Below are 96897 nucleotides of genomic sequence, written 5' to 3'. Positions count from 1 at the left end.
TTCCAGGGAGGTTCCGGCGCATGAAAATGCCTCCCTCCCGCGCCGTACGCGCAGGTGGGAGGCATGATCATGAAACCTACTTCTTCTTGCCCTGGTTCTTGACCGCCTCGATGGCTGCCGCCGCTGCCTCCGGGTCGAGGTACGTGCCGCCCGGGGTCAGGGGCTTGAAGTCGGTGTCGAGTTCGTAGGAGAGGGGGATGCCCGTCGGGATGTTCAGGCCGGCGATGTCCGCGTCCGAGATGCCGTCCAGGTGCTTGACCAGAGCGCGGAGGCTGTTGCCGTGGGCGGCGACCAGGACCGTGCGGCCGGCGAGGAGGTCGGGGACGATGCCGTCGTACCAGTACGGGAGCATGCGGATGACGACGTCCTTCAGGCACTCCGTGCGGGGGCGGAGCTCCGGCGGGATCGTCGCGTAACGGGGGTCGGCGGACTGGGAGAACTCCGCGCCGTCCTCGAGCGGCGGCGGCGGGGTGTCGTAGGAGCGGCGCCACAGCATGAACTGCTCCTCGCCGAACTCGGCGAGGGTCTGCGCCTTGTCCTTGCCCTGGAGGGCGCCGTAGTGGCGCTCGTTCAGGCGCCAGCTGCGGTGGACCGGGATCCAGTGGCGGTCGGCGGCCTCGAGGGCCAGCTGTGCCGTGCGGATCGCCCGCTTCTGGAGGGACGTGTGCACCACGTCGGGGAGAAGGTCGGCGTCCTTCAGAAGCTCGCCACCGCGGACTGCCTCCTTCTCGCCCTTCTCATTGAGGTTGACGTCCACCCAGCCGGTGAACAGGTTCTTCGCGTTCCACTCGCTCTCGCCGTGGCGGAGGAGGATCAGCTTGTACGGTGCGTCGGCCATGGGTCAGAGCGTAATCCACGGGTTCGTCCCGCCGTGTGGCTGCCCGAAGGCCGGACAGTTGACTGCATCTGTTAAATGAGTGGCCCGCGTCCGCCCGGTGTTCGTAAGTTGTCGTTACCGCCAGAGGCACTTACATCCGTGGGGGGATCCGCCATGCCCGTCGCCAGTCTGAGACGTGCCGCCCGTGAGACCGTCTCGGGACTCCCCCGCGAGTTCTGGTGGCTGTGGACCAGCACCCTCGTCAACCGGCTCGGCGCCTTCGTCGCCACCTTCATGGCGCTGTACCTGACGCTCGACCGCGGGTACTCCGCCTCCTACGCCGGACTGGTCGCCTCGCTGCACGGGCTCGGCGGGGTCGTCTCCTCGCTGGGCGGCGGAGTGATGGCCGACCGGCTCGGGCGGCGGCCCACCCTGCTCGTCGCCCAGTCCGCCACCGCCGCCTCCGTCGCGCTGCTCGGCTTCGTGCACGACCCGGTCGCCATCGCCGCCGTCGCCTTCCTCGTCGGCATGGCCTCCAACGCCTCCCGGCCCGCCGTGCAGGCGATGATGGCCGACATCGTGCGGTCCGAGGACCGGGTGCGGGCCTTCTCGCTGAACTACTGGGCCATCAACCTCGGCTTCGCCGTCTCCTCCATGGCCGCCGGGTTCATCGCCGAGTTCAGCTACCTCGCCGGGTTCCTGATCGAGGCCGGGATGACGGCCCTGTGCGCGGTGGTCGTGTTCCTGAAGCTGCCCGAGTCACGGCCCGAGCGGACGGCGCCCCAGAAGGCGGCCGAGGAGAGGATCGGCCTCGGGACCGTGCTGCGCGACGGTCGGTACATGGGGGTCGTCGGGCTGTCCTTCCTCGTCGCCCTCGTCTTCCAGCAGGGCTCGGTCGGACTGCCGGTCGCCATGGGCGAGGCCGGGTTCACCCCCGCCGACTACGGCCTCGCGATCGCCGTCAACGGCATCCTGATCGTCGCGCTGCAGATCCCGGTCACCCGGTTCATCCAGGACCGGGACCCGCGCCGGCTGCTCGTCGTCTCGTCGGTCCTCGCCGGGTACGGCTTCGGGCTCACCGCCTTCGCCGGGTCGGTCGGCGTCTTCGCGCTGACCGTGTGCGTGTGGACCCTGGGCGAGATGATCAACGCGCCGACGCAGACGGGGATCGTCGTACGGCTCTCTCCGGTGCACGGGCGCGGCCGCTACCAGGGCGTCTACACCCTGTCCTGGTCGCTCGCCGCGCTCGTCGCCCCGCTGATGTCCGGCCTGGTCATCGACCGGTTCGGAGCTGAATGGCTGTGGGGGCTGTGCGCGGCCGTCGGGACGGCGGCGGGGGTCGGGTACGGCGTGCTCATGCGGCGGATGCCGGAGGAGGCGGATGGCGAGGAGGAGCGGGCGGTGAGGGAGACTTCCGTGTCGGCCGCGGCGGAGGCGACCGTCCGCTGACCTCCCCTCGTCCCCCGGTGGAGACATGCGCCCTCGGTCGCCCGACTCCCGGTGGACGCACACGCCTCGGTCCCCCGGCCGCCGGTGGACACACGCGCCCTCAGTCCCCCAGCCCCGGCGGACACCCGCGCCCTCGGCCCCCCGACCCCCGGTGACCACACGCGAGCGAGCCCCCTGCCCGCACTTCTCCTGCGGCAAGGGGCTCGTGTCGTGTGCGGCCGTCAGAAGCTGACGTTCACGCCGACCTGGTGGGGCAGCGCGCCGAGGGCGCCGTCGACGGTGCCCAGGGCCGTCGCCTTGACCGAGTCCACCTCGGCCAGGATGCCCGCGCTGCTCAGGCTGGTGGAGCCGGCGGCGACGCCGATCTGCGGGCTCAGGCCTCCGGAGACGGCGTCGAGCTCGGCGTCGGAGATCTCGAGGGTCTGGACCTGGGGAGCGGAGTTCATGAGGGGACTGCCCTTCGCATGGATGTACCAGGGGGAAGCGGCCCGGCTGAGGGGGACAGACGACGGGCCGCGGTGCGCAGGATCAAATCACGGTGCGTGCCCGGCATCCAGTCGACCGACCTGCGGAGCGCGGCAGTTGGACCGGCCGGCGACCGAACCGTGAGGGGATGTACACGAATTGGGGCCGGGTTCTCCACGTGGAGGGCGGCACAGGGGATGGCCGGGGCGGCGTCACGGCCGCGCCCGACGGGACAACTCGCACCAACGCGCCCGTACCCCGCAGTGATTGCGCATGCCCTGTGCAGATTTGGTCCCTCTTCCCTCACGGATGCATCCGCGCCCCCTTGAGCACCTTGTCCACCGCGTTCTTCGGCCCGTACACCGCGAGCCCGACCAGATCCAGCTCCGCCGTACCGACGGCCCGTACGGCCGCCCGGTTGTCCCCGTCGTGGCCGGTCGCGAAGAGGTCGGAGGTGAACAGCGCCCGCGGGAGCGCCCGGGACAGGGCGCGCGCGTGGGCCGCCGTCAGGGTCTCCTTCGTGCCCTCGAAGACCAGGACCGGCTGGCGGAACATCGGCAGGTACTGCACGTCGTCCGCGTCCTCGTACGGTTCGCCGATCACCTCGGGGACCGTGCTGCCGAGGCCGCTGACCAGGAACGCGGTGACGTTCAGGCGCTGCCAGGTCTCCAGGTCCTCGCGCAGCAGGACGGCGATCTTGGTGTCGAACCGGATGGGTGTGTCGCTCATGCTCCGAGACTGCCGGTCGGCTCACGGCCCCGTCTTGTACGTTTTTTGCATGGCCACTCAGCGCTCCCGACCGGAGGTCTCCGCCTGGCGCCCCCGGGTGCGGGGCGTGGTGGAGGTCTTCCACGCGCACTTCACCGAGTACGCCTACCCCATGCACGTCCATGAGGCGTGGACGCTGCTCATCGTGGACGACGGGGCCGTACGGTACGACCTCGACCGGCACGAGCACGGCACCCCGCACGACACGGTCACCCTGCTGCCGCCGCACGTCCCGCACAACGGCTCGCCGGCCACCCCGCACGGCTTCCGCAAGCGGGTCGTCTACCTCGACGGCACCCGGCTCGGCGACGACCTCATCGGGGCCGCCGTCGACGGTCCCGACCTGCGCGATCCGGTGCTGCGCCGGCGGGTCGGGCAGCTGCACACCGCGCTCGGGCGGCCGGGCGAGGAGCTGGAGGCCGAGAGCCGGCTGACGCTGATCGGCGACCGACTGCGGGACCTGCTGCGGCCGGGGCAGGAGACGCGGCCCTCGCGTCCCGACCCCGTCCTCGCGCGCCGGCTGCGCGAGCTCCTCGACGAGCACGTCGTCGACGGGCTCGGTCTCGACGCCGCCGCGGAGCTCCTGCACGCCCATCCCGCCCATCTGGTACGGGCGTTCAGCACCGCCTACGGCATCGCCCCGCACCAGTACCTCACCTCCCGCCGCGTCGACCGGGCCCGCCGCCTCCTGCTGGACGGGCGGGCGCCGGGCGAGGTGGCGTCGGCGACGGGCTTCTTCGACCAGTCCCATCTGACGCGCCACTTCGGGAAGTTGGTGGGGGTGACGCCGGGGCGCTACCGGATCGCCGCGCGCTGAGCCTCGTGCAGGTTGCGCGGTCGTACGACGTCCGTGGTGCCGTAGAGCTCCAGCCGGGAGTGCAGGTCCCCGGTGAAGTCCGGTACGTCGATCTGGTCGGACTCGGTGACGGTGTTGAGGCCGACCGTCGCGGAGTACGGTGCCAGGCCGTCGAGCTTCATCAGACCCGCGCGGCCATTGGTGACCCGGACGTTCCAGTGGGTGAACCGGGCGCCGAAGAGCGGTCCCGCGTTCGCGTCGCCGCCGTGGCGGCCGTTGTTGTTGACGGTGATGTCGGTGCGGACGTTGGCGAACGGCAGGCCGCGGTGGGAGTCGAAGGTGCCCATCTGCATGTCCCCGCGCGACCACACGTTGTACGAGGACAGGCCCTCGACGTTGATGCCGTGCAGTTGGGTGTCGGCCCGGGCCGGGACCGTGCGCTGCTCGATGGTGAAGTCCTCGATCAGGTTGTCGTGCGAACCCTCACGGCAGAAGTACGGGTGGTGTTCGCCCCGGCCGCCCACGCGCGTGCGGCGCAGGGTGCAGGAGGAGGCGGCGACCAGGCCGAAGCCGTTGTCGACGTTGCGGACGGTCACGTCTTCCACCCAGCAGTCGTACGCACACTGCAGGACGACCCCGTTGTAGCCCTTGTCGAGGAGGTGCGGGGACTGGGGTGTCTCCATCACCTCCAGGGTCAGGCCCTCGACGCCGGAGCCGGTCAACTCCCGGACGTGTGTGGTGAACTCGGCGTTCCATTCGGGGCGCAGGTCCAGCGGCAGGGGGCGTTCGAGGGTGACTCTGCGGCCTCGGACGCGGGCGATGCGGACCGGCCATTCGTAGGGGACGTACGACAGGAGCTTGGTCTTGTCCTCCCAGTAGTACGCCGCCGGACCGGGGCCGCCGCCCGACATGTGCTGGAGCAGGGTGTGGGTGGCGTCGTCGGAGATGCGCAGGAGGACCAGGGCGCCGGGGCGGAGGTGCGAGGGGTCGGCGACGGTGACCGTCCAGTCGCCCTGGCGGGCGGGTTCGACGGGGGTCAGGGGCCGCCACTCGTCCCGTTTGTTGCCGGTCCAGCCCTCGAAGGGCCAGGCCTGGGCCTTGATCGCGGCCACCAGGGAGTCCCAACGGGCCTTCGGGGCCAGCCAGATGAGGCCGCCCGCCCAGGACCAGGCCGACTTGGTGCCGCCGTAGCGGGAGCCGTACACGCCGATCAGTTCGGTGAGGTTCTTGGTGGCGTAGAGCGTGGTGCGGTCGCTTCCGGCGCCGCGCAGCACGACGTTGTCGTGGCCGATCTGGATCAGGCCGTCGATGCGGAAGGTGCCGGGCGGGATGGAGACCGTGCCACCGCCGGCCCGTCCGGCGGCGGCGATGGCACGGTTGATCGCGGGGGCGCAGTCGGTCGTTCCGTCCGCCACGGCGCCGTAGCGGCGGACGTCGAGGACGGCGGGGCGGTGCGGGAAGTGCGCCGCCCCGCCTCGGTATCCGGCCCTTCCGATGTACGGGATCTGCGGGTGGGTGAAAGGGGTGCGGACGAACTCCCGCCAGAGGGTGGGGACTTCGCCGGGAACATGGCCGACGGTCGGCCGGGCCGCCGCGAGCGCCGGTGTCGCGGTGATCGCCGCGGCCGCCACCGCCGTGGTTCCGGCTAGGAGACTCCGTCTGGTCATGCCGTGGTGCGCGGTGCTCATTCCGTACGTCCTTCCATGCGGCTCTTCATGGATGTGAACGACGTTCAGATCTGCGTCACGCGTGAGCATGCCACGGCACCCTGCAGGCCCGGAAGGGGCGTGCGAGGGTTATTAGGTACGGACCTGAAATTCAGTCAGCGGGGCGCTGGGTCAGGTGCGTGAACGCGTCGAGGTTGCGCGTCGATTCGCCCCGGGACACCCGCCAGGCGTACTCCTTGCGGATCGCCGAGGCGAAACCGAGCTCCAGGAGGGTGTTGAAGCTGCCGTCCGCCGCCTCCAGGACCTGGCCGAGCAGACGGTCGATCTCCTCCGGCGTGACCGCGGAGAGGGGGAGTTTCGCGGTGACGTAGATGTCGCCGAGGTGGTCCACCGCGTAACTCACGCCGTACAGCTTGAGGTTGCGTTCCAGGAGCCAGCGGTGGACTCCGGGCTCGTTCTCGTCGGGATGGCGGATGACGAAAGCGTTGACGGAGAGGGAGTGACGGCCGACGAGGAGCGACACCGTCGTCTTCAGCTTGCGGGTGCCGGGGAGTTGGGCCACGTAGGTGCCGGGGGCGGGGCTCTCCCACTCGACCTCGGCGTCCTTCAGGGCCTCCTCGACGATCTGCGCCGCCTTGGCCTGGGGCGTCTTCGCTTCGTCCGTCTTTGCCTCGTCCGCTTTCGCCTCGTCAGCCATGTTGCGAGCGTACGCGACGGCGGTGCGTCTGCATCGCGGCCGTGTACACGTCCGCCGTCGCGGCGGCCGCGGTGTCCCAGCCGAAGCACTGGGCGTGGTCGGCCGCCGCCGCGCCCAGGCGGGGGGTGAGCGTGGCGTCGTCGGCGAAGGCGCGGAGCACGCGCGCGTAGTCGGCGGGGTTGTGGCCTCGTACGAGGAAACCGGTCTCCTCGTTCCGGACGGCCACCGGGAGTCCGCCCACCGCTGCCGCGAGCACCGGGGTGCCGGCCGCCTGTGCCTCTATGGCCACCAGGCCGAAGGACTCGCTGTACGACGGCATGACGAGCACGGACGCGGCCCGGAACCAGTCCGCCAGCTGCTCCTGGCCCACCGGCGGGCGGAACCGTACGACGTCCGCGATGCCCAGGCGGGCGGCGAGCTTCTGCAGGCCCTCCGGCTTGGCGAGGCCGCTGCCGCTGGGGCCGCCGACGACGGGGACGACGATGCGGGAGCGGAGGTCGGGGCGCTCGTCGAGGAGCGTGGCCACCGCGCGGAGGAGGATGTCCGGCGCCTTGAGGGGCTGGATGCGGCCGGCGAAGAGCGGGATCAGGGCGTCCTGGGGAAGGCCGAGGCGGGCCCTTGCCGCAGCTCGGCCGTCCGCCGGGCGGAAGCGGTCGAGGTTGACGCCGGGGTGGACCACCGCGACCTTGGCGGGATCGGCGCTGTAGTGGTGGATCAGCTCGGTCGCCTCTTCGGCGGTGTTCGCGATCAGGCGGTCGGCGGCGTCCACGATCTGGGTCTCGCCGATGACCCTGGCCGCGGGTTCGGGGGTGTCTCCGTCGGCGAGGTTGGCGTTCTTGACCTTGGCCATGGTGTGCATGGCGTGCACGAGGGGGACGCCCCAGCGCTGGGCCGCGAGCCAGCCGACGTGGCCGGAGAGCCAGTAGTGGGAGTGGACGAGGTCGTAGTGGCCGGGGCGGTGGCCGGCCCATGCCTGCATCACGCCGTGCGTGAAGGCGCAGAGCTGGGCGGGGAGGTCCTCCTTGGCCAGGCCCTCGTAGGGGCCCGCGTCGACGTGGCGGACCAGGACGCCGGGGGCCAGCTCGACGGTCGGCGGGAGTGCGGCGGCGGTCGCTCGGGTGAAGATCTCCACCTCGATGTTGATGGCCGCGAGGCGCTGGGCGAGTTCGACGATGTAGACGTTCATGCCGCCCGCGTCGCCGGTGCCGGGCTGGTGGAGCGGGGAGGTGTGGACCGAGAGCATGGCCACGCGGCGGGGGCGGCGGTGGAGCCTCAGGCGGGTGGGCGGGGCCGGGGAGCGTCGCCCGAGCCTGCTGACGTACTGGCTCACTTGGCGGTCCTCCTTGCAGCGGGCATGCCGGGGTGGAGGGTGTGCGGTTCCCTCCACGGGGGTGCAACAGCGGAGGGGCGGGTTCCCATTCCTGGGGTGGCGAATTTTGCCTGGACATTACCGATGGTCGCTCAACCGTTCGGGCGTTCGGTGCGTGTGGGGTCTGGGCGGTGATGCCTGCGGCGGCCTGCGCGGGTTGTGTGGGTTGTGTGGGGGCTTGCGTTGCGCACTGCTCGCCGTTGCGCCGGTGCGGGCGCATACCCTCTCGGTATGAGCAGCCGCGCCGTGTCCCGTCCTGTGGGCAGCGTCACTCGCGGGACGACGAATCCGAATCGGCTGCGGCGGATGGATCGGTGGATCGCCCATGCGCAGGGTGGGGAGCTGCGGCGGGTGGGTGATCCGGTTGCGATTGATCTCGGGTACGGGGCCTCGCCCTGGACCGCTGTGGAGTTGCTGGAGCGGCTGCGGGCCGTGGCGCCGGGCGTGCGGGTGGTGGGGGTCGAGATCGAGCCCGCTCGGGTCGCTGGTGCCAAGCGGTATGAGCGGGACGGGCTCGTGTTTGTGCATGGCGGCTTCGAGATCCCGGTGAGTGGTCGGGTGTCGCTGATTCGTGCGGCCAACGTGCTGCGGCAGTACGACGAGGGCGAGGTGGCCGGCGTCTGGGGGCGGTTGTGTGGGCGGCTTGCTCCCGGTGGGCTGCTCGTCGAGGGGACCTGTGACGAGGTCGGGCGGCGGCATGTGTGGGTCGCTCTGGGGGTGGAGGGGCCGCGGACCGTCACCTTCGCGGCTCATCTGGGGTCGTTGGAGCGTCCGTCCGAGCTTGCTGCGCGGTTGCCGAAGGTGCTCATCCACCGCAATGTGCCGGGGCAGGCTGTTTATGCCTTTTTGCGGGACTTCGATCAGGCCTGGGCGACCGCTGCTCCTCTGGCTTCTTACGGCGCTCGGCAGCGGTGGATCCAGGCGGTGCGGTATCTGGCCGCCGATTGGCCGCTCGTGGGCGGGGTCGGGCGGTGGCGGCAGGGTGAAGTGACGGTGGCCTGGGAGGCGTTGGCGCCGGGCCGCTGACCTGGGGGGAACGATCTGGGTGGATGGTTCGTCACAGGGGGCGGGGAGATCGTCAGGGGTCCGGGGCTGTCTTATTGCGGTTGATCGTGGCACGATCCCTCGGGTTTGTATGTTACTGACGGTAAATCAGGTTGGGGGAGCGGTATGGGTGCGGCCAAGCGTCGGTTGCTGGCCACCGCCGTGGCGTGTGTGGTTGCCGTACTGGCCGTCCCCGGGGTGGCGTTCGCGAGTCCGGAGCCGACTCCTTCGGCCTCTGCCAAGAACCTTGAGGCCGTCCGGGAGAAGCTCGATGGGCTGTACCACGACGCCGCCGTCGCCACGGACTCCTACAACGCCGCCGAGGAGCGGGCACGGAAGCAGTCCGCCGCGATCGTCGATCTGGCGAAGAAGATCGTCGAAGGGCAGAAGAAGCTCGACGAGTTGAAGAAGCGGGCGGGGGCCGCGGCTGCCGCGCAGTACCGGAGCGGGGGGCTGCCCGATGAGGCGCAGTTGCTGCTCAGCGACAATCCGCAGCAGTTCCTGGACGGGGCCGGGCGGGTGCTGCAGGGCGAACGGGCGGCCAAGGGGCTCATCGGGGAACTGACCCGTACACAGGAGGACTTGCAGCAGTACGCGACGGACGCCTCCGCGCAGTGGCAGAAGCTGGAGGCCGATCGGAAGGCGAAGGAGTCCGCCCGCAAGGAGATCAAGACGCAGATCGCGGCCGCCGAGAAGCTCGAGTCCCGGCTGGAGGAGAAGGAGAAGGAGCGGCTCGCCGAGTTGGAGCGGGAAGCCGCTTACAAGGCGCAGAGCGCCTGGCTCGGCACCGGGGTGATGGACGAGATCAAGGGGTCCGCTTCCGAGGCGGGGAAGAAGGCCGTCGCCTTCGCCACCCAGCAGATCGGGAAGCCCTATGAATGGGGTGCCGAGGGGCCCAAGTCGTACGACTGCTCGGGGCTCACCTCGCAGGCCTGGCTGGATGCCGGGCATCCCATTCCGCGTACCTCGCAGGAGCAGTGGAAGCAGCTCAAGCACGTGGACATCAAGGACATGCGCCCTGGGGATCTCATCATCTACTTCGACGACGCCAGCCATGTCGCCCTGTACATCGGTGACGGCGCCATCGTGCACGCGCCGCGGCCGGGGCGGACGGTGACGATCGCGGGGGCCGGGTCCATGCCAATCCTGGGCGTGGTGCGGCCGGACGCCTGAGACCGCGGTCACGTGACGCAGGGCACGCAGCGTTGAGTTCAAACGTCGGGTGGACGTGACCTTCGTCATTCCCCCTGGTGGGGTGTGCTGTCCAACTGCGGTACGGAACGCGGCATATGACGGTGGCCGGTGTACGGCGACGTGGCTCACACCATTCCGCTCAGCCGCCGACTACCGCTATGGTCCCCGTCGGTGGATCGAGGCCCCTCGCCCCACCGCGCCCTCGGGGGGAGGGAAGGAAGTCAGGACGATGCCCGTACCCATACCGCGGCAGCGAGCGATCCCGGCCGCGGAGAGCGGTCAGGCTCACGGCGGTCCCTCCACGCGCCGGTCCCCGTACAAGGAAGCCACGGTCGACAACAACGCCACCACCCACCTCACGCTGCTGCTGATCGAGAACGATCCCGGCGGCTCCGCGGTCCTGCCCGAACCGCAGGACCCGGCCGACAAGCCGATCCGCGTCCGGCACGCCCGCAACCTCACCGAGGCGGAGCGGCTGCTGACCGACGACGTCCACTGCATCCTGCTGGACCTCGCCCTGCCGGGGCGTGGCGACGACGAGGACGAGCTCGCCGTGCTCAAGCACGTGCTGCGGCTCGCCCCCCGGCACGCCGTGCTCGCCCTGGCCCCCTCCGGTGACGCCGAGCGCGGCGCCGAGGCCGTGCGGGTGGGCGCCCAGGACTATCTCTTCCGGGACGAGCTGGACGGGCGGCTGCTGAGCCGGGCGGTGCGGTACGCCGTGGAGCGGAAACGTTCCGACACGGCCGAGCGACGGCTGGCCGAGGGTCGGGTACGGGCGCAGGAGAACCGGCGTCTTGAGCGCGGGCTGTTGCCGACGCCGCTGCTGGACGGATCATCGCTGCGGTTCGCCGCGCGCTACCGGCCCGGCCGCTCGCGTGCGCTGCTCGGCGGGGACTTCTACGACGTCGTACGGACTCCGGACGGGACCGTGCACGCCATGATCGGTGACGTCTGCGGGCACGGCCCCGACGAGGCCGCGCTCGGGGTGGAGCTGCGGATCGCCTGGCGGGCGCTGACGCTCGCGGGGCTGTGCGGGGATCAGTTGCTGACCACACTCCAGCAGGTCCTCGAGCACGAGCGGTCCGACGACGAGATCTTCGCGACCCTGTGCACGGTGGACATCGCACCGGACGGGCGGAGGGCCGGGCTGTGTCTCGCCGGGCATCCCTCGCCGTTGGTCGCCCGGCCGGGACGGGCCCCGAAGCTGCTGCCGTACGACAACAACGGGCCGGCTCTCGGCCTGCTGCCCGGGGCCCGGTGGCCGCGGATGCAGGTGGAGCTGGGACCGGAGTGGAGTCTGATGCTCTACACCGACGGGCTCATCGAGGGCCATGTCGGTCAGGGGCGGGAACGGCTCGGGCAGGACGGGATGGTGGAGATCGTGCGCCGGCTGCTCGCCGAGGGGCTGGGCGGCGAGGAGCTGCTGCGGGTCGCGGTGAACGAGGTGCGCGAGCTCAACGGGGGCGAGTTGACGGACGACGTCGCGGTGCTGCTGCTGGACCGGGAGGGCTGAGCGCGGTCGCCGGGCCCCTGAGGGGCGTCGTGACCCTTGTCCTGACCCCGAGGGGCATGCTCGTCGTCCGGGGAGTTCTCAGCGTCCGCCGTTCCAGGGGCCGTACGGGCCGTCGCTGCTGCTGCCGCCGCCCTTTCTGCGGCCGAAGCCGCCGCCCGAGACCTGCTTGAGGGCGGGGCGGACGTCCACGAAGAAGACGATGGAGGCGACCAGGCCGGCGAGCTGGAGGAAGAGCATCGGGATCAGCAGGTTCACCGCCACCGCGATGCCCAGGATGATCAGCCAGAAGCCCTTGTTCTGCTTGTCGGCGGCGCGGTAGGCGTCGTCGCGGAAAAGGGCCGCCATGAGCAGCGCCACCACGGCGAGGACCAGCATGGCGAGGAAGAGCAGCCACATGAACCCTGCGAAGCCCGACATCAGCACAACGTCCACCACCCGAATCGGCTAGTCCTTACGCGGTCACCGTACCCGTTCGGGCGTTCCCGCTACACAGAGAACGGGCCGGGCACTCCAGGAGTGCCCGGCCCGTTCTTCGTCACCCGTTCGTGTCACTTGGCGGGCGGGGTGGTCTTCTTCGCGGTGGTGGGCTTGCGGACCGGCGCCTTCTTGGCGGGGGCCGTCTTCTTGGCGGCGGTAGCGGGCGTGGCCGCGGCGGGCTCCTCCTTCACGGCGGCCGGCTCGGGCTTGGGCTCGACCGCGATCGCCAGTTCCTCGACGTCCTCGGCGACGGACTCGATGCCCTCGGCGGCCTCGCCGCGCCAGGTCCGCACGGCCTGCTCGCCGTGCTCGGCGACCTTCTCGTAGGTCTCGCGGGCCTTGACGGCGTACTCGGCGGCCACGCCGACACCGCGCAGCGCGAAGTCCTGGGCGGACTCGCCGAACTTCTTCAGGTCGGCGTCGATGGTGGAACCGAGCTTCTTGATGTCGCCGTCGAGGGAGGCGATGAACTCGGTGACCTTGGCCTGGAAGGACTCCTGCGTCTCCTTGACGCGGGCCTGCGCCTCCTTGGCACGGGCCTGGGCCTTCTCCTGGACGGCCTTCGGGTCGGTGTTGCGGACGGCCTCGATGCGGGCCGGGGCCTCGGCGCGCAGCTGCTCCACCAGGCCGGGCACCTTCTTGGCCTGCTGGAAGGCCAGGTCGGCGGTGCCGGCCGCGAAGTAGAGCGGCGTGGGGTCGCTGAGGGTCTTGCGGAGGTCGTCGGTGATGGCCATGGTGATGGTCCTCCCGGATCACGTGCAGCTGAGGGTTTTGGGTGCCGCGGCGGGCTCGCTCAACTGGCGGGCCGCTGCGGGTCGTGCGGTGCGGCGTCGCTGCCGCCGGCTGTGCGGGTGCGGCGCGCGGCGGACTCACGTCCACCGGCCGCGCGGTTCTCGGCCGCGTCGGTGCCCTTGCGGGCGGGGCGTCGTACGACGGTGTCGTCGCCCTCGGTGTCCACCGCGCCGTCGCCGGACGCCACGGCCTCGGCGACCGCGGCGTTCGTCTGGGCCACCGCGTCGGCCTCGCCGTCCTCGGCCCCGAAGCCGTTCTCTTTCCTGAACGACTCGTAGATCTGCAGCAGGACCTGCTTCTGCCGCTCGTTGAGCGTGGGGTCGGCGAGTATGACCGCGCGCGTCTCCACCTCGTCGCGGTCGCGCTCCGCGTCGAGGATTCCGGCCCGCACGTACAGCGTCTCGGCGGAGATCCGCAGCGCCTTGGCTACTTGCTGCAACACCTCCGCGCTCGGCTTGCGCAGCCCGCGCTCGATCTGGCTCAGATACGGATTGGACACCCCGGCGGCATCGGCGAGCTGCCTGAGCGACAGCTGCGCGTTGCGCCGCTGTTCACGCAGGTACTCGCCGAGATTGCCGACGTTGAGCGTTGCCATGCCTCCACTGTGCAACACCGTCGCTAACTATTGCAAGCACATGCTTGCAATAGTGCGCCACGCCACTCGGGTGGGTGCGGCCACCAGGGTGAGCCGCATGATCGTATGAATCAACGGCAGCACCCTCGGCACCCACGGCACGGGCAGGACGACGGCCGGCGCGCTCGTGCGGCACCGGATTCCGGAGCCGTCAACCGCCGAGTCCGCCCCGGCTCCCTCCCAGCCATGCCTCCAGCACTGCGAAGTCCTCATCCGTGAGGCCGTAGCGATGGTCGACCCGATGCAGAAGCGCCGGGGCGGGGTGGCGTGCGGCCACCCACGCCCGGTCGGCGTCGGTGAGTTCGTCGTCGACCCACACGAACGGACGTCCCGCCGCCCAGGCCACCAGCGGCCGCGTCTTCCAGTGCAGCGGCGCCGGCGTGTCGTCCTGGTCCGGCCAGTCCACCAGGGGCAGCTGAGGCAGGCCGAGCCACGGTGCGAGGCAGGTGTTCGCGTCGGTCAGCCAGGTCGTCGCCCAGACGAGTTCGCAGCCCAGGGACGTAAGCCGCGCCCCGAGAGCGGGATCCACGCGGCTCAGCAGGGGGAATGCGTCGGCGGTCTCCGGGCGTGTGTGACGGGACCTGTATGAGGGGTACGGGTCGGCCGCGCCGAAGGGGATCAGTGTCCCGTCGACATCGAGGAAGAGGAGCGTCGGAACCAGCATCGCGACCAGTGTCAGCCCTCGAAGCCCTGCTCCGCCAGGATCTTGTCGATGCGGGACCGGTGTGCCGACTCCCACTCGTCCAGGGACTCGGCGGCCTCCTTCGCGAGCTTCGCCCGGGCCGCCGTGAGGATCTCGTCCAGGCGTGCGGCGGGTACGGCGACCACGCCCTCCTCGTCCGCCACCACGACGTCCCCGGCCGACACCCGCACCCCTCCGCACACCACCGGCTCCCCCAGCGGCGCCACCGCGGACTTCGTGCCGGGGATGGGGATGACACCCCGCGCGAACACCGGGAACCCCGCCTCACGGACCTCCGCGAGGTCGCGGATCAGGCCGTCGAGCACGAACCCGGCGATGCCCCGCCGCTGGGCGACCGCGCAGACGTTTCCGCCCGCCAGCGCCCAGTCCAGGTCGCCTGATTCCACGACCACGACCGATCCGGGCTCGGCTCGGTGGATCGCCGCGTGCAGCATCAGGTTGTCCCCGGGAGGGCACCGCACGGTGAACGCGGGCCCGGCCACCCGCCCGACCGGCCCCCACAGCGGACGGATCCCGATGTCCATGACCTGTCCACGGCCGAGGAGGTCGGCGAGCGTGGTGGTGGGGACGTCCTGGAACTGGAATTCGCTGGCGTCAGTCATGGGCAGACGCTACCGTCCCTTCCCATGACTGCCGGGTCGGCCTCATGCCGTGAGCGAGTTGGGTGCCCGGCCTCTGAGTGAGGCCAGGGCGGGCAAGGAGCCCGCCGTTCTTCTCTCCGCCTTCCCCCACCGGAAACGAGAGAGAAAGAAGACAGAGTGCCCAACGATTCCAACCAACAGGTCAACGACTCCAAACCACGGGTCAACGACTCCAACGAACGAGTCAGCGACTTCAACCAACGGGTCATCGATGAGTTCCGCGCCAACAAGGGCCGTCTGGCCGGTCACTTCGCGCAGGCCCGGCTGCTCCTGCTCACCACCACCGGCGCCCGCACCGGCACCCCGCACACCACTCCCGTCGGCTACCTCCCCGACGGCGGCGACCGTGTCCTGGTCATCGCCTCCGCCGGCGGCGCCGACAAGCACCCCGACTGGTACGTCAACCTCCGCGCCGACCCCCAAGTCACCGTGGAGAGCGGCGCTTTCACCTACCCGGCGCGGGCCGTCGTCCTGACCGGCGAGGAGCGCGAGCGGGCCTGGGCGCGGGCGGTGGAGGCCGACGACGGCTGGGCGGCGTACCAGAGGAAGACCACGCGGACCATCCCCGTGGTCGCGCTGCACCAGATCGCGAACGGCGGCCCCCCGAACGTCAACGCCTCCTCCCCCGCCGAGGCGATCAAGGTCGTGCACGACGCCTTCCGCCGCGAACTGGCCCTGATCAGGCAGGAGATGACGGCGGGCGGCCCGACCCTGGGCGCCCAGCTGCGCGTCAACTGCCTCACGTTCTGCCAGGGGCTGCACCACCATCACTCCGGCGAGGACCTGGCCCTGTTCCCGTTCGTCGAGGACCGCCACCCGTCGGCCGGCCCGGCGCTGCGTCGACTGCGCGAGGAGCACGACCGCATCGCCACGCTCGTCGCCGAACTCCGCCGAGCCGTCACCGCTCCCGCCGGCGACGCCGCCGCCCGCACCGAGGTCGAGCGCCTGACCCTGGACCTGGAGGCCCATCTCACCTACGAGGAAGAGCAGTTGATCCCTCTCCTCGACGCCTCCGCATGACCGGCGGGCGGCCACTGCCCCCTCGTGACCCGGCTAGAAGGGCAGTGGCCGCCCGTGCACCACGTCCAGCCGCGACACCGCCCGGGTCAGCACCACGTACAGCCGGTGCAGCCCGCGCGCCTCCGCCTCCGCGATCGCCGCCGGTTCGACGGCGACCACATGGTCGTACTCGAGTCCCTTGACCAGACTGGCCGGTACGAGGCTCACCCGCGCCCGCAGTTGCTCCGCCCCCGCGACCTCGATCCCGGCCGCGACGAGCGCCGCCCCCACCCGCTCCACGTCGGCGTCGGCGGCGACGACCCCCACGGACCCCTCCCGCCCGAGCGCGTCACGCACCGCCTCCACGACGACCCCGCACACATCCCCTGCCGCCTCCCGCACCCTCAACTCCCCGTCCGTGCGCAGGGACCGCCCGGCCGGTACGTCCACATCGAGCCGCTCCAGCAGCCGGTTGGCGAGTCCTACGACGGCCTCGGGCACCCGGAACCCGGTCGTCAGCGGCACGACCGCCGCGTCCGGCTTCCCCAGATGACGCAGGACGGTCCCCCACGACCGCGCGGCCCACGGCGTGGTGCCCTGCGCCAGATCGCCGAGGACGGTCAGCGAACCGAAACGCGCCCGGCGCGCGATCGCCCGGCACTCCATCGGGGAGAGGTCCTGCGCCTCGTCGACGACGAGATGGCCGTACCCCTCGGGGTGTTCGATCAGCCCCGCGACCTCGTCGAGGAGGACGAGATCGGCGGCGGACCAGCGCGCCGACTTCCACGAGCGCGGCGGCTTCGCCCACAGCAGCGCCCGCTGTTCGTCGTCGTCCAGCAGCCCGTCGGCTGACTTCCTCAACACACCGGCGTCGGACAGCAGTTGGCTGACGACCTCCTCCGGCCGTACCCGCGGCCACACCGCGTCGACGTACGCGCCGACCGCCCGCGCCCGCGAGATCTTCTGCACCCAGGCGTTCGTCTGCGGCCCGGCCCGCCGCTCGGCCCGCAGCTGCAGCGCCCGCACGGCCCGGGTCCGTACCCGCTCCCGTCCGACGGCGTACGGCGGTTGCTCGGCGAGCACGTCCTCGACGATCCGGACGAGTTCGCCGGCGCCGACCCGCCACTGGTAGGAACCGTCCTTGATCGCGAGGGAGTCGACGTCCCGGCTCGACACGTGGGCGTACAGCGCCCGGCGCAGCACCTCGGCCATGCGCGCGTCGTGTTTGACGAGGGCGGTCCCCTCCCCGTCCGTCCCGGTGACCGGATGGCGGCCGATCTCCTCCTGAAGGGTGGACTGCCGTACGCCGGTCTCGCCCAGGGCGGGCAGCACTTCGCCGATGTACGTCAGGAAGGTGCGGTTGGGGCCGAGGATGAGGAGTCCGCCGCGTCGGATGCGCTGCGGGTGGGTGTAGAGGAGATAGGCGGCGCGGTGCAGCCCGACGGCGGTCTTGCCGGTGCCCGGAGCCCCTTGTACGCACACGGACAGACCGATCCCGCCCCGTACGAGATCGTCCTGCTCGGGCTGGATGGTGGCCGCGATGTCCCGCATGGGCCCGACCCGGGGCCGCTCGATCTCATGCGCCACGATCCCGCTGACCTGCGACTCCCCCTTCCCCAGATGCTCGTCCTCCAGCCCGGTGAGATCGGCGGAGTCGCCCCGGCTGCCGGCCGCCCACCCGAACCTCCGCCGGACCGCGACGCCCTGCGGATCCCGGGCACTCGCCTGATAGAAGGCCCTGCTGACGGGCGCACGCCAGTCCACGACGAGGGGCGGGGCGGCTGGCGCCTCGGTGATCCGCAGCCGCCCGATGCGGTAGCTCTGCCCGGAGTGGTCACCGGCGTCGGCCGAGAAGTCCAACCGCCCGAAGAACAGGGGCGCTTCGGGCAGCTCGCGCATCGCCTTGGCCTGACTCCTCAGCCGGTACCCGAGCACCTCGGCGTCGGCACCGGAGGCGGAGACGTCCTCGCCGGTGACGACGTGTTCCTGGGCGCCGTCGACCATGGCGGCGAGGGCGGTACGGCAGCGGTCGTGGTGGGCGCGCTCGTGGTGGAGGGACTCTTTCAGGGCGGGGTCGGCTGACGTCATGGGGGCGAGGGTACGCCAGAAAACGTAACCGAGTTAAATTTCTTACCGAATCTCGCGCCGGATGAATCGCTCCGCTCAGGCGAACTGGGGCAAACCCGCGGCCAGCCTGTCGAACGCCTGCTCGGCGGCACGTACGGCATCCGACCGCACCTCCTCGACCGACTCCCCGGCGGCGATCCGCCGCCAGTTCTCCAGCGCGAGGATCCGCTGGACGGCGATGATCTGCCCCGCGGCGAGCCGAGCCTCCAGCCCTCCCCCGAGCGCCTCGGCGAGCGCGGCCTCGGACCGCTCCTGGTAGGTGTGGACGCGGGCGACGAGGGAGGGGGTGCCGTAGAGGAGGGAGTGGAAGGCGAGGACGGCCGGGTGATCGTTGAGCCCGGTGACGGGGTCGGACCGCTCGAGCCCGTCGAGGAAGTGCCGGCGCAGGGCGGCGACCGGCGTCGGGCCCTGGGCGGCGACGCGGGCGGCCTCTCGCTCATGATCGGCGATCCGATGCAGAACCAGGTCCTCCTTGGTCGGGAAGTACCGGAACAGCGTCGGCTTCGACACCTCGGCGGCGGCCGCGACCTCGGCGACGGACACGGCGTCGAAGCCCTTCTCCAGGAACAGCCGGATGGCCGTCTCGGAGAGGTCGTTGAACATCCGCTGCTTCTTGCGCTCACGCAGGCCGATGTCGGTCATGCCGACGACTCTAACCGTGCCGCTCTGATCTGACCGCGCCGCTCTGACCAGTGCCGCTTGACCTCAACCTCGCTTGAGGTCGAAGACTGCGCGAGTCGAGTCCGTACGACGACTGCACGACCGGAGGCATGCCATGCGAGCGGTACAGGTGAAGGAGTTCGGCGGTCCCGAGGTCCTGATGCCGGTGGAACTGCCGGACCCGGAACCGGAGGCGGGCGAGGTGGTGATCGACGTGGCGTACGCCGACACGCTCTTCGTCGAGACGCAGGTACGGTCCGGATGGGGCCGCGAGTACTTCGACGTCACCCCGCCGTACGTCCCCGGGGGCGGCGTCTCCGGCACGGTCACGGAGACAGGCCCCGGCGGAGTGGCTGGGACGGCGGGTGATGTCCCATGTCCGGGGCAGCTACGCGTCACGGGCTGTGGCAGCGGTCTCGGCGTTGACGGTCGTACCGGAGGGTGTGGGTCTGCTGACCGCCGCAGCGCTGGTGCATGACGGGGTGACCGGGGCGGGACTGATCGAACGGACGGGGATCACGCGCGGCGAGCGGGTACTGATCCTGGGGGCGTCGGGCGGGATGGGGACGCTACTGGTGCAGTTGGCGGCGGCGCGTGGTGCGCGGGTGGTGGGGCTGGCCCGGGGCGCCGAGAAGACGTCACTTGTGCGGGAGTTGGGGGCAACAGCAGCTCTCGACATCACGACCGAGGACTGGCTGTTGTCGACCCGGGAGGCACTGGGCGGGTCGGCCGACGTGGTGCTGGACGGGGTGGGGGGTGAACTGGGCGCGTCGGCTTTCCCGCTGACGGCTGACGGGGGGCGGTTCTCGGCGCATGGGGCGCCTTCGGGGGACTTCGCGAGGCTCGACACGCGGGAGGCAGCGAACCGCGGCATCCGGCTGTTCGGGATCGGGGATGTGCAGTTCGGGCCGGCGGAGCTCGGGCGTCTGGCCGGGTACGCGTTGGGGGAGGCGGCGAATGGGCGGTTGCGGGCGGTGATCGGGGAGGAGTTCCCGTTGGAACGGGCCCGTGAGGCTCATTCGGCGGTGGAGCAGCGGGGAATGGTGGGCAAGGTGTTGCTGGAGTGCTGAGAGCTCAGCTCGCCGCACCGCGATGCCAGGGAGGCACGCTCGCCAAGCGCCACAGGTCATCGAAATGCTTGTTCCAGGTCGCGACAGCGACCTTGGAGTCGTCATCGTCCTTGCGCGACCAGACATTCAGATCCGTCCGGTAGCCCTTCGGGTCGTAGTACTCGGGCTCCGTGCTGAATCCCATAGTGCGGGCGGCCACGTCGTAAAGGCCGTGCAGCACTAGCTCTCGGTTGAAGATGCACACCTTGTCACGCGGTATGCCCTGGTAGAAGCGGTACTCGCACTCGGCACTCACCCGGCCGAGCATGGTCAGCCGTTGCGCGATCGCCGACAGCGACCGGTCGTACTCCTGGCACTTGGCCTCCAGGCGCTTGCGGAACTCCTCGTCGTCTTCCGGTGCGCCGTTCTCACCCACCCGGGACGGGACGATCATCGGCTGCCGGAAGTCCGGAACCAGGAACCTGATGGACACCGTGCGCGTCGGTCCCGGATCATCGAAGAAGCCCTCCAGGCGGTGGTAGAGGGCGTTGTAGAGCGTCTCACCGGTGTAGCCGAGAAAACTGATCTCGACGTTCCGCGCTTCGAACACCTCGGTCACGAAGCTGCCGAGCTCCCGTGACTTCACCTGCGCACGCGTCGGTGTCCGGAGGGTGGCGGCGAGGTCCTTCACCGTGTCGTACAACACGTAGGCGATAAGGCTGAGCAGGGCGCCGCCGAGGAAGGCCTTGCCCTCCAGGGCTTCACCCACCGGTTTCACGAACTGCGCGGTCAGACCTGTGACGAAGATGCCCAGCAGCAGCAGCCTCGTGGCGACAGGTTCGTACCGCGCCTGAAAGCGCCTCAGAATGTCTCCGACCCTCTCGTCGGGCACCCTGTTCCCACGACCGGACATGCGCAGTCCTTCCCCCGTACGGACCGCCGGTCGCGGGTCACAAGCCGTCGGCATACCCGTCCGGCGAAGAACCTCCATGGTTGCCGTGGGGCAACGCGAGGGCAAGGTAGGGATTGGCCGTGGACTTGGTCTTGAGCCCGAGAGTCGCTGTCGCCTCGGTCAGGGTCATGGCGTACCGTTCCACCGCTCGACGGACATTGGGGGCCTCCAGGCTGTCCCCGGCCACGAGCCGGTCAAGGTCCACATAGGCCGAGCGGACCATCTCGATCCAGCGGTACACCCGCCAGTCCTGCTGCCAGCCCACCGTGCAGTCCGTCGGCAGCAGTGCGGCCCAACGGGAGAAGAGGCGCTCCCGGATGTCCGGCAGGGTCGGAGTCAGGTGCATGTGCCGGACGAGATCGTAGAGGGGATCACCCACCATCGCCATTTCCCAGTCGATGAGGGTCAGGCCGCTGCCGTCCTCGCGGCGCACCATGTTCCACGGATTCAGGTCACCGTGCAGCAGGACGGAACGACGCTGCGTCACCTTGTGCCGGCCGAGGATCTCGCCGAGCCGGTAGCTGCTGGGAAGACCCAGTTCACGGGCCAGGTCTGCCGTCTTCTTGGGGAGTTCGGCGACCATACGGATGAGTTCGCCGCTGAGGTGCGCGTAGAAGTCGATATGGGGAAGGGGCGGCTGTTCGAGCTTCTCGCAGTTGACGTACGTCAGAGCACAGAGCTGGTTGACGAGATCGTCCGCTTCGTGCGGCAGCAGCCCGTCCTCCGGATGGTTCGGGTGCCGGATACGTCCCTTCGGACCTTCGTAGGAGTGAATGGTGAACTGGTCCCCAAGCTCACTGGTGCCCAGTGCCAGCACCTTCGGTGCCCGCACCAGCACCCCTGACTGCTCGATTGCCCTGAGCACGACGTGCTCGTTCAGGAATCGCCGTTCCAGAGGGCTGCCGGTGCCCACCTTCCTCCGCACCATGACGGGGTCCTGGTATCCGCTCACCCGCACTGCCGTGCTGAGATGCGCCGTGCCTTTGAAGACCCGATCCGCCGACGCGGCGCCCTCTTCGAACAAGGCCTCCGCCACAGCCGACGAGGGGAACATCGGATGCTCCGGCACTCGTTCGTCGCGCTCCCAGGTGACCGACACCGCGCGGTCGCGGCTGTGCCGCTTCCCGTGGGACACGTTCCAGCGGAAGAGGATGCGCTCGATCGCCTGCACGTCCGGCACGCTCTTGAGCCGCAGAGGCTCCTCGGCCGAGATGAGTGCCCTGCGCACCGCACTGGTTGCCTCGTCCAGGTCTCGCTGGTCGAAGGAGTCACCGAGGGAGGTCGCGGCACGCATGACGTCCGGATAGACGGACTGGGCCCGTTCGAAGTCCACGTAGTGCTTGAGGTCCCGGTCGAGGCCGTTGACAGCTTTGAGGCTTCGGCGCCCCATGCTGTCGCGCCACGCTTCCATCACCTGTTGCCACTGATGCTCGGGGTACTGCATACGCACCAGATGTGTGGCGAGATCGTGCAGTGGGTCCCCGTAGCTCGCCAGCTCCCAGTCGACGCAGATCAGTGGCGGATCTCCGTGATACGACACGATCACGTTGTCACGGTGCAGGTCCGTGTGGAGCAGGCTGAAGGGGCGGGTGCTCATCGTCGGCACACGCTCGGCGAACCGCACCATGGCGTCCTCCGGAATGCCGAGCATGGCGAACAGGCCCCCGAAGCGGGGCCAGTTGCGCTGCCGGATCTGCACTTCCGCCGCATGGGCCAGGGCTCGCAGAAACGCGCGGCTGTCCCTGCCATGGCGGGGCCACGACTGCGGCAACGGTGGCAGATCCTTTCTGCGTACCTGCGTCATGTCCGCGAGCAGGTCGGTCAAGGCGGCAATCAGATTGGTGTCCACCGTCTTGCCGTTGGGACAGATACTGGACAGTGGCACACCCTGGACGTAGCTCAGGATGGTCATGTCGCGGGTCTGGACCAGGCAGCGCGGTACGTGTGGCAGGACACCCCGGACGACCCCGAGAATCTCGGCTTCGTTCTGCCAGGTTCGAATGACCACGGGCAACGCATGGCGGATGCGCTGCCTCAGCGTGACCAGCTCACCGTCCAGACTGCCGATGAGCCGCCGGTGTTCCTCAGTGAGCGGCCGCACCATGTAGTTGAGATTGTGATGCCCCCGGCCGAACTCCCCCACGGCCCGGGCGTAGCGCACGAAATCGTCGTACACCGTTCGCCGGGCTCCAGGCTTTGATGGACCACCCAAGGGGCACTCCTGAATAGTTATGCGCTAGCGCTAATCCTCATGCGCGAAAGTGAATGGCCACAGGCTAGTGCCCTGCCCACTCGCGCGATGCCACCGTCACCAAACAGTCACTTACTTGAGTACGTCCTGAATCGACGTCAGTCTCACGCCGCCCCGCATTCTTCGCATGCCGGGCAGGCTTCAGGAAGGCACCTCGAGGATGCTCCACCAGGAGTCGTACCAGGCCTGCCAGCTCTCCATGAACACAGATCCGGTGGAGTTGGGATCGCCCGGGTCGTTGACGTGGCGCGTCAGCGTCGATCCCAGTCCGAGAACGTCCAGGGCGTCGATCTGCGTGTCATCATCCAGAAAAATCGAACGTTCGACCACCTTGTACGGACCGAAGAGCGCCTCGCTGTCCCTCAGGAGGTACAGCTTGAAGGGGGGAGCCAGCGGTATCCACCGGACGTCCACCCTCGCTCGGGGCACGAGCCCTTCCGTCTCCAGGTCCCGCAACGCGGAGCGAAGCGAGGCCGTGTGTCGCTTCGTGATGTCGCGCAACCGGTCCTGGAGCCGACCATCGATGTCCGTCACGTCCGGGCCTCCGGCCAACCTGTTGGCCCTGGGATACGGCAGAGCCACCGAATCGGCGGGCAGGAGCATCCGCACCTCGATGCGCTCAGGGTGGATCTCTCCTGTACGGATGCGCTCAGCCTGCAACCGGATATGGGCGTCCAGACTCTCCGATGTCAGCGTGAACACATCGAGCTGAACGGTGGGCTGGGCGAACGCACGCGCGATAAAGGGCCCCAGAGCCGGCCGAAGGCGAGGCGCTGTGGGCGGCTGAACCAGAGAGTGGATGGGCGGCTCGTCCACGACCCACGATCCGCTGCCCTGGCGGGAATCGATCCAGCCTTCGCTCTTCAACTCGTTGAGGACCTTCTGCACGGTGTCGCGCGAGACGTCGAACTCCTCGGCGAGCGCCCGTTGCGGCGGCAGGTGGGTACCTGCCGCGTAAACCCCCTCGGCGATCCGGGAACGCAGCGCCTCCAGGACGGGGAACGCCCCCCTCCCGATGCCACCACCATGTTCCACGGTCACACCGCGACCGTACCTCCCCGGCGGCACAAGCAAACCAATTCAAGTCACATTGGGCGGATCGTTAAGGGATCAAGCAGTCAGGGCACAACCAATCTACGGACAACCAGTCCAATTGGACGGCTAGTTGATCGATTCGCTGTAGTGGACGGGGTGGGACTCGTGATCTTCTTCCAACTGGTCGGAGCGGTCCTCCAATTTGAGGTGGGACAGCTGGCGACGTCGCGACTCGGGCTGGCAGGCGTGGCCGGGGCACTGATGCTGGCTCTGACGCCGGTGCTCATCAGGAAACTGGTACAGGGGCTTCGGCGGAGCATCGACACCAGCCCGGAGTGGTGGGCGGCCGGTCTCCTTCTGGCCCTTATCGCGCTCTGCCTTTACGCCTGATTCCGCAACTCCCGCAGGATCGGTAGCAGTGACCCCACGACATCCCGCGCGCCGGCGTCCTTCAGTTGCTTCTCCTTGTACTCGTTACGCGCGTAGCCCAGGAACGGTACTCCTGCCTCCTCCGCGGCCCAGAGGTCCGTGGGGGCATCGCCGATCATCAGGGCGGCGGACGGAGCGGCACCCATCGCGTTGAGAGCTCTGTTCAGGCAGTGGGGGTGCGGCTTCAGCAGTTCCAGATCGCTGGTGCGTCCATAGAGGTGCGGGGCGAAACACTCGACCAGACCGCGGCTTGTAAGGTAATCGGAAACCGTGCGGGGCGAGTTGTTGGTGGTGACCGCGAGGCGGGTGCCCACCGCGCTCCACGTGCGTATCAGCGGGTCCGCCCAGGCTGTTGGCATCGCGGAAGCGACGGCCTTGAGTTCCTGCTGGGTGAGCCTCTCCTCCAGCTCGGCCACCAGATCGCTGTGCGGATGACGTCGGTTGACGGCATAGAGCACCACCATCGGGTCCGGATGGACCCGCTCCTCCTCGGTCAGTAAGCCGCGCAGGCCCTGCGCCTCCAGCCAGGCGACGAGTTCCTTCGCCACCTGCTCCGCCGTGTGCCCGGCGAACAGCCGACAAATGGGGCCATCGAAGTCGAAGAGCACGAAGCGGGCGTTGGTGATCAGTTCTCGCAGGTTCCCTGTCTCTACTGCCACCAGATCAGTCTGCGTCGTATCAGGAGTCACTAGGAGAGTGTCAGGTCCGTAGTGATGGTTTCCCAGAGGGCGTTGAACCACTTCTGGGATTGGTCGACGAAGGCGGCGTCCCGCTGACCGGTCCGTTGTTCGAAGGAGAAGAGGAGGGACTCGCTGCCCAGGACGTCGTACATGTCCAGGGTCTCGCTGCCCCACTCCTCCTCCCTCTTGGTGATCATGTAGTAGGCGACCAGCGCCTCGCTGCCGTTGAGCAGGTAAAGCTTGATGGGAGGCGTGAACGGCAGTGCCCGGAACGTGACATGGACGTCGATGCCGTGAGTGGCCCGCAACGCCCGGAGATTGTGCTGGAGCACCTGCCCCTGGGCGTTGCGCTGGGAAAGCCAGCGCTGATGGACGGGATCGTCTTCGCCGCGGCCCTCCACCGGGACCGGGAAGGCGAGGTTGATCTCCCGTGACGGCAACAGGAGGCGGACGTCGATCGACTTCGGTCGTATCTCGCCCGCGTGGATTCGGCGAAGGGGTTCACCGAGCGCCAGCATCAGGGTCTCGGAGGTCAGGCATGCGGCGTCCACGCGCACTTGCGGCGCCGCGAACGCCTCCGCCAGCCGCGGCGCCAGGCCCACCATCGTCGGCTGAGGCTCGCCCATGACCGGCGCAGGCTCGGCGATGCGGGGCGGGCTCCCCTTGCTCACGTTGGTGAGCAAGCCGCTCTCCTGGAGCGCGCGCAGGGCCTGGCGTACCGCACCCCGTTCCACGCCGAACTCGTCCGCCAGTTCTGCCTGGGTCGGTAGGCGGTCGCCGGCCTTGAGGTCGCCGGTGCGGATGCGTTCGCGGAGGATGTCGGCGATCTCCTGGGGGGACCTTCTGCTGCCGTTCACTGCCACGTTCTCCTGAGTCACGACCAAACGCTACAACTCGGATCCATCTGCTGGGAGTTGTTGGCGACTTGTTTATGAGTAGGGACCAAGTGGGGATAACTTAGTTGGAGTTGGTTGCCAACTTGGAAGAGTTGGCGGAAGGTTTGCCTCCTCGTTCGAATCGGCCTTCCTCAACTCCGTCCGCTCCGCCCGTCCCGCCTCCGCACCCCCCACCGCACCGCCGCACCGCCGCACCGCCCGCCCGCCCGCGAAGCCTGAAGGGGGAACCACCATGCCCGTCCTCGCCCTCCTCTCCGCCGTCTTCGTCGTCGGCGTCGAGCAGACCGTCCAGTGGAAGTACGGCGTCACCGGGATCATCGGCCTGACGCTCCTCACCATAGGCATCAAGGCGAAGAACCCGACGGTCAGCTCCGTCGGCGCCGTCGTCCTGGCCCTGCTGGTCGCCGGACCCGCTCTATGAGCGGAGCCCGTCCCGGCGGCCGGTGTCATCGTTGTGGGAGACGGTCAGTTCGCGAGTAACAGCTCCGAACTGATCGTCTCCCACAGCGCGTTGAACCACAGGTACGACTGCTCGACGAAGGTCGTGTCCCGCAGGTCGGCGCCCTGCTCGAAGGCGAACAGCATGGACTGGGTGCCCTCCGCGTCGTACATCTCCAGGGGCTCGTGGTCGATCTCCTCCTCGCGGCGCGTGACCGTGTAGTACGCGAAGAGGGACTCCACCCCGTTGAGCAAGTACAGCTTCACCGGTGGGGTGAAGGGCAGCGAGCGGAAAGTGACCTCGACATCGATGCCGTGCGTGGCGCGCAGGGCCAGCAGGTTGTGCCGCAGGACCTGGACCTGGGCGTTGCGGTGGGACACCCAGCGGCGTTGCAGCCGGCCGTCCATCGCCGCGTCCACGGGCGTCGGGAAGGCCAGTTCGATGTCGCTGCTGGGCAGCAGGACGCGGACGTCAACCTTGGCCGGTTTCAGCTGTCCGGCGTGGATCTGGCGCAGCGGTTCGCCGATCGCGAGGGTCAGGGACACCGAGGTGAGGCACAGGGCGTCTATCTCGACGTGCGGCTCCGCGAACGCGGCCGCTATGCGCGGGGCCAGCGCCACCATGGTGGGCAGCGGCGGGGCTCCGGGGCCGATCGGTGCGGCGCCCAGGCCCAGGTCGGGGGCCACGGTGGCGGGCGCGCCCTTGGAGACGTTGGTGAGCAGGTGCTCCGACTGCAGGATGCGCAGCGCCTGGCGTACGGCACCGCGCTCGACGCCGAACTCGTCGGCCAGTCTGGCCTGCGTGGGCATGCGTTGGCCCGGACGGAGCTCGCCCGACCTGATCCGGGCACGCAGCTCGTCGGCCACCTCTCTGTGGGACTTCTGTGACCGCTGTGACCTCTTCCGCCCATTGACGGCGGCGTGTTGGGGGTCCACGACCAAACACTACAACTTCCCGCCATCTTTCGGCAGTTCCAGAGAAGGTGGTTATAAGCCGCTTCCAAGCGGAGATAAGTACAGTGAAGTTGGTCACCAACTTGAGCAACCTTGAACAACATGGTCGGAACATCCGGAGGCTTGGCCACAGGGGTCCTCCTCCCGTCCCGAAGGAGGGACCGTCATGCCGCTCGTAGCCCTTGCCGTCGCCGCCCTCGCTTTCGGATTCGAGCAGCTCGTCCAGTGGAAGTACGGACCGATGGGCATCATCGCGTTCCTCGCGCTGTCCATCGGGCTCAAGGCCAGGAACACCGTCATCAGCGGACTGGGAGCGGTCATCCTCGTGATGCTGCTGGCCCAGTCGGGCTGACCTCGCGTCGGCCGAAACCCGGTTCGGCTGGCCGGGCTCCCTTCCGGAGGGGAGCCGGGAGCCCGGTCAGTCTGCACCAAGCGCACCGTCACAACTCAACATCGACAACTCAACACCGGCGGCTCAGCAGCCGCACCCGCACAGCCACAACTGAACAGCTCCATCGGCTCCATGAGCTCCATCAGCACAGTCACAACTGAACAGCACAGCTACGGATGAGAGATCAGAAGTCAACCGCCGTCGCGCGTGAGGAGGTTCAGAACATGTCCGGGCACCAAGGGCGCCTGGACGTACGCAGCAGGGCGTCGGCCGACCGGCCGGCGCCCGCTCGTTCTTCCTGGACCCGCCCCAGCGACACCAGCCGTACCGCCGACTGGTCGCCGAGCCACAGCGCCGCCAGCTCGGAGACGTCCAGGGAGAGTTCCGCGCTCTGCCGCGTCGGCGTACACGACGCGCCCTGCGGCGAGGCCTCCAGCCGGTAGCGACCGCCCGCGTAACCGGCGCGGTCGGTGATCTCCAGCACCAGCGAGCCCGTACCCTCGTACGTCCGCGCCTCCAGGGCCCGTACGACGTCCAGGATCCGCACCCACAGCCAGTCCGCCTGCGAGACGACGCGGGCGGCCCTCGGGTCGGGGAGCAGGTCGGTGGGCAGGTCGTCCGGGGCGCGCTGGCCGGTCTTCACCTGCGTCACCCAGTCGATCGAGCAGAGGTGGTACCACAGGGCCCGCTCGGCGGCCGGCGTGGTCGCGATCATGCCTCGTACGGTCGCCGTGTCCAGCGGCTGCCCCGCGTCGCCCCACTTGTCGTCCACCTCGTAGGCGACCAGACCCTCCAGCGTGCCGTCCGGCGCGCGGTACGCGGCGAAGAACGGCTCGGTCCACTTCGGGTCGACACGGACGGCACCGGTGTTGAGCTGCCACCACCAGTCGCCGCGGCTGACGGCGCCGGGGGTGGCGCGGCGGAAGCGGTCGTGGAGTTCGGGGCCGATCTTCCGTACGTCGTCGCCGTCCACGAGGTCGACGCGGGCGCCGTCGACCGGGCCGGACCAGCGGGGGTCGAGGCCGGTGCGGGGGACGTCGACGATCCACTCGGTTGAGGTGGTGGCGGGGCCGAAGCCGTAGCGGCCGTAGATCCGGTACTCCGCGGCGATGAGCGTCGCCACGACGTCGCCGCGCTCCTTGGCGGTCGCGAGGTCCTGGGTCATCATCCGGGTGAGCAGTCCGCGGCGGCGGTGGGTGGCGGTGACGGTGACGCCGGAAATGGCGTCGGCCTGCACGGAGGCGCCGCCGACCGCGGTGACCTCCTGGGCGAAGGACCGGAACGTCGCGACACAGCGGTCCCCGTCGAAGGCCCCGATATAGCGACCGGCCTCGAACTGCCCGCGCCGGGCCTCGAGCTCGGCCTCCGACGGGGTCGGCGGACGCAGGAAACCGGTGTTCACCGCCCGTATCCACTCGGGGAACTCCCCCTCGGTGACCGGACGGACGTCGATGTCAACGGCTCGGCTCATGGGATCACGGTAGGCGGACGGCGGGGAGGGTGTCGCGGGGATTTCCGCTGGCCTCAGGCGTGCCTGGTGCGCTCAGAACACCCCCCGGATCTCCCCCACTTCCCGCCCGCCCCCCAGCACCGGCACCTTCCCGAGCCGCTCCGCCACCGCCGCGTCCACCCCCATCAGCGCCAACGCCCGTCCCAGCACCGGTCGCAGGGCCCGGGGTGTGCCGTCCTCGATCTTGAAGGCCAGGGCTCGGCCGTCGGGGAGGGCGAGCGCCTGGACCGCCTCCGCGCCCATCTTCGACAGGGCGCCCGGGAGATCGCGCATCAGCCAGGTGTCGTGGCGGCGGGTGCCGGCGACGTACTCGGGGTGGGCGCGCATGGCGTCCGCGACGCGGCGTTCCGGGGCGGTGGGCGGGGACAGGACGAAGGTGCGGTAGGCGCGGGCCAGGCCGGTCAGGCTGAGCGAGAGAAGGGGGGCGCCGCAGCCGTCCGTGCCGATGGCCGTGACCCGTTCGCCCGACGCCTCCTCCACCACGCCGTGGATGAGGTGCTGGAGGGGGTGGGAGGGGTCGAGGTACGTCTTCAGGGGCCAGCCGCGGTGGACCGACGCGGCCAGCATCGCCGTGTGCTTGCCGGAGCAGTTCACGGCGATCCGGGAGCGTACGGCGCCGGAGGCCAGGTAGGTCTCCCGCTCCTCCCCGTCCAGGGGGAGGTCGGACGGGCACTGCAAGTCCGCTTCCGTCAGGCCGTGTTCGCGCAGCATCGCGGCGACCAGCTCGCGGTGGAACGGCTCGCCCGAGTGACTGGCCGCCGCCAGCGCCAGCCGCTCCCCCGACAGCTCCAGGCCCGCGCGCAGGACGCCCGCCGCCTGCATCGGCTTGTTGGAGGAGCGCGGGAAGACCGGGGACGTCACATCGCCCAGCGCGAGGTCCACCGCCCCGTCCGCCGCCAGGAGCACGAGGCTGCCGCGGTGCCTGCCCTCGACGAATCCGGAGCGTACGACCTCGGCGAGGACGGGCGGTATGACAGGCGGAACGGCGGGCGGCACGACGGGCTCGGACATCCGCACTGGCCCTCCGGAGGGGTCACAGGAGCAGGTCGTCGACCTGCGCTTCCCCCTCACGGTACCGGCGCGTGATCTCCGCGCTGCAGTCGTCCGTGGTCCGCTGCAGCCGCTGCCGGCGCCGGGAGACCTGCTGCTCGTACCGCACGAGCCGGCCCATCGCGGTGTTCAGCTCCAGGTCCGTGCGCGCGGCCAGGTCGGACAGCTCGACCTCGGCGAGCATGTCGGCGGCGAGCCGGCGGTACTCCTCGTTGTGCGGCGTGCCCAGCGTGACGTGGCGGGCCGAGGAGCGGTGCCGGGCCGGGGCGTCGGTCAGGATCTCCGGGAGCCGGTCGACCACGGACGCCGCGCCCGCCGGTGACCTGCGCGCCAGTTCCGCGCGCAGGATGTCGATACGGCCCTGCAACAGCCGCCGTACGTAACTGAGATCGGCCTCGTCGCGCTGGGCGTCCCGGCGCAGGGTGCGCAGCTCCGCCAGACTCAGCACGGCCAGGTCGGGCTCGGGCGGGTCGACGGACAGCTGCGGACCGCCCGTGCCGCCGCCCGCACCACCCCTGTCGCACGGGCTGTCGGTGCGTTGTGCGGGCGGACGGGCCACTGTCCGTTCTCCCGCGCACGAGACGGGCTGCTGCCCGGTACTCGGTGTGCTCATGTGCCTCAACCGTCCCCTCGACCGGCGTGTGGGAAGCATCGTGCCACCCCAAGTGGCCGCTATGTGACCGAGTGCCCCCGAACAGCCCCAGATGGCCGGTTAAGCATCAGAAACAAACCCGCGCACGGCCGGCTCCGGGCCGCCCGGCATGATGGTCGTATGCGAGCTGTGGTGCAGAGGGTGGACGGCGCGAGCGTCGTCGTGGACGGCGAGACGGTCGGGGAGATCACCGGCGAGGGGCTGTGCGTCCTGGTCGGGGTCACGCACGAGGACACCAAGGAGAAGGCGGCCCAACTGGCCCGCAAACTCTGGTCGATCCGCATGCTCCAGGACGAGAGGTCGTGCAGCGACATCGACGCCCCGCTTCTCGTCGTCAGCCAGTTCACCCTGTACGGCGACGCCAGGAAGGGCCGCCGCCCCACCTGGAACGCCGCCGCCCCCGGCGATGTCGCCGAGCCCCTCGTCGACGAGGTCGTCGCCCAGCTGCGCTCACTGGGCGCGACGGTGGCCACGGGCCGCTTCGGGGCACGGATGCGGGTGTCCCTGACGAACGACGGCCCGTTCACCGTGCTTCTGGAGATGTAGGAACTTCTGGAGATGTAGGACTTCTGGAGATGTAGGCGTCGACGCTGCCGGGGATCTACGGCTCGACGACCGTCTCCTGGGCCGCCGCCGTCTCCCCCGCCACCAGCCGGGCGTCCACCGGGACGTTCCGCTTCACCAGGGCCAGGGCGACCGGGCCCAGCTCGTGGTGGCGTACGGACGTCGTGATGAAGCCGATCTTTCGGCCGTCGGGGTCCTCGTCGGCGAGCCGGATCTCGGTGCCCGGGGTGGGCAGATGGACCTCGCTGCCGTCCAGGTGCAGGAAGACCAGGCGGCGCGGGGGCTTGCCCAGGTTCTCGACCCGGGCGACCGTCTCCTGGCCGCGGTAGCAGCCCTTCTGGAGGTGGACCGCGGTGCCGATCCAGCCCAGCTCGTGCGGGATGGTGCGGTGGTCGGTCTCGAAGCCGAGGCGGGGCCGGTGCTGTTCGACGCGGAAGGCCTCGAGGGCGAGGATCCCGACGGGCGGACCGGCCTTCTCGGCGAAGGACTCCAGGTCGGCGCGGGGCAGGAAGAGGTCACGGCCGTACGGCGTCTCGCGTACGACGACCCCCTCCGGGACCTCCGCGATCGAACCGGCCGGCAGGTGGACGACCGCGAACTCGTCCGTCCGGTCGGCGACGTCGACCTTGTAGAAGAACTTCATCGACTCCAGGTACGCGATCAGCGCGTCCTGGGTGCCGGGTTCCACATGGGCCCAGACCGTCGAACCGTCGTCGACCAGGTAGAGCGCGTGCTCGATGTGGCCGTGGGCGGACAGGACGAGGGCTTCGGTGGCCTGGCCGGTCGGCAGCTCGCTCACGTGCTGGGTGAGGAGCAGGTGCAGCCAGCTCAGCCGGTCCTCGCCGGCGACGGTGATCACGCCGCGGTGCGAGAGGTCGACGAAGCCGGTGCCGTCGGCGAGGGCGCGCTGCTCACGGAACAGGTCGCCGTAGTGGGCGGCTACGCCTTCGTCCGGACCCTCGGCGGGGACGGCGCCGGGCAGGGACAGCAGGGGGCTCTTCATGGGACAAGCCTACGACTCGGTAGTTGAACCCTTCAGGGAACAGTTCCGGCAGCGGCCGAAGATCGCGAAGTGCTTCATGTCCGTCTCGAAGCCGAACTCCCGGCGCAGCTTCGCGGTGAACTCCGCGGCCACCGAGACGTCCGCCTCGATCACGTTCTCGCAGTCCCGGCAGACCAGGTGGATGTGGTGGTGGCGGTCGGCGAGGTGGTACGTGGGCGCGCCGTGCCCGAGATGGGCGTGACTCACCAGCCCGAGCTCCTCCAGGAGCTCCAGGGTCCGGTACACGGTGGAAATGTTGACCCCCGACGCCGTCTTCTTCACTTCCGTGAGGATGGCGTCGGGGGTCGCGTGCTCCAGGGTGTCCACTGCTTCGAGGACAAGCTGGCGCTGCGGCGTCAGCCGGTAGCCGCGCTGCCTGAGGTCGCTCTTCCAGTCGGTGCTCACCACACCGACGAGTCTAGAGCTACTTGAAGAACGCGATCCCGTCGTCCGGCAGGTCGTCCGGGAGGGCCTTGGCCCAGCGCTCGACGTCCTCGGGGGTGACGACCTTCTTCAGGTGGGCAGACATGTACGGGCGCAGCTCGACGTCCGGGGTCTGCTTCTCGCCGACCCACATCAGGTCGCTCTTGACGTAGCCGTACAGGCGCTTGCCGCCGCTGTAGGGGCGGGATGCGGCCGTGCGGGCCACCGCGTCGGTGACCAGGTCGATCTGCGGCTTCTGGGCGGCGAGCTCGCCGTACCAGATCTCGATGACGCCGTCGTCGCGGGTCATCGTCACCTCGACCTTGCGCTCGGCGTCGACGCGCCAGAAGCCGGACTCCGACTCCAGCGGGCGGACCTTGTTCCCGTCGTTGTCCAGGACCCAGGTGTGGGACCGGTACTCCAGGAAGTCGCGGCCGTCGTGGCTGAAGCTGACCTCCTGCCCGAAGTTGCACTTCTCGTCGCCGGGGAAGTCGTGGACGCCCGCGCCCGCCCAGTCGCCGAGCAGGAAGGCGAGGGGGACGAGGTCCTTGTGGAGGTCGGACGGGATCTCGATCATGAGGTGGGGTTCCTAGACGGGGGTCAGCGCTGGCCCTGGTACAGCTTCTTCACGGTCAGGTAGGCGAAGCCCAGGACGCCGACGCAGACCAGGACGAGCAGGGCTTCGAAGAATGCCTCAAGCACGGGGTGCTCCTTGTTGAGCGGGTTGAGCGGGGTGAGTACAGCGGTTGAGTACAGCGGCGTGAGTACACAAGAGCCGGGCCCCAGCTTAGTCGGCCGGGGCCCGGCCCTCTTGGCCAGGTCCGCTCCCGCGGGCTCAGCCGAGCAGCTGGCCCTGCAAGGTGACCGTCTGCTGGAACGGGACGGCCTTCGCGGTGCCCTTCCTGGACTGCACCATCATCGCGACGGTGTCGCCGGCCGTGAGGAACGCCTGCCTGACCTGTTCGGCGCCGTACGGCTTCTTCTCGACGTACGCGAGCAGCGAGATGTTCGTGACCTTGGCCGCGTCCGGGAAGTCCGCGTCCTCCTCGTAGCTGTCGGCGCCGACCACCGGGCGGGCGGGGGCCGCGTATCCGCCCAGGTTCTTCGCGACCAGGTCGTCGGCGACGGTCGCCGTGTCGAACTGGAGCAGGTAGATCCGGGTGCGGGTGCCGTCCGGGGTGGTCCAGCCGCGCGCGGCGATGTGCCGCAGGCCGTCGTCGGTCAGCTTCTGCGCGAGTTCGTCCCGGTCGTCCTTGGACGAGAACTCGGCCAGGAAGCCCTTGGTGGCCAGCCATCCGTCCGTCCCGGCGAGCGCCTTGTCGACGACGGCGCCCTTCGGCGGGGGCAGCACGAGCGCACGCAGGTCCGCGAAGTGGGACTGCGCCTTGTTCTCGTCAGCGAACGGTCCCGGACTGCCCGCAGGCAGCGGTGGCCTGCTGAGCGTGGGATAGTCCCACCGCCCGTCCGACGCGGTCCCGAGTCCGGGCACGTCCGAGCGCTTCATCCCGGCGATCCCGTACGCCGTCCCGGCCCCGACCACCGCGAAGACGACCACGGCGGCGGTCCAGCGGAGCGCGGCGCGCAGCACTGGGCGCCCCTTCCCGGCGGAGGCGGCCCGGGGATCTTGGTCGGCGGTGGGTGGGAGGAGCGGGGGCTCCGGGGACACCGGCACGGGCCCAGCTGCCGTGTTCTCCTGCTGCCGGCCGGTCATACGGCCTCCCCCGGGTCCTTGATGCGGTCGAGTTGTTCCTGGAGCAGGCGGCCGATGGCGTACGACTGCATCGGCTTGGCCGACTGCGCCGTGAGGGTGACCAGGACTTCCCCCTGGTAGGCGGAGCAGTAGATCGTGTCGAGTTCCTCGTCGGCCTCCTTCGGCGACAGGAAGCACCGGGCGTCCTGGTAACCGTTGATCGACGGTCCGGGCCGGAAGACTCCCAGACCTTGGAGGAATGTGTTCTGGAAGCGGGACGCGCGCCGTACCGCCGACCTGTCCTCGATCTGGGCCAGCACGATGCTCACCGTCGACGCCTTGTCCGTGTAGATGGACGCCTGCTCTTCGGTGCTCACGTAGCTGCGCATGGCCAAGCCCTTGGTGTGCTGCTTGTCGATGGCCTTCTCCAGCGGCTCGCGCTGCTTGCGCGGCAGCCCCTTCAACGCCTCCTTGCGCAGTTCCGCCGCCTGCGCCCCGGTGAAGGCCGCGTCATGGCCGTACTCCCCGATGTCGGGCCCCTGGCTCCAGCCGTCCGGGCCGTACGGCACGAGCGCCGCGGCGAGCCCGGTGGCCCTGGCCGTGCCCCCTGCCCTCTCCGCCGACGCCTTCGGGAAGTCCCACACGGCATCGCCCGCGTCCCGGTCCGCGCCGTTCACGGTCACGACGGTGTACCCGATCCCGCCGACCACGGCCAGGCCGAGCAGCACGGCTGCCGCGATGGCGGCGATACGGCGCCTGCGTACCGGCTTCCCGACGACTGCGAGGGCCGACTCCTGTGAGCCGTCGACGAGTTCGGGGACGAGGAGGTGCGTCTCCGGCTCCGTGCCCGGCTCCGGTTCCCCCGGCCCGGTGTGGTTCTCGGTGCTCACAACCGCTCCATCTGCCGCGTGGCCAGGTCCATGATCTTCTTCTTCGGGACGGGCTTGGCGGAGGAGACCCAGACCTGCATCTCGATGTCACCGCGCCAGGCATGCGCCTCGCCGTTGTAGACGTCCGTGTAACCGGCCTTGCGGTCCGGCGAGTTGTGGACGTACGCCATCCCGTCACCCGTGCCCGGGATGGGCCAGCTGTCGGTGTGGGGCTTCTTCCCGGCCCAGTAGTAGGCGTCGCCCGCGTCGTCGGCGGCGACGAGTTCGTCGTCCTGGCGGAACTGCACGAGCCGGATCTCGACGAACAGCGAGCTGCCCTCCCGCCAGTTGACGACGGCGGCCCGGCGGAACTCGCCGGCGACGAGGTCACCGAAGGCACTGGCCGGCTTGTCGTACGTCTCCGCGTACCCGGCCAGGTCCAGCCACCCGTCCGCACCGATGGCGTAGCCCGCGTCCCGCGCCCCGACCGGCTTCTTCAGCAGCAGCTTGCGCAGGTCGCCGTCCGTACTGATCCTGCGGTCCTGAGCGGCGGACAGCGGCTCGGGACCGTCGCCCTTCGCCTGGGGGAGCGCGGCCTGCGAGAGGGAGGGCAACGCGTCGGGGGCGCGGTTCGCCTGGACGAGATAACCCGTGCAGGTACCGGCGACGACCCCGAGCACGGCGGCGACGGCGATCAGGACCGTGGCACGGCCACGGCGGCGAGGCTCCCCGGGCTCGGACACGGACGCGGACACGGCTGCGGAAACTTCTTCTGGTTCTTGCGGTACCTGCAAGACATCCCCCACCGAAAACATGACGTGCGCATTCCATACACGCGCGCACAGGAGACCGATGGCCGACGCGGGGAGTTGCAGGGGAGTTGATTACGATTCGGCCATGGCGAAGAAGCTCGTGATCAAGGTGACGGCGGGGGCCGACGCGCCCGAGCGGTGCTCGCAGGCGTTCACGGTGGCGGCGGTGGCCGTGGCCAGCGGTGTCGACGTCTCGCTGTGGCTGACCGGGGAGTCCGCGTGGTTCGCGCTGCCGGGGCGGGCCGCCGAGTTCGAGCTGCCGCACGCCGCCCCGCTGCCCGACCTCCTCGACTCGGTCCTCGCCGCGGGCCGCGTCACCCTGTGCACCCAGTGCGCGGCCCGCCGGGACATCACCGAGAAGGACGTCCTGGAGGGCGTACGGATCGCGGGCGCCCAGGTCTTCGTACAGGAGGCACTGGGGGACGAGACGCAGGCCCTGGTCTACTGACCGCCCAGAACCACAGGCGCACAGGCACCGGCTACGAGCGCGGGCGCTTCTTGCCGTCGAGTTCGTCCCACCACTCGTCGGACTTGGGGTCGCCGGAGGGGTCGTCCCACCAGCGGTCCTCGGGGCCCCGCCGGTTGGCGACCATGGCGGCGACCGGCGGGATGACCATTGCCACGACGCACATGGCGACGGCCGCCGGGATCGACCAGATGCGTACGACTCCCCAGGCCAGGACGAACAGCGTGACGCAGGTACCCATCATGGCGAAATACACGTGACGGCGGCGTGCCAGCATGCTTCCAGGGTAGGGCCCCGGCACCGGTCGGAGACGGGACGCGGAGGCGGAGGCGGCGGACAAGCCCCAGATCACCGCGGGCCCAGATCACCACAGGCCCAGCGCCGGAGGCCGCCGGACGGAGTCCGGCGCAGCGCTCCGAAGCCTGCGCAGCAGTGCGAGGCGCGCATCAAGGAGGGGCCACGTGACGGCGGCGGGCCAGCATGCCTCCAGGGTAGGGCCCCGGCACCGGTCGGAGACGGGACGCGGAGGCGGAGGCGGCGGACAAGCCCCTAGATCACCGCGGGCCCAGATCACCGCAGGCCCAGATCACCGCAGGCCCAGTTCACCGCAGGCCCAGCGCCGGAGGCCGCCGGACGGAGTCCGGTGCAGCGCTCCGAAGCCTGCGCAGCAGTGCGAGGCACTCGTCGAGCGTGACGGCGGCGGGCCGGCGCAGGGTTCCAGCGTGGGGCCGGGTATGCCGAAGGGCCGCAGGTCGGGTGGGTGCCCGGGGTGCGGCCCTTGGCTTGTGGGGTGTCGGTCAGACGGCGATCGCGACCTCGGCGAGGCCGCCCTGCTGCGCGACGACCGTGCGGTCGGCGGTGGCGCCGGGGACCAGGGCGCGGACGGTCCAGGTGCCCTCGGCCGCGTAGAAGCGGAACTGGCCGGTCGCGGAGGTCGGAACCTCCGCGGTGAACTCGCCGGTCGAGTCCAGCAGGCGGACGTAGCCCACCACCGGCTCGCCGTCGCGGGTCACCTGGCCCTGGATCGTCGTCTCACCGGGCTTGATCGTCGAGGCGTCGGGGCCGCCGGCCTTCGCTCCACACATGTCTTTCTCCAAGAGGGGTCTGACCGGAGGAAGGCCGGTCGGGTCGAACGGGGGGTGATTACTTGTTGGCGCCGAGCTCGATCGGGACGCCGACGAGGCTGCCGTACTCGGTCCAGGAGCCGTCGTAGTTCTTGACGTTCTCCACGCCGAGCAGCTCGTGCAGGACGAACCAGGTCAGCGCGGAGCGCTCACCGATGCGGCAGTAGGCGATGGTGTCCTTGGCGAGGTCCACGTTCTCCTCGGCGTAGAGCTCCTTGAGCTCGTCGTCCGACTTGAAGGTGCCGTCGTCGTTGGCGTTCTTCGACCACGGGATGTTCTTCGCGGACGGGACGTGACCCGGGCGCTGGGACTGCTCCTGCGGCAGGTGCGCCGGGGCGAGCAGCTTGCCGGAGAACTCGTCGGGCGAGCGCACGTCGACCAGGTTGTGCGAACCGATCGCGGCGACGACGTCGTCACGGAAGGCGCGGATCGCGGTGTTCTGCGGCTTGGCCTTGTAGTCGGTCGCCGGGCGCTCCGGGACCTCCTCGACCAGCTCGCGGGCGTCCAGCTCCCACTTCTTGCGGCCGCCGTCGAGCAGCTTGACGTTCTCGTGGCCGTAGAGCTTGAAGTACCAGTAGGCGTAGGACGCGAACCAGTTGTTGTTTCCGCCGTAGAGGATCACCAGCGTGTCGTTGGCGATGCCCTTCGCCGACAGGAGCTTCTCGAAGCCCTCCTGGTCGATGAAGTCGCGGCGGACCGGGTCCTGCAGGTCCTTGGTCCAGTCGATGCGGATCGCGTTCCTGATGTGGTTCTTCTCGTAGGCGGACGTGTCCTCGTCCACCTCCACGATCGCGATGTTCGGGTCGTCGAGGTTGGCCTCGACCCAGTCGGCGTCGACCAGGACGTCACTGCGGCTCATGCTCTTTCTCCTCCGGGGCAGTTGCGGCGGGGCATACGAGTCTGCGGGGTGCACACGCCCGTACGGGGGCGACGCACCGGTGCCCTGAGCAGGGCGGGGGGATGCGGAGGTCTGCGCCTTCCGCTCAGAAGGGGCGACAGAGCATGGCGGCGACGCGGCACAGGTCTACTGCCCGCCGCTTCGTGAGGTCCGCCTGTCGCTTCATGAGCTCGATCGTAGGGACGGACAGGCGGGCGTGTCACCGCTGTGTCGTATCGTGAGATGCGATCGTCCGGGATGTGGGATGCGATCAGCCTCCGGGCCGCCGTGGCGCGGCTCGCGGCCGGATGTATCGGTCACCGCAGCTGTCGTACGGACATCCGTGTCTCGCCCCTCGGACACTCCCCGTCCATCACCGAACGGTCCCGTCCTACCCCGCGAGCTTGACGTTCGAACCCTTCACCGTGATCTCCACACCGTTCTTCGCGGCCTGCACACCGTCCACCTTCACACCGCCCGGCAGCCGGTCGATGGTCTGCTGGAAGTCGGTGATCGAGCGGATCCGGGCATCGGCGAGGTCGACGACCAGCTTGGGCAGGTTGTCGGCGTGCACCTTGACCGAGTCGCCGTCGACGGTGACGGTGCTGAGCACGGGGTACGTCTGCGAGGCGCCGGCGGCCGTGACCTTGACGTCGACCTTGATCTTTCCGCTGCCGCCGTCGGAGAGGCCCACGACCTGGGCGTTGACGCCGGGGATGATCTGCGTCGGCTGGGACTTCGCGGCCTTCAGCAGCTCGTCGTAGGCGATGGTGGCGGTGCCGGTCGCGGTGGACGCGGTCGCGGAGCTGTAGTCGCCGGTGAAGGTGACGCCCTTCATGTCGGCCTGGAGATCGTCGATGCGGATGCTCTTCGGGGCGCCGGCGGTGGTGTCGCCCGTGTCGGCCTCGTAGTCCTTGATGCCGATGCGTACGTCGTCCAGCTTGCCGGCGGCGACCTGGGTGAGGAACGGGAAGCCCTTGATGGAGACATCCGGGGTGGAGGCGAGGTTCTCGGTGGTCTTCACCTTGTCGGCGGCCTCGTTCTCGGCGAAGTACACCGCGACGCGGTCGGCGATCACGAAGAGGCCGCCCAGGATCACGACGACGATCAGAAGTATTCGCAGGGCGCGCATTCGGTACTTCCCCCACCTGGCCGACAACGTTGGTCTACGACGGACTAGTGACCGCCGTTTCGGAGCGTAACCCTGCGGGGCTTGGGCCAGGGGGATTGTTGATCACCTGTGACAGGGGGGCGGGCGGTGTTGTGGGCGCCGTCCATTGGGGGCTGCCGCCCCCAGACCCCCGCATCTGCCCTGAACCGGAATCGTCCTCAAACGCCGGACGGTCTGATGGGACTACCCCAGTGCTCGGCCCAGGACGTACACCGCCGGGGCCGCTGCCGTCAGGGGCAGGGCCACTCCCGCTGTGAAGTGGACGAACTTCGACGGGTAGTCGTAGCTGGCGACGCGGTGGCCGATGAGGGCGCAGAGGGACGCGGCGGCGCCCAGGAGGGCCCCCTTCGTCCCGAAGCCCGTCATGCCGCCGACCGCGATGCCCGCCCCCGCCGCCGCGAGCAGCGCGACCACCAGCGAGGCCGGGGTGGGCAGCGGGAGGGCGCGGGCCAGGAGCGCCACCGCCACCGCCGCCGCGCCCACGGACACCGCGTCCGTGTCGGCCGCGAGGTAACCGGCCGCGAGGATCGACAGCGCCGCCGAGGCGACCGTCGCCATCAGGCCGTACATCCGCTCGTCCGGGTCGGCGTGCGAGCGCAGTTGCAGGACCAGGGAGAGCAGGACCCAGACGCCGAGCGTGCCGAGGATGGCCGCCGGTCCGTGCTCGCGGCCCGCCGCCAGCAGGGCGGCGTCGGCCACCAGCGCGCCCAGGAAGGCCAGCGCGATGCCCTGGCGGGCGGGCCACATGCCGTTCAGGCGGAACCAGCCCGCCGCGGTGACCGCCTGGAGGACGACGAGGGGGAGGAGCAGGGCGTACGAGCCGATGGCCGCCGTACCCGAGAGGAGAAGCCCGAGCAGCGCCGTCAGCGCGGCCGGCTGCATCCCGGGCTCGATGATCGGCGAACGCCCCTCAAGGCGGGCCCGCTGGGCATCGGTGACGCGTGCGTTGCCGGAGAGGGTGGCGGGGCCGTAACCGGGGTCGGCGGTGGGCGCGCCTGCCGGGTGGCCGGGGGCGTGACCCGAGGGGCCCGTCGTCTGCGCGGGGGCGTGAGCCGCGGGCGCGTGAGAAGGGTAGGCGGCGGACCCGGCATGGCCGGCCTGCGCCGCATAACCCTCGTATCCCTCGTAGCCCTGCCCCTCCTGCGCCTGCTGGTGCCACTGCGGCTGCGGCTGGGGTGCCTGGTGCTGCGGGTAGTGCGCCTGCTGCTGCCACTCCGGCGCCCCGTGCTGCCACGACGCCTCACCCCGCTCCTCCGGCGGGTAGGGCGCCGCCCCCGGCGTCTGCGCCGGTGCGTGGACCTGGGTCTCCCAGGTCTGGTCCTGCCACTGCTGGGTGTGCTGCTGGGCGGCGTACGGGTCGTCGTAACCCTGGTACGGCTGCTGGGCCGGCCACTCCTGCCGCGGCTGCTGCTGGTACGGGTCGTACGGCTGGTCGGTCATCGTCACCCTCCTGCGAACGGCGGGAGCACCTCGACCGTGCCGCCGTCGGCCAGCCGTACCGTCTCATGTCCGCGGGTGCCCACGGGGTCACCGTCGACGAGGAAGGAGCATCGCTGCAGCACGCGCACCAGTTCACCGGGGTGTCGCGCGCGCACGGCGTCGAGCGCCTCGGAGAGGGTGTCCGCGTCGTACGGCTCCTCGGCGAGCCCGGCCGCGGCCTTCGCGGCGGCCCAGTAGCGCACCGTGACCTTTGGCATCCGTTCCTCAATCAATCGGCGGTGTACAGCGTCAGGCTAGCCCGCCCGGCGCCCGGTCCAGTCCCCGATGCGGGCCAGGAGGTCGTCGGAGGCGGCGTGCTCGGCGTGGCCCATGCCGGCCTCGATCCACAGTTCGCCGTGGTCACCGGCGGCGGTCGCGAGCATGCGGGGGTGGTCGACCGGGAAGTAGCCGTCCTGGTCGCCGTGCACGATGAGGAGCGGGGTGGGCGCGATGGCCGGCACCGCCTCGACGGGGGACAGCGGGACCGGGTCCCAGTCGCGGTTGATGATCCGGGTGCGGAAGCCGTAGCGGCCCACCAGCCGGCCCTCGGGGCGGGTGACCAGCCAGTGGAGTTTGCGCATGGGGGCCGTGCCCCGGTAGTACCAGCGGGCCGGCGCGCTCACCGAGACGACCGCGTCCGTATGCGCGTTCCCGCCCCTTTCCGGCCGGTACAGCGCCGCGTGCCGCAGCACCACCGAACCGCCCATGGAGAAGCCGACGGTCGCCACGCGCGTGTGCCCGAGCTCCCGGGCCCAGCGCACCGCGGCCGCCAGGTCGAGCACCTCCTTGTCGCCGACGGTCGAGCGCCCGCCGGAGGCCCCGTGGCCGCGGAAGGAGAAGGAGACCACCGCCCCGTACCGCGCGAACGCCTCCACCACCCGGCGCACATGCGGCTTGTCGACGTCGCCCGTGAAGCCGTGGGCCATCACGAACGCGAGATCAACGGCAGATGGCGCGGAGACGTCGTATACGGCGGCCGGCGGATCGTATACGGAATCGATCGTCACGCCGTCGTCCGTGGTCAGAAACGTCCGCATAGGGGCGTGTCTGGTCGTCTCGGCATGCGGACGAACGATGGAACGTGCCACATGACCTGCCGGAGTGATGCTCATGTGGGCTATTCTGCTGGGCAGAGGACTCGGGCAGCGACGCCCCCGGGTCCTTTTGTGCTTTCGGAAGCGTTGTATACGAAGCGGGAAACTCCAGGTGACCGCTGGTGTACGGGGCCTTCGGGATCGCAGAGCAGGTGACGTACCGCACACGTCCTCGCAGGGACCGAGGAGGAACCAGACGTATGAGTTCTCTGCTGCTCCTGACCAACGCCCTCCAGCCGTCGACGGAGGTGCTTCCGGCCCTCGGCCTGTTGCTGCACAACGTCCGCGTGGCACCGGCGGAAGGCCCCGCTCTCGTCGACACCCCCGGTGCCGACGTCATCCTCATCGACGGACGCCGTGACCTCCCGCAGGTCCGCAGCCTGTGCCAGCTGCTGCGCTCGACCGGCCCCGGCTGTCCGCTCATCCTGGTCGTCACCGAGGGCGGTCTCGCCGCCGTCACCGCCGACTGGGGCATCGACGACGTCCTGCTCGACACCGCCGGCCCGGCGGAGGTCGAGGCCCGGCTGCGGCTGGCCATGGGACGCCAGCAGATCGTCAACGACGACTCCCCGATGGAGATCCGCAACGGCGATCTGTCGGTGGACGAGGCGACCTACAGCGCCAAGCTGAAGGGACGGGTCCTCGACCTCACCTTCAAGGAGTTCGAGCTCCTGAAGTACCTGGCCCAGCACCCGGGCCGCGTCTTCACGCGCGCACAGCTGCTCCAGGAGGTCTGGGGCTACGACTACTTCGGCGGCACCCGGACGGTCGACGTGCACGTACGGCGGCTGCGGGCCAAGCTCGGCCCCGAGCACGAGTCGCTGATCGGGACCGTCCGCAACGTCGGTTATCGATTCGTTACTCCCGAGAAGGGCGACCGGGTCTCCGACGAAGCCAAGGCCAAGGCAGAACGGGCAAAGACGGAGGATGCGGACGAGACGGCGGTGCTTGGCGCGGCCGAGGTGGCCGCGGACGCTTAGCGGGCCCCTGGGCTGGGCATTGCTTCCGCACACGAGGTGTGTGCGGAAGCTTCCGCTCGCCCTGCCCGCGGCGGGTATATCCGCGTAGACTCCGCGCGTGGCCAAGGTGACTCGGGATGATGTGGCGCGACTGGCGGGGACTTCGACCGCCGTCGTCAGCTATGTCATCAACAACGGACCCCGGCCGGTCGCCCCGGCCACGCGCGAGCGTGTCCTCGCCGCGATCAAGGAGCTGGGGTACCGCCCCGACCGCGTCGCCCAGGCGATGGCGTCCCGGCGCACGGATCTCATAGGTCTGATCATCCCGGACGCCCGTCAGCCCTTCTTCGGGGAGATGGCGCACGCGGTCGAGCAGGCCGCCTCCGAGCGCGGGAAGATGGTGCTCGTCGGCAACACCGACTACGTGGCCGAGCGCGAGGTCCACTATCTGCGGGCCTTCCTCGGGATGCGGGTCTCCGGGCTCATCCTGGTCAGCCACGCCCTCAACGACCTGGCCGCCGCCGAGATAGAGGCCTGGGACGCCCGGGTCGTGCTGCTGCACGAGCGGCCCGAGGCCATCGACGACGTCGCCGTCGTCACCGACGACCTCGGCGGCGCCCATCTCGCCGTGCGGCATCTGCTGGAACACGGGTACGAGTACGTCGCCTGTATGGGCGGTACCGCCGAGACACCCGCCGTCGGCGACCCCGTCTCCGACCACGTCGAGGGCTGGCGGCGCGCCATGGAGGAGGCCGGCAAGCCGACCGAGGGGCGGCTGTTCGAGGCGCCGTACAACCGCTACGACGCCTACCGGATAGCGCTGGAGCTCCTCGCCGGGCCCCGGCGGCCGCCCGCGATCTTCTGCTCCACCGACGACCAGGCCATCGGCGTCCTGCGGGCCGCGCGCGAGCTGCGCATCGACGTGCCGGGCGAGCTGGCGGTGGCCGGCTTCGACGACATCAAGGAGGCGGCACTCGCCGACCCGCCGCTGACGACGGTCGCCTCCGACCGCAGCGCGATGGCGCGGGCCGCGGTGGACCTCGTACTCGACGACGGGCTGCGGGTGGCCGGGTCCCGGCGGGAGCGGCTGAAGACCTTCCCCTCGCGCCTGGTGGCCCGGAAATCCTGCGGATGCGAGTGATCAGCGCCGCATGAACGCCGTATGAGAAGCACCTGAGAGAGCTCTCCCGGCTGCGAGTACGGCCTTTATATCGGGCATACGAGGTTCTGTCGGGCTTCTCAGCGGGCACTCAGGAAGCTCTCATGGTCACGGGCCAAGCTTTTTGACATGACCGAGAGCTTCCGCCGCGACGGCGAGTACGAGCAGTACGAGAACCCTTACCAGGGCGCCCAGCAGCACTTCTCCTCCCCCGTGAACCCGGAGTGGCCGCCCCCGCCGGCGCACCGGCCCGCACAGCCGCCGCAGGCGGAGCCGGTCACCGTCCAGCCGGGCAGCACCGTCTGGCCGGGTCAGCCCCAGTCCATGGCCGGCGGAGAGGGTGGCGGGAACGGTGGCGGTACGGCGGTGCTGCCCACCGTTCCCGCCGAGCCGGCCCCCGGCACCGCACCGGCCGCCAGGAAGCGCCCGCGGGGCCCCATCGCCCTGCTGGCCGCCGTGGCGATCGTCGCCGCGGCCATAGGCGGCGGCACCGCGTACGGCATACAGGAGCTGACCGGCAGCGACACCGCCGCCACCAGCTCCACCACCACCAGCGTGGTCCCCTCCAGCAAGCAGGGCGACGTCGCCTCCATCGCCGCGGCCGTCAGCCCGAGCGTGGTCGAGGTCGGCGCGACGCTGAGCAACGGCACCTCCACCGGCTCCGGCGTGATCATCACCAGCAACGGCGAGATCGTCACCAACAACCACGTCATCTCCGGCGCGCAGTCGATCAAGGTGACGACCAGCGACGGGAAGTCGTACACCGCGAAGGTCGTCGGCACCGACAGCAAGAAGGACCTCGCGCTGATCAAGCTGGAGGGCGCCTCCGGCCTGCATCCGGCCACCCTTGGCAACTCCTCCGGCGTCCGGGTCGGTGACACGGTCGTGGCGATCGGCTCCCCCGAGGGCCTCAGCGGCACCGTCACCAGCGGCATCGTCTCCGCGCTCAACCGTGACGTGACCGTCTCCACCGACGAGAACCAGCAGCAGGGCCAGGGCGGCGACGGACAGTGGCCGTTCTCGTTCGGCGGCCAGCAGTTCAACGGCGACACCGGCTCCTCCACCACGACCTACAAGGCGATCCAGACCGACGCCTCCCTCAACCCCGGCAACTCCGGCGGCGCGCTGATCAACGCCAGTGGCGACATCATCGGCATCAACTCCGCGATGTACTCCGCCAGTTCATCCTCCTCCGGCTCCTCGGACGCCGGCAGCATCGGCCTCGGCTTCGCCATCCCGATCAACACCGTCAAGGCCGACCTGGCGCACCTGCGGGCCGGCGGCTCCAACTGACCCCTCACCTCTCCAGCAGGGAGTACGTCATGATCCAGCAGGTTTCCCACACCGTGGCCGGCACCGACCCGGCCGGTCTCGCCCTGGCCCTCGAGGTGGCGTACGAGCTGCACGCACCGGCCACGCGGGCACCGGAAGTCGCCGTGGTACCCCAGCTGATGGGGCTGCACACCACCCCGGCCCGTCCGCACCGCCGCAAAGTGCCGCTGAACCGGATCTCGGCGATGAGCGCCTGATCGCGCACCGCGCCGCACTCTCTACGCCCCCGAAGGGAAACATGCGAGGCTGAAGGCGTTCAGCACCCTCAGCGTCCTTGTCGTCCCACCGCACCCGAGGAACCCGAAGCCCATGAGCTCCGCCGATGGCGACCGTGACCCCCAGCGCATCCTGATCGTCGACGACGAGCCGGCCGTGCGCGAAGCACTCCAGCGCAGCCTCGCCTTCGAGGGCTACGAGACGGAGGTCGCCGTGGACGGCGCGGACGCCCTGGACAAGGCCGCCGCCTACCGTCCCGACCTGGTCGTCCTCGACATCCAGATGCCCCGCATGGACGGTCTGACCGCGGCCCGGCGGATCCGCGGCGCGGGCGACACGACGCCGATCCTCATGCTCACCGCACGCGACACGGTCGGCGACCGGGTCACCGGGCTCGACGCGGGCGCCGACGACTACCTGGTCAAGCCGTTCGAACTCGACGAACTCTTCGCCCGCGTCCGCGCGCTGCTGCGGCGCAGCTCCTACGCCGCGGCCAGTGCGGCCGCCCAGGAGGACGAGGCGCTGACCTTCGCCGACCTGCGGATGGATCTGGCGACGCGGGAGGTGACGCGGGGCGGGCGGCCGGTGGAGCTGACCCGCACCGAGTTCACCCTGCTGGAGATGTTCATGGCCCACCCGAGGCAGGTGCTGACCCGGGAGCAGATCCTGAAGGCGGTCTGGGGCTTCGACTTCGAGCCGTCGTCCAACTCGCTGGACGTGTACGTCATGTATCTGCGCCGCAAGACCGAGGCGGGCGGCGAGCCGCGCCTCGTGCACACGGTGCGCGGTGTCGGCTACGTGCTCCGACAGGGCGGCGCGGAGTGAGGAGGGTTCTCCGCCGCTTCCAGACCCTGCCGATCCGCTCCCGCCTGGCGATGCTGGTCGCGGCGGCGGTGGCGTTCGCGGTGGCGGCGGTCTCGGTGACGTGCTGGTTCCTGGTGCAGGGGAAACTGTATGAGCAGGTGGACAACGACCTGCAGAGGGGCATGCGAGGGCCGCAGATCCAGAAGGCACAGGCGGCTTTGAACAACTGTTCCAAGACCGCGCAGGGTGGCAACGGGTTCTTCGGGAACACCTACTCCCAAGTCGTGACGGACCAGGGCAAGATCTGCGTGACCGAGGACTCCACGGGCGTCATCAAGGTCACCCAGGCCGACAAGAAACAGATCAAGAACGCGGATCTCCGGCAGGCCTACTTCCGTAACGGCACCGACGAAAAAGGCGCTGATGTGCGGGTGATGACCGTGCCTCTGGGCGCCACCACCACTGTGACCGGAGACGCCGGGCCCTACGTGGGACTTGTCGTCGCCGTCCCCCTGAAGAGCACCCAGAAGACCCTCAAGGACCTGGCCCTCATCCTTCTCCTCGTCTCCGGTGTCGGAGTGGTCGGGGCCGGGGCCGCCGGGCTCGCGGTGGCGCGGGCCGGGCTGCGGCCCGTCGACAAGCTGACCGAGGCCGTCGAGCATGTGGCCCGTACCGAGGACCTCGGCATCCGCATCCCCGTGGAGGACGACGCCGAGGACGAGATCGCCCGGCTGTCCCGGTCCTTCAACTCCATGACCTCCTCGCTGGCCAGCTCGCGCGAGCTGCAGCAGCAGCTCATCGCCGACGCCGGTCATGAGCTGCGCACGCCCCTGACCTCGCTCCGGACGAACATCGAACTCCTCACCCGCAGCGAGGAGACCGGCCGCCCCATCCCCCCGGCCGACCGCAAGGCGCTGCTCGCCTCCGTGAAGGCGCAGATGACCGAACTGGCCTCGCTCATCGGCGACCTGCAGGAGCTGGCCCGTTCGGAGGGACAGCGGGGCGAGCGCGTCCAGGTCGTGTCGCTGCGGGACACCGTCGAGGCGGCCCTGCGCCGGGCGCGGCTGCGCGGGCCCGAGCTGACGATCACCGCCGACCTCCAGCCCTGGTACGTCCGCGCGGAGCCGTCCGCCCTGGAACGGGCGATCGTCAACATCCTCGACAACGCCGTGAAGTTCAGCCCGGAGGGCGGGACGATCGACGTCCAGCTGGACCACGGCGTCCTCACCGTCCGCGACCACGGCCCCGGCATCCCCGCCGAGGAACTCCCGCACGTCTTCGACCGCTTCTGGCGCTCCCCCAGCGCCCGCGCACTCCCCGGTTCCGGCCTCGGCCTGTCCATCGTCGCCCGCACGGTCGAGCAGGCCGGCGGCGAGGTCACGCTGACCCACGCGGACGGCGGCGGCACGGTGGCGACCGTACGCCTCCCGGGCGCCCCGACGCCTCCCCCCGAAGTGCGGTAACCGAAGACGGACCAGGGGGTGGCCGACCGGCTCGCACGGTGGCCACCGACCCGTCCTGACGTGCGCAGTTGATGGACGTACCATCGCCCGCAGAGGCTTCGGGGAGGGGCGGGCGATGGACGCGGTCGGGGGCGGGATCGAGCGGGAGTACCGGAGACGGAGAGGACTTCCGTGGCAGTACCTCGGGCTGGTGGCGGTGATCTTCATGGCCGCCTCCCACACGGGCCCGCCCGCGTGGGGCCGATGGCTGGTCGTCGCGTCCGCCGCGCAGACTCTCGCACGGGTCGGTCTGGAGCAGTTCCGGGCCCACACCCGCGTCACCGACGCCGGGATCACCGCGCAGGGGGCCATGCGCTCGCGCACCTGGGCCTGGCCTGAGGTGTACGACATCCGGGTCGAACACAACCCGCGGGGCCAGGGCCGGTCCGCTCCCGAGTGGCCGGCCTATCTCTACGACTTCGAGGGCCGTCGTTTCCTGCTTCCGCATCTGGACGACCGGCAGGTGGACGACCCGTACGCCGAGGTCTCCGCGCTGTGCCTGGCCGCCGCCCCGCACCGCAGCCTCACTTGGGAACGGCAGCCGCGGGTCGAGGACCTGATCCGCCACCGGGCCGCCCGGCGCAAGGGGTGGACCTGGGGGGCCAACGGCGCGCTGCTCGTCCTGCTCACGATGTTCTCGTTCACCATCTGGCAGGCCGGCACGGGCAGGCCGGAGCACGAGTTCCTGGAGCTGGTGTGCGTACCGCTGGCCGCCCTGGTCACGCTCGGCGCCCTGTTCTCCTGGTACTGGACCCACCGCACCCCGCCCGCTGCCACCTGAGCCCGCTACCACCTGAGGATCATCGTCTCGTCCGCCGCCGGCGGTACGTCCGCCACCGCGTCCGGCAGGGGCTCGGCGAGCGCCGCGTAGGTGCCGCCGCGGGCGAGGAGTTCGGCGTGGGTGCCGGTCTCCACCAGGCGTCCTCGGTCGACGACCAGGATCCGGTCCGCGTCGGGGGCGAGGCTCAGATCGTGGGTGATCATGATGGTCGTGCGGCCCGCCATCAGCTTGCGCAGCGGCTGGACGACCTGGCGGGCGGCCACCGCGTCCAGGCCCGCCGTCGGCTCGTCCAGGACGAGGACCGGGGCGGCGCGTAGCATGGCGCGGGCGATGGCGATGCGCTGGAGCTGGCCGCCGGACAGGGCGGCGGTGCCGGGCGCGATGGCGGTGTCGTAACCGTCGGGGAGCGCGGTGATGAAGTTGTGGGCCGCCGCTTCCCGCGCCGCCCGCTCGATCTCCTGCTCGCTCGCGCCGGGGCGTCCGCAGGCGATGTTCTCCCGGATCGTGCCGTTGAGGATGAGGGTCTCCTGGGGGAGCAACGCCACGTTCTCGCGCAGGAACCGCAGACTCATGTCGGTCAGCGGAACGCCGTCCAGGGTGATCACGCCCTGTGCGGGGTCGTAGAAGCGGGTGAGCAGCTTGGAGAGAGTGGACTTGCCCGCGCCGCTGGAGCCGGTGACGATCACCAGCTCGCCGGGGCCCGCGCCGAAACTCACGTCGCGCAGGGAGGCGCGGCGGGAGCCGGGGTAGCGGAAGGAGACGTCGTGGAAGCCGACCCAGCCGCGCACGGGCCAGGCGGCGACCGGTTCGGCGGGGTCCGTGACCGCGGGGTCGGTGTCCAGGATCTCGTTCAGCCGCTCGGCGCCCGCGGTGGCCGCGGTGAGGGTGAGGCCGAGCCCGCCGAGGCTGCGGACCGGCGGATAGAGGTAGCCGATGAACGCGGCGAAGGCGAGGAGCTGACCGAGGGTCATCCGGCCGGCGGAGATCTCCCAGACGCCGAGGCCGATCACCGTGAGGACGCACAGGGTCTCGACCACCTCGACGAACTGCTCGTACATCTCGCTCAGCCGGGCGCCCCGGACACTGGCGCTCATCCAGGCGCGTGCCTCCCTCTCGAGCCGTTTCTCCTCGTCGGCGCGGCGGTTGTAGGCCTGGGTGAGCACGATGTTGCCCAGTGACTCCTCGACGACCGAGGTGATGGCGCCGTCGGCGACCCGCTCGTCCTGGGAGGCCGTCCTGATGCGGCCGGAGAAGCGGCGGGCGGCGAGCAGGAAGAGGGGCGCGAGGACGAAGGTGGCAAGCGCCAGGTCCCAGCGCAGATACAGGGCCGCGGAGGCGTAGAAAACGGCCGAGAAGGCGGCGGAGACGGTGCCGACGACGCCGGAGACGACCATCTGCTCGATGGCCTCGACGTCACCGGTCAGGCGTTCCACCAGGTCGCCCTGGCGGTGCCGCTGGAAGAAGTGCGGGGACAGGTCCTGGACGTGCCGGAAGACCTTGGCCCGCAGCCGCAGGACGAATCTCTCGGCGGTCCAGGTGGCCAGCGAGTTGCCGAGGTAGCCGACGAGCGCGCCGAGCGCGGCCACGCCCAGCCAGGCGCCGGCCGGTCCCCAGAAGGCGGAGAGCGAGCCGGCCTTCAGGGCGTTGTCGGTGAGCTGGGCGAACAGCAGGATCGAGGCGGTCTCGGTGAACGCGGAGACCACCACGCAGGCGATGATCGCCACCAGCCATCTGCGATCGCCGCGGGTCAGCGGCCAGAACCTGCGGAAGGCCTCACGGACTTCCCTCATCGTCGACTCCCTCCCTGCGCTGCGGACATGACGAGGCGGGGCCCCGGCGCGAGCGGCGCTCGCCGACCGGTGACCCCGCCTTCGATTTCCTGTGAATTACTGTGCGAATTGCTGTGAGAATTACCGCGTGAACTGCTCGGTGAATTACCCGTCAGCCCTTATGGTCAATGGGTCGACGCTTCGGAGCCGGCTTCTTCGGAGCGGGCTTCTTCGCAGCCGGGGCGGGCTTGCAGTGGGCCTTCTTCACCGGGGCGATCTTGCGGAAGCTCATGGTGATCTCCTTTGTCTCGGTGCCGATAGCGCCGTTCGCTTTCGACATGGAAAACATTACCGGATTCCAGAGCCAGAAAAAGACCAATTCCACTTAGAGCTTCCTGGGTCATTGCTGTGATGATTCTTATGCAATTCGCGGAACCGAACCGCGCTCACACAGAATTTAGGAAGCGATCGTGATCCGGTTCGCCACCGGCGGCGCGATCGGGTTCGCCGGCGAGGAGTTCGCCGTGAGGTACTTCTCCAGGGCCGCCAGGTCGTCCGTGCCGACCAGGTCGTTCGTGCCCTGGCCCAGCGTGGTGAAGCCGTCGCCGCCACCCGCGAGGAAGCTGTTGGTGGCGATCCGGTAGGTGGCGGCCGGGTCGACGGCGGCGCCGCTCAGCCTGATGGAGTCCGTGACGACACGGTCCGCGCCGGTCTTCGTCAGGTCGAGGGTGTACGTCAGGTTCGCCGAGGGCTGCAGGATCTTCGGGGCGGCGGTGTTCGTGCCGCTCACCTGCTCCTTGAGCACCTGGATCAGCTGCGCCCCCGTGAAGTCCTGCAGGTTCACCGTGTTGGAGAACGGCTGCACCGTGAAGCCCTCCGCGTAGGTCACCACGCCGTCGCCCTCACTGCCCTTCGCCGCGTAGGTCAGCCCGGCGCGCACCCCGCCCGGGTTCATCAGCGCGAGGTCGGTCCCCGGATCCAGTTCCCTGCCGTACGCGAGTTGCGCGTCCGCGATCAGGTCGCCCATCGGCGACTCGGTGCCCGTGTTCGGCACGTCGGCGGAGATGTAGCCGATCGCGCGGTTGCCGATGGGGGCGGCCAGCGTGTTCCACTTGGCGATCAGCTCGGTCAGGTCCGGCGCCTTGGGCACGGTCCGGGTGACCACGTGGTTCGCCGACTTCACCGACGTACGGGCGATGTCCCCGGTGAAGCGGTCGTACGTCAGCGTGGTGTCCGTGTAGAGGCGGCCGAAGGACGCGGCCGAGGTGACCATGCGGGGCTTGCCCGAGGGGTCCGGGACCGTGCAGACGTACGCGGTGTGGGTGTGCCCGGTGACCAGGGCGTCCACCGCCGGCGTGATGTTCTTGGCGATGTCGACGATCGGGCCGGAGATGCCGCTGCCCGCGCCCGCGGAGTCGCAGTCGTAGTTGTACGCCCCCGAGGCCGGGAAGCCGCCCTCGTGGATGAGGGCGACGATCGACTTCACGCCCTGCGCCTGGAGCACGCGCGCGTACTTGTTGATCGTCTCGACCTCGTCCTTGAACTTCAGCCCCTTGACGCCGTCGGCGGAGACGATCCCCGGGGTGCCCTCCAGGGTCACTCCGATGAAGCCGATCTTGACGTCCTTCTTCTTCCACACCCAGTAGGGCTTGAGAATCGGCCTGTTCGTCTTCTCGTCGAGGACGTTGGCGGCGAGGTAGGGGAAGTCCGCGCCCGTGAACCGCTGGTCCGTGTAGCAGCCGTCGGTGGGGTGGCAGCCGCCGTTCTGCAGCCGGGCCAGTTCCCTGGCGCCCTCGTCGAACTCGTGGTTGCCGACCGAAGTGACGTCCAGGTCGAGCTTGTTGAGCGCCTCGATGGTGGGCTCGTCATGGAAGAGGCCCGAGATCAGCGGGGAGGCGCCGACCATGTCGCCGCCGGCCGCCGTGACGGAGTACGGGTGGCCCTTGCGGGCCTCGCGCAGATGGGTCGCGAGGTACTCGACACCGCCCGCGTCGATGGTCTTCGTCGTGCCGTCCGCCTGGAGTTCGCTCACCCGGCCCGAAGAGCCGGACGGCGGCTCCAGGTTGCCGTGCAGGTCGTTGAAGGACAGCAGTTGGACGTCCTGGTAGCGGCTCGGCAGATGACCGTGGCCCTTGGACTCGTGCGCCTCGGCCGGCAGCGCGGCGGCGAGGGCGCCGGCGGTGGCGAGAGCGGCGGCCGCGGCCAGCAGACGGTATGTGCGTCTGCGGCCCCGGTACGGCTGGGAAGTGGCTGGCATGCGCCCCCCTGAGGGTCTGCTGAGGATGGCCCGTCCGGCGCAGCCTAGGGTCAACGCGCGTAGCGCGACAGGGGGCTCTTGGTTACATCCTGGTTTCCCTTTGCCCTGTCCTTGTCCTCCGCTTTGCCTTGACGTCCCCTTCGCCCCATGCCCCCACTTTGCGCCGCCCGCCCCTTACCCTCGTACGCATGACCAGCGACGACACCGCACGCGCGGGCCGGACCCGCTCCATCGAGACCCACGCCGCGCTCACCCCCGCGCAGATCGAGTCCGTGCTCGCCCTGCTGGCGGAGGCCGCGCGGTACGACGGCCAGCAGGCGGTGTCCGAACAGGGCCGGCTGCAACTGCGCGGCGGAGAGCGGGAGGGCGTCTCCCATCTGCTCCTCATCTCCGGGGACGAACTCGTCGGCTATGCCCAGCTGGAGGACACCGACCCGGTGGAGGCGCCGGCCGCCGAGCTGGTCGTGCACCCCGCGCACCGCGGCCAGGGCCACGGACGGGCCCTCGGTTCGGCACTGTTGGCCGCGTCCGGCAAGCGGCTGCGGGTGTGGGCCCACGGCGGGCACTCGGCGGCCCGGCATCTCGCGCAGGTCCTCGGGCTGACCCTGTTCCGTGAACTGCGGCAGATGCGGCGGCCGTTGACCGACCTGAACCTGCCCGAGCCGGTCCTGCCGCCGGACGTGACCGTCCGTACCTTCGTGCCCGGGCAGGACGACTCGGCGTGGCTCGCGGTGAACGCCGCCGCCTTCGCCCACCACCCCGAACAGGGCTCGCTGACCCAGCGCGACCTCGACGACCGCAAGGCCGAACCGTGGTTCGACCCGGCGGGCTTCTTCCTCGCCTTCCGCGGCGAGGAACTCGTCGGCTTCCACTGGACGAAGGTCCATGCCACGGAGGGCCTCGGCGAGGTGTACGTGCTGGGGGTGCGGCCCGGTGCGCAGGGCGGCGGACTGGGCAAGGCGCTGACCACGATCGGCCTGCGGCACCTGGCGGCGCAGGAGTTGCCGACCGCGATGCTGTACGTGGACGGCGACAACAAGGCGGCGGTCTCGGTCTACGAGCGGCTGGGCTTCACGACGTACGAGACGGACCTGATGTACCGCACCGAGACGTGAAGCCCAGGGGGCTCGTGCTCAGACCCCGGACGGGCTGACAGTCGACCGGCGGCGTGGCAGCAAGCCCCGTCTGCGCAGGGGCTCCGGGGCGGACACCGCCAGCGCCACCAGCGCCCCCGCCAGCAGCCACGCCCACCGCTCGTGTGCTGCGCCCCAGTTGCTGTCCTGCGGCCACACGAACAGCTCCCAGCCGGCGGGGAGCAGGTGGGGGGCCACCACCGCCGTGAGGAGGTAGGCCGCCGCCACCGAGGGGCCGGGGCGGGGCTCGTTGGTCCAGCGGAGCGCCGAGGCGCCGGCGAGCAGGGCCAGGACGCAGGCCGCCGCAGCCTCCAGGGTGACGTCGCCCACCGGGGGCCGTACCCCCGAGGGGACCAGGAGGACGACCGCCGTCCACCACAGCGCGGTGAGCGGGGTGACCAGGGCGATCCGCAGACCGGTGCGCAGGGCGCGCCGGGTCGGCACCGTGGCCGTCGTGTGGCGGGCCGGGTCGTCCAGGAGGAAGGTCAGGCCCAGCGCGTAGGCGAGGACGGCGGTACGGAGCAGGATGAGCGCGGGCCAGCCGTGGGCGTCGCCCCCGCCCCACCGCAGCGCCCCGGCCAGCAGCAGTCCGAGGCCCGCCGCGGCCCCCAGCGCCCGCCAGGGCAGGGTCCGCCAGACGGGGAGCGTCAACTCCCGGATGGTCAGTCGCACTTGTCCTTCTCCTTCGGCGCCTTGACCCCCAGCAGCTCCGCCGCTCGCGCGCTCGTGACCTTCGGGGCCGTCAGTTCTGTCCAGTGGGCCCGCACCTTCGTGGCCACGGACTCCCTTGGCTGGTCGAGGAGTTCGCGTAGGACGGAGGTCTGGCCGGACGTCATGTCCATCGGGTCGGTCGGGGAGAGGACGATCGCCGAGCCGGTCACGCTGTCGTCGAGGCGGACGTTGCTCAGGGACTTCAGGGGGTCGGGCTGCCAGTTCAGGGCGAGCCACATGATGGTGACCATGCGGCCGTCGCACAGCCCGGACGTCGCCTTCTCGCTGCCGGTGACCAGCACGGCGGCCACGGCGGCGGAGAACTCGGGGACGCGCGGACCGCCCCAGCCGGTGCCGACGGTGACCTGGTGCGGGTTGGCCGAGGGGTCGAGCGCGCCGTCGGAGGAGAGTCCGTCCGTGGCGTAGACGCGCTGGCGGACGAGGATCGGCTGCGTGCGCGCGCCGCCGCCGGCCGAGGAGCGGACGTGGTCCACCACGGACGCCCAGGTGGCCGTGCGCGGCTTCCACTCGGGGAAGGCGCAGTACGTCGACCCGTCCCGCCGCACGCAGACCTGCTCCTTCTCCGGGGCGTTCGTGGCCCGCGCCCGCGCCACCGTCGTACGGTCCGGCAGGGCGCCCGTCTGGACGATTCCGCCGGTCAGCGCGAGGGCCAGCGCCGCGGCGACGGCTCCCATGAGGACCGGGCCGCGGCCACCGGCCACGACGACCGCCACCAGGGCCACCGTCAGGGCCAGGCCCAGCAGATACAGGGCGTGCCAGGCGGCGGGGCGGTCCATCAGGTCGGAGGGGATCGCGCTGCTGGTGTTCTCGCTCACGATCGGCGCCAGCCAGCGCGTGCCCCGCTCGCCGCTGCCCGCGGGGAAGGCCCCGCCGAACAGGAGGAAGAAGAGCAGCACGATCGCGAGCGGCGCCGCGAGGACCGACGAGAACAGCCGGGCGAGCAGCACCCCGAACGCGCCGGCCACCAGCACCGTCAGGGGGCCGACGAGCAGCTCGCCGGCCGAGGCGGTGCCGACCGAACCGGACTCGAGGGCCATCCAGCCGAACTGGGCGCGCACGCACACCGCGACGAGCAGCACGATCGGCACCACGGACAGCGCGTGGCCGGCCGTGCGCTGCCACGGCCGCAGCACCAGCACCGCGAAGTGCCGTTCGGTGTCCCGGCGCGCGGATCGCAGCATCGCCTGGTTGACGCAGATCAGCAGCGCCAGGGCGATCAGCACCGGGCCGGACTGGGTGGCGCGGTCGGCGTCCTGGAGGGCGGGGTAGCCGTTCTCGAAGTCCGGGGTGCGCCAGACGATCCAGGCGATGTACAGCAGGAGGGCCAGCAGCATCGGCGCGCGCAGCAGCAGTTGGCGCGCCTCGAAGAGGGCCAGGGCGAGGACGGCGGCCCAGGGGGCGCGCTGGGACTCGGTCCCGGTGGCCGTCGGGGTCTGTTCCAGGACCGTGCTCACGCGGGCACCTCCGCCTCGTCCAGGGTCAGCAGGTAGCCGTCCTCCAGGGTGGGTTCGAGCAGGTCGGCGCCGACGGGCGGCAGGCCGACGTTGCGGAAGGAGCCGGTGCCGGTGCGCCAGCCCGCCCTCGCGCCCGGGTCGCGTTCGGTGCTGCTCCACACCCGGCCGGCGGCCCGCGCGGTCAGCTCGGCGGGGGTGCCGTCGAAGCGTATGCGGCCTCCCGCCATCACCAGGACGCGGTGGCAGAGCATCGCCACGTCCTCGGTCTGGTGGGTGGAGAGCAGGACCGTACGGCCCTCTCCCGCCTGGGCGATCAACTCCCGGAAGCGCATGCGCTGTTCGGGGTCCAGGCCGACCGTCGGCTCGTCCAGGACCAGGAAGCCCGGGTCGCCGATCAGGGCGGCGGCCAGCGCGACCCGCTGGCGCATCCCGCCGGACAGCTTCTTTATGCGCTTGCCGCGCACCTCACCGAGGTCGACCTGCTCCAGCACCCGGCGCACCTCGCGGTGACGGGCGCCGCGGTCGGTCAGCTCCTTGAGGATCGCCACGTAGTCGACGAACTCGAAGGGCGTGAAGTCCGGGTGGAAGCCAGGGGTCTGGGGGAGGTAGCCGAGCGTGCGCCGCACCTCCTGGCGGCCGGCCGAGGTGGCCGGGTCGTGCCCGAGGACGGTGAAGGCGCCGCCGTCGGCGGGCAGGGCGGTGGCCAGGACCCGCAACAGGGTCGTCTTTCCTGCCCCGTTGGGGCCGATCAGGCCGGTGACGCCCGGGGTGAGCCGCAGCGACACGTCGTCGAGGGCGTGGGTGCCGCCGTAGCGCAGGCTCAGCCCGGAGGCGGAAACGGTGGATGTCATGCGGCGCTCCCCTGGAAGCGGTCGAAACGGTCACGTACGAGGAACAGCAGCCCGCCGGCGAGCGCGGCGACCGCCGCCGCCACCCCCTGGCCGGCCGCCGTGAACGGAAGAAGCGTGCTGTCGGCCTGGACGGCGTGGGCCGTGAGGAGCAGTGCCACCCATGCCCCGCCGACCAGCGCCGGCGCGAGCACCGGGCCGAGCCGGGCGGAGAGCGCGAGGCCGGCCGAGGTGAGGGCGAGCGCGGGCAGCAGCCAGGCCAGGGCGCGCAGGCCCAGTCCGGGCAGGGCGAGCGTGGCCAGACCGCACAGGGCGAGACCGGCGGTGAGGACGGCGACCGTGCGGATCATCAGCAGCCGGAACCCGTGCACCGGGGAGACCACCGCCATCTCGTACGTCGGGTCCAGCGCGGGCCCGTACGACAGCGCGACCCCGGCGAGGGGCAGCAGCGGCGCGAGGGCCAGGAAGAGGGTGACGGAGCCGGTGCTCTGGGCGGCCAGCACGGACATCACCAGCACGGCGACGACCGCGCCCAGCCAGGAGCGGCGCAGCACGGGCGTGGCCGCCAGCAGCCGCGCGGTGTGGTCGGCGACCCCCACCCGCACCAGCAGCCGCTCGAACAGCCCCGGCCGGGGCGCGTCCAGTTCGGCGTCCAGCCGCTCCCACGCGGCGTCGACCGACTCACCGACCTCGGCGAGCACGGCCCGGCACTCGGCGCAGGCGACCAGGTGCGTGTCGGCGGACCACAGCGCGGGCGGCGCCAACTCCCCCTGGCTGTAGGCCCGCAGGTCCTCGGCATCCACATGCCATGTCATGCCAGCGCCTCCCTCAGCTGCTTGCGGGCGCGCATCGCCCGTGTCTTGACCGTCCCCGGCGGTATGCCGAGCAGGACGGCCGCCTCGCGGGTGGTCAGCCCGTCGATGACCGTGGCCTGCAGGACCGCCCGCAGTTCCGGCGACAGCCGGACGAGGGCGCCCGCGAGGTCCCCGTGCTCAACCCCCGCGAGCACGCGTTCCTCCGCGGACGCCTCGTCCCGGTGCCGCAGCCGCGCCAGCGCCTGCCGCAGCCGCCCCCGCGCCCCGTCCCCGCGCAGGGCGTCGATCAGCCGCCGCGAGCCGATGCGCCACAGCCATCCGGCTGCGTCGCCGGAGGCCCCGTCCTCGCGGTAGCGGGCCTTGCCCCGCCAGATCGCGAGGAACGTCTCCTGTACGACGTCGTCGACCACGCCCGCGTCGGCGCACCGGCCGCGCAGCCGGGCGGTCAGCCACGGCGCGTACCGCCGGTACAGCTCCTCGAAGGCGCGCCGGTCCCCGTCCGCGGCGGCCCGCAGCAGTTCCCCGTCGCTTCTCGTTTCGCTCACACCCCCTGATCGCACCGGCCCCCCGGATCGGTTCACCGGATCCTCCCTGAATCAGTGAAAGGGTGGTCGTACGGGAGGTCGAGGTCACCGCCATCAACCCGGGAACGGTCCTGAAGACCTACCGGGAGCTGGAAGGCGAGGGCCCGGCGGAGCCCCGGCGGGGGCCGGCCGTCGCGCCTGGAGGCGTCCGGGCGGCCGTGGACCTCGAGGACTGCTCTTCCGCCTCCCGATGGACCGGATCAACGCCCTCGTCGCCCCCGATGGCGTCGACAGGTCGCCGTCCGCCCTGGCCGCGGGGCTGCCGCGCCCCTCCGGCACCCTCACCCACCCTGGACGAGTCGGCGGATCGCCCACCTCGCACAGAGCCCGCCCCTGTACCGGGGGGCCGGCGCCCGCCTCGCGTCGGTCCGCGCGCCCCGCACCCCTCCCCCGGCACGCTCCTCGGCTTGCTGCTGGACGGCTTCCGAGGCGATCATCGGCCCGTCCGGGGCCGCGACCAGCAGCGGAAGCCGCGCTCGCTCAGCCGGGACGACCGGGACTGCCGCACCGGCGAGACCTGTCCGGCCCGCCACGACATCGTCGGGGGTGTCCGGCCCGCGTACGTCCTTCCGCAGGCGGGAAGGACGTACGTATTCTCGGGGGCGGCTTCCGGCCACTCGTCACGGCCCTCCGGCCGGCGTGGACGCCCGGGAGCCGCCCCCCGATATCCCGCACGCCATGTCGCCGTAACCAACGGTTCAGACGGGCTTGCGACGCTCGGCCAATGACGCCCTCCGTGCCGGAACCTTCGCCGCCCCTCGACGGGCCCGCGGGGAACGGGGACGCGCTCGGCTCCGTGAACGCGCTCCCGCCCGCGTTGTCCGACGCGCCCGTATCGCCCGTGGCGCGGAAGAATGGGTTCATGAGCCAGTCAGAAACCCAGGCACAGGTCCAGCACGCCCAGCCCTCCGTGGGCTCCATTGCCGCGCACCGCCCGCACGTGGCGGCCACGGTCTCCGACCTGGAACCCGACATCCCGGACATCGACGCCGATCTCGATGCCTACGAGGAGTCGCCGGTCGACGGGGTCCAACTGCCGCAGGGACGCTTCCTCGACCGGGAGCGCAGCTGGCTCGCGTTCAACGAGCGGGTCCTCGAACTCGCCGAGGACCCGAACACTCCCTTGTTGGAGCGGGCCAACTTCCTCGCGATCTTCGCCAGCAACCTGGACGAGTTCTTCATGGTCCGGGTGGCCGGTCTGAAACGCCGTATCGCCACCGGCGTCGCCACCCGCTCCGCCTCCGGCCTGCAGCCGCGCGAGGTCCTGGAGATGATCTGGTCCCGCTCCCGCGAGCTCATGGCCCGGCACGCCGCCTGCTACCACGAGGACGTCGCCCCCGCGCTCGCGGAAGAGGGCATCCACCTGGTCCGCTGGAGCGAGCTGACGGAGAAGGAGCAGGCCCGCCTGTTCACGCTCTTCCGGCACCAGATCTTCCCGGTCCTGACCCCGCTGGCGGTCGACCCGGCGCACCCCTTCCCGTACATCTCCGGCCTCTCCCTGAACCTGGCCGTGGTCGTGCGCAACCCGGTCACCGGTCACCGGCACTTCGCCCGTGTCAAGGTGCCCCCGCTGCTGTCCCGCTTCCTGGAGAGCTCCCCGGGCCGCTACGTCCCCATCGAGGACGTCATCGCCGCCCATCTGGAGGAGCTGTTCCCGGGCATGGAGGTGCTGGAGCACCACGCCTTCCGGCTCACCCGCAACGAGGACCTCGAGGTCGAGGAGGACGACGCGGAGAACCTGCTCCAGGCGCTGGAGAAGGAGCTCATGCGGCGCCGCTTCGGTCCGCCGGTGCGCCTGGAGGTCGAGGAGTCCATCGACCGCGAGGTGCTCGACCTGCTGGTGCGCGAGCTGAAGATCTCCGAGGCGGAGGTCTACCCGCTGCCCGGCCCCCTCGACCTCACCGGCCTCTTCCGCATCCACGGCCTGGACCGGCCGGAGCTGAAGTACAAGAAGTTCATAGCGGGCGTCCACCGTGACCTCGCCGAGGTCGAGTCGGCCTCCGCCGCCGACATCTTCGCCGCCCTGCGCACCCGGGACGTGCTGCTGCACCACCCCTACGACTCCTTCTCCACCTCCGTGCAGGCCTTCCTGCAGCAGGCGGCCGACGACCCGGACGTCCTCGCGATCAAGCAGACCCTGTACCGCACCTCCGGCGACTCCCCGATAGTCGACGCGCTCATCGACGCCGCCGAGGCCGGCAAGCAGGTGCTGGTGCTGGTGGAGATCAAGGCCCGCTTCGACGAGCACGCCAACATCAAGTGGGCGCGCAAGCTGGAGGAGGCGGGCTGCCACGTCGTCTACGGCCTCGTGGGCCTCAAGACGCACTGCAAGCTGTCCCTGGTGGTCCGCCAGGAAGGCGACACCCTACGGCGCTACAGCCACGTCGGCACGGGCAACTACCACCCGAAGACCGCCCGGCTGTACGAGGACCTCGGCCTGCTCACCGCCGACCCGCAGGTGGGCGCCGACCTCTCGGACCTCTTCAACCGCCTCTCCGGCTACTCCCGCCGGGAGACCTACCGCCGCCTGCTGGTGGCCCCCAAGTCCCTTCGCGACGGCCTGATCGCGCGGATCAACAAGGAGACCCAGCACCACCGTGCCGGGCGTCCCGCGTTCATCCGCATCAAGGTCAACTCGATGGTCGACGAGGCGGTCATCGACGCGCTCTACCGGGCGTCCCAGGCAGGCGTGCCGGTCGACATCTGGGTCCGCGGCATCTGTGCCGTGCGCCCGGGCGTCACGGGCCTGTCGGACAACATCCGGGTCCGCTCCATCCTCGGCCGCTTCCTCGAGCACTCCCGGGTCTTCGCCTTCGGCAACGGCGGCGAGCCCGAGGTGTGGATCGGCAGCGCCGACATGATGCACCGCAACCTCGACCGCCGTATCGAGGCCCTGGTCAGGGTCACCGACCCGGCCCACCGCGCAGCCCTGAACCGGCTGTTGGAGACCGGCATGTCCGACACCACGGCGTCCTGGCACCTCGGCCCGGACGGCGAATGGATCCGGCACGCCACCGACGCGGACGGCCAACCCCTGCGAAACGTCCAGGAGATGCTCATAGACGCCCGGAGGCGCCGGCGTGGCACAGCAACACCTTGACCCGACGGACCCCGCGGCCGGGCCCGCCCCCACAGGTGACGCCCTGGCGGGCTATCTGCGGGCCCAGGCCACGGAGTTCCTCCGCGCCCTGCGGCAGCACCGGGAGACCGGGACGGCTGCCACCTCGAACGGCACGGAGGAGTCCGTCGACGCGGCGCGCGCCCTGCGCCGCTCGGTCCGCCGCATCAGCGGCAGCCTGCACACCTTCCGCCCCCTGCTGGAGGCCGACTGGTCCGAGAACCTGCGCCCCGAACTGGCCTGGCTGTCCGGGACGTTGTCGATGGAGCACGCCTACGAGGCACGGCTGGAACGCCTGTTGCTGGCGCTGCACCGGCTGTCGGGGGCCGCGGTGTTCCCGGCCCAGGCGGTCGGGGTTCCCGCGGCCGGCGGCCGCGGCGACACGGGGGGCCAGGAGCGCGGCAGTCTCACGGTCGGCGCGGCGAAGGCGGGCGCCCTGCTCGAACGCCAGCTGACCCTCGCCCGGACCCGCGCCCACTCCACCGCGCTGCAGGCCCTGGGCTCCTCACGCTTCCACGCCGTCGCCGACAAGGTGGCCGTCCTGGCCAGCGAGGTCCCCCTCACCCCCGCCGCCCACGCCACGGAGCTCGGTCCGCTGGCCGCCGCGGCCGAGGAACGCCTCACCGACGCCATCGCCGCGCTCCCCCTGGTCACCGCGGGCCACCCGTACAACGCCGAGGCCCTCGTGCACGGCCTCTCCCCCGACCCCAGCCCGCACCCCCAGGACGCCCCCTGGCACCAGGTCCGTCTCCTGCTGCGTCTGCACCGCTACGCCCGCGAGACGCTGTGCGGCCCCGACGCTCCCATCGACGTCCGTCTCCTCACCGCCGGGCAGGCACTCGACCGGCACCGGGACGCCTCGGAGGCGGCCGCCGCGGCGGCCTCGGCGGCCCGGACCCCCCGTATCGCCCCGGCGACGGCGTACGCGCTCGGGGTGCTCCACGCGGACCAGCGGCACGAGGTGGAAGCGGCCCGGTTCGCGTTCCAGCAGTGTTGGCAGAAGCAGGTGGTGAGTACGTGACCGCGAGCCCCGACAGCAACGACACCCTCATCCAGGCGGCCGGCTGCGTCCTGTGGCGCCGCTCCCCGGTCGACGGCGAGTTGGAGATCTGCCTCGTCCACCGGCCGAAGTACGACGACTGGTCCCACCCCAAGGGCAAGTTGAAGCGCGGCGAGGACCCGCTCACGGGCGCGCTGCGCGAGGTCGAGGAGGAGACCGGGTACACCGCCGACCCCGGCGGTGAGCTGCCCAGCATCCGCTACATGGCCAACGGCCGTCCCAAGCAGGTGCGTTACTGGGCGGCCGAGGCGACCGAGGGCCGCTTCGTCCCGAACGACGAGGTGGACCGCATCCTGTGGCTCTCCCCCGCGGCGGCCCGCAGCCGGCTCACCCAGTACCGCGACCGCACCCTGATCGACGAACTCCTGCCGCTCTGAACCCCGTTGGGGTCAGTCCCGCACGATCGCCACATGCCCCTCGGCGTCCGTGCGGGCCTGGCTGCGGGCTCTTCGCGCCGGACCGCGCCAGCCGCAACTGCACCGGGCAAAACAGAAACGGCCCTGTTCGACCGTTGTCGTGCGATGTTCCTCCTGGGCCACTCCGACAACGTTACCCACCTCGGGTGCCGCGGCAATCAGCGGCCTTGGGCAGCGGTGCCGGTGTGCGCGTGACGGCCCCACCCGTCCGTCGTTAAGCGGAACGACAGGGGGCATGTGACTCACGCACCGGCTGGGGTGGGCGGCGATGGCGAAGCGGCAGCGCAGGGCGGGCGGGGCACTCGCCGCGGGCATCGCGGTCTGTCTCGGGGCCGTCGGCTGCTCCGGCCCCCGCGCCGGCACCGAGGACTCGCGCGCCGCCGACGCCGTCCCGCTGCTGCACCGGGCCGCCGACACCCTGGTGGCCGCGGGCACCTCCAGGGCCACGACCTCGATGGAGATGGCCGCGGGCGGCACCCGTGTCACCATCCGCGGCCAGGGCGTGTACGACTTCCGGGGCCGGCTCGGCCGGCTGACGGTCCACCTGCCGCAGGACCCGACGGGCGCCGACGAGCACCGTCCGATCACCGAACTCCTCGCGCCGGGCGCCCTGTTCATGAAGAACCGCGGCGCGGGGGTGCCCGCCGACAAATGGGTCCGCGTCGAGACGGCCACCCTGTCCGACGGCAACCTGGTGACCGGCGGCGCGACCGACCCGTTCGCCGCCGCCGAGTTGCTGCGCGGCGCCCGCACAGCGACCTACCTCGGCAGGACCGAGCTCGCGGGGACCGAGGTACGGCACTACCGCGGCACCGCCGATCTCGCGCTCGCCGCGCAGGGGGCCACCGGGGACGCGCGGGAGTCCCTCGCCGCGGCGGCGAAAGGGTTCGCCAGCGCCGCCGTGCCGTTCGACGTCTACCTCGACGACCAGGGCCGCATCCGCAAGATCCGGCACCGCTTCAGCTTCGCCGGATCACGGCACGACAGGCCCGTCGCGGTCGCCTCGACGACGCTGCTGTACGACTTCGGGGCCCCCGCCGCCGTACGCCTGCCGGCGTCGAAGGACATCTACGCCGGGAAGATCGAGGAGTAGCGGTGTCCTCCGCACGTCCGCTCCGCGGCCGCCCCGTGTCCTCCCCGCGAAGGAGGGCGGGCGGCGAGAACTAGCCCTTACGTGCCATGCGCTGTGTGTAGGCCGCTCCCTACTCTAGGAAGTCGGTGACGGCAGAGATGAGGTGATGCACGTGGCTCCGGTCGGCGGTACGGCAGTTCAGGACCACGTGGCCCTCGCCGAGATCGAGCTGTGCGGGGAGCTGATCATCGCGGCCTCGGCCGCGGGCGGGGACCGGCTCAGCCTGGAGAGCATCGATCAGGTCCTGAAGGTGGCCGAGGAACGCGAGGACGTCTCCGGCGCCCCGCGCTCAGGTGCGCAGTAGCCGGGCGATGGCCTTGGTGGCCTCGTCGACCTTGGCGTCGATCTCGTCCCCGCCCCTGAGGGCCGCGTCGGCGACGCAGTGGCGCAGATGCTCCTCCAGCAGCTGCAGCGCGAAGGACTGCAGGGCCTTGGTGGACGCGGAAACCTGGGTGAGTATGTCGATGCAGTAGACGTCCTCGTCGACCATCCGCTGCAGACCGCGGATCTGGCCCTCGATCCGGCGCAGCCGCTTGAGGTGCTCGTCCTTCTGCTTGTGGTACCCGTGTGTGGCGTTCTGTGCGGTTTTGTCTTCCCCGCTGACGGAGGGCGCCGTCGCGCCGGCCTCGGTGGTCGTCATCGCGTCCTCCCGTAAGACGTGCGGACATATACCCCAGGTGGGTATATGGTACCGAACTTTGCTGGGTATAGGGCCCTTGGTACGCCCCCGTGCGGATCACTCTGCCCGATGGGCGACACTGGTGGGCGGCCCATTAGCCGTGGCCGGATGTTGCACCTAGCATCAGCCTGACCGAAACCGATGCACCCCGAGGACCCCTTGTGCGCTTTCGTCTGACCCCCAGGGAGACGAGCTTCTACGACATGTTCGCCGCATCCGCGGACAACATCGTCACGGGCTCGAAGCTCCTGATGGAACTGCTCGGGGCGGACGCCTCCGCCCGGGCCGAGATCGCAGAGCGTATGCGGGCCGCGGAACACGCAGGTGACGACGCCACTCACGCGATCTTCCACCAATTGAACTCCTCGTTCATCACGCCCTTCGACCGCGAGGACATCTACTCCCTCGCATCGTCCCTCGACGACATCATGGACTTCATGGAGGAGGCCGTCGACCTGGTCGTCCTCTACAACGTCGAGGAACTGCCGAAGGGGGTCGAGCAGCAGATCGAGGTGCTGGCACGGGCGGCCGAACTCACGGCCGAGGCCATGCCCAACCTGCGCACGATGGACAACCTCACCGAGTACTGGATCGAGGTCAACCGCCTGGAGAACCAGGCCGACCAGATCCACCGGAAGCTGCTGGCGCACCTCTTCAACGGCAAGTACGACGCGATAGAGGTGCTGAAGCTCAAGCAGATCGTGGACGTCCTGGAGGAAGCGGCGGACGCGTTCGAGCACGTGGCGAACACGGTGGAGACCATCGCCGTCAAGGAGTCCTGAGGCGTCGATGGACACCTTCGCCCTGGTCGTGACCATCGCGGTCGCGCTCTTCTTCACGTACACCAACGGCTTCCACGACTCCGCGAACGCGATCGCCACCTCCGTCTCGACCCGGGCACTGACGCCCCGGGCGGCCCTCGCCATGGCCGCCGTGATGAACCTCGCGGGCGCCTTCCTCGGCTCGGGGGTCGCCAAGACCGTCAGCGAGGGCCTGATCGCCACGCCGTCGGGCTCCCAGGGGATGGCCATCCTCTTCTCGGCCCTGGTCGGCGCGATCGTCTGGAACCTGATCACCTGGTACTACGGCCTGCCGTCCTCCTCCTCCCACGCGCTGTTCGGCGGCCTGGTGGGCGCCGCGATCGCGGGCGGTACGACGGTCCACTGGTCCGGGGTCCTGGACAAGGTCGTCATCCCGATGTTCCTGTCCCCGGTCGTCGGCCTGGTCGTCGGCTACCTGGTGATGCTGGCGATCCTGTGGATCTTCCGCAGGACCAACCCGCACAAGACCAAGCGCGGCTTCCGCATAGCGCAGACCGTGTCGGCCGCCGGCATGGCCCTCGGCCACGGCCTCCAGGACGCCCAGAAGACGATGGGCGTCGTCGTCATGGCCCTGGTGATCTCCGGTCACGAGACCTACGGCGACCCGATCCCGGTCTGGGTGAAGCTGGTCTGCGCCGTCATGCTCTCCCTGGGCACCTACGCGGGCGGCTGGCGCATCATGCGCACCCTCGGCCGCAAGATCATCGAACTCGACCCGCCGCAGGGCTTCGCCGCGGAGACCACCGGCGCCGCGATCATGTTCTCCACCGCGTACCTCTTCAAGGCCCCGGTCTCCACGACCCACGTCATCACCTCGGCCATCATGGGCGTCGGCGCGACGAAGCGCGTGAACGCGGTCCGCTGGGGCGTCGCCAAGAACATCGTCCTGGGCTGGTTCATCACGATGCCGGCCGCGGCGGCGGTGGCGGCAGGCTCCTACGGCGTGGTAAACCTGGCGTTCCTCTAGCGCCTGCCGCACCCCGCCCTACGCGATACACCGAAGCCCAAGCGCGCCCCCCGGCTCCCGGCGACACAGGCCAAGCCAAAGACCCCGCCTTCAAGCCACCGCGGAACCCCGCGCCGACCGCCACGGCGCAACCCGGGTTCCGGTCACCACGGCCTCGGCCCCTGCGGCCGTCCTGACCCCGGCCGCCACGACCGCCGCCCCACCACCACGGCCCCACCGCGGTGTGCCGCCTGGCGCCCGCAGTCGCGAAACCCCGTGCCGGCCGCCCTGCCGGAACCCGGGTTCCAGTCACCGCGGCCTCGGCCCCTGCGGCCGACTTGACCCCGGTCGCCGCGACCGCAGCCCTGGCCCCACCTCGGTGGCCCCGCATAGCGCCCGCCGCCGCGAAACCCCGTGCCAGTCGCCATGGCGGAACGCGGGTTCCAGTCGCCGCGGCGGACCCGGATTCCGTTCGCCGCCGCCCCGGCCCCCGCCCCCGTCCTGCCCCCCGGTCGCCTCGGCGGCGTCGCCGCGTGCTCCGTGTGAACGACGGGCCCGCCCCCGGGAGCCAGGGGCGGGCCCTTCATCGACCTCGCGGTGGCACCGCCATGCAGCACCGCGAGGGGTCTTCGGGATCAGCCGAAGCGGCCGGAGATGTAGTCCTCCGTCGCCTGGACCGACGGGTTGGAGAAGATCCGCTCCGTGTCGTCGATCTCGATCAGCTTGCCGGGCTGCCCGACCGCCGCGAGGTTGAAGAACGCCGTACGGTCCGAGACACGCGCCGCCTGCTGCATGTTGTGCGTCACGATGACGATCGTGAAGCGCTCCTTCAGCTCACCGATCAGATCCTCGATGGCGAGGGTGGAGATCGGGTCGAGGGCGGAGCAGGGCTCGTCCATCAGCAGCACCTTCGGCTCGACCGCGATCGCGCGGGCGATGCACAGACGCTGCTGCTGACCACCGGACAGGCCCGAACCCGGCTTGTTCAGACGGTCCTTGACCTCGTTCCAGAGGTTCGCGCCCTTGAGCGACTTCTCGACGACGTCACCGAGCTCGCTCTTCTTGACGTTGCCGTTCAGCCGCAGCCCCGCCGCCACGTTGTCGAAGATCGACATGGTGGGGAAGGGGTTCGGCCGCTGGAACACCATGCCGACCTCGCGCCGCACGGACACCGGGTCCACCCCGGGGCCGTAGAGGTCCTCGTCGTCCAGCAGCACCTTGCCCTCGACCCGGCCGCCCGAGGTGACCTCGTGCATCCGGTTCAGCGTGCGCAGGAACGTCGACTTGCCGCAGCCGGACGGGCCGATGAAGGCCGTCACCGTACGCGGCTCGACGGTCATCGAGATGTCCTCGATCGCCTTGTGGGAGCCGTAGTAGGCGGTCAGTCCGCTTACGTCGATTCGCTTGGCCATGATTACGTCACTTCCAGAAAGTCTTGATCGGTCGCCGATGGCCGCGTCAGCGACCGGTCTTCGGGGCCTTCCAGCGGGCAATGGCCCGGGCCACGAGGTTGAGGATCATCACGAAGGCGATCAGGGCGAGCGAGGCCGCCCAGGCCCGGTCGTAGGCGTAGTCGTTGCCCGCGGCGTACTGCTGGTAGATGTACAGCGGCAGCGACTGCTGCGGCCCCGAGAAGGGGTTGTTGTTGATGAACCGGTTTCCGAACACCAACAGCAGCACCGGGGCGGTCTCACCGGTGATACGGGCGACGGCCAGCATGACGCCGGTCGTGATGCCGCCGATGGAGGTCGGCAGGACCACCTTCAGGATGGTGCGCCACTTCGGGACACCCAGCGCCAGGGACGCCTCCCGCAGCTCGTTCGGGACGAGCTTGAGCATCTCCTCGGTGGAGCGCACGACCACCGGCATCATCAGGATGGCCAGGGCGAGCGAGCCGGCGAAGCCGAACGGCTCCATGTTGAAGATCAGCATCAGGGAGAGGATGAACAGACCGGCGACGATCGACGGGACACCCGTCATGACGTCGACGAAGAAGGTGACCGCCTGTGCGAGCCGGCCACGGCCGTACTCCACCAGGTAGATGGCGGTCAGCACGCCGATCGGCGCCGCGATGATGGTGGCGAGACCGACCTGCTCCAGGCTGCCGATGATGGCGTGGTAGATGCCACCGCCCGGCTGGGAGTCGGCGACGAGGCCCATCGAGTGGGTCAGGAAGTAGACGTCGAGGACCTTCACACCGCGTACGACGGTCACCCAGACCAGGGAGATCAGCGGCACGAGGGCGACGAGGAAGGCGACCCAGACCAGACCGGTCGCGATACGGTCCTTGGCCTGGCGGCGGCCCTCGACCGTGGCGGCGATGACGTAGGTGGCGATCAGGAAGAGCAGACCGGAGATCAGACCCCACTGCACCTTGGTGAGCCCGGCGCCCGCCCCGATGGCAACGGCGACGGCCACGGAACCGGCGGCGATCGCCCAGGGCGACCACCTCGGCAGACTGGCGCCGCGCAGGGTGCTGGGGCGCTTCTCGGCGATGGCGGCGTTGCTCATGCGTTGGCCCCCGAGTACTCCTTGCGGCGGGCGATGATCATGCGAGCCGCGCCGTTGACCAACAGGGTGATGACGAACAGGACCAGACCCGAGGCGATGAGGGCGTCACGGCCGAACTCGGTGGCCTCGCTGAACTTGCTGGCGATGTTCTGGGCGAAGGTGCCGCCGCCCGGGTTGAGCAGGCTGCCGTGGATCAGGAAGTCCGGGGAGAGGACGGTTGCGACGGCCATCGTCTCGCCGAGCGCGCGGCCGAGGCCGAGCATCGACGCGGAGATCACACCGGAGCGGCCGAACGGCAGGACGGCCATGCGGATGACCTCCCAGCGCGTGGCGCCGAGGGCCAGGGCCGCCTCCTCGTGCATCTGCGGGACCTGGCGGAAGACCTCGCGGCTGACGTTGGTGATGATCGGCAGGATCATGACCGCGAGCAGGATGCCCACGGTCAGCAGGGAGCGCGGGGCGCCCTGGTCCCAGGAGAAGATCCCGGTCCAGCCGAAGAAGTCGTTGAGCCAGCCGAAGAGACCGTTCATGTGCGGTACGAGGATCAGCGCGCCCCACAGGCCGTAGACGATGGACGGCACCGCGGCGAGCAGGTCGACGACGTACGCGATGGGACCGGCCAGCCGGCGCGGGGCGTAGTGCGTGAGGAACAGCGCGATGGCCACCGCGACCGGGACCGCGAGGACCATGGCGATGATCGAGGAGATCACCGTGCCGTACGCCAGGACGGCGATGCCGAAGCTGGGCGGCGTGATGTTGGTGTTCCACTCGAAGGTGGTCAGGAAGTTGCCGTGGTTCTTGCTGAGCGCGAGGGAGGCTCGGTACGTGAGGAAGACCGCGATCGCGGCCATGATCACCAACAGCAGGATGCCCGACCCACGGGACAGACCGAGGAAGATCCGGTCTCCGGGTCGGGTGGCACCGCGGGCGTTGCGCTTCTGCTCGGCCGGCGTGGGCTGGGGCGTGGGTGGGGGTGCGTCAGTTATCTGTGTCGTGTCCATCGGGTTCTCCGGTCTGCGGAGCCGCACACGAGGTACGGCTCTGCGAAGCCGTACGTGACGTACGGCTCATGGCGGCGGTGCACCGGACGGTGCGGGCCGGTCCCGGGATCAGGGGCCGGGACCGGCCCGCACACTCAGATCAGCTCAGGCCAGCGACGGTGGTGCGGACCTTGGCGATGATGTCGGCCGGGATGGGCGCGTACTTCAGGCCGGAGAGCACGCCCTGGCCTTCCTCGGAGGCGATGTACCCCAGGAACGCCTTGGTGGCCGGGAGGGTGTCAGCCTTGTTGCCCTTGTCGCACACGATCTCGTACGTAACCAGCGTAATCGGGTACGCGCCGTCTGCCTTGGTGTTGTAGTTCAGCTTCAGCGAGAGGTCCTGGCCGGTGCCGATGACCTTGGCGTCGGCGATGGCCTTGGAGGCGGAGTCGCTGCTCGGGGCGACCGGCGCGCTGGCACCCGTGTTGATGCTGACGGCGTTGACGCCCTCGGCCACGTAGGACAGCTCGAAGTAACCGATGGAACCGTTGGTCTGCTTGACCTGGGCGGCGACACCGGAGGACTGCGCGGCGGCCTGGCCACCCTTGGCCTGCCAGGCCTTGCCACCGGAGTACGTCCAGTCGCTCGGGGCGGCGGCCTTCAGGTACTTGGTGAAGTTGTCCGTGGTGCCGGACTCGTCCGAGCGGTGGAACGCCTGGATCTTGAGGTCGGGCAGCTTGGCGGACGGGTTCAGCTTCTTGATCGCCGGGTCGTTCCACTTGGTGATCTTGCTGTCGAAGATCTTCGCAAGGGTCGGGGCGTCGAGGACCAGGTTCGAGACACCGGAGAGGTTGTAGCCGACCGCGATCGGGCCGCCGACCATCGGGAGGTCGATGCCCTGGCCGCCGGTGCAGACCTTCTTGGAGGCGGTGACCTCTTCGGGCTTCAGCGCCGAGTCGGAACCGGCGAAGGCGATCTGACCCTGCGTGAAGGAGGTGACGCCCGCGCCGGAGCCGCCGCCCTTGTAGTTGATCTGGACGCCACAGGCCTTGGAGAAGTTGGCCACCCAGGCGTCGATCGCGTTCTTCTGCGCGGACGAGCCGTCGGCAAGCAGCTGCCCCTTGGCGTTGTCGCACTTGATGGAACCGGCCTGGGTCGAGGCCGAAGCGCTGCTGCCGCCGCCGCTGTTGTTGCTGGTGTCGTCCGAGCCGCACGCCGTGAGGACCAGGGCGCCGGAGGCGGCGAGAGCACCGAGAGCGAGGGCCCGCCGGTTCATGCGCTGAAGCTTCACTTGAAAGAGATCCTTCCAGGAGCCGCCGTCCTGAATCGGCGGCGTGCGGAGTTGCGAAGTTTCGGTTGATGCGGACGCGTCTGTAGCGATGCGGCCGCATCTCGTAAGGCTGAAATTAGGCAGATCAGGTGAAGGCGCCGATGGGCTCAAATGAACGGGAGGTGAACCCCTGCAGACTTTGTGGTTAGGTCACGGAATGCTCACGGGGAGGGCACGTGTAGGTTCCGGCCTCACGGTGACACAGGAGTGACAGTTCTCCTGGAACCCACGAGATCGGCGCGCCGTCTCGTACCCCGGGAATACTTCGGGAGGCACAGCATGGAACGGCGTACGTTCATCGGCGGCGCGGCCGCGATCGCGGCGGTCGCCACGACCGCCTGCAAGGGCGGATCCGCCGACGCGGACACCAGCTCCTCGTCCTCCTCCGGTACGTCCATCCGGTCGACCTCGGCCCAGGCCGCCGCGGCGAACTGGACCGGCCTCGCCCGCGACCTGGACGGCACCCTGATCCGCCCGGGCGACGCCAAGTGGGCCACGGCCCACCAGCTGTACAACACCCGCTTCGACGGTCTGAAGCCGGCCGCGGTCGCCTACGTCGCCCACGCCGACGACATCCGTACGACCCTGGCGTACGCCCGCGCCCACGGAATCCAGGTCGCCATCCGCAACGGCGGCCACTCCTACGCCGGCTGGTCCTCGGGGAACGGCAAGCTGATCCTCGATGTCTCCGAGCTGAACCGAATACGGGTCGGCGGTGGCCAGGCCGTCGTAGGCGCCGGCTCCAAACTGATCGACGTCTACCGCGCCCTGACGGCGAAGGGCGTGACGATACCCGCGGGTTCCTGCCCCACGGTCGGCGTCTCCGGTCTGGTGCTCGGCGGCGGTCACGGCGTGGTCTCCCGGGCCTACGGTCTGACCTGCGACAGCCTCACCGAGGCGACCCTGATCACGGCGGACGGCAAGCAGCTCACCGCCAACGCGACGACCAACAAGGACCTCTTCTGGGCCCTGCGCGGCGCGGGCAACGGCAACTTCGGCGTCGTGACGGAACTGCACTTCAAGACCCACCCGGCGCCGCAGGCCGTGTCGGCGTACGTCACCTGGCCGTGGGCGAAGGCGGCGGCCGTGGTGAAGGCATGGCAGGAGTGGGGCCCCGGCCAGCCCGACGAGATCTGGTCCTCCTGCCATCTGGAGAACGGCGGCTCGCCGTCCGTGTCCGTCGCCGCGTTCTCGCTCGGCACCTACGGCGAACTCCAGAACGCGCTGGACCGCCTGGCCTCCAAGGTCGGCGCCCCCGCCCGCAGCGTCACGCTGAGGAAGCACACCTACGAGGGCGCGATGGAGGCGTACGCCGGCTGCTCCTCCTTCCCCACCGCCGCGCAGTGCCATCTGCCCGGCTCCACACCGGGCCGCAGCCCGCAGGGCGCGCTCGGCCGGGAGACCTACGCGGCCCGCTCGGACTTCTTCGACCGCTCGATCTCGACGGCCGGCATCCAGACGATGCTGGCGCACATCAAGTCCGTCCAGGGCGGCGCCGGCAGCATCGCCCTCACCGCACTCGGCGGCGCGGTCAACCGCGTCTCCCCCACCGCGACGGCCTTCGTCCACCGCCGCTCCCGGATGCTCGCCCAGTACATAGCGTCCTGGCGCGCGGGGACGACGGGCACGGCCGCCCAGTCCTGGCTGACGAAGACGCACGACGCGATGAAGCCGTACGCCTCCGGCGCGGCCTACCAGAACTACACCGACCCGACCCTGACGAACTGGCGCAAGGCCTACTACGGCGACGCGGCGGCGAGGCTGGCGACGGTGAAGAACCAGTACGACCCGAACCGCTTCTTCACCTACCCCCAGGCCCTGTAACCGGCTCCGGTACTGCGGCGGCTAGGCCGCGAGGTCCCGTTCCTCCGACTCGACGTCCTTGCGGGCGCCGGGGATCATCGTGCCCTCGCCGAGGGCCGAGCGTCCCCGGGCCCGGACGAACCAGGCGCCCCACGCGGAGGTCTCGACGGCCTTCAGCACCGGGGTCAGCAGGGCCATGGCGAGCGGGGACAGCAGCAGGGCGACGGCCGTGCCGAGCGCGAAGCCGCCCACCACGTCGGTCGGGTAGTGCACGCCCATGTAGACCCGGCAGAAGCCCTCGAGCAGCGCGAGCCCGATGCCGACGAGCCCGAACCTCCGGTTGGCGACGAAGAGTCCGACGCCCATGGCCATGGTGATGGTCGCGTGGTCGCTGACGAAGGAGTAGTCGGTCTTGCCCGACACGAGGACGTCCAGCCCCTGGTGGACGAGGAAGGGCCGGGGCCGCTCGACGAAACCCCGTATGGGCACGTTCACCAGCACGGCGATCGCGGCGGCGAGCGGCGTCCACACGAGCGCGGCCACGGAGGGGACGGCCTCCTCGCCGCCCTTCCTGCGCACCGACCACCAGCACCACACCACCAGCAGCACCATGGCCACCAGCAGCCCGTACTCCCCGACGAACTCCATGACCCGGTCGAACCAGTGCGGAGCGTCCTTGGCCAGGCCGTTGATGTCGTAGAGCAGGTCGACGTCGGGGTTCGACCCCGTGTCTGCGAGTCCAGCCATCGTGCTGCGGCCCCTTCGTCGTCTGCTTGCTACGAGAACAGGAACGCACGCTCCCGGTTAAGACGTTCCACACTCCACCGAATGATCACGCAGACGTTATCGAAGAGAGACTCATCGCCGCAGCTCAGGGGGTGGGTTCACACGCGGCTCACACCGTGGTGGGCAGTGCTTTCGCGCCATCTTCCGTGACCCGGGTCGCCCCGAAGTACTCGGAGGTGTCGATCGGATCGAACCGGATGACGGCCCCGGTCCGAGGCGCGTCGATCATGTATCCGCCGCCGACATAAATACCGACATGGTGAATGGCCCGGGAGTCCGTCGGATCGGTCGAGAAGAACACCAGGTCCCCGGGGAGCAGTTCGCCCCGCTGGGGGTGCGGACCCGCGTTGTACTGGTCGTTGGCCACGCGCGGCAGCGTGATGCCGACGCTCTCGTACGCGGCCTTCGTCAGCCCCGAGCAGTCAAAACGCCCGTTGTCGGCGGCAGTTCCGTTGCCGCCCCACAGATAGGGCGTGCCGAGCTTCTTCTGCGCGTAGTAGATGGCCCCGGCGGCCTGCTGGCTCGGGTCCACCCGCGACACGGGCGCGGCGAAGCTCTCCTCCAGCGTGGTGATCGTCTTGACGTAGTTCTGGGTCTCCTTGTACGGCGGGACACCCCCGAACTTGATCACCGCGTAGGCCCCGGCGTTGTACGAGGCGAGCATGTTTTCAGTCAGATTCCCGGGTACGTCCTTCACGTACGAGGCGAGTTGGCAGTCGTACGACGCGGCCGACGGGATCGCGTCCTGCGGATCCCAGACGTCCTTGACGCCGTCGCCGTTTCCGTCGATCCCGTGCGTGGCCCAGGTCCCCGGGATGAACTGAGCTATGCCCTCGGCCGCCGCGGCGCTCCGGGCCCGCGGGTTGAACCCGCTCTCCTGGTAGAGCTGGGCGGCGAGCAGGGCCGGGTTGAGGGCGGGGCAGAGATTCCCCCACTTCTGCACGATGGCGGAGTACGCGGCCGGCACGGCCCCCTTGGCCAGCGCCTTGGTGCCGCCCCCCACGCCGTTGACGAGGTTCCCGGCGACGACGTACACCCCGACGACGAGCAACATGACGAAGGCCATGGCGGAGCCGACAGCCACGGACGCAACGATCCATGCCTTACGCACCGTCACCCGCCCCTCGCCGCCCGGCAATCCGCCCAGGAGTCCGTCGAGGGGTCAGTCTAGAGGCGGTGACTGTGTTCCGGAATGATCACACTCGGCCATTGTCAGACGTCAGGCGCCTGCCACTCCCCGGATCACGGCTGACGCCTCACGGCTCACGGATCGGCGGCAGCGTCCTTGTACAACTCGGCGGCTTCGGCTCCCAGCACCACGCTGTAGGAGATGTCGTCCGTGTCCCCGCCCTCCTCGTGGCCGCCGAGCACGCCCACGACCTGCCCGTCGCCGTTCACCCAGGGACTCCCGCTGGTCCCCCCGCTCAGACTGGGACAGTCGATCCGCTGCTGGGTGCGGCTGTGCGCGGTCGGCCGGTTGGTGCAGCTGACCGGCACCTCCCCGGAGCTGGGATACCCGGTGATGGTGACCGCCGTGGCCCCGGTCGCCGTCCTCGTGGTGAACCTGTTCCCGCCGACGACGTCCTCGACGCCCTTTCCGTGCTGGTAGCCGATGATCCCGAACGCGACGTCGCTGTCCTCGTCCTGCTCCTTGCGCCACCCGTCCGGCAGGAACTTCCGGTGCACGGTCCACACCCCGTAGGGCGCCTTGCCGTCCCGGTACCCGGGGACGAAGACGAAGTCCTGGTCGCTGTCCAGACAGTGCGCCGCGGTGACGACGAGGTTGCGGTTCGGACTGTGCACGACGGAGGCGGTGCAGTGGTGCCCGCCTATGAGAGTGGATCTTCGGTCGGCCGGGAACAGCGGCCCGACCCGCACGGACTGCGAGGTCGCCGCGGCGGCCACGGTCACGCCGAGCGGTCCGGGCCCGTCGTCGGCGTTGGCGAGGGACGCGGAGGTGAGAGCCGGCACGGCCAGGACGACGGCCGCGCACAGGGGACTGGCGATACGCCTGCTGATCCGAGAGGTGCGCTTCATCGGCGCCCACTGTGTCCGACGAAGGTGAGAAAACCGTCTGCCGTTCACTGAGATATCTCCGTGAACATGGACCGCCTCCTTCGTCCACCACCTCTACGGCGTCCCATCCACCGTACTGTGCCCACTCCCCGCCCGCCTCCGCGTCACTCTGAGTCACTTGACCGGGCACTCGGCCCACAGCAGCTTTCCGCCCTTGGACGCGCCGAGCTCCCGCAGCACGGATACCCCGACGGCGTCCGCACAGGCCCGCACGATCTGCAGCCCCCGCCCGCGCTCGGCGTCCGCCGGGGGTGGGCCGTACGGTTCCCCGTCCCGGAACCCGGCCGGAACCCGCGGATCGCTGTCCCACACGGCCACCCGCAGCCGCCCGGACTCCATGGACCGCACCCGCAGGGCGTACGGCCCCTGGGTGTGCCGGTGGGCGTTGGCGAGCAGTTCACCGGCCAACAGCTCGGCGGTCGGCGTGCGTTCGACGAGCCCGTGGGCGGTGAGCAGCGCACGCAGGGTGGCCCGGGCGATCCCCGGCGCGCGTGGATCGTGCGGGAGTTGAAGGGTGTAGGCCCAGGACGGGGATACGGTGGCCATGGAAGTCTCCGGTCACTGTGGGGAGTTGGATACGTGCGATGAGTGGCCCAGTGGCTTGCCGTCCCGTCGGGCGGTGCGCTTCTGGGTAGGGCGCCACTTGTAAGGTGGCGGCCGTCCGGTTTATACATTCACCGATTCTCGAAAGCACATTCACTGCCACCCATGTGGGTGACGACAAGGAGGCGGCAAGCCCGTGCGGAACCCAACGGGTCGCCAACTGCGCTTCGGTACTGAACTGCGCAAACTGCGCGAACGCGCCGGCCTCACGGCCACCGAGGCCGGTCAACTCATGGGGATCAAGCAGGCGCAGATCAGCAACATGGAGGCTGGACGCGTAGGCGTGAGCGCCGAGCGGGTGCGGGCGCTGGCCTGCCATTACGACTGCTCCGACCAGGCCCTCGTCCAGGCACTCGGCGACATGACCACCGAGCGGGCACGCGGCTGGTGGGAGGAGTACCGCGGCCTCCTCCCCGCCGGCCTCCTGGACCTCGCCGAGCTGGAGCACCACGCCAGACGGCTGCGGACCGCCGTGACCGTGCACATCCCGGGCCTCTTCCAGACGACCGACTACGCGCGGGAGATCTTCCGCCAGGCCGTGCCGGACCTGCCCCCGCCGGACGTGGAGCACCGGGTGTCATTTCGGATCAAGCGGCAGGCCGTGCTCTACCGCGACCGCCCCACCCCTCAGCAGGTGATCATCCACGAGGCCGCCCTGCGTATGCGGTTCGGCGGCACTCAGGTCACCCGAGGCCAGCTGACGTACCTCCTCGATATGAGCGAGCGCGAACACGTCGCAATCCACGTGATCCCGTTCGCCGCGGGCACCTTCGCCGGCTCGGGACAGTCCGTCTACTACGCCGAGGGCCCCGTGCCACAGCTCGACACGGTGAACCTCGACCAGTCACACGGTCCGGTCTTCCTCGACGCGGAGGCCCAGTTGATCAAGTACCGTGTCACGCTCGACCGACTGGAAGCGGCGGCCCTCACCGTCGAGGAGTCGCGGAAGTTCATCCACACCATCCTCAAGGACCTGTGAGGGAGCCCCCGATGCCCAAGCCGCTCACCTGGCAGAAGTCGTCCTACTGCCCCGAGGGCAACTCCTGCGTCCACGTGGCCGCAACCCCCGCCGCCATCCACATAACCGAGTCCGGCGACCCCACCGCCTCCATACTCACCACCACCCCCGCCACCTTCGCCGCCCTCCTCAACTCCCTGAAGACAGGCGCCCCCACACCCCTTGAGATCACCGTCACCGACCACGGGACCGTCCACCTCCACGACCCCGCGACGCCCCACGTATCGGTCACCACGGACCGGACCCGGTGGAACGCCTTCGTACTCGGCGTGAGGGCAGGGGAGTTCGACCATTTCGCCCACGCCACCCCGTGATCTTTGCCCCTGCTTGACGCCTGCCATAACTCCCCTATAACCGGCCTCCCTAGTGTCATGGGGTTGGCATGTGCACAGAGTGAACTACGGGGGTGGGGTGACATGTCGGACCTCAAGAAGCAGGCCACGTCCATGCACAAGGCCGCGTCGGGACTGCGCGGCGTTGGGCAGCACACGGCGAAGCCGTTGCAGCAGTTCGACGCCCAGTCGCACGACCTGGACGCGCTCGGCGCACTCGGCTCCCTGCTCGGCGCGAAGAGCGAGATACAGCAGGGCATGACGACCCTGGTGAAGCTGACCAAGCAGTTGCAGGACGAGTGGGAGGCGGAGGCGAAGCTGATCGGTGAGGTCTCCGACGCCTTCGACCTGCTGGACGTACTGATCGCGGCCGAGGCCCAGGGCAAGAAGGGCTGACCCGGACGCCGTCATGGTCGACCTCAACCCACTGCACTACATCAACAAGTTCAACCACATGTTCGGCGACTCCGTGGCCAGCGGCCTGGAGTTCCTGGGCATCTCCGATCCCGCCGTGGACCCGGACGGCGTACGCGAGATCGCCAAGAAGTGGCGGCACCTGGCCACCGGCCTGGACGACGCGGCGCAGGCTGCCGGCAAGGCCCTCGCAGACGTCGAGTGGGAGGGCAAGGCCGCCAAGGCGTACAACAAGCGTGCCAAGGCCGCCCGCAAGCAGGCCACCGAGATGGCGCACTCCCTGCGCGAGGGCGCCAAGGCGCTGGACGACTTCGCGGACAAAGCCCATGAACTGCTCTCCGAGATCGGCGTGATGCTGGCGGAGATCGCCGAGTTCGAGATCGCGGGGCTTGCCCTGTCCGTCCTGACCGCCGGCGCCTCGGAGGTCGCCTCCACGCTCATGGCGGGCGAGCGCGCGCTGAAGGTCGTCGCTCTGGTCGGCCGGATCGAGGAGGAGGGCACCGCGCTGGGCTCCGTGGTCCGCGGGATCATGGAGGTCATCCGGGGTGTGGAGCGGGCGCTGAAGGCGCTCAAGGAGATCCGCGGGGTCGCCGAGGTCGCCAGGATGGCGAAGGGCGGCATGGAGTTCACCGCCTTCCAGACCCTGCTGGAGGACCCGGGCGCGTTCAAGGACCCGGACAAGCTGGCCGGGCTACTGACCGAGGGCGCCCTGATGGGCGTCGGCTTCGGCATGCTCGGCAAGGCCCTCGGCAAGGGACTCAAAGCCCTCGGACCCGCCGCCCTGGCCAAGCTCGCGAAGACCATGGGGCTGGACTGCGCGGCGTTCGAACGCCTCAAGCTCAACCCGGGCTTCGACCGTCTGCCCGCCTCCATCCGCAACATGGTCAAGACGTTCGTACGGGACCCGATCGACGTGGCCACCGGCGACATGGCCCTCACCCGCACGGACATCACCCTGCCGGGCGTGCTGCCGCTGATCCTGCAACGCACCCACATCTCCTCGTACCGCTGGGGCGGTTGGTTCGGCCCGTCCTGGGCCTCCACCCTCGATCAGCGCGTCCAGGCCGACGAGGAGGGCTTCGTCTACGCCACGGCCGACGGCGCCCGCCTCTGCTTCCCCGTGCCGGACCCGGAGACCAACACCCCCACCCGCCCGTCCACCCCCGGCTCCCGCCTGCTGCTGTCCTGGGACACCGAGGTCGACGGGGCCATTCGGATCACCGACCCCGACACCGGCCTGGCCCACGTCTTCCACAGCCCGGTCGCCGCGGCCGACGACACCTCCGTCGACCTCCCGCTGCAGCACATCGTCGACCGCAACAACAACCGCATCACCATCGAGTACACGCAGGGCGGCGACATACCCGGCGCGGTGGCGCACTCCGGCGGCTACCGCATCGCCCTCGACCACGACCCGGCCCGCTCCCGCGTCACCGGTCTGCGCCTGCTCGACCCAGCCCACCCCGACCGGCCCGGCACCACTCTGCTCACCTTCGCCTACGACGAGCGGGGTCACCTGACGGAGGAGTTCAACTCCTCGGGTCTGCCGATGCGGTACACCTACGACGCCGACGGCCGCATCACCTCCTGGACCGACCGCAACGACACCACGTACTGGTACCGCTACGACGACCGGGGCCGCGTCGTGGCCACCGGCGGCACCGGAAACGCCCTCGCCTCCACCCTCACCTACGACGACACCACCCGCACCACCCACGTGACCGACTCCCTCGGCCACACCCGCCACTACGAACACAACGAACACCTGCGCCTGATCCGCGACACCGACCCGCTCGGCAACAGCACCACGCGGGAGTGGGACGAGGAACTGCGACTCGTCGCGGTGACCGACCCACTCGGCAACACCACTCGGTATCGATACAGCGGCAGTGGCCAGGTCATGGCCGTGATCCGTCCTGACGGTGCGGAACTGACATCCGAGTACAACGGGCTCGGCCTGCCCACGGTGATCACGGGGCCCGATGGAGCCGTCTGGCGCCAGGAGTACAACGACAAGGGCGATCGCACAGCCGTCACCGACACCGCGGGAGCCACCACACGCTTCACCTACAACCCCTCAGGGCATCTGACGTCCGTCACCGACGCCCTGGGCAACACGACGCATGTCCGCTGCGATCGGGCCGGGCTCTTCACCGAGATCACGGATCCCCTCGGAGCGCGCACCTTCTACCTGCGCGACGCGTTCGGACGCCCGGTCAGGACCACCGATCCTCTCGGCAACGTGACCCTCCAGGAGTGGTCCGTCGAGGGCAGGATCGTCCGCCGTACCTCCGCGGGCACCAGCGAGTCCTGGACGTACGACGCGGAGGGCAACTGCGTCGCGCACACCGACGCGATGGAAGCCGTAACCCGCTTCGAATACGGCCACTTCGACCTGCCGGTGGCCCGCATCGGCCCGGACGGGACGCGGTACACCTATTCCCACGACTCCGAACTGCGCCTCACCGCTGTCACCAACCCACAGGGGCAGAGGTGGGGTTACGTCTTCGACCCGGCCGGCCGACTGGTCACGGAGAGGGACTTCGACGGCCGTACCATCACCTACACCCACGACCCGGCCGGCCGCCTCAGCAGCACCACCGATGCGAACGGTCGGACGACAAGTGTCCAACGGGACGCGTTGGGCCAGGTCGTCCGGAAGACCGCCCCCGACCAGGTCACCGACTTCCTCTACACACCCACGGGGCACCTCGCCGCCGCCACCACGGCAAGCTCGACACTCTCCCGGGAACACGACGCCGCCGGCCGTGTGCTCTCCGAGTCCGTCAACGGCCGTACGACGAGGTACACGTACGACCTGCTGGGCCGCCGCACAAGCCGTCTCACCCCGACGGGAGCCTTCAGTCAGTGGGACTACGACGCGGCGGGACGACGCACGGAACTGAGCACCTCCCACCACCGCATCGGCTTCACCTATGACGCGGCTGACCGCCTGCTGACCCGTCTCGTCGGAGAGACGATCACGCTCTCCAGCACCTTCGACGAACAGGGGCGCCTGACGTCCCAGGCCGTGCACGGCGCTCGGGGTGAGAGCATTCAGCACCGGGAGTACGGCTACCGCCCGGACGGCTACCTGGTCCGTACCGAAGACCGCAGTCACGGGACGCGCCACTTCGACCTCGACCTTGCGGGTCGGGTCACCACGGTCCGCGCCGAGGGCTGGACCGAGCGCTACGCATACGACGAGGTCGGCAACCAGACCGATGCGTCCTGGCCGTCCACCCATCCTGGCCACGAGGCGACAGGCACCCGCACCTACGACGGGACGCGCCTCACCCGCGCGGGCAATGTCCGTTACGAGCACGACGCGGCGGGCCGGATCACCGTGCGCCGGAAGACCCGCCTCTCCCGCAAGCCGGACACCTGGCACTACACCTGGGACTCGGAAGACCGTCTGACCTCGGTCATCACACCCGACGGGACGCAGTGGCGCTATCTCTACGACCCGTTCGGGCGCCGCACGGCCAAACAGCGTATGGCCGACGACGGCACCACCGTCGTCGAGCAGACGGAGTTCACCTGGGACGGAACCACCCTCTGCGAACAGACCACGACCGCGGACGAGTTGGTCCTTCCCATCACCCTCACCTGGGACCACCACGATCTGCACCCCATCGCGCAGACCGAACGCGTCGGTGTCGACGACGCGAGCCAGGACGAGATCGACTCCCGCTTCTTCGCCATCGTCACCGACCTAGTCGGCACCCCGACCGAACTGATCGACGAAACGGGCAGGGTGGCCTGGAGCGCGCGCAGCACACTCTGGGGCACGACGACCTGGGCGTCCGACAGCACGACCTACATCCCGCTACGGTTCCCGGGCCAGTACTTCGATCCCGAGACGGGCCTTCACTACAACCACCACCGGCACTACGACCCCGAAACCGCCCGCTATCTCACACCCGACCCCCTGGGGCTTGCCCCAGCCCCCAATCCGTCCTCCTATGTCCATAACCCGCACGTATGGACCGACCCTCTGGGGCTCGCCCCGCGCTGCGAAGAGACCATCCCCGGATTCCGCAAGCAGACGGACCACCCTCTGAGCCAACGGATCCACATCGGTGAGGACGGCAAGGTGACCATCACCGGCAAGGGAGCTCTTTACGTCAATCTGAGCGGCGACATCAGGCATACGGTCGAGTTCCGTGGTGAAGGCGGCCAGATCGTGGAGTTCCAGGTCTCCAGGGAGTACTTGGACAAGATCAGAAGGACAGCCATACCCCAGAAGCAGCCGGCTGGCATGGGATTCACCGACGACGAGTGGAGGCAGCTCAAGAAGATATGTCCCGAGATCTCGGACCCGACGAAGGGGGACGATCTGTACGGGATTCCCAGCAGTATGCTCCAGGAGTTCCGGGAAGAAGTTGCGAAGTATCCGGGCAGGGTAGTGCAGGAAAGGTGACGGAGAAGCACTGATGTTTCACGAAATCGAGGACATCGAACGGGAGAAGCAGCGGCTGTCACGCCGACCGTCCCTGGAAGACGCGCCGCCCGTCCTGTCCGCCTTCGACGTGCGTACGAACTGCCCTGTCGCCGAGTTCGACGCGCGGCTGCGGTCCGTCCTCGGCCCGGCCCTCGACCTTGCCGTATCGCATCCGTTCGAAGGGGTACTCCCCGTCGACGCACTCCCCGACTGGTTCACCTCCGCCGCGCAGAAAACGCCGGCATCAGCCCCGGCGCATGTGACACGAGGTGCGGAGCGCTATGCGGCCACAGTCGGCGGAGGCTCTTGGCGGCCCCAGGAGTGGCTGTACCAGTTCGACCCCGAATCCGAGTTCCGGGGCTGGGCCTGGTGGGACTTGACACGGACCGGCGAGCACGAGGCACGTATCTGGGTGGACACATGGGGTGAGTCCTTCTTCGCCTGCGACGAACTTCGATGGCTGGCCTACGTCTCCGGCGCCGAGGAAGTGACCGGCCCGACCCTCGTCCGGGCTGCCGACTGGGTTGCGGCACTTGACCGTGACCGTTGAGGGATTTCTCGTAAACTCGGAACCTCTTCTTTCGCTCTACGGAGAAATTCCGGACCTGACCACCCTCCGCATCCGATCGATCAACTTGAATTGGCGTGGCCCCACTGTGACGCTGCGCGTCGACTTGCCGTCTTTTCCCCGCCGGGCTCCGCAGGAGTGGACCGACAGGGGAATGGACACGTTGCAGTGCCAGTTCCAGTTCCTGGCCGCGGATGGCATCGTCCTGACCGACTGGGCGCCTCCGGTCGTCGGCCACGTCGAGACCGCTCCCCACGGAGGGGAACGACGCATCCGGGTGACTGTGAGGGGCAGGGGAATCTCGCTGAGCTTCGACTGCAGCGATTCCGTGCGAGTGAGCCATGTGAGCGCCTTCAAGGCCCAGCCGGACGGATCCGACGGGGGGACGCATCTCTTCGTGAGCAAGGTGGACGGTCGACACCACGATTCCCTGCCCGGTACCGCGGAGAGGACTTTCCATGCGCGCTGACTGGTCGCTGCTCCTCGCCTCTCCGGGATATCTCGGTGAACTCTACGGGGGAACGCCGCCTTCACCTGAATCGTGCGATCCATTCTATGTGCACATTGACGAACGCGGGAATTCGGTGACGTTGGGGTTGCACACGAAGGTCTTCCCCGTGAGCGCTCCGACGGAATGGCGCGAGAAGGGATTCAACGCCTTCGAGTTCTACCTCGTCTTCGAGGGGGTCGAAGGACTGCGTGTCAGCGCTTGGGGGCCTTCGCAGGCCGGAGACATCGATCTGACCATCCGTGACGAGCGCTTCGACGTGGTTCTGGGATCCGCGGCCTCGGGTATCGCGTTCCGGGCCGGCACGGCACGGCTGGCCCGGACCCACGCCTACCTGGCTTCGGGCAGTCCCCCGAGGTGACGAAGTCAGTCGAGGCAGAACTCGTTGCCCTCGATGTCCTGCATCGTGATGCACGACTCGTTGAAGCCGTCGGCACGCTGCACCAGCACGCACACCGCGCCGAGGGCCTCCAGTCGCGCGCGCTCGGCCTCGAGCGCCGCGAGGCGTTCCTCGCCCACGAGCCCGGTCCCCACCCGCACGTCGAGATGGACCCGGTTCTTGACGACCTTGCCCTCGGGAACGCGCTGGAAGAACAGGCGCGGGCCCACACCGGTCGGATCGACGCAGGCGAACGCCGAGCCCTGCCGCTCGGACGGCAGCGAGCGGTCGAACTCCTCCCAGCTCGCGAACCCCTTCGGCGGGGGCGGTACGACGTACCCCAACACCTCGCACCAGAAACGGGCGACGCGCTCAGGATCCGCGCAGTCGAAGGTGACCTGGAACTGCTTCACCGATGCCATCGGGCCACCGTAACAGCAGGCTCCCCTGCTCAACGCGCGTCCATCTGTGGACTTCCTGTGGCGATGGTCAAGCCCCCGCCACCCCACGCCCATCCCTCACCCATCCCGCAGTAAGCCCGCCCATTCCTTCGGTAACGCGGAAGTCAGGATTCCGAAACTGTCTTGTTTGTCGCGTACTCAACAAGCCATCGTCGTCGCGGGCCGCCGCCCCCACCGGCAACCACACCGGTGGACCCCCCACCCGCAGGCCTCTGTCCACCACTTCCAGGAGGCTGTACGTTGCGTACGTCCACCCCCAACTCCCCCCACATACGCGGCAGATGGCGCCGCATCGGCTCCGCGGCCGCGGCCACCGCCGCCCTCGTGCTCGCCGGTCTCGGCAGCGCGGCCCACGCGGACGCGGCGACCGCCGGCACCCACAAGGTGAGCGCCCAGACGATCGCCGCGCAGGTGGCCAAGGCCCATGTGCGCTACGAGAACGCCTGCGCCGCGCATCCGAAGAAGGGCTACGCGTCCTGCAACGCCCTCCGGGTGACCGGCGGCACCACCGCCTTCATGGAGAAGCAGGCCGCGCTGAAGGGCATCGCCCCGAAGACCGTGAAGCCGAACGCCGCCTCGGACGACCCGACCGGCTACGGCCCGAGCGACCTCCAGTCGGCCTACGGCCTGACGGACGCGGCGTCCTCCAACGGCTCCGGTGAGACCGTCGCCATCGTCGACGCCTACGACGACCCCAACGCCGAGGCGGACCTGGCCACTTACCGCTCCTACTACGGACTGCCCGACTGCACCACTGACAACGGCTGCTTCAGCAAGGTCAGCCAGACCGGCTCCACGACCTCCCTGCCCTCCGCCGACAGCGGCTGGGCCGGAGAGGAGTCCCTCGACCTCGACATGGTCAGCGCCGTCTGCCCGAACTGCAACATCCTGCTCGTCGAGGCGAAGTCCGCGAGCGACGCCAACCTGGGCACGGCGGTGAACGAGGCGGTCAAGCTGGGCGCCAAGTTCGTCTCCAACTCCTACGGCGGCTCCGAGTCCTCCTCGGACACCACCTACGACTCCTCGTACTACAAGCACCCGGGCGTCGCCATCACCGTCTCCGCCGGCGACAGCGGCTACGGCGCCGAGTACCCGGCCGCCTCCCGGTACGTGACCGCGGTCGGCGGCACCGCCCTGAAGACCTCCTCCAACAGCCGCGGCTGGACCGAGACCGTGTGGAAGACCAGCAGCACGGAGGGCACCGGCTCCGGCTGCTCCTCCTACGACGCCAAGCCGAGCTGGCAGACCGACACCGGCTGCGGCAAGCGGATGATCGCCGACGTGTCCGCCGTCGCCGACCCGGCGACCGGTGTCTCCGTCTACGACTCCTACGGCTCCGACGGCACCGGCTGGAACACCTACGGCGGCACCAGCGCGTCCTCGCCCATCATCGCCTCGGTCTACGCCCTCGCCGGCACCCCGGGCTCCAGCGACTACCCGGCCCAGTACCCGTACAACGCGGCCGGCACCTCCGCCCTCAACGACGTCACCAGCGGCAACAACGGCACCTGCTCCACCAGCTACTTCTGCACCGCGAAGTCGGGCTACGACGGCCCGACCGGCTGGGGCACCCCAGAGGGCCTGGACGCCTTCACGGCCGGCTGACCGGAGCACGCACGACCTCCCCGAAGGGTCACGGGGAGCCGGCCGAGTGAGGAGTACGTGGGGTCTCCTCGGCGGCACGCAGGGGAACGGGTCACGGCAGCCGGCCGCGGCCCGTTTCCCGTGCAACAGCCTTGACTTTCCTGTGCGTTGGGTAAAGGACCCGACCTTCTTCAGTAATCCGGAAGTCAGAATTCCGTACACCTCTTGTTGTCACGTACTCAACAAGCGACAGTCGTGGCGGGCCGCCGCCCCACCGCCGGGGAACCCGTACCGGCGGTTTCGCACCCGCACCGCCCCTGTTTCCACCCCACTCAGGAACATCAGGAGGCTGCACGATGCGTTCCACTCCCCCCAACAGACCGGCCGGCCACAGAGCCTGGCGCCGCATCGGGGCCGCGGCGGCCGCGGCAGCGGCCCTCGTGCTCGCGGGCTTCGGCACCGCCGTACAGGCCGACGCGGCCACCGCCCAGGCCAAGGTCACCTGGACCGCGGCCCCCTGCGCCACCCCCAAGCACAAAGGCGAACTGGCCTGTAACTCCTACCGCGTGACCGGCGGACTCACCGCCTTCCAGAAGCAGCAGGCCGCCCGCACCGGGGTCACCCCGAAGGCCGCCGACGCCACCACGCCCTCCGGCTACGGCCCGAGCAACCTCCAGTCCGCGTACGGCCTGACCTCCGCCGCCGCCTCCAACGGCTCCGGCGAGACCATCGCGATCGTCGACGCGTACAACGACCCCAACGCCGAGTCCGACCTCGCCACCTACCGCTCCTACTACGGCCTGTCGGCCTGCACCACCGCCAACGGCTGCTTCAAGAAGGTCAGCCAGACCGGCTCCACCACCTCGCTGCCCTCCAGCGACAGCGGCTGGGCCGAGGAGATCTCCCTCGACCTCGACATGGCCTCCGCCATCTGCCCGAAGTGCAACATCCTCCTCGTCGAGGCCACCAGCGCCACCATGGCCAACCTGGGCAAGGCCGTGAACGAGGCCGTCACCCTCGGCGCGAAGTACGTCTCCAACAGCTACGGCGGCTCGGAGTCCTCCTCCGACACCTCCTACGACTCCTCGTACTTCAACCACCCGGGCGTCGCCATCACCGTCTCCGCCGGCGACAGCGGCTACGGCGCCGAGTACCCGGCCGCCTCCCGCTACGTCACCTCCGTCGGCGGCACCGCCCTGAAGACCTCCTCCACCACCCGCGGCTGGACCGAGACCGTCTGGAAGACCTCCAGCACCGAGGGCACCGGCTCCGGCTGCTCCTCCTACGACGCCAAACCGAGCTGGCAGACCGACACCGGCTGCTCCAAGCGCACGATTTCGGACGTCTCCGCGGTGGCCGACCCGGCGACCGGCGTCTCGGTGTACGACTCCTACGGCGTCACCGCCGGCTGGTACACCTTCGGCGGTACGAGCGCCTCCTCGCCGATCATCGCGGGCGTCTACGCCCTCGCCGGCACCCCGTCGTCCTCCTCCTACCCCGCCTCCTTCCCCTACGCGAAGGCCGGCACCTCGGCGCTGAACGACGTGACCAGCGGCAACAACGGCTCCTGCTCGACCAGCTACCTGTGCACCGCCCAGTCGGGTTACGACGGCCCGACCGGCTGGGGCACCCCCGAGGGGGTCTCCGCCTTCACCGGCTGACCGACTGACCCTCCGTCACCGAGCGGGCCGCGGCCTCCCACCGCGGCCCGTTCGCGTTGCCGGGTTACCCTTCACCGGGAGAACATCGGCACGACCACTCACCCGACCGACCGTCAGAAACGGCGCAGGTCATAGAAGGGGTCAACGACGGAACCACACGACTGGTTCCGCGCAGGCCTCATTGCCCGGCGTGACCTGCCGTGATACACAGAGTTACCGTACGAGCCATTCGTACGAAACCCGCCAACCAATGACGTCAAGTCGACATGCGACGGCGACATTGTCGGCGACAATGAGCCTGACCTCTGCACCGAGGCAGGGGACGCGGAACCGGAACCACCGGATCGACCGGAACTACCCACCAGGGGCGGTGACTTACATGCTCTTTGCGGCCGACAAGGGAGACATCAACACCATCATCGGCGGGATCGCTCCGGACTGGGGCCCCTTCGGCAGCCTGGGCAACGAGGCGAAGGTGATGATCGAGGTCGTGATGGCCGTCGCCATCCTGCTCTGCCTCGGCATCGCGGTATGGGGCGCGGCCAAGCAGCGCATCGGTGCGACCGCCCTGCGCGACACCTTCAGCGCGGAACAGGGCAAGGGCCTCATCATCGCCGGCCTCACCGGCGTCTTCATCATCGGCTCACTGGGCACGCTCTTCACCATCGTGTACGGCATGGCCGTCTAGCAGACAACTCCTCCCCCACCCGCCCGTCGTGCTCACCGGCTGAGGTTGCGTTTCCCTGATGTCGAGTCACCACACCGCGCCCGCGCGGGAACCAGCACGGCTACCGTCGTATCTCTACGAGGTGGAGAGGGCGTACGCGGCATGAGTCTCGGAGACGAGGGGCAGACCCGGACCAGGCTGCCCGACGCGGGCGGCGACGTGTACGGGGGCGCGCGGCGGGGCGGCCGCTCGTCGTCGCGGGGCCTGGTGACGGTGGTCGGCGTGGTCGTCCTCCTGATCGCAGCGATCGCCTTCGCGAACCGCGGCGGCGACGACTCCTCGTCATCGACCGACACCAACACCAACAAGCCGAAGAGTTCATCGACAGCGGCGACAGGAACGAAGCCGGTCAGGTCGCAAGCGGGCGGGATTCCCACGGGGTACGCGCACGACGAGCAAGGGGCGCAGAGTGCAGCGGCCAACTATTCCGTGGCTCTGGGCTCCGCCGACATGTTCAACACCTCCAGACGGCACGAGATCGTCAACACCGTGTATGCCCCCGCCGTCGCCAGCACTCGGCAGGCCGCTCTGGACAGCGCGTACTCCAGCAAGAGCTTCCTGACCAACATCGGCCTCGACAAGGACGGAAGGGCGCCGGCCGGCGAGACCTTCATCTCCAGGGTGATCCCGGTGGGCACCAAGTCCACCGCTGTCAGCGCGAGCGCGGCGACCGTGGAGGTCTGGTACACGTCCCTGTTCGGGCTGTCCGGCGAGACGTCGACCAATCCGGTGTCCGAGAGCTGGTACACCACCACCTACCAGCTGAAGTGGGTCGACAACGACTGGAAGGTCACCGACTTCCAGCAGAAGGACGGTCCGGTGCCGGTCGGGCGGGACCAGAAGGCCTCCACCGCCGACGACATGACCAAGGCTGTCGAGGAGTACGGAGGCTTCACGTATGCGCGCTAACCACCGCTTCCTCCAGGTCACCGCCGCCGTCGGCGCCTTGCAAACCACCATGGTGCTGCTGGCCACGCGTGTCTTCGCCGAGCCCAGCCCCAGCCCGACCTCGAGCAACGACCCGTGCGACCTCATCCGCGGCCCCGCCAAGGACTACTGCGAACGCGGCAACGGCGACAAGGGCACCACCGGCGGTACCACCCCCAGCCTCACCTCGACGCTCGACCCGCTCGCCTCCCTGGCCCAGGGCTGCGCCAAAGCCGCCTCCTGGACCATCGACAAGCTCAGTGATGCCGTCAAGGAGACCGCGAACGTCGACTTCACCAACCAGAAGTTCCTTCAGCAGTACGCCGTCGTCTTCGCCGCCTCCACCATCCTCACCCTCCTCCTGTGGCTGCTGGCCGTCGCCAAGCGAGCCGTCAGAGGCGTGCCGCTGAGCACCGCCATCTCCGAAGCCGTCGGTTTCCTCTGGCTGACCGTGCTGGCCTCCGCGTTCACGCCCCTCATCCTGTACACCGTCGTATCCGCGGCTGACGGCGTCACCGACGTCCTGGCGAAAGCCACCGGCGACCAGACCGACGTGTTCTTCGGGACCTTCTCCGGCGCCCTCAACAAGGGCAACGACATCGGCGGCGGCCCCATCATGCTGATCGTCGTCTCCCTGGTCAGCATCCTCGCCGCCGGAGTCCTCTGGCTGGAGCTCGTCATCCGCGCCGCCCTGCTCTACGTCGGCGCCCTCCTCGGCACCGTCGTCTACGCCGGCCTCGTCGACAAGAACCTCTGGGGCCACGTCCGCCGCTGGGCCGGCATCATGATCGCGGTCATCCTCGTCAAGCCGATCATCGTGATCGTCCTGGGGCTGGCCGGAGCCCTGTCCTCCGCCAACGGCCCGGACTCCTTCTCCGCCGTCGTCTCCGGCCTCGCCATCATCCTGCTGGCCATCTTCGCCAGTGCGATGATCTACCGCTTCGTCCCCGGCTTCGGCGACGAGATCGCCAGCGGCCGCAACAACCGCATCATGCAGGGCGCCGAGAGCAAGGCCGCCGCGGTCATCAGCTCCCCGGCGACCATGGTCGCCCAGGGCATCAAGACCCACAGCGCCCGCGCCAACGACAACGGAGGCGGCGGCCAGTCGTCGTCGAGTGGCGGCGCCCGCCCGGCCAACCCGGCCAGCGGCGGTGTCGCCGCCCACAGCACCCGCACCCCGAACGGGGGTGGCGGCGGAACTGTCCCCTCCGCCACACCCGCACCCCGTTCGGCGAGCCCGGTGAACACCCCGCACGCCAGCAACACCCGCAACAGCAGTACCAACCGCACGGGAGGTGAAGGGCGTTGACGACCGAGTCCCACCTGTCCCATCCGGTCACGCCCCGCCGTACATATCTCATCGGCCGCGCCCGGCCGAACGCGATCGTCGGCCGCAACCGCGAGTCCGGCGAGATCGCGCTGATCATCGTGGGCGCGTTCCTCGGCATGATGTGCGGGCTCCTCGTCCCCGTCCTCTCCCTGCGCATCGTGCTGCTGATGGGCTTCCCGCTGCTCGCCCTGGCAGCGGTGTACGTGCCGTACAAGCACCGCACCTTCTACAAGTGGTTCGAGATCAACCGCAGCTACAAGCGCACCCTGAAGCAGGGCACGCTCTACCGGTCCGGGGTCATGGAGGCCGGCACCCGGCTGGACGGCCGTGAGGTCGAGATCGGCCCGCCGCCCGGCATCGGCCGCATCACCTGGTTGGCCGCCCCCTTCGGCCCCGACGAGATCGCCGTACTCCTGCACGCGGACCGCCGTACCGTCACCGCCGCCATCGAGATCGAGGGCCCCGGCGTCGGCCTGCGCGACTCCGAGGACCAGGAAGCCCTCGTCGACCGCTTCGGCACCCTCCTCAAGCACGTGGCCAACGGCGACGGCTTCGTCACCCGCCTGCAGATGCTCGCCCGCACCCTCCCCGCCGACCCCGACGCCCACGCCAAGGACGTCGCCCTGCGCGGGGACGACAAATCCCTGCCGTGGCTGCAGTCGTCGTACGACCAGTTGCAGTCCATGGTGTCCACCAGCAGCGAGCAGCACCGCGCCTATCTCGTCGCCTGCATGCACTTCACCCGCGAACTCGCCGCCGAGGCACAGGCGATGGCACGCGCGGCCAGGCCCCAGGCGGGCCGCAAGGTGGACCGGGACGCGGGCCTCGCCGTCGTCATGGCCCGCGAGCTCACCGACATCTGCTCGCGCCTGCAGGAGGCCGACATCCGCGTCCGCCAGCCCCTCGGCCAGGGCCGGCTCGCCTCCCTCATCCACTCCATGTACGACCCCGACCACCCGATCGACCACATCCAGGCGATGACCAAGCGCAACGCCTGGCCGGCCGAGCTGGACGCCATGGAGCCGACGTACCTCCAGGCCAAGACCCGGGAGTCGAGCACACGGGCGCCCTGGTGCCATGCCACCGCCTGGGTGAAGGAGTGGCCGATGACCCCGGTGGGCGTCAACTTCCTGGCCCCTCTCCTGGTCCACACCCCGGACGTCATCCGAACGGTCGCAGTGACGATGGATCTCGAGCCCACCGAGGTAGCCATCGAACGCATGCTGACCGAAAAGACCAACGACGTGGCAGAGGCCTCCCGCGCCGCCAAGATGAACCGCACCGTGGACCCCCGTGACGTCGCCGCCCACACCCGCCTGGACCAGCGGGGCGAGGACCTGGCGAGCGGCGCCGCGGGCGTGAACCTGGTCGGCTACATCACCGTCTCCTCCCGCTCCCCCGAGGCCCTGGCCCGCGACAAGCGGACCATCCGGGCCTCGGCCGGAAAGTCGTACCTGAAGCTGGAGTGGTGCGACCGCGAGCACCACCGCGCCTTCGTGAACACACTCCCGTTCGCCACCGGCATCCGAAGGTAGGGACCAAGCATGCGGGATCCGCTGTCCGTCCTCACCGACGCCTTCACGTCCTTCCTCTTCGGGAAGGTCGAGACGACCCGTCTGCCGGTGCGCACCTCGACGGGCCAGGCCCAGGCGGTCTACCTGCCGACCGCCGCACCGGGCCTCGGCGACTCGGGAGTGATCATCGGCCGCGAGGTCTACTCCGGCAAGGGCTACATCTACGACCCCTTCCAGCTCTACGGCCAGCAGCTCCCCGCGCCCCACTGGCTGGTCCTCGGCGAGTCCGGCAACGGCAAGTCGGCGCTGGAGAAGACGTACGTCCTGCGCCAGCTGCGCTTCCGCGACCGCCAGGTCGTCGTCCTGGACGCACAGGGCGAGGACGGGGTCGGCGAGTGGAACCTGATCGCGGAGCAGCTGGGGATAACTCCCATCCGCCTGGACCCGACGGCCGCCCTGGACATGGGCATCCGCCTCAACCCGCTCGACCCCGCGATCACCACCACCGGCCAGCTCGCCCTGCTCCGGACGATCATCGAGGTCGCGATGGGCCACGGCCTGGACGAACGCTCCGGCTTCGCCCTCAAGGTCGCGCACGCCTACGTCAACGAGACCATCGTCGAACGCCAGCCGGTCCTCACGGACATCGTCGAGCAGCTACGGCACCCCGAGCCGGAGTCGGCCGAGGCGATGAACGTCGACATAGACGACGTACGGGCCTGGGGCCTGGACGTCGCCCTCGTGCTGGACCGACTGGTCGACGGTGACCTGCGCGGCATGTTCGACGGCCCGACCACCGTCGGCATCGACCTCGACGCGCCCCTCATCGTCTTCGACCTCTCCCACATCGACCGCAACTCCATCGCCATGCCGATCCTGATGGCGATCGTCGGAGTCTGGCTCGAGCACACCTGGATCCGCCCCGACCGCAAGAAGCGCATCTTCCTGGTCGAGGAGGCCTGGCACATCATCAACAGCCCGTTCGTGGCGCAGCTGTTCCAGCGGCTGCTGAAGTTCGGGCGCCGGCTGGGCCTGTCCTTCGTGGCGGTGGTGCACCACCTGAGTGACGTGGTGGACGGAGCGGCGGCGAAGGAGGCGGCGGCCATCCTGAAGATGGCCTCGACACGGACGATCTACGCCCAGAAGGCGGACGAGGCCCGCGCGACCGGCCGGGTCCTCGGCCTGCCCCGCTGGGCGGTGGAGATCATCCCGACGCTCACCCCGGGCATCGCGGTCTGGGACGTCAACGGCAACGTCCAGGTCGTCAAACACCTGATCACCGAGACGGAACGCCCCCTGGTCTTCACCGACCGCGCGATGACCGAGTCGTCCGCCGACCTCGAGCTGGCCGACGACGCACTGCGCGCCGCCGAACTGGAGGCGGAGGAACGGGCGGCGGCCTTCGTGGAGCAGCACCTGAGCGACTACGACGACTCGTCCGAGTCGACGGTGGCGTAACGGCGGCGGGGAGGCGGACGTGGTGAGACCGGACGTTCGGAGACGGGACGAACGGGAGGGCCAGGGCGGCATCCCCGACGGGCTGCTGGTCGGCATACTCGCCTTCCTCCTCGGCATGACCCTGATGGTGTGGACGGCGACGGGCCTCGCAGGGCTGTTCGCCAAGGGCTCCTGGCCCCACGGGGTCTCCTTCACCCGCACCCCGCTCGCCATGCGCCACCTCATCGGCCGGCCCCACGACATCACCGGCGCCTGGCCGGACACCCCGACGGCCCAGCTGTCGGGGTACGGCCTGTTCTGGGGCCTGTTCATCGGCCAGCTGATGGTGCTCTTCGTCCTCACCGTCTTCGTCATGGGCACCCTGGCCCGTTGGCGCGCGGGCCGCGCCAGACGCCGCCTGGAGCACGCGGCGGCGGTGGAACGCGCCACGGCCGCGGCGACCGCCCCGGCCCCGGAACCGACGGCGCAGCCGCTGGAACGGCCGGCACCGCAGCCAGCGGAGGTACGACCGCCCCAACCGGCCGAGGTCCACGAGGTGCCGGTGCCCCGCACGGAGCCGCTTCTGGCCCAGTCGGCGGCCCCGATCCAGCTCGAGACGGCCGTCGCACCGGGAGCGGGCGCCTGGGACCGCGCCGAGGGCGCCGTGCACTACGCCCCACCCGCGAGCCGCCACACGACCGCGACCCAGGCCGTACGGGACGCGGAGGGCCCCGCTCTCGTCGTCACCTCGAACCCGTCCCTCTGGGCGGACACCAAGGACCCCCGCGCGAAACTGGGCCCGGTCCTCCTCTACGACCCCACCCACCGCTGCGACACCCCGGCCCGCCTCCACTGGTCCCCCACCGCCGGCTGCGAGGACAGGCAGAGGGCCACCGCACGGGCCGCCGCCCTCCTCGCCCCGATCCGCCCCACGGCCAAACTGGACGAGGCCCTCTCCACCACGGCGGAAACGCTCCTCCGCAGCTACCTGCACGCCGCCGCCGTGGACGGCCGCACCATCCGCCACGTCCACCGCTGGTCCCAGGGCACCCAGATCCAGGACGCCGTCCGCATCCTCCGTACGAACCCCAAGGCCTCCCCCGGCTCCGCGGGCGAACTCGAGGCCGCGCTCACCGCGCATCCCGACCGCCGCGACATGGCCCAGGAGTTGACGACGAGAGCACTGTCCTCCCTCTTCACGGTCAACATCCGAGAGGCCTGCACACCCAACCGAACCGATGCGCTCGCCTTGGATTCCTTCGTGGACGAAGGGGGAACGCTTTATGTAGTGGGGGAATCCATCGAGGATCCCAGGAGCAACCCAGGCGCGATGCCTCTCCTGACGGCCCTCGTCTCCAGCGTGGTCGAGCGCGGCCGGCGCATGGCCGAACGGTCATCCGCCGGTCGCCTCGACCCACCACTCACGCTCGTCCTGGACGACATCGCAGCCGTGGCTCCGCTCCCCCAACTCCCAGAGCTGCTCGCCACCGGCGCGGACCGCGGCCTGCCGACCCTGGCCCTGCTCCGCTCCCGCGAACAGGGCCGCGCCCGCTGGCCCCACGACGAACTCCCGGTCTGATCAACCGGCTTCGCGCTCCACGGCGAACTCCAGCTCGGCCTCCCCGCCGGCTTGCGGCAGCGGCACGGTCACCCCGGTCGGCACGAACCCGACCTTCCGATACAGCCGCTGAGCCCGCCCGTTGTCCTCATGCACGATGAGCCGAACCCGCTCCGCGCTCTGGGCCCACGCCCACTCAAGTCCGGCGTCGAAGAGCACTTCGGTGAGTCCGATCCCCCGGTACTCGGGCCGGACGAACACCCCCACGATGTGCCCCTGCTTCCGCTCGACCGGAAACCCGGCCCAGTCGGTGGTCCCCGCCTCCTCTATGAGCACGGTCAGCGTCCCGACCCACTCACCGTCCGGCCCCTCGGCGATGATCTGCTGAGCCCCGGTGGCCCCTTCACAGCTCCCCTTGGCCCGCTCCTGCCAGAAGGAGTCGGGATGGGCCAGAGCGTTGTCGTACGTCTCGAGAAAGGCGATGGGCGCCACCGGGTCCTGCAGGGCGAGGAGCCGCAGCGCCTTCGCGGCCGGCCATTCATCGGCACGGATGGAACGGATCTTGTAGCTCATGGAGCCACGGTAGCGGAACGCAGAAAACCCCCGGACCGGTATCCCCGGCCGGGGGTTTTCTCAATAATTGTTCGGCGGCGTCCTACTCTCCCACAGGGTCCCCCCTGCAGTACCATCGGCGCTGTAAGGCTTAGCTTCCGGGTTCG

99 protein-coding genes and 1 rRNA gene are annotated in these 96897 nt (G+C 70.0%); 44 read left to right on the top strand and 56 right to left on the bottom strand.

Annotated features, from left to right (window positions below; translation table 11 throughout):
* Nucleotides 1–76: 76 nt before the first annotated feature.
* Nucleotides 77–838: a phosphoglyceromutase gene (locus tag ACWCQ1_RS38665; RefSeq protein WP_133045704.1), complete on the bottom strand. Its 762-nt coding sequence runs from the start codon at nt 836–838 to the stop codon at nt 77–79.
* Nucleotides 839–991: 153 nt separating this feature from the next.
* On the opposite strand from ACWCQ1_RS38665, the gene ACWCQ1_RS38660 reads away from it, so the two are divergent.
* On the top strand, nt 992–2266 hold the full coding sequence (locus ACWCQ1_RS38660; RefSeq protein ID WP_451028469.1) for an MDR family MFS transporter: 1275 nt from the start codon (nt 992–994) through the stop codon (nt 2264–2266).
* A gap of 221 nt (nt 2267–2487) precedes the next feature.
* On the opposite strand, the gene ACWCQ1_RS38655 is transcribed toward ACWCQ1_RS38660, so the two are convergent.
* Both ACWCQ1_RS38655 and ACWCQ1_RS38650 read right to left on the bottom strand, forming a co-directional pair.
* Nucleotides 2488–2712: a hypothetical protein gene (locus ACWCQ1_RS38655; RefSeq protein ID WP_133045706.1), complete on the bottom strand. Its 225-nt coding sequence runs from the start codon at nt 2710–2712 to the stop codon at nt 2488–2490.
* Nucleotides 2713–3034: 322 nt separating this feature from the next.
* Nucleotides 3035–3460: a DUF2000 family protein gene (locus ACWCQ1_RS38650; protein ID WP_133045707.1), complete on the bottom strand. Its 426-nt coding sequence runs from the start codon at nt 3458–3460 to the stop codon at nt 3035–3037.
* Between the two features lie 49 nt (nt 3461–3509).
* On the opposite strand from ACWCQ1_RS38650, the gene ACWCQ1_RS38645 reads away from it, so the two are divergent.
* Nucleotides 3510–4316, top strand: a complete 807-nt coding sequence (locus ACWCQ1_RS38645; protein WP_451028468.1) for an AraC family transcriptional regulator — start codon at nt 3510–3512, stop codon at nt 4314–4316.
* On the opposite strand, the gene ACWCQ1_RS38640 is transcribed toward ACWCQ1_RS38645, so the two are convergent.
* From ACWCQ1_RS38640 to mshA, 3 genes are all read right to left on the bottom strand, one after another.
* Complete coding sequence (locus ACWCQ1_RS38640) at nt 4295–5983, bottom strand: glycosyl hydrolase family 28-related protein (protein WP_451028467.1); 1689 nt, start codon at nt 5981–5983, stop codon at nt 4295–4297. The two genes, ACWCQ1_RS38645 and ACWCQ1_RS38640, sit on opposite strands and share 22 nt — an antisense overlap.
* A 130-nt stretch (nt 5984–6113) precedes the next feature.
* Nucleotides 6114–6659: a type III secretion system chaperone family protein gene (locus ACWCQ1_RS38635; protein ID WP_358592194.1), complete on the bottom strand. Its 546-nt coding sequence runs from the start codon at nt 6657–6659 to the stop codon at nt 6114–6116.
* Nucleotides 6652–7989, bottom strand: a complete 1338-nt coding sequence (gene mshA, locus ACWCQ1_RS38630; protein WP_358592192.1) for a D-inositol-3-phosphate glycosyltransferase — start codon at nt 7987–7989, stop codon at nt 6652–6654. Before mshA ends, ACWCQ1_RS38635 begins: the two co-directional genes overlap by 8 nt.
* 270 nt (nt 7990–8259) lie before the next feature.
* Between mshA and ACWCQ1_RS38625 the strand changes: the two genes are divergently transcribed.
* From ACWCQ1_RS38625 to ACWCQ1_RS38615, 3 genes are all read left to right on the top strand, one after another.
* Nucleotides 8260–9054, top strand: a complete 795-nt coding sequence (locus ACWCQ1_RS38625) for a class I SAM-dependent methyltransferase (protein WP_451028466.1) — start codon at nt 8260–8262, stop codon at nt 9052–9054.
* Between the two features lie 144 nt (nt 9055–9198).
* A complete protein-coding gene (locus ACWCQ1_RS38620; RefSeq protein ID WP_358592186.1) occupies nt 9199–10245 on the top strand; it encodes a C40 family peptidase in 1047 nt (348 codons plus the stop codon).
* Between the two features lie 250 nt (nt 10246–10495).
* The gene (locus ACWCQ1_RS38615; protein ID WP_451028465.1) at nt 10496–11779 is read left to right on the top strand and encodes a PP2C family protein-serine/threonine phosphatase; all 1284 of its coding nucleotides are present in this window, start codon (nt 10496–10498) and stop codon (nt 11777–11779) included.
* Between the two features lie 78 nt (nt 11780–11857).
* On the opposite strand, the gene ACWCQ1_RS38610 is transcribed toward ACWCQ1_RS38615, so the two are convergent.
* The 5 genes from ACWCQ1_RS38610 to ACWCQ1_RS38590 all read right to left on the bottom strand — a co-directional run bounded on the left by ACWCQ1_RS38610 (nt 11858) and on the right by ACWCQ1_RS38590 (nt 14987).
* Nucleotides 11858–12202, bottom strand: a complete 345-nt coding sequence (locus tag ACWCQ1_RS38610) for a DUF2516 family protein (protein WP_358592881.1) — start codon at nt 12200–12202, stop codon at nt 11858–11860.
* Between the two features lie 125 nt (nt 12203–12327).
* The gene (locus ACWCQ1_RS38605) at nt 12328–12990 is read right to left on the bottom strand and encodes a hypothetical protein (protein WP_358592183.1); all 663 of its coding nucleotides are present in this window, start codon (nt 12988–12990) and stop codon (nt 12328–12330) included.
* 59 nt (nt 12991–13049) lie between these two features.
* A complete protein-coding gene (locus ACWCQ1_RS38600; protein ID WP_133045716.1) occupies nt 13050–13643 on the bottom strand; it encodes a helix-turn-helix domain-containing protein in 594 nt (197 codons plus the stop codon).
* A gap of 190 nt (nt 13644–13833) precedes the next feature.
* Entirely contained in the window at nt 13834–14346 is a 513-nt protein-coding gene (locus ACWCQ1_RS38595) for an HAD domain-containing protein (RefSeq protein ID WP_451028464.1), read from the bottom strand.
* 11 nt (nt 14347–14357) lie between these two features.
* Nucleotides 14358–14987: an RraA family protein gene (locus ACWCQ1_RS38590; RefSeq protein WP_358592177.1), complete on the bottom strand. Its 630-nt coding sequence runs from the start codon at nt 14985–14987 to the stop codon at nt 14358–14360.
* A gap of 246 nt (nt 14988–15233) precedes the next feature.
* Here ACWCQ1_RS38590 and ACWCQ1_RS38585 point away from each other — a divergent pair, with 246 nt between their 5' ends.
* Nucleotides 15234–16046: a nitroreductase/quinone reductase family protein gene (locus ACWCQ1_RS38585; RefSeq protein WP_358592879.1), complete on the top strand. Its 813-nt coding sequence runs from the start codon at nt 15234–15236 to the stop codon at nt 16044–16046.
* Between the two features lie 33 nt (nt 16047–16079).
* Here the strand turns inward: ACWCQ1_RS38585 and ACWCQ1_RS38580 are convergent, their stop codons facing one another.
* Both ACWCQ1_RS38580 and ACWCQ1_RS38575 read right to left on the bottom strand, forming a co-directional pair.
* Nucleotides 16080–18113, bottom strand: coding sequence for a HelD family protein (locus ACWCQ1_RS38580; protein WP_451028463.1), 2034 nt, complete (start codon nt 18111–18113; stop codon nt 16080–16082).
* 75 nt (nt 18114–18188) lie between these two features.
* The gene (locus tag ACWCQ1_RS38575) at nt 18189–18794 is read right to left on the bottom strand and encodes a TetR/AcrR family transcriptional regulator (RefSeq protein WP_358592173.1); all 606 of its coding nucleotides are present in this window, start codon (nt 18792–18794) and stop codon (nt 18189–18191) included.
* Between the two features lie 133 nt (nt 18795–18927).
* On the opposite strand from ACWCQ1_RS38575, the gene ACWCQ1_RS38570 reads away from it, so the two are divergent.
* Complete coding sequence (locus ACWCQ1_RS38570; RefSeq protein WP_451028462.1) at nt 18928–19290, top strand: hypothetical protein; 363 nt, start codon at nt 18928–18930, stop codon at nt 19288–19290.
* Nucleotides 19256–19882 (top strand): zinc-binding dehydrogenase, encoded by a 627-nt coding sequence (locus tag ACWCQ1_RS38565; RefSeq protein ID WP_451028461.1) that lies wholly within the window; start codon nt 19256–19258, stop codon nt 19880–19882. The genes ACWCQ1_RS38570 and ACWCQ1_RS38565 overlap by 35 nt, the downstream gene beginning before the upstream one ends.
* Nucleotides 19883–19886: 4 nt before the next feature.
* Here ACWCQ1_RS38565 and ACWCQ1_RS38560 read toward each other — a convergent pair whose 3' ends face one another.
* The 3 genes from ACWCQ1_RS38560 to ACWCQ1_RS38550 all read right to left on the bottom strand — a co-directional run bounded on the left by ACWCQ1_RS38560 (nt 19887) and on the right by ACWCQ1_RS38550 (nt 24105).
* Nucleotides 19887–20753, bottom strand: coding sequence for a hypothetical protein (locus ACWCQ1_RS38560; protein WP_358592169.1), 867 nt, complete (start codon nt 20751–20753; stop codon nt 19887–19889).
* Nucleotides 20754–20811: 58 nt separating this feature from the next.
* Complete coding sequence (locus tag ACWCQ1_RS38555) at nt 20812–22917, bottom strand: aminoglycoside phosphotransferase family protein (RefSeq protein ID WP_358592876.1); 2106 nt, start codon at nt 22915–22917, stop codon at nt 20812–20814.
* Between the two features lie 288 nt (nt 22918–23205).
* A complete protein-coding gene (locus tag ACWCQ1_RS38550) occupies nt 23206–24105 on the bottom strand; it encodes a GntR family transcriptional regulator (protein WP_358592167.1) in 900 nt (299 codons plus the stop codon).
* Nucleotides 24106–24255: 150 nt separating this feature from the next.
* Here ACWCQ1_RS38550 and ACWCQ1_RS38545 point away from each other — a divergent pair, with 150 nt between their 5' ends.
* The gene (locus tag ACWCQ1_RS38545; RefSeq protein ID WP_133045725.1) at nt 24256–24489 is read left to right on the top strand and encodes a hypothetical protein; all 234 of its coding nucleotides are present in this window, start codon (nt 24256–24258) and stop codon (nt 24487–24489) included.
* On the opposite strand, the gene ACWCQ1_RS38540 is transcribed toward ACWCQ1_RS38545, so the two are convergent.
* Nucleotides 24480–25217 carry an HAD family hydrolase gene (locus ACWCQ1_RS38540; RefSeq protein WP_358592162.1) on the bottom strand — a complete coding sequence of 246 codons (738 nt, stop codon included), beginning with the start codon at nt 25215–25217 and terminating at the stop codon, nt 24480–24482. The two genes, ACWCQ1_RS38545 and ACWCQ1_RS38540, sit on opposite strands and share 10 nt — an antisense overlap.
* Nucleotides 25217–26092, bottom strand: a complete 876-nt coding sequence (locus tag ACWCQ1_RS38535) for a GntR family transcriptional regulator (RefSeq protein ID WP_133045727.1) — start codon at nt 26090–26092, stop codon at nt 25217–25219. The genes ACWCQ1_RS38540 and ACWCQ1_RS38535 overlap by 1 nt, the downstream gene beginning before the upstream one ends.
* 244 nt (nt 26093–26336) lie before the next feature.
* Here ACWCQ1_RS38535 and ACWCQ1_RS38530 point away from each other — a divergent pair, with 244 nt between their 5' ends.
* Nucleotides 26337–26525 carry a hypothetical protein gene (locus tag ACWCQ1_RS38530; RefSeq protein WP_133045728.1) on the top strand — a complete coding sequence of 63 codons (189 nt, stop codon included), beginning with the start codon at nt 26337–26339 and terminating at the stop codon, nt 26523–26525.
* Nucleotides 26526–26569: 44 nt separating this feature from the next.
* On the opposite strand, the gene ACWCQ1_RS38525 is transcribed toward ACWCQ1_RS38530, so the two are convergent.
* Entirely contained in the window at nt 26570–27484 is a 915-nt protein-coding gene (locus ACWCQ1_RS38525; RefSeq protein WP_133045729.1) for a winged helix-turn-helix domain-containing protein, read from the bottom strand.
* Nucleotides 27485–27662: 178 nt separating this feature from the next.
* On the opposite strand from ACWCQ1_RS38525, the gene ACWCQ1_RS38520 reads away from it, so the two are divergent.
* Complete coding sequence (locus tag ACWCQ1_RS38520) at nt 27663–27848, top strand: hypothetical protein (RefSeq protein ID WP_133045730.1); 186 nt, start codon at nt 27663–27665, stop codon at nt 27846–27848.
* Nucleotides 27849–28104: 256 nt separating this feature from the next.
* On the opposite strand, the gene ACWCQ1_RS38515 is transcribed toward ACWCQ1_RS38520, so the two are convergent.
* From ACWCQ1_RS38515 to ACWCQ1_RS38505, 3 genes are all read right to left on the bottom strand, one after another.
* Nucleotides 28105–29358, bottom strand: a complete 1254-nt coding sequence (locus tag ACWCQ1_RS38515) for a GNAT family N-acetyltransferase (protein ID WP_451028460.1) — start codon at nt 29356–29358, stop codon at nt 28105–28107.
* A 72-nt stretch (nt 29359–29430) separates the two neighbouring features.
* Nucleotides 29431–30408 carry an asparaginase gene (locus ACWCQ1_RS38510; RefSeq protein WP_451028459.1) on the bottom strand — a complete coding sequence of 326 codons (978 nt, stop codon included), beginning with the start codon at nt 30406–30408 and terminating at the stop codon, nt 29431–29433.
* Nucleotides 30409–30430: 22 nt separating this feature from the next.
* Nucleotides 30431–31060 (bottom strand): RsiG family protein, encoded by a 630-nt coding sequence (locus ACWCQ1_RS38505; protein WP_133045733.1) that lies wholly within the window; start codon nt 31058–31060, stop codon nt 30431–30433.
* A gap of 159 nt (nt 31061–31219) precedes the next feature.
* On the opposite strand from ACWCQ1_RS38505, the gene dtd reads away from it, so the two are divergent.
* Nucleotides 31220–31645 (top strand): D-aminoacyl-tRNA deacylase, encoded by a 426-nt coding sequence (gene dtd / locus ACWCQ1_RS38500; RefSeq protein ID WP_133045734.1) that lies wholly within the window; start codon nt 31220–31222, stop codon nt 31643–31645.
* Between the two features lie 55 nt (nt 31646–31700).
* Here the strand turns inward: dtd and ygfZ are convergent, their stop codons facing one another.
* The 6 genes from ygfZ to ACWCQ1_RS38470 form a co-directional block, all read right to left on the bottom strand.
* A complete protein-coding gene (ygfZ, locus tag ACWCQ1_RS38495) occupies nt 31701–32666 on the bottom strand; it encodes a CAF17-like 4Fe-4S cluster assembly/insertion protein YgfZ (protein WP_451028458.1) in 966 nt (321 codons plus the stop codon).
* A gap of 9 nt (nt 32667–32675) precedes the next feature.
* Nucleotides 32676–33113: a Fur family transcriptional regulator gene (locus ACWCQ1_RS38490; RefSeq protein ID WP_133045736.1), complete on the bottom strand. Its 438-nt coding sequence runs from the start codon at nt 33111–33113 to the stop codon at nt 32676–32678.
* A gap of 16 nt (nt 33114–33129) precedes the next feature.
* Nucleotides 33130–33705 carry an FABP family protein gene (locus ACWCQ1_RS38485; protein ID WP_133045737.1) on the bottom strand — a complete coding sequence of 192 codons (576 nt, stop codon included), beginning with the start codon at nt 33703–33705 and terminating at the stop codon, nt 33130–33132.
* Between the two features lie 258 nt (nt 33706–33963).
* Nucleotides 33964–34839, bottom strand: coding sequence for a hypothetical protein (locus ACWCQ1_RS38480; protein ID WP_451028457.1), 876 nt, complete (start codon nt 34837–34839; stop codon nt 33964–33966).
* Nucleotides 34836–35708: a hypothetical protein gene (locus tag ACWCQ1_RS38475; protein ID WP_451028456.1), complete on the bottom strand. Its 873-nt coding sequence runs from the start codon at nt 35706–35708 to the stop codon at nt 34836–34838. Before ACWCQ1_RS38475 ends, ACWCQ1_RS38480 begins: the two co-directional genes overlap by 4 nt.
* A complete protein-coding gene (locus ACWCQ1_RS38470) occupies nt 35705–36442 on the bottom strand; it encodes a hypothetical protein (protein ID WP_451028455.1) in 738 nt (245 codons plus the stop codon). The genes ACWCQ1_RS38475 and ACWCQ1_RS38470 overlap by 4 nt, the downstream gene beginning before the upstream one ends.
* A gap of 142 nt (nt 36443–36584) precedes the next feature.
* Between ACWCQ1_RS38470 and ACWCQ1_RS38465 the strand changes: the two genes are divergently transcribed.
* Nucleotides 36585–36947 (top strand): DsrE family protein, encoded by a 363-nt coding sequence (locus ACWCQ1_RS38465; RefSeq protein ID WP_133045740.1) that lies wholly within the window; start codon nt 36585–36587, stop codon nt 36945–36947.
* Between the two features lie 31 nt (nt 36948–36978).
* Here ACWCQ1_RS38465 and ACWCQ1_RS38460 read toward each other — a convergent pair whose 3' ends face one another.
* The 8 genes from ACWCQ1_RS38460 to ACWCQ1_RS38425 all read right to left on the bottom strand — a co-directional run bounded on the left by ACWCQ1_RS38460 (nt 36979) and on the right by ACWCQ1_RS38425 (nt 42728).
* Nucleotides 36979–37242 (bottom strand): DUF3099 domain-containing protein, encoded by a 264-nt coding sequence (locus tag ACWCQ1_RS38460; protein WP_133045741.1) that lies wholly within the window; start codon nt 37240–37242, stop codon nt 36979–36981.
* A 520-nt stretch (nt 37243–37762) separates the two neighbouring features.
* Nucleotides 37763–38050 (bottom strand): DUF1416 domain-containing protein, encoded by a 288-nt coding sequence (locus ACWCQ1_RS38455; protein ID WP_020122955.1) that lies wholly within the window; start codon nt 38048–38050, stop codon nt 37763–37765.
* A gap of 58 nt (nt 38051–38108) precedes the next feature.
* On the bottom strand, nt 38109–38948 hold the full coding sequence (locus ACWCQ1_RS38450; RefSeq protein WP_133045742.1) for a sulfurtransferase: 840 nt from the start codon (nt 38946–38948) through the stop codon (nt 38109–38111).
* A 124-nt stretch (nt 38949–39072) separates the two neighbouring features.
* On the bottom strand, nt 39073–39153 hold the full coding sequence (locus ACWCQ1_RS38445) for an Ms5788A family Cys-rich leader peptide (RefSeq protein WP_350751515.1): 81 nt from the start codon (nt 39151–39153) through the stop codon (nt 39073–39075).
* Between the two features lie 204 nt (nt 39154–39357).
* On the bottom strand, nt 39358–40098 hold the full coding sequence (locus tag ACWCQ1_RS38440; protein WP_358592145.1) for an LmeA family phospholipid-binding protein: 741 nt from the start codon (nt 40096–40098) through the stop codon (nt 39358–39360).
* A 222-nt stretch (nt 40099–40320) separates the two neighbouring features.
* Nucleotides 40321–41577: a hypothetical protein gene (locus ACWCQ1_RS38435; RefSeq protein WP_451028454.1), complete on the bottom strand. Its 1257-nt coding sequence runs from the start codon at nt 41575–41577 to the stop codon at nt 40321–40323.
* A gap of 2 nt (nt 41578–41579) precedes the next feature.
* Complete coding sequence (locus ACWCQ1_RS38430; protein WP_451028453.1) at nt 41580–41834, bottom strand: MoaD/ThiS family protein; 255 nt, start codon at nt 41832–41834, stop codon at nt 41580–41582.
* Between the two features lie 36 nt (nt 41835–41870).
* On the bottom strand, nt 41871–42728 hold the full coding sequence (locus ACWCQ1_RS38425; protein WP_451028452.1) for an alpha/beta hydrolase: 858 nt from the start codon (nt 42726–42728) through the stop codon (nt 41871–41873).
* Between the two features lie 182 nt (nt 42729–42910).
* On the opposite strand from ACWCQ1_RS38425, the gene ACWCQ1_RS38420 reads away from it, so the two are divergent.
* The 7 genes from ACWCQ1_RS38420 (at nt 42911) to ACWCQ1_RS38390 (ending at nt 49463) form a co-directional block, all read left to right on the top strand.
* On the top strand, nt 42911–43690 hold the full coding sequence (locus tag ACWCQ1_RS38420) for a winged helix-turn-helix transcriptional regulator (protein ID WP_133045746.1): 780 nt from the start codon (nt 42911–42913) through the stop codon (nt 43688–43690).
* A gap of 97 nt (nt 43691–43787) precedes the next feature.
* Nucleotides 43788–44810, top strand: coding sequence for a LacI family DNA-binding transcriptional regulator (locus ACWCQ1_RS38415; protein WP_133045747.1), 1023 nt, complete (start codon nt 43788–43790; stop codon nt 44808–44810).
* 147 nt (nt 44811–44957) lie between these two features.
* The gene (locus ACWCQ1_RS38410) at nt 44958–46121 is read left to right on the top strand and encodes a S1C family serine protease (RefSeq protein WP_358592138.1); all 1164 of its coding nucleotides are present in this window, start codon (nt 44958–44960) and stop codon (nt 46119–46121) included.
* A gap of 29 nt (nt 46122–46150) precedes the next feature.
* Nucleotides 46151–46357, top strand: coding sequence for a hypothetical protein (locus ACWCQ1_RS38405; protein WP_133045749.1), 207 nt, complete (start codon nt 46151–46153; stop codon nt 46355–46357).
* A 112-nt stretch (nt 46358–46469) separates the two neighbouring features.
* Entirely contained in the window at nt 46470–47201 is a 732-nt protein-coding gene (locus tag ACWCQ1_RS38400; RefSeq protein WP_133045750.1) for a response regulator transcription factor, read from the top strand.
* Between the two features lie 50 nt (nt 47202–47251).
* Entirely contained in the window at nt 47252–48643 is a 1392-nt protein-coding gene (locus tag ACWCQ1_RS38395; protein WP_451028471.1) for a sensor histidine kinase, read from the top strand.
* A gap of 115 nt (nt 48644–48758) precedes the next feature.
* Entirely contained in the window at nt 48759–49463 is a 705-nt protein-coding gene (locus tag ACWCQ1_RS38390) for a PH domain-containing protein (protein WP_451028451.1), read from the top strand.
* 5 nt (nt 49464–49468) lie between these two features.
* Here ACWCQ1_RS38390 and ACWCQ1_RS38385 read toward each other — a convergent pair whose 3' ends face one another.
* From ACWCQ1_RS38385 to ACWCQ1_RS38375, 3 genes are all read right to left on the bottom strand, one after another.
* Complete coding sequence (locus ACWCQ1_RS38385; RefSeq protein ID WP_451028450.1) at nt 49469–51253, bottom strand: ABC transporter ATP-binding protein; 1785 nt, start codon at nt 51251–51253, stop codon at nt 49469–49471.
* A gap of 151 nt (nt 51254–51404) precedes the next feature.
* The gene (locus ACWCQ1_RS38380) at nt 51405–51617 is read right to left on the bottom strand and encodes a hypothetical protein (RefSeq protein ID WP_451028472.1); all 213 of its coding nucleotides are present in this window, start codon (nt 51615–51617) and stop codon (nt 51405–51407) included.
* A 72-nt stretch (nt 51618–51689) separates the two neighbouring features.
* On the bottom strand, nt 51690–53489 hold the full coding sequence (locus tag ACWCQ1_RS38375; protein ID WP_451028449.1) for a bifunctional metallophosphatase/5'-nucleotidase: 1800 nt from the start codon (nt 53487–53489) through the stop codon (nt 51690–51692).
* A 188-nt stretch (nt 53490–53677) separates the two neighbouring features.
* Between ACWCQ1_RS38375 and mshD the strand changes: the two genes are divergently transcribed.
* The gene (gene mshD / locus ACWCQ1_RS38370; protein ID WP_451028448.1) at nt 53678–54604 is read left to right on the top strand and encodes a mycothiol synthase; all 927 of its coding nucleotides are present in this window, start codon (nt 53678–53680) and stop codon (nt 54602–54604) included.
* 18 nt (nt 54605–54622) lie between these two features.
* On the opposite strand, the gene ACWCQ1_RS38365 is transcribed toward mshD, so the two are convergent.
* Genes ACWCQ1_RS38365 through ACWCQ1_RS38345 form a run of 5 tightly spaced genes read right to left on the bottom strand, consistent with a single transcriptional unit; the run spans nt 54623 to nt 59016 of the window.
* Nucleotides 54623–55294 carry an ABC transporter gene (locus ACWCQ1_RS38365; protein WP_207929861.1) on the bottom strand — a complete coding sequence of 224 codons (672 nt, stop codon included), beginning with the start codon at nt 55292–55294 and terminating at the stop codon, nt 54623–54625.
* Nucleotides 55285–56808: an ABC transporter permease gene (locus ACWCQ1_RS38360; protein ID WP_451028447.1), complete on the bottom strand. Its 1524-nt coding sequence runs from the start codon at nt 56806–56808 to the stop codon at nt 55285–55287. Before ACWCQ1_RS38360 ends, ACWCQ1_RS38365 begins: the two co-directional genes overlap by 10 nt.
* Complete coding sequence (locus ACWCQ1_RS38355; protein WP_358592124.1) at nt 56805–57659, bottom strand: ABC transporter ATP-binding protein; 855 nt, start codon at nt 57657–57659, stop codon at nt 56805–56807. The genes ACWCQ1_RS38360 and ACWCQ1_RS38355 overlap by 4 nt, the downstream gene beginning before the upstream one ends.
* On the bottom strand, nt 57656–58471 hold the full coding sequence (locus ACWCQ1_RS38350; protein WP_133045758.1) for a cupin domain-containing protein: 816 nt from the start codon (nt 58469–58471) through the stop codon (nt 57656–57658). Before ACWCQ1_RS38350 ends, ACWCQ1_RS38355 begins: the two co-directional genes overlap by 4 nt.
* Entirely contained in the window at nt 58468–59016 is a 549-nt protein-coding gene (locus tag ACWCQ1_RS38345; RefSeq protein WP_208785204.1) for an RNA polymerase sigma factor, read from the bottom strand. The genes ACWCQ1_RS38350 and ACWCQ1_RS38345 overlap by 4 nt, the downstream gene beginning before the upstream one ends.
* A 901-nt stretch (nt 59017–59917) precedes the next feature.
* Between ACWCQ1_RS38345 and ACWCQ1_RS38340 the strand changes: the two genes are divergently transcribed.
* From ACWCQ1_RS38340 to ACWCQ1_RS38320, 5 genes are all read left to right on the top strand, one after another.
* On the top strand, nt 59918–62155 hold the full coding sequence (locus tag ACWCQ1_RS38340; protein ID WP_358592120.1) for an RNA degradosome polyphosphate kinase: 2238 nt from the start codon (nt 59918–59920) through the stop codon (nt 62153–62155).
* Nucleotides 62136–63194 (top strand): CHAD domain-containing protein, encoded by a 1059-nt coding sequence (locus ACWCQ1_RS38335; RefSeq protein WP_451028446.1) that lies wholly within the window; start codon nt 62136–62138, stop codon nt 63192–63194. Before ACWCQ1_RS38340 ends, ACWCQ1_RS38335 begins: the two co-directional genes overlap by 20 nt.
* The gene (locus ACWCQ1_RS38330) at nt 63191–63610 is read left to right on the top strand and encodes an NUDIX hydrolase (protein ID WP_133045762.1); all 420 of its coding nucleotides are present in this window, start codon (nt 63191–63193) and stop codon (nt 63608–63610) included. The genes ACWCQ1_RS38335 and ACWCQ1_RS38330 overlap by 4 nt, the downstream gene beginning before the upstream one ends.
* Nucleotides 63611–63917: 307 nt before the next feature.
* Entirely contained in the window at nt 63918–64742 is an 825-nt protein-coding gene (locus ACWCQ1_RS38325) for a hypothetical protein (protein WP_451028445.1), read from the top strand.
* A gap of 145 nt (nt 64743–64887) precedes the next feature.
* Entirely contained in the window at nt 64888–65085 is a 198-nt protein-coding gene (locus ACWCQ1_RS38320; protein ID WP_133045764.1) for a hypothetical protein, read from the top strand.
* Here ACWCQ1_RS38320 and ACWCQ1_RS38315 read toward each other — a convergent pair.
* Nucleotides 65071–65421 (bottom strand): metal-sensitive transcriptional regulator, encoded by a 351-nt coding sequence (locus tag ACWCQ1_RS38315; RefSeq protein WP_358592114.1) that lies wholly within the window; start codon nt 65419–65421, stop codon nt 65071–65073. The two genes, ACWCQ1_RS38320 and ACWCQ1_RS38315, sit on opposite strands and share 15 nt — an antisense overlap.
* A 200-nt stretch (nt 65422–65621) precedes the next feature.
* Here ACWCQ1_RS38315 and ACWCQ1_RS38310 point away from each other — a divergent pair, with 200 nt between their 5' ends.
* Nucleotides 65622–66242: a DUF47 domain-containing protein gene (locus ACWCQ1_RS38310; protein ID WP_009326469.1), complete on the top strand. Its 621-nt coding sequence runs from the start codon at nt 65622–65624 to the stop codon at nt 66240–66242.
* Between the two features lie 7 nt (nt 66243–66249).
* A complete protein-coding gene (locus tag ACWCQ1_RS38305; protein WP_451028444.1) occupies nt 66250–67248 on the top strand; it encodes an anion permease in 999 nt (332 codons plus the stop codon).
* Nucleotides 67249–67862: 614 nt separating this feature from the next.
* Here ACWCQ1_RS38305 and pstB read toward each other — a convergent pair.
* The 4 genes from pstB to pstS form a co-directional block, all read right to left on the bottom strand.
* Nucleotides 67863–68639 (bottom strand): phosphate ABC transporter ATP-binding protein PstB, encoded by a 777-nt coding sequence (pstB, locus tag ACWCQ1_RS38300; RefSeq protein ID WP_133045767.1) that lies wholly within the window; start codon nt 68637–68639, stop codon nt 67863–67865.
* A 46-nt stretch (nt 68640–68685) separates the two neighbouring features.
* Complete coding sequence (pstA, locus tag ACWCQ1_RS38295) at nt 68686–69738, bottom strand: phosphate ABC transporter permease PstA (protein ID WP_358592110.1); 1053 nt, start codon at nt 69736–69738, stop codon at nt 68686–68688.
* Nucleotides 69735–70739, bottom strand: a complete 1005-nt coding sequence (pstC, locus tag ACWCQ1_RS38290) for a phosphate ABC transporter permease subunit PstC (RefSeq protein ID WP_358592108.1) — start codon at nt 70737–70739, stop codon at nt 69735–69737. The genes pstA and pstC overlap by 4 nt, the downstream gene beginning before the upstream one ends.
* 139 nt (nt 70740–70878) lie before the next feature.
* Nucleotides 70879–72009 carry a phosphate ABC transporter substrate-binding protein PstS gene (pstS, locus tag ACWCQ1_RS38285; protein ID WP_358592106.1) on the bottom strand — a complete coding sequence of 377 codons (1131 nt, stop codon included), beginning with the start codon at nt 72007–72009 and terminating at the stop codon, nt 70879–70881.
* Between the two features lie 318 nt (nt 72010–72327).
* Here pstS and ACWCQ1_RS38280 point away from each other — a divergent pair, with 318 nt between their 5' ends.
* Nucleotides 72328–73872 (top strand): FAD-binding oxidoreductase, encoded by a 1545-nt coding sequence (locus ACWCQ1_RS38280; RefSeq protein ID WP_133045771.1) that lies wholly within the window; start codon nt 72328–72330, stop codon nt 73870–73872.
* 21 nt (nt 73873–73893) lie between these two features.
* Here ACWCQ1_RS38280 and ACWCQ1_RS38275 read toward each other — a convergent pair whose 3' ends face one another.
* The 4 genes from ACWCQ1_RS38275 to ACWCQ1_RS38260 all read right to left on the bottom strand — a co-directional run bounded on the left by ACWCQ1_RS38275 (nt 73894) and on the right by ACWCQ1_RS38260 (nt 77259).
* On the bottom strand, nt 73894–74598 hold the full coding sequence (locus tag ACWCQ1_RS38275) for a phosphatase PAP2 family protein (protein WP_358592103.1): 705 nt from the start codon (nt 74596–74598) through the stop codon (nt 73894–73896).
* Nucleotides 74599–74746: 148 nt separating this feature from the next.
* Nucleotides 74747–75754: a bifunctional lytic transglycosylase/C40 family peptidase gene (locus ACWCQ1_RS38270; RefSeq protein WP_133045773.1), complete on the bottom strand. Its 1008-nt coding sequence runs from the start codon at nt 75752–75754 to the stop codon at nt 74747–74749.
* Between the two features lie 146 nt (nt 75755–75900).
* On the bottom strand, nt 75901–76674 hold the full coding sequence (locus tag ACWCQ1_RS38265; RefSeq protein WP_358592099.1) for a trypsin-like peptidase domain-containing protein: 774 nt from the start codon (nt 76672–76674) through the stop codon (nt 75901–75903).
* Between the two features lie 153 nt (nt 76675–76827).
* Nucleotides 76828–77259, bottom strand: a complete 432-nt coding sequence (locus ACWCQ1_RS38260; RefSeq protein ID WP_451028443.1) for an ATP-binding protein — start codon at nt 77257–77259, stop codon at nt 76828–76830.
* A 193-nt stretch (nt 77260–77452) separates the two neighbouring features.
* Here ACWCQ1_RS38260 and ACWCQ1_RS38255 point away from each other — a divergent pair, with 193 nt between their 5' ends.
* The 7 genes from ACWCQ1_RS38255 (at nt 77453) to ACWCQ1_RS38225 (ending at nt 84961) form a co-directional block, all read left to right on the top strand.
* Complete coding sequence (locus ACWCQ1_RS38255; protein WP_358592094.1) at nt 77453–78295, top strand: helix-turn-helix domain-containing protein; 843 nt, start codon at nt 77453–77455, stop codon at nt 78293–78295.
* An 11-nt stretch (nt 78296–78306) separates the two neighbouring features.
* The gene (locus ACWCQ1_RS38250) at nt 78307–78648 is read left to right on the top strand and encodes a DUF397 domain-containing protein (RefSeq protein ID WP_358592092.1); all 342 of its coding nucleotides are present in this window, start codon (nt 78307–78309) and stop codon (nt 78646–78648) included.
* A gap of 102 nt (nt 78649–78750) precedes the next feature.
* On the top strand, nt 78751–79062 hold the full coding sequence (locus ACWCQ1_RS38245) for a hypothetical protein (protein WP_358592091.1): 312 nt from the start codon (nt 78751–78753) through the stop codon (nt 79060–79062).
* Nucleotides 79063–79075: 13 nt separating this feature from the next.
* The gene (locus tag ACWCQ1_RS38240; RefSeq protein ID WP_451028442.1) at nt 79076–83503 is read left to right on the top strand and encodes a DUF6531 domain-containing protein; all 4428 of its coding nucleotides are present in this window, start codon (nt 79076–79078) and stop codon (nt 83501–83503) included.
* A gap of 13 nt (nt 83504–83516) precedes the next feature.
* On the top strand, nt 83517–84074 hold the full coding sequence (locus tag ACWCQ1_RS38235) for a hypothetical protein (RefSeq protein ID WP_451028441.1): 558 nt from the start codon (nt 83517–83519) through the stop codon (nt 84072–84074).
* Nucleotides 84064–84561, top strand: coding sequence for an Imm50 family immunity protein (locus tag ACWCQ1_RS38230; RefSeq protein WP_358592871.1), 498 nt, complete (start codon nt 84064–84066; stop codon nt 84559–84561). Before ACWCQ1_RS38235 ends, ACWCQ1_RS38230 begins: the two co-directional genes overlap by 11 nt.
* A complete protein-coding gene (locus ACWCQ1_RS38225) occupies nt 84551–84961 on the top strand; it encodes an Imm50 family immunity protein (RefSeq protein ID WP_451028440.1) in 411 nt (136 codons plus the stop codon). The genes ACWCQ1_RS38230 and ACWCQ1_RS38225 overlap by 11 nt, the downstream gene beginning before the upstream one ends.
* Before the next feature lie 5 nt (nt 84962–84966).
* On the opposite strand, the gene ACWCQ1_RS38220 is transcribed toward ACWCQ1_RS38225, so the two are convergent.
* Complete coding sequence (locus ACWCQ1_RS38220) at nt 84967–85401, bottom strand: VOC family protein (RefSeq protein ID WP_133045778.1); 435 nt, start codon at nt 85399–85401, stop codon at nt 84967–84969.
* 279 nt (nt 85402–85680) lie between these two features.
* Here ACWCQ1_RS38220 and ACWCQ1_RS38215 point away from each other — a divergent pair, with 279 nt between their 5' ends.
* The 8 genes from ACWCQ1_RS38215 to ACWCQ1_RS38180 all read left to right on the top strand — a co-directional run bounded on the left by ACWCQ1_RS38215 (nt 85681) and on the right by ACWCQ1_RS38180 (nt 96199).
* The gene (locus ACWCQ1_RS38215) at nt 85681–87045 is read left to right on the top strand and encodes a S53 family peptidase (protein WP_451028439.1); all 1365 of its coding nucleotides are present in this window, start codon (nt 85681–85683) and stop codon (nt 87043–87045) included.
* Between the two features lie 335 nt (nt 87046–87380).
* Nucleotides 87381–88685: a S53 family peptidase gene (locus ACWCQ1_RS38210; RefSeq protein WP_451028438.1), complete on the top strand. Its 1305-nt coding sequence runs from the start codon at nt 87381–87383 to the stop codon at nt 88683–88685.
* A gap of 379 nt (nt 88686–89064) precedes the next feature.
* Nucleotides 89065–89373, top strand: coding sequence for a hypothetical protein (locus ACWCQ1_RS38205; RefSeq protein WP_014673544.1), 309 nt, complete (start codon nt 89065–89067; stop codon nt 89371–89373).
* Nucleotides 89374–89514: 141 nt separating this feature from the next.
* Complete coding sequence (locus ACWCQ1_RS38200; protein WP_451028437.1) at nt 89515–90321, top strand: hypothetical protein; 807 nt, start codon at nt 89515–89517, stop codon at nt 90319–90321.
* Complete coding sequence (locus ACWCQ1_RS38195; protein WP_451028436.1) at nt 90311–91648, top strand: hypothetical protein; 1338 nt, start codon at nt 90311–90313, stop codon at nt 91646–91648. The genes ACWCQ1_RS38200 and ACWCQ1_RS38195 overlap by 11 nt, the downstream gene beginning before the upstream one ends.
* Nucleotides 91645–93204: an SCO6880 family protein gene (locus ACWCQ1_RS38190; protein WP_133045783.1), complete on the top strand. Its 1560-nt coding sequence runs from the start codon at nt 91645–91647 to the stop codon at nt 93202–93204. The genes ACWCQ1_RS38195 and ACWCQ1_RS38190 overlap by 4 nt, the downstream gene beginning before the upstream one ends.
* A gap of 9 nt (nt 93205–93213) precedes the next feature.
* Nucleotides 93214–94641, top strand: a complete 1428-nt coding sequence (locus tag ACWCQ1_RS38185; RefSeq protein WP_133045784.1) for an ATP-binding protein — start codon at nt 93214–93216, stop codon at nt 94639–94641.
* Between the two features lie 22 nt (nt 94642–94663).
* Nucleotides 94664–96199, top strand: a complete 1536-nt coding sequence (locus ACWCQ1_RS38180) for a type IV secretory system conjugative DNA transfer family protein (protein ID WP_451028470.1) — start codon at nt 94664–94666, stop codon at nt 96197–96199.
* Here ACWCQ1_RS38180 and ACWCQ1_RS38175 read toward each other — a convergent pair whose 3' ends face one another.
* Complete coding sequence (locus ACWCQ1_RS38175; protein ID WP_358592071.1) at nt 96200–96751, bottom strand: GNAT family N-acetyltransferase; 552 nt, start codon at nt 96749–96751, stop codon at nt 96200–96202. It lies immediately after the preceding gene.
* A 69-nt stretch (nt 96752–96820) separates the two neighbouring features.
* A 5S ribosomal RNA gene (gene rrf / locus ACWCQ1_RS38170) occupies nt 96821–96897 on the bottom strand; the annotation flags it as partial.

The organism is Streptomyces sp. NPDC002144, from assembly GCF_053593695.1.
Note: the sequence above shows the minus strand (reverse complement) of the source record. Positions and strands in the feature narration are given on the sequence as shown.

Excerpts from the sequence above, each read along its gene's own strand:
- ACWCQ1_RS38650 (WP_133045707.1), bottom strand. The coding sequence starts at position 3,460 with ATGAGCGACACACCCATCCGGTTCGACACCAAGATCGCCGTCCTGCTG.
- ACWCQ1_RS38240 (WP_451028442.1), top strand. The coding sequence starts at position 79,076 with ATGGTCGACCTCAACCCACTGCACTACATCAACAAGTTCAACCACATG.
- ACWCQ1_RS38275 (WP_358592103.1), bottom strand. The coding sequence starts at position 74,598 with ATGGCTGGACTCGCAGACACGGGGTCGAACCCCGACGTCGACCTGCTC.
- ACWCQ1_RS38590 (WP_358592177.1), bottom strand. The coding sequence starts at position 14,987 with ATGACTGACGCCAGCGAATTCCAGTTCCAGGACGTCCCCACCACCACG.
- ACWCQ1_RS38580 (WP_451028463.1), bottom strand. The coding sequence starts at position 18,113 with ATGACGTCAGCCGACCCCGCCCTGAAAGAGTCCCTCCACCACGAGCGC.
- ACWCQ1_RS38235 (WP_451028441.1), top strand. The coding sequence starts at position 83,517 with ATGTTTCACGAAATCGAGGACATCGAACGGGAGAAGCAGCGGCTGTCA.
- dtd (WP_133045734.1), top strand. The coding sequence starts at position 31,220 with ATGCGAGCTGTGGTGCAGAGGGTGGACGGCGCGAGCGTCGTCGTGGAC.
- ACWCQ1_RS38530 (WP_133045728.1), top strand. The coding sequence starts at position 26,337 with ATGCCCGTCCTCGCCCTCCTCTCCGCCGTCTTCGTCGTCGGCGTCGAG.
- ACWCQ1_RS38435 (WP_451028454.1), bottom strand. The coding sequence starts at position 41,577 with ATGACCGACCAGCCGTACGACCCGTACCAGCAGCAGCCGCGGCAGGAG.
- ACWCQ1_RS38620 (WP_358592186.1), top strand. The coding sequence starts at position 9,199 with ATGGGTGCGGCCAAGCGTCGGTTGCTGGCCACCGCCGTGGCGTGTGTG.
- ACWCQ1_RS38320 (WP_133045764.1), top strand. The coding sequence starts at position 64,888 with ATGCACGTGGCTCCGGTCGGCGGTACGGCAGTTCAGGACCACGTGGCC.
- ACWCQ1_RS38555 (WP_358592876.1), bottom strand. The coding sequence starts at position 22,917 with ATGGTGCGGCCGCTCACTGAGGAACACCGGCGGCTCATCGGCAGTCTG.
- ACWCQ1_RS38385 (WP_451028450.1), bottom strand. The coding sequence starts at position 51,253 with ATGAGGGAAGTCCGTGAGGCCTTCCGCAGGTTCTGGCCGCTGACCCGC.
- ACWCQ1_RS38520 (WP_133045730.1), top strand. The coding sequence starts at position 27,663 with ATGCCGCTCGTAGCCCTTGCCGTCGCCGCCCTCGCTTTCGGATTCGAG.
- ACWCQ1_RS38305 (WP_451028444.1), top strand. The coding sequence starts at position 66,250 with ATGGACACCTTCGCCCTGGTCGTGACCATCGCGGTCGCGCTCTTCTTC.
- ACWCQ1_RS38280 (WP_133045771.1), top strand. The coding sequence starts at position 72,328 with ATGGAACGGCGTACGTTCATCGGCGGCGCGGCCGCGATCGCGGCGGTC.
- ACWCQ1_RS38595 (WP_451028464.1), bottom strand. The coding sequence starts at position 14,346 with ATGCTGGTTCCGACGCTCCTCTTCCTCGATGTCGACGGGACACTGATC.
- ACWCQ1_RS38355 (WP_358592124.1), bottom strand. The coding sequence starts at position 57,659 with ATGACATCCACCGTTTCCGCCTCCGGGCTGAGCCTGCGCTACGGCGGC.
- ACWCQ1_RS38575 (WP_358592173.1), bottom strand. The coding sequence starts at position 18,794 with ATGACCGACATCGGCCTGCGTGAGCGCAAGAAGCAGCGGATGTTCAAC.
- ACWCQ1_RS38440 (WP_358592145.1), bottom strand. The coding sequence starts at position 40,098 with ATGCGCGCCCTGCGAATACTTCTGATCGTCGTCGTGATCCTGGGCGGC.
- ACWCQ1_RS38405 (WP_133045749.1), top strand. The coding sequence starts at position 46,151 with ATGATCCAGCAGGTTTCCCACACCGTGGCCGGCACCGACCCGGCCGGT.
- pstA (WP_358592110.1), bottom strand. The coding sequence starts at position 69,738 with ATGAGCAACGCCGCCATCGCCGAGAAGCGCCCCAGCACCCTGCGCGGC.
- ACWCQ1_RS38455 (WP_020122955.1), bottom strand. The coding sequence starts at position 38,050 with ATGTGTGGAGCGAAGGCCGGCGGCCCCGACGCCTCGACGATCAAGCCC.
- ACWCQ1_RS38185 (WP_133045784.1), top strand. The coding sequence starts at position 93,214 with ATGCGGGATCCGCTGTCCGTCCTCACCGACGCCTTCACGTCCTTCCTC.
- ACWCQ1_RS38420 (WP_133045746.1), top strand. The coding sequence starts at position 42,911 with ATGAGTTCTCTGCTGCTCCTGACCAACGCCCTCCAGCCGTCGACGGAG.
- pstC (WP_358592108.1), bottom strand. The coding sequence starts at position 70,739 with ATGGACACGACACAGATAACTGACGCACCCCCACCCACGCCCCAGCCC.
- ACWCQ1_RS38390 (WP_451028451.1), top strand. The coding sequence starts at position 48,759 with ATGGACGCGGTCGGGGGCGGGATCGAGCGGGAGTACCGGAGACGGAGA.
- ACWCQ1_RS38505 (WP_133045733.1), bottom strand. The coding sequence starts at position 31,060 with ATGAGCACACCGAGTACCGGGCAGCAGCCCGTCTCGTGCGCGGGAGAA.
- ACWCQ1_RS38570 (WP_451028462.1), top strand. The coding sequence starts at position 18,928 with ATGCGAGCGGTACAGGTGAAGGAGTTCGGCGGTCCCGAGGTCCTGATG.
- ACWCQ1_RS38350 (WP_133045758.1), bottom strand. The coding sequence starts at position 58,471 with ATGACATGGCATGTGGATGCCGAGGACCTGCGGGCCTACAGCCAGGGG.
- ACWCQ1_RS38410 (WP_358592138.1), top strand. The coding sequence starts at position 44,958 with ATGACCGAGAGCTTCCGCCGCGACGGCGAGTACGAGCAGTACGAGAAC.
- ACWCQ1_RS38450 (WP_133045742.1), bottom strand. The coding sequence starts at position 38,948 with ATGAGCCGCAGTGACGTCCTGGTCGACGCCGACTGGGTCGAGGCCAAC.
- ACWCQ1_RS38260 (WP_451028443.1), bottom strand. The coding sequence starts at position 77,259 with ATGGCCACCGTATCCCCGTCCTGGGCCTACACCCTTCAACTCCCGCAC.
- ACWCQ1_RS38210 (WP_451028438.1), top strand. The coding sequence starts at position 87,381 with ATGCGTTCCACTCCCCCCAACAGACCGGCCGGCCACAGAGCCTGGCGC.
- ACWCQ1_RS38485 (WP_133045737.1), bottom strand. The coding sequence starts at position 33,705 with ATGATCGAGATCCCGTCCGACCTCCACAAGGACCTCGTCCCCCTCGCC.
- ACWCQ1_RS38175 (WP_358592071.1), bottom strand. The coding sequence starts at position 96,751 with ATGAGCTACAAGATCCGTTCCATCCGTGCCGATGAATGGCCGGCCGCG.
- ACWCQ1_RS38605 (WP_358592183.1), bottom strand. The coding sequence starts at position 12,990 with ATGGCCATCACCGACGACCTCCGCAAGACCCTCAGCGACCCCACGCCG.
- ACWCQ1_RS38325 (WP_451028445.1), top strand. The coding sequence starts at position 63,918 with ATGGCGAAGCGGCAGCGCAGGGCGGGCGGGGCACTCGCCGCGGGCATC.
- ACWCQ1_RS38625 (WP_451028466.1), top strand. The coding sequence starts at position 8,260 with ATGAGCAGCCGCGCCGTGTCCCGTCCTGTGGGCAGCGTCACTCGCGGG.
- ACWCQ1_RS38615 (WP_451028465.1), top strand. The coding sequence starts at position 10,496 with ATGCCCGTACCCATACCGCGGCAGCGAGCGATCCCGGCCGCGGAGAGC.
- ACWCQ1_RS38515 (WP_451028460.1), bottom strand. The coding sequence starts at position 29,358 with ATGAGCCGAGCCGTTGACATCGACGTCCGTCCGGTCACCGAGGGGGAG.
- ACWCQ1_RS38265 (WP_358592099.1), bottom strand. The coding sequence starts at position 76,674 with ATGAAGCGCACCTCTCGGATCAGCAGGCGTATCGCCAGTCCCCTGTGC.
- ACWCQ1_RS38460 (WP_133045741.1), bottom strand. The coding sequence starts at position 37,242 with ATGCTGGCACGCCGCCGTCACGTGTATTTCGCCATGATGGGTACCTGC.
- ACWCQ1_RS38195 (WP_451028436.1), top strand. The coding sequence starts at position 90,311 with ATGCGCGCTAACCACCGCTTCCTCCAGGTCACCGCCGCCGTCGGCGCC.
- ACWCQ1_RS38400 (WP_133045750.1), top strand. The coding sequence starts at position 46,470 with ATGAGCTCCGCCGATGGCGACCGTGACCCCCAGCGCATCCTGATCGTC.
- ACWCQ1_RS38430 (WP_451028453.1), bottom strand. The coding sequence starts at position 41,834 with ATGCCAAAGGTCACGGTGCGCTACTGGGCCGCCGCGAAGGCCGCGGCC.
- ACWCQ1_RS38600 (WP_133045716.1), bottom strand. The coding sequence starts at position 13,643 with ATGGCAACGCTCAACGTCGGCAATCTCGGCGAGTACCTGCGTGAACAG.
- ACWCQ1_RS38635 (WP_358592194.1), bottom strand. The coding sequence starts at position 6,659 with ATGGCTGACGAGGCGAAAGCGGACGAGGCAAAGACGGACGAAGCGAAG.
- ACWCQ1_RS38640 (WP_451028467.1), bottom strand. The coding sequence starts at position 5,983 with ATGAGCACCGCGCACCACGGCATGACCAGACGGAGTCTCCTAGCCGGA.
- ACWCQ1_RS38445 (WP_350751515.1), bottom strand. The coding sequence starts at position 39,153 with ATGAAGCGACAGGCGGACCTCACGAAGCGGCGGGCAGTAGACCTGTGC.
- ACWCQ1_RS38245 (WP_358592091.1), top strand. The coding sequence starts at position 78,751 with ATGTCGGACCTCAAGAAGCAGGCCACGTCCATGCACAAGGCCGCGTCG.
- ACWCQ1_RS38665 (WP_133045704.1), bottom strand. The coding sequence starts at position 838 with ATGGCCGACGCACCGTACAAGCTGATCCTCCTCCGCCACGGCGAGAGC.
- ACWCQ1_RS38200 (WP_451028437.1), top strand. The coding sequence starts at position 89,515 with ATGAGTCTCGGAGACGAGGGGCAGACCCGGACCAGGCTGCCCGACGCG.
- ACWCQ1_RS38645 (WP_451028468.1), top strand. The coding sequence starts at position 3,510 with ATGGCCACTCAGCGCTCCCGACCGGAGGTCTCCGCCTGGCGCCCCCGG.
- ACWCQ1_RS38465 (WP_133045740.1), top strand. The coding sequence starts at position 36,585 with ATGGCGAAGAAGCTCGTGATCAAGGTGACGGCGGGGGCCGACGCGCCC.
- ACWCQ1_RS38315 (WP_358592114.1), bottom strand. The coding sequence starts at position 65,421 with ATGACGACCACCGAGGCCGGCGCGACGGCGCCCTCCGTCAGCGGGGAA.
- ACWCQ1_RS38220 (WP_133045778.1), bottom strand. The coding sequence starts at position 85,401 with ATGGCATCGGTGAAGCAGTTCCAGGTCACCTTCGACTGCGCGGATCCT.
- ACWCQ1_RS38250 (WP_358592092.1), top strand. The coding sequence starts at position 78,307 with ATGCCCAAGCCGCTCACCTGGCAGAAGTCGTCCTACTGCCCCGAGGGC.
- ygfZ (WP_451028458.1), bottom strand. The coding sequence starts at position 32,666 with ATGAAGAGCCCCCTGCTGTCCCTGCCCGGCGCCGTCCCCGCCGAGGGT.
- ACWCQ1_RS38660 (WP_451028469.1), top strand. The coding sequence starts at position 992 with ATGCCCGTCGCCAGTCTGAGACGTGCCGCCCGTGAGACCGTCTCGGGA.
- ACWCQ1_RS38205 (WP_014673544.1), top strand. The coding sequence starts at position 89,065 with ATGCTCTTTGCGGCCGACAAGGGAGACATCAACACCATCATCGGCGGG.
- ACWCQ1_RS38655 (WP_133045706.1), bottom strand. The coding sequence starts at position 2,712 with ATGAACTCCGCTCCCCAGGTCCAGACCCTCGAGATCTCCGACGCCGAG.
- ACWCQ1_RS38480 (WP_451028457.1), bottom strand. The coding sequence starts at position 34,839 with ATGACCGGCCGGCAGCAGGAGAACACGGCAGCTGGGCCCGTGCCGGTG.
- ACWCQ1_RS38225 (WP_451028440.1), top strand. The coding sequence starts at position 84,551 with ATGCGCGCTGACTGGTCGCTGCTCCTCGCCTCTCCGGGATATCTCGGT.
- mshD (WP_451028448.1), top strand. The coding sequence starts at position 53,678 with ATGACCAGCGACGACACCGCACGCGCGGGCCGGACCCGCTCCATCGAG.
- pstB (WP_133045767.1), bottom strand. The coding sequence starts at position 68,639 with ATGGCCAAGCGAATCGACGTAAGCGGACTGACCGCCTACTACGGCTCC.
- ACWCQ1_RS38395 (WP_451028471.1), top strand. The coding sequence starts at position 47,252 with ATGCTGGTCGCGGCGGCGGTGGCGTTCGCGGTGGCGGCGGTCTCGGTG.
- ACWCQ1_RS38375 (WP_451028449.1), bottom strand. The coding sequence starts at position 53,489 with ATGCCAGCCACTTCCCAGCCGTACCGGGGCCGCAGACGCACATACCGT.
- ACWCQ1_RS38510 (WP_451028459.1), bottom strand. The coding sequence starts at position 30,408 with ATGTCCGAGCCCGTCGTGCCGCCCGCCGTTCCGCCTGTCATACCGCCC.
- ACWCQ1_RS38425 (WP_451028452.1), bottom strand. The coding sequence starts at position 42,728 with ATGAGCATCACTCCGGCAGGTCATGTGGCACGTTCCATCGTTCGTCCG.
- ACWCQ1_RS38340 (WP_358592120.1), top strand. The coding sequence starts at position 59,918 with ATGAGCCAGTCAGAAACCCAGGCACAGGTCCAGCACGCCCAGCCCTCC.